We start from the raw sequence: 115343 nt of genomic DNA on the forward strand, positions 1-115343 counted from the left end.
GCTCACTGATGCGACACCGGTTATTTTACTGGCGGATAATGCCGGGCAGGCAGCACTAAGTGAAGACATTCTGGCGACGCTGACGGTGTTCGATCCGAATACCTTGCCGGAGCAGCCAGACAATAACCCGCAAGTCTCTGGATTGACCCCACAGCATCTGGCTTATGTGATTTACACTTCTGGTTCAACCGGCAGACCAAAAGGCGTGATGATTGAACATCGTAGCGTGGTTAATTTGACACTGACACAAATTAACCAGTTTGATTTTCGTGCCACCAGCCGAATGTTGCAGTTTGCCTCATTTGGGTTCGATGCCAGTGTCTGGGAAATCATGATGGCACTGTGTGGGGGAGCTACCCTAGACATTCCGGTTGATAGCGTTCGTCAAGACCCGCTGCGCCTGTGGCGTTATCTGGAAGAACGGCGGGTAACACACGCCTGTTTGACCCCGGCTCTGTTACGGGATGGGGCTGATTTACCGGCGATAACGATAAAGCCCACCTTGATACTGGGCGGAGAGGCACCTAGTGCGGCGTTGTTGCAAGCATTACGTGGTCGGGCAACGCTGTTTAATGCTTATGGCCCGACAGAAATCACCGTCTGTGCAACCTGCTGGCGTTGCCCGCCAGACTATACTGATATGCTGATCCCTATTGGGCGTCCGACAGCGAATACAACTATTTATCTCTTGGATAATCACGGCCAGCCAGTGCCATTTGGGGCAGTGGGGGAATTGTACATTGGTGGTGCCGGTGTCGCGCGTGGCTATCTCAACCGCTCTGATTTGACGACTGAACGTTTCCTGACGGATCCGTTCAGCGATCAACCGGATGCTCGTATGTACCGAACCGGGGATTTAGCCCGCTATCTGCCAGATGGCAATCTGGTCTTCGTTGGTCGTAATGATCAACAGATTAAAATCCGGGGTTTCCGCATTGAACCGGGTGAAATCGAAGCGCGGTTGATGGAGTATCCTGATGTGCGTGAGGCGATTGTATTGACGTTGGGTGACGGGCAGGATAAACGACTGGTGGCTTATGTGGTGGCACCAGCGGATGACGGACTGGCGGCCAGATTGCGTGAGTACCTAAGTGATATTTTGCCTGACTATATGATACCGGCGGCTTTTGTGCGTTTGGATGCCTTTCCGCTGACCCCTAACGGTAAGCTGGATCGCCGGTCGCTGCCAGCACCGGGGGAGGATGCCTTTGCTCGCCAAGCTTACCAAGCGCCACAAGGGGAAATTGAGATAGCATTAGCCACTATCTGGCGCGAATTACTGAATGTTGAACAGGTTGGCCGACATGACAGTTTCTTTGCCTTGGGCGGTCACTCGCTGTTGGCAGTCAAGATGATCGAACGTTTACGGCGTATAGGGTTGGGCCTGTCGGTGCAAACGTTATTCCAGCATCCGACATTAAGTGTATTGGCCCAATCTTTAGCGCCGCATCGTGAAATTAGCGTGCCTGATAACGGTATTACAGCGGGTACGACTGTGCTGACGCCAGCAATGTTGCCGCTGATTGATCTGACTCAAGCTGAAATTGATCGTATTGTTGAACAAGTACCGGGTGGGATTGCCAATATTCAGGATATCTATGCGCTGTCACCGTTACAGGATGGCATTTTATTCCACCATCTATTGGCAAATGAGGGTGATCCCTATCTACTGATTACTCAACAGGCTTTTGCTGATCGCCCCTTACTTGACCGCTATTTGGCTGCGGTTCAACAGGTGATTGACCGCCATGATATCTTGCGGACCGCCTTTATCTGGGAAGGGTTGTCTGTGCCGGCTCAGGTAATTTGCCGTCAGGTGCCTTTGTTCGTAACGGAATTGACGCTCGACCCGGCTGATGGGCCGATCAGTAACCAACTGGCTCAACGTTTTGACCCGCGCCGGCATCGTATTGACCTGAATCAGGCACCGTTATTACGTTTCGTTGTGGCACAAGAGCGTGATGGTCGTTGGATTGTGCTGCAATTATTGCATCACCTCATTGGCGACCATACCACGTTAGAGGTAATGAACAGCGAAGTTCAGGTCTTTCTCTCCGGGCGAATAGACACCGGGCGAATAGACACCGGGCGAATAGACACCGGGCAAATAGACAGCCTGCCTGCGCCGGTCCCGTTCCGTCATTTAGTGGCACAGGCTCGTTTGGGTATCAGCCAGACAGAGCATACTCGTTTCTTTACCGACATGCTGGCTGAGGTGGATGAGCCGACACTGCCATTTGGGTTGGCGGAAGCACATCATGACGGTTCACAGGTGACGGAATCTCATCGGATGCTGACAGCGGGACTGAACGAGCGCTTACGTGGTCAGGCGCGGCGGTTGGGCGTCAGTGTGGCGGCGCTATGCCATCTGGCTTGGGCACAGGTGCTATCGCGTACCAGTGGGCAAACGCAAGTGGTGTTCGGTACGGTGCTGTTTGGACGCATGCAGGCGGGTGAAGGATCTGATAGTGGCATGGGACTATTTATTAACACCTTGCCGTTGCGATTGGATATCGATGATACCCCGGTGCGGGACAGTGTACGCGCAGCACATAGCCGACTGGCGGGATTGTTGGAACATGAGCACGCTTCACTGGCGCTGGCGCAACGTTGCAGTGGCGTAGACAGGGGAACGCCACTTTTTAATGCGTTGTTGAACTACCGACATAATACCCAGCCGGTCACACCAGATGAAATCGTGAGTGGCATCGAATTCCTTGGCGCACAGGAGCGGACCAACTATCCATTTGTGTTGTCGGTAGAGGATAGTGGCTCTGATCTAGGGCTGACGGCTCAAGTGGTGCAACCATTCGATCCAGAACGGATATGTGGCTATATGCAACAGGCGTTGGCAAGTCTGGTGGAGGCGCTTGAGCAGGCGCCCGATATGCCGGTACAGCAGTTAGAAATTCTGTCGACAACTGAACGCACATTATTGTTAAAAACCTGGAACGCCACTGAAACAGCATATCCTGAGCGGTTGTGCATTCATCAACTGTTTGAACAGCAGGTGGAAAAGACCCCGGATGCCACGGCACTGATACATGAAAACCAATCCCTTAGTTATGTGGAATTGAATGCTGATGCTAACCGATTGGCTCACCAACTTATTGCGCTGGGTGTAGTGCCGGATCAGCGGGTGGCGATTTGCGTAGCAAGTTCACCGGCGCGGATAGTGGCGCTGTTGGCGGTGTTAAAAGCGGGAGGCGCTTACGTGCCGTTAGACCCGGCCTATCCGGGCGAACGTCTGGCCCATATTTTGACTGATGCTGAACCGATTATTTTATTGGCGGATAGTGTTGGACGTTCAGCCTTAGGTGAGCAAATGCTTGTGGGGCAGACAGTGATTGATCCGCATTTATTGCCTGATCAATCGGATAACAACCCACAACTATCTACATTGACCTCCCGTCATCTGGCTTATGTGATTTACACCTCTGGTTCGACCGGCACGCCAAAAGGGGTGATGGTGGAGCATCGTGGGTTAGTCAACCTTATTCAGGATAAAATCGCTCGATTTGACATTTTCCCCACTAGCCGGATGCTGCAGTTTGCTTCATTTGGTTTTGATGCGGGTGTCTGGGAAATGATGATGGCGCTATGCGGTGGTGCCGCTCTGGTTATTCCTGATGAGTCTGTTCGCCAGGACCCATACCGCCTTTGGCATTATCTGCAAGAGCAGTCAGTAACGCACGCCTGTTTGACTCCGGCTTTGCTGCGGGATGGGGCTGATTTGCCGGTGATAACGGTAAAACCTACCTTGATATTGGGCGGTGAAGCGCCCAGTGTGGCGTTGCTTAAAGCGTTGCGCAATAAGGCCACGGTATTCAATGCTTATGGTCCAACGGAAATCACTGTTTGTGCAACCAGTTGGCGTTGCCCACTAAACTATACCGATGTGTTAGTTCCCATCGGGCACCCAACAGCCAACACCCGTCTCTATCTGCTAGATGCCCTCGGTCAGCCCGTGCCGCTAGGGGCAGTGGGTGAACTCTATATTGGTGGCGTCGGTGTGGCTCGTGGCTATCTCAATCGTCCTGAACTGACCGACGAACATTTCCTTGCAGACCCATTTAGTCATATTGCTGATGCCCGGATGTATCGAACCGGGGACTTAGTTCGCTATCTGCCGGATGGCAATCTGGTGTTTGTTGGTCGTAACGACCAGCAGATTAAAATCCGCGGTTTCCGCATTGAACCGGGAGAAATCGAAGCCCGGCTGACAGAATACTCCGGGGTGCGTGAAGCGCTGGTACTGGCCTTAGGCGACGAACAGGATAAACGGCTGGTGGCTTATGTAGCGGCGGAAGCGGATGACGGGTTGGTTAACCGTTTGCGTGAACATCTGAGTGGATTGTTACCTGATTACATGGTACCGGCGGCCTTTGTGCGGCTGGATGCTTTTCCGTTGACGCCTAACGGCAAGCTGGATCGCCGGGCGTTACCCGCACCGGGGGAGGATGCTTTTGCCCGCCAGATCTACGCTGCACCGCAAGGAGAAACCGAAACCGCATTGGCTGCTATCTGGCGTGAATTACTGGGCGTTGAACAGATCAGTCGGTACGACAGCTTCTTTGCCTTGGGGGGCCATTCGTTGCTTGCGGTACGGATGGTTGAACGTTTGCGTAATTTGGGTTTAACGCTGGCAGTACGTGATCTGTTCCAATCCCCGATACTGTCTGAACTGGCGCAAACATTGAGGCTGAATCAGACCGAAAAAGTGCCGGCCAACATGATTACACCGGCCACCACGGTGTTAACGCCAGAAATGTTACCGCTGATCGATCTCACTCAATCTGAAATTGATCACATCGTCGAACAGGTACCGGGTGGGATAGCCAATATTCAGGATATCTATGCGTTGTCGCCGTTACAGGATGGGATCTTGTTCCACCATTTGCTGGCAAACGAAGGCGATCCCTATCTGTTGGCAGGTCAAATGGCTTTTGCTGACCGGCCTCTGCTGGATCGTTATCTGGCGGCGGTTCAACAGGTGATTAACCGTCATGACATCCTACGGACCGCCTTTATCTGGCAAGGATTATCCGTTCCGGCGCAGGTCGTTTGCCGTCAGGTGTCGTTGTCGGTGATGGAATTGCCATTAGATCCGGCTGACGGGCCGATCAGCGAACAATTAGCGCAACGGTTTAACCCACGTCAATATCGTCTCGATTTGGGGCAGGCACCGCTGTTGCGCTTTGTGGTGGCACAGGACAGTGATAGTCGTTGGATTGTTTTGCAACTGATGCATCATTTGATTGGCGACCATACCGCGCTGGATGTGATGAGCCACGAAGTTCAGGCGTACCTTGACGGGCAGGACGGCAACCTGCCAGCCCCGGCACCATTCCGTAATCTGGTGGCGCAGTCCCGACTAGGGATAAGTCAGGAAGAACATACCCGTTTCTTTACCGAGATGTTAGCTGAGGTTGATGAACCGACGTTACCGTTTGGGCTGGCGGAAGTTCGCCATGATGGCTCGCAGATGACCGAATCGCACCGGATGCTGACCCCTGAGTTAAATAACAGTTTACGTGGTCAGGCGCGGCGATTGGGAGTGAGCTTGGCTGCCCTATGTCATCTGGCTTGGGCACAGGTGTTATCACGTACCAGCGGACAGCAGCAGGTGGTATTTGGCACTGTCTTATTTGGGCGGATGGCGGCGGGTGAAGGGGCTGAAAATGGCATGGGGCTGTTTATCAATACCTTGCCGCTACGGTTGGATATGGATGATACCCCGGTACGAGACAGCGTACAGGTAGCACATCACCGGCTGGCGGGATTATTGGAACACGAATATGCCTCGTTGGCACTGGCTCAACGTTGTAGCGGGGTGCAGGGAGGAACGCCTCTGTTTAGTACCTTGCTGAACTACCGACACAATATAGCTTCGGTGGAATCGAATGAGATCATGAGCGGTGTTGAATTTCTCGGTGCACAGGAGCGGACTAACTATCCGTTTACGCTGTCAGTAGAAGATTTTGGTGATGCGCTGGGGCTGACAGCGCAAATCGTCCAGCCGTTTGATGCAGAGCGGGTGTGTGGTTATATGCAACAGGCGCTGGAAAGTCTGGTGGGTGCACTGGAGCACGCCTCGGAAACCCCGGTTCAGCGGTTGGAAATTTTACCGGCAGTAGAAAGGAAACGGCTACTGAAAGTCGGCAATGGCCCGCAAACGACATATTCCGACCCGTTGTGTATTCATCATCTGTTTGAACAGCAAGTGGCGAAAAATCCTGAGGCTACGGCACTGGTCTATGAAGAGCAGACTCTCAGCTATGCAGAATTGAATGCATATGCTAACCGACTGGCTCATCAGTTAATTGAACTCGGAGTGGAGCCCGATCAACGGGTAGCGATTTGTGTCACGCGTTCACCGTCAAGAGTGGTGGCGCTACTGGCGGTACTCAAAGCGGGTGGGGCTTATGTTCCCTTAGATCCAGCCTACCCGGGTGACCGGCTAGCTTATATGCTCACGGATGCGGCACCGTCAGTGGTACTGGCAGATAATGTGGGCCGTACTGCGCTAGGTGAACAGGCGCTTACGGCGTTAACGGTACTTGATCCGACTGTTCTGCCTGATCAGCCGGATAATAATCCGTACGTCCCGGCGCTAACCTCACGACATCTGGCGTATGTGATTTACACTTCTGGTTCCACCGGTACACCAAAAGGGGTTATGGTCGAACATCATGGCTTGGTCAATTTAATTTGGGAGAAAATCACCCAATTTGACATTTGCTCGGATAGCCGGATGTTACAATTTGCTTCATTTGGTTTCGATGCCAGTGTCTGGGAAATCATGGTGGCACTGTGTGGGGGAGCTACCCTAGACATTCCGGTTGATAGCGTTCGTCAAGACCCGCTGCGCCTGTGGCGTTATCTGGAAGAACGGCGGGTAACACACGCCTGTTTGACCCCGGCTCTGTTACGGGATGGGGCTGATTTACCGGCGATAACGATAAAGCCCACCTTGATACTGGGCGGAGAAGCACCCAGTGCGGCGTTGTTGCAAGCATTACGTGGTCGGGCAACGCTGTTTAATGCTTATGGCCCGACAGAAATCACCGTCTGTGCAACCTGCTGGCGTTGCCCGCCAGACTATACTGATATGCTGATCCCTATTGGGCGTCCGACAGCGAATACAGCTATTTATCTCTTGGATAATCACGGCCAGCCAGTGCCATTTGGGGCAGTGGGGGAATTGTACATTGGTGGTGCCGGTGTCGCGCGTGGCTATCTCAACCGCTCTGATTTGACGACTGAACGTTTCCTGACGGATCCGTTCAGCGATCAACCGGATGCTCGTATGTACCGAACCGGGGATTTAGCCCGCTATCTGCCAGATGGTAATCTGGTCTTCGTTGGTCGTAATGATCAACAGATTAAAATCCGGGGTTTCCGCATTGAGCCAGGTGAAATCGAAGCGCGGTTGATGGAGTATCCTGATGTGCGTGAGGCGATTGTATTGGCACTGGGAGATGGTCAGGATAAACGTCTGGTGGCTTATGTCGCATCTGAGGCGGATGACGGGTTGGCTAGCCAATTACATCGTCATTTAAGAGCTTTATTGCCTGACTATATGGTGCCGTCAGCCTTTGTGCGTCTGGATGCTTTTCCGTTGACTCCGAACGGCAAGTTGGATCACCGGGCATTGCCGGTGCCTGATCAGAACGCGTTTGCCCGTCAGATCTATGAAGCGCCACAAGGCGAAACAGAGATCGCCTTGGCGGCTGTCTGGCGTGAATTACTGGGGGTTGAGCGAATTGGCCGGCATGACAACTTCTTTACCTTGGGTGGACACTCGCTGCTCGCTATGCGGATGATCAATCTGGCCGCGGAACGAGGGTTGATTTGCTCATTGAATAATCTGTTCCAATTCCCGGTGCTAGCGGAACTGGTGGCAGAGATCACCTCAGATCCGCTGTCTCAATTGCAAAACAGCGCCATACCGGTGCGACCGGATGGAACCGAACCGCCGCTCTTCTTCGTGCCGAGTGGCATGGATGACTATTCCTATGTTTTTGGGCTGGCTCAGCATATTCAGGCGGATTACCCGATTTACGCGCTACCTTGGCCGTCTATCAATGAGGAACAGGCGTCGACCATTGAAGCTCTGGCGACCAGAATGATCACCTTTATGAAAGCAGTGCGACCAGAAGGCCCGTATCGGATATACGGCTACTCTTCTGGCGGTATACTGGCTTATGCCATTGCTCAGCAACTTTTGCATGCCGGAGAGACAGTTAATTTCTTGGGGCTAATTGATACACCTGCTCCGCACTGTTTCAAGACACGAGTCGATCAACCTAAACTTCAGTTCCTTGCTGAATTGGCAAGGCAGTCAGTGGATGAGCATCCTCAAGAGATTGCCGCGTTGCATCAGAAAATGGACGAACTGAATTTAGTGCAATTTATTGCAGCAGCGCAGAAGCTGGAATTATACCCATCAAATCTGCGCCCTGACTTAATTGCCAAACGTTGGGTACAGATGGGAAATTATGTCCAGATGGTTAAGGATTATGAGCCGAAAGCTCTGGCGATAACGCTACATCAATTCTATGCAATGGAATCTTATCCACAGATTCCATTTGTTACCGATGTTGCGCTACAGTCCGTAACGATGGAACCGTCGTTAGGTTGGGAACAGATAATTCCTGACTCTTCGCTACAGTTAACCTCGGTTCCGGGGGATCATTTTAGTCTGATGGAAGATAGTGAAAATAAAACTATTTTGGCTAAGACCTTAAGCAGGGCGTTGGCAATGAATTGTGAGGCGGAGGCGCTGTAATGCCAGTGATATTGTGGGATGAAAGGCTATACTTAAATAAAAATAGTTAAAAATCAATTTGTCCGGTTAACGGTTTTTATAATAGCCGGACAATCTTGCTGAATATAGGCGCCGAATGTTAATCACTTCGGTGCCTTATTTTTTTATCAAGTCCTACACCTGACGCTAGCGGAGAAATCCTATTTCTCAGCATTGTCTACGCTTGTAAACAATTCTTACACCCTTAAGTATGATAACCACTCATGGAGGTAAATGAGGAAATAGCGTAATCGTTAACTGTTTTTGTTAACAGAATAGCTGTCAGGATAAATATCACTACAGATATTCCGATTAAAACATTTGGCTATATGGGTGAGAGCCATGATTATGCTTTTCTCAGTGAAGAGGAAATGTTGCTATGGGGTTATCTTAATGTCAATAAATGTTATGTTATTGTCATGAAGTTTAAATATTTTGTTCAACATGCTGTTATATCGGTGGTGACAATGGGGGGTATTAAAAAATTGTATTTTTTTGAAAAAAAGAGTTGATCTTTATAAGCACCCGTTAAGAAGATAGAAAAATTCAGAAATCGCTCATCCTGTTTATGCATGATGTTATGCAGCGGCTTTTGCAGTAGATGCTCCTTTGAAAGTAGCTAGTTCCAGTTTACCGAAGGATTTACGTACTGATATAGGGAGAATAATGGAAGTAAGTTTGCAACGTGAATTCATTATCGCCGCTGAACTAGTCAATCACTACGCCAACGGCATGCTGCTCAGTACGCCGTTTTTTCATGAAGCTCTCAACCGTGATGCGAAAAAAGGTAGGCACTTATATTCTGTGGCAGTGATATTTCCCTGCCCATTATTATCCCGTTTTAACCTAAAAAGGAAAAGAGAAGGAAAAGAGAATGAAAACTGAAATATTAGCCAATATGCAGACTCGTTGTATCGGACGTTATCTGATTGATATTCCCTTGGCATTTGAAAACATCATCAACAATGAGATATTTATTGATGATGCAAAAATAGAAACCAAGCGTATGCATCTATCCGCATTTGAACAGCGCATAGAGATAAGAGAGCAAAAATTAAGGACGACTAAAACTGCCGATCCGAAAGATCTGCCCTTTTTAAAGAAAGTTTATCATCTCCAGGGAAAATTATATGGCGTGATTTTTGATAGAAATAATAGTGTCAGTGAACCCGGTTTTTCCCGAATATTAGAAGCCCATTTATATGATAATGAGGTTGCTTTTATTATAGAAATGAAATTTACAGAGATATCAGATGATAAATATAGTTATTCAAGAAACCTTTATATAAAATCTGGAGTGAATGAAAGCCAATATAAAATGCTTTCTCAAACTCTGGACAAAATGCAAAGGCTAATTGCCAGAATCAGTGGCAGAAAGGATAGCGATATTCCGATAGAGGCAGGAATCTGTATCCCTGATGGTTTTATTGCCGACTATAATAATGAAAAAGAAAATATAAAGTTTGTCTATCAAGGAAATCAGGATGATAATTTCACATTCAGTCTTGAAATCATTAATGACTTTAAAGGGGAAGGCACTTTACTTGAACGTATTAGTGCGATTGAAAGGGATTGGTTTATTAACTATGGCAAGATAATAAGAAAGGGGGAAAGAAAAATAAATGGGATTCATGGGGAAGAGTTATTAGCAGTAGGTATGCAATCTCTTAATAATAATCCGCGTTATCAATTTGATTTTGTTGCAAATGATATGGTGTTGAATAATAAAAAAATCTGTGTTGTCATTATGTTAATGAATTACCAGTTACCTGCAACGCCATATACCGAAGATGAATTGATCGCGTTTTGGGATGCAATAACGAAAACCTTTCGTAGAGGAGCGGATGCTTTCGAATAGCGATGAAGTGAGAGGGATAGTGTTTTAAATAATTCACTAATGGGAGGCTCAATGTGTTCTGATTTATATCGCTAATGGCTTTATTAGCTTATATGTTGTTTTTAAGTCCGGTAATATTGGTTGTTGATATACTTATCATTTGTCGGATAGGTTACCCGCAAATGCACATGCTCACCATCCCTCTCAAGCCTTTCACATTCTCCCTTTTTTGTAAATTTCTGGTGCTATTATCTCTATGTCGAAGTAAATAAATTTTTAAATAAGAGAAAGAGAGAAAAATTATTTTAATTCGTTTTGCCATAATAGCGTTAATAATGCTGTTTCAGCGGTAGCCTTGTTAATATACCCGTTATCTTTCAAGTTGCCTCTTTGTTGGCTGCACTCACTCACCCCGGTCACATAGTTACCTATGCTCCCGGGGATTCGCTCCCTTGCCGTCGCGATGCATCTTGAAATCCATAGGGTATAGATCAAGGCTACCGTTATTTATTCTGGTACGTCCAGATTGAATATTATTGTCAGGAACAAAATGGTTTAATAATAAAATTGCTATGACAATAAGAATTTTTCTGGTACATAATGATGAAAATTATTCGCTAAACAGTATTCTTCCAGTTGTTGGCTGGAATGAATCCCTATCTTGTTATATATCCTGGCCATATAGGTTTCAATGGTACGATAAGCAATATTTAATATCTGTCTAATTTGTTGTCTGGTGTATTTTTGTAAAAAGAAAAAGATGATATCCCATTCACGCGGCGTAAAAATATCGCTTGGTGGTTGAAGCATAATGGATGCCGGTAGTTTTTTATAATATTGATATAGGCTGGCTAATGAGTAGCTTTTAGCTTCCCAACAATGATACATGACGCCGATACAATTTCCATCTTCATGATAAAAAGGCAATTTTTCACAAAAGTAAGATGATAACATTTGATCTTGTCCGAATATATGTGTTTCAACTGAACATATTCTCTGTTCTTTTGCCATGACCATACTATCTTGAATAATAAATTCCTTAGCAAATTCAGCGCCGTCCCAAGGGAGTTCATGATCATAAAGTCCATCATAATTAAATGATGCTTTAAAATTATGAATATATTTCTTTGTTGCTGAGTTACCATAAATGAAATTTGAAGAACTATCTTTTATTCCCCACGGCTCATTGCTGATTTCCATCGTGTTGATAATTTGAGGTGATATCGTATAGTTCTTCATAAAGACTCCTTGAAAATTTTCAGTTTAAATGAACATTCTACTTTGAGATTCCCTGGTGCTTTCTGAGGTATAGCAATAAAATTGACTTTTTTCATAAGAGTTTTCTAGTGTTATATGTTATGGCAGAATGAATGGTTGCCTGTTTATTTTATTTAAAACAATGAGTTATGTAGTAAGGCTCCTTGCAATCAAATAATTTCTTAATATTATGAATGAATTATTTTGTTGCTGGATTGCCGTAACGTAAATAAAGCATGAAGAACTATCTTTTACTTCCCTACAGTCCATTACCTAATCTGAGGTGATATTGCATAGTTCTTCTTCATAATAAAAATTTTATTGTGATTTAGAGCCTAAGGAAATATTCTGCTTTCCCGGTTCACAAATCTCTCTGGCACGTAGAGGTCATAGTCATTCGTGCGGCAATATTCTTCTAATTGACGGCTAGAATGAACACCAATTCGTTTATATATTCGTGAGAAATGGGTTTCAACCGTACGATAGGAAATATTTAACATCCTACCGATTTGCTTACTAGTATACTTATGTAACATGAGGAAAATAACATCCCATTCCCGTTGTGTAAATATATCGGTTGGTGGAGAGAACAGAATAGATGCCGGGAGTTTTCCATAAAATAGACGGGTAAATGAGAAATCCTGAGCTTTCCATCCGTGGAAAATGACTCCGACACATTCGTTATCATCATTATAGAGTGGATATTTTTCTTGGAAATAAGATGAAAGAAAATTATCTTTCCCGAATATGTGTGTTTCAAGTGAACATACTCTTGCTTCTTTCTCCATTACTATTTGATCGTGAATAACGAATTCTTTTGCATACTCAACGCCTTCCCAAGGAATTTCATCATCATATTGCCCTTCATAATCAAATGAATCTGAAATATTGTGAAGATGTTTGAGTGCTAGATTGCCGTAAATAAAACATGAATTTTTATCTTTGATTCCCCAAGGTTCATTACTTTGCTGCATGGTATTAATGACTTGAGATGAAATATTGAAATTATTAGATTTTATCATAATGATATCCTGCCGTGTAATTAATATTTTATAAATTTACAATTCCTTACTACCAATAGTGATAAAACGTTCAGGAATATAAAGATGATAGTTATTCTTCTTACAGAAATCTGCTAATTCTATCTGTGGTGGTAAATTAAATTTCTGGTAAATTGACTGAATATGATTAACAACATCTTCTGTGCTCATCGTTAATTCTTCACCGATGCTCTCTTCATCCTGTGATCGCAGGGTTAGAAAAAGCACCTCCCACTCGGTTTGCGTCAATAGATTGTTTGGTGGCGTAAATTCCAGGTTTGATGGCGATGTTCTGTCATAATAGTAAGAAACAGAAAAGTTTTGAGGTTGATACATATGAAAGAAGATCCCAATGCAATCATTATTCTCATCATAAAGGGGAAATTTATCACAAATATAGCTTTGTTTGACGTTATTTTCTCCAAACCGATGTGTTTCCAGTGAAGTGATGCGTTGCATAGTTTGGATGGCTTTTTGATCCTGACGGTGGACTTCTTCTGCATATTCTGCGATAGGCGAGGGCAATTCACCCATGGTAAGCCCGATAATATCGAAATCTTCAGGAAGGTTGAGTAGTTGATAGAAAGCAGGGTTAGCATAAATAAATCTTGACTGATGATCTCTGGCACCCCAAGGTTCATTGCTTTTGTCCCACATCAGGGTTAATTGTGGTGTAATAAGAGTGGATTTGTTTCGTATGTTTGACATAGTAACTCCTAAATTCCTATTTAAATCATTATCTGAATGGTTGCTTTTTCGATTATGTCTTAAGTGGACAGCCATATAATAGAATATAATGCTTTTCTCGTCAAAAAGCGTATGTTTATTAATTGAATTTTTACTATTTAATAATGAAACTTTAAATAGAGAGGAATATAACTATATATACTATTTTAGATGAAGATTATTTAAATGATTTATTGAAAGATCAAGTAGAGGTTGTTGCTGTGCTCGCTGCTGTGCCTGATATCAGCTATTTTTAGCTGAAAAATAGGTATTATTAATGATCAATAATTGCAGATTATAGTTGAAATTATCAGCATCCTCATTGTTGTCAGTTGTTCAATAATTATTTGTCCTAATGCTTAAGAGCTGTTCTGTTAAACGATTTGATTTACTCGTCTTTGTAATAAAGAACAAATCTGAACAGCGGCATGAAAAAAATAGTGGTTTTTGGTCATATTTTTGACGTGGCATTAAGATTGAACTAAATAGATTACGCCTGTTGTGTTAAGTATATGCTCTTGGTTTTTTACCTTGTTTGTGCTCATTACCCTTTTAAAAGGGTAGTTGACAATAGTGACTCCCTTGGGATTAAGTAGTCAATACTTAATGAACGACGCTAACATAAATTTGGTTTTTTTATTGGAATTTAATTTTTTCTTGATGCTATCCGTTACTTCACATGTATATACCCTATGGATTTCAAGTTGCATCGCGACGGCAAGGGAACGAATCCCCGGGGAGCATAGATAACGATGTGACCGGGGTGAGTGAGTGCAGCCAACAAAGAGGCAGCTTGAAAGATGGCGGGTATAACACGCAAGTTTAATGGGAAGTAAAAAGATCGGCAAAGATGAGCTTGATATGACAAAAGGCACGGAGGTACGTTCTTATGATGCCTTTTAGGTCGTGGAAGATATCAACAGTGGATGGAACAGTAGAAACGCAACCATTGTTGTTGAACTTAGGGTTCAATATGGCTACCATCGATCGAAGGTACAGTTATCAATTTGATAGCTTGTCCTTTTTAGATGATTAGAGGGGAATAGGAGGAGGTTATATGCCAGCAAGATTGGTAAATCCTGAAAAGGTTAATGAGGTTTTCGCTCATCTGAATGAAAGCCCAGATAATCATACCCTCTATACTGCGTTGATGAATGGGGTTGATATTACTGATCAGATAAAAGGGTTGTTGCTTTCGCCAGGTTATCGCATGGTTCGTGTTGATGGTCGATTTGGTAATCGTATCAGTCAATCCCACTTCGAGCTGGCGTTGGTTAACGATGTGTCTCAAGAAGTCGTCTACTATAACAGAGTTATTATACAGCCTGATGTAGTATTAAATTGCCGCCCTGTAACACAAATTCTTGTTTGGCGTATTCTGAAACGTGAACATCGAACGGTTTTGCATGAACTGGCTGGTCAGGTGTTCTTCGGTTACTTGCTCGAATCTTATAATGTGATTGTGTCAGATATGAACCAGACTCATGACGGTATTTCTTTTTGGCAGGCCCGTATGTATGACGCGCTGGCGTATAATATGCATGTTTATGCTTATGATATGATTACCTGTGAGTTGCGTAAGATTTTGACCCAGAATGATGTTAGTCGCCAAGAATCTTGGTTATGGGGAGATCCTGAATATCATCAGAATAGATTGGCAATTATTTCGAAAAGTGAATTACCCATCCAATAGACCCACTTTGTGGGTTTTTTCATAATCGATCTGAATGATTCCATTATAATTAACTTGCGATATATCAATCCTCACCCAACGCGCTATCCCTCATTGTAAAGTCTATATACCCGTCATCTTTCAAGTTGCTTCTTTGTTGGCTGCACTCACTCACCCCGGTCACATAGTTCTCTATGCTCCCGGGGATTCGCTCCCTTGCCGCCGCGATGCATCTTGAAATCCATAGGGTATAAATTTCCAGAACAGTGTTTGAAGTCTAATTTTGCTATTAATTTAACTCATTATAGTTAGTAATATTGTATTTATTGGTCGTATTTATTTAGATCAGAGTAATGGGAGTGAACTGTTGTTTTTTACTATAGATATTTTCTTGAAAAGAAATAAGTTAAATTTTCCTGCATTTCTGATTCAACAATGTTAATAATTTAACCTTAGTAATTTTATTTATGAAAATTTTTTAATTATTCTAATAAAAACAATAAGTTAATCTGTGGGTTAATCTTATTTTTCACTATTTCATTTGCATTGTTAATATCAATGTAGGGATATAGGGCAATATATGGGGGGTAAACAGACTTTCTTATGCATTAATATTGATTTTGAGTTTTTGCTCTATATTATTTTATTCTGATTATTCATTTAACCGTATTTTTAGATATATAAGTCCATTATGTCTCTGAGCTTAGGGTTTTTGCTTCACTATATATTTTATAATCTTTTTGAGTAAATTTCTTGTTGAGGAAGAAATATGTCTAAAAAATTCGAACAAATCACTTCTGATATCAGTTATAACAAAGGCGTTTTTTCTCATTATTTCTTTGATTAGAAAGAAAACAATCAATGGAGTAATAACTCAATAGAGTTAGAGTAATCTACCTAATTAGACAGAATTATATAAATAATGCCTGGGTGATGGCTGTCATTATATTTTTTACCGTGGGAAGAACGGTGGGTTTGCTCTGTCCACGGAAAACTAGATTCTCAAAATCGCTGCTGTATCTGCCAGATGCAGTGGTTTTCTATTTAACCTCAGTTTAAATTAAGGGATTGTTTATGGGAAAATCATCAAACCGTAGTACAGAATATTTCTTTACTGGAAAATATTACGATGATGATGATGGCAATAATATTGTTGCTATTGGTGTCGGAGGGGTTATTTATGCCAAAGGAGGAGATGATCGTATTATCCTCGGGTCAATTGGAGCAACAGTTTATGCCGATTCTGGCAACAAGGTAGTCGATGGTAGCGCCGGATATTTAAAAGTAGTGGATAAGGAAGGTAATCTGGCCGTACATGGCGCCGCGGGTTATTCGGGTATTGATAAAAGTGGTAATGGTAATATTTCATTTACTGGTGCGGCAGGGGGTGTTTTTATGGATCATCAGGGTGACCACGGTGATCTCAATTTCTCAGGAGCAGCGGCTTATAATGGCCTGAATCGCAAAGGACAATCCGGTAATGTGACTTTTAACGGTGTTGGTGGTTATAACGAATTATGGCATGAAACGAATCAAGGTAATTTAAATTTTGCCGGCGCTGGTGCCGGTAATAAAATTGACCGTACCTGGTATGATCACTATGAGACAAGCCACGGTGATGTGAAATTTGACGGTGGGGGAGCAGCGAATAGTATCAGTTCGTGGGTTGAAAGTGGCAATATTAATTTCACAGGTGCCGGGGCTGATAACCACATTATACGTAAAGGTAGAGAAGGCAATATTATTTTGCATGGCGCCGGGGCATCAAACCGTATTGAGCGTTTGCGCCAAAGTCAAGATCAATATGGACAGACGCACGGTAATATCGAATTTGAAGGGGCAGGGGGTTATAACCGGATCTATTCTGATGTCGCACATGGTGATATTACTTTTGATGGTGCCGGTGCTTACAATGAAATATCAAGAATCGACGCGGATAGCGGTTCTCGTGATGGCACTCTGGAATATGCTAAAGCTGAAGAGATTGTATTAATAACGGCGACGATAGGAGGAAGTTGCATTCAGCAATCCCAACAAGTAACAGGTATTAAATCAACTATCGAGCCTAACACTTACCTCTTTGCATTTGCCGATGAAATGTACACTAAGATTAGCAAAGTCCAACTCCGAAATGATCCTGAAACCGGTAAGCTCAATTATTACGCCACTTCTTGGTATAAACAGGGAAATCACCTTAAGAATCTTGCTACGGAGAATATCGCTTCAAGCAATGGATTTACTGATATAGGCATCAATGGTGGTTACCGTCTCTCTAATTTAATCTTCGAACATCATCACCCTGTTATTATTCAACATACTGTTGAAGAAGATTTGCAGGAGAACCAGTGGGTGACTTATGCCGGTGGAACCAATGCCCGAGCAGGAGATATCACGTTAATTGACGCCAAGATGCATGGGTATGCAATCCATTCTGGTGGTTTGATATTAGATGTTTCAGCGGTGAAATCGAACTGTCAACCGAACACTTATATTTATGCCAAGTATGTTGAGTCATATACCAAAGTGGTGATGGTTGAATTGGCGAATAATCCTGAAACCGGTGCGCTGCAATATTATGCCAGTGCGTGGTACAAAGCAGGTGATCATACCGGTAATCTGGCTGCTGAAGATTTTTCATTCAAAAATGGTTATCGCTCAATGGGTATGGGCGGATATTCGCTAACTAATCTGCAATACAAAGTGAATTCAGTATGCCGTGTTTCTGAGCACTTAGCACATACCGAAGAGTACAGTCATCAGGAGTTGGTGAAATTATCCGCCGATATGGGTGACAGCGCCGGTGACATTAATTTCAAGGGCATGGGGGGCGGTAATGTCATTACCTCCAGTGTCATACGCGGCAATGTCAATTTTGAAGGCGCGGGTGCTGCTAATGTCATCGTGAAAAAGGGGGAACAGGGCGATCTGACGTTCCGTGGCGCAGGTCTGGCAAACGTATTGGTTCATCAAAGCCAGCGTGGAGAAATGGATGTTTACGCTGGCGGTGCAGCAAACGTATTGGTTCGGATCGGTGATGGGCGATATCTGGCTCATCTTTTGGCGATAGGTAATATCTCGATCCACCAAGGCAATGGCGATAGCCGAGTTATCATGTTTGGGGGTTACAACACTCATGACCAAATAGGTAATGGCAACGCTAATTGGTTAGGTGCCGGCGGTTTTAATGTGATGACCCAAACAGGTAAGGGGAAGGTCTCCTCGGTACTGGTGGGTGGCGCCAATGTGCTGACTAAGCTTGGTGCCGGTGATTTGGTTGCCGGTATGCTTGGTGGCGCGAACATTATCACGCATCTCGGCGATGATAAAATATCAGGCACCACGGCGGTTGCATTAGGTGGTGCCAATATTCTGACGAAAAAGGGCAGAGGTAAAGCTATTGCGCTGATGGGCGGTGGTGCCAATGTGTTTACTCACATTGGCAATGGAAGTACGACGGGGGTGATGTTAGGTGGCGCTAATATCTTGACTAAAATCGAAAATGGTGACACCACGGGTATCATGCTCGGCATAGGTAATGTGCTGACTCATGTCGGTGGCAATCAGACTCTGGGAGTTATGGGAGCCGCGGGCAATGTCTTTACCAAAGTGGGTAATGGAACGGCGATTGCTGCCATGATTGGTGAGGGTAATATCTTTACCTATGTTGGCAGCGGTGATGCATGGGGGTTGATGGGAGGCTTGGGGAATGTTTTTACCAGAGTGGGGGATGGTAAAGCGTTGGCATTGATGATAGCCGCCGGCAATGTGTTTACTCACATTGGTGATGAAATGAGTGTTGCCTTGATGTTGGCTAAAGGCAATATCGCCACCAAAGTGGGTAACGGCATGACGCTGGCAGCAATGATCGGTGAGGCCAATGTGATGACCCATATTGGTAATGGCTCAACCTTTGCCGCGATGATCGGGCAGGGCAATATCCTGACGAAAGCGGGCAATGATTTGGCGCTCGGTTTGATGATTGGTGAGGCCAATATCTATTCGCATGTAGGTAATGGCACCAGTATTGGCTTGTTTGCCGGCGAGCTGAATGTAATGACCAGGGTTGGTGATGGTACAACATTGGCGGCAATGTTTGGTCAAGCCAATATCATGACGCATTCCGGCAATGGCTTAACCGGCGTTTTAGCGCTAGGAGAGGCGAATATTGTCACCAAAGTGGGCGATGATTTTATGGGGGTGGTTGCGGCGGCGGAGGCGAATGTCATCACTCATAAGGGATCATCAACTACTGTTGCCGTGCTATTCGGTAAGGGCAATATTCTAACGAAGGTAGGGGACGGGACAACAGTCGGTTTACTTATTTCCGATGTGGGTAACATCATGACCCATGTTGGTCATGGCGTGACGGTGGGGTTCGCCAAAGGGAAAGCCAATATCATTACCAAAGTGGGGAGTGGTATCGGCGTTAATGCTGTTTGGGGGGATGCTAATATTCTAACGCAGGTTGGTGATGGTGACCGTTATAACTTCGCGAAAGGTAAAGCAAACATTATTACCAAAGTGGGTAATAATCAGCAAGTCACGGTTGTTCAGGGTGATGCCAATATCATCACCCATGTGGGGCAAGGTGATGATTATACCGGCGCTTGGGGCAAAGCTAATGTGATTACCAAGGTCGGTGATGGGCGCAATGTCGTGCTTGCCAAAGCGGATGCCAACATTATGACTCAGGTCGGTAATGGTGACAGCTTTAATACCTTGTGGAGTGAAGGAAATATTGTCACCAAAGTGGGTGACGGTATGCAGGTTACTGCGGCAAAAGGCAAAGCCAATATCACGACCACGGTGGGGAATGGTTTAAGTGTCACCGTGACGCATGGCGATTTTAATGTCAATACCAACGTGGGTGATGGTGTTTCCGTTAACGCAGTGTGGGGTGAATATAACGTTAATACTAAAGTCGGGCAGGGTCTCAATGTTGCGATCATGAAAGGTAAAAGCAATGCCAATATTCATGTTGGTGATGGCCTGGGGATTAACGCCTCTTATGCACGTAATAATGTGGCGATTAAGGTGGGTAATGGTGATTTCCACACGCTTTCTATTGCAGAAAGCAACACGCAAAGTAATAACCTCCCCTTACTGTTTAAAAGTATTAAACAAACTGTGTTAAATGTGGAAGGTAGCCACGCGATTAACTATCTGATTCACGGTAATGAGGCGAATACTTCTGGAACCCATAAAGGCCGAGGGGCGATTAATTTAACCGAAGTTTCTGCCATTGATGGTTTCCAGATGAATGCCATTGATGAAGTTGATTCGGATCTGCGTGATAAATTAAGTGGCACGGTAACTCAGGTGGAGACTCCTGATACTGAGGCTATCCAGAATGCCTTGCATATTGGAGACAAGGTTGATTCGACTCAGAGTGAATCATCATCGCAAGCTGATGCTGTTGTTAGACATGCAGAACAGGGCAGCGCTGCGCAAAATGCGTTAAGTGATAAAGAGAAAGCGGAGGAGAATCGCCGTATTCTGGAACAAGAAAGGGATGACCAACTTAAAACAATTTCAAAATCACAATTCCAATTGGAATCAACGGATCAAAATGCGCTGAAGACCAATGGACAAGTACAGCGTGATGCGATAAGTGGAGAAGAGCGAGCAGTAATGAAGGAACTGTTCTCCATGACTCAACGTCTGGATGCGCTTAATGGCTATGGGAATTACGCTGGTCAATCGGGTGATGAGTGGCGTGACCGGTTTGCTGCGGGATATTTGGACCGTATTCAGGAGAAATTAGATGACACCAAATTTATTTCACAGAAAAAATTAGCGGGTTTACAGCCGCGCCTTATTGATAACCAACAACAAGTAAAAAATGCAATTGGCAAATCAGAAGCAGGTTTAGAGCAAGGTTATCAGAATATAAAGAACGCGGACGATAATATTGAGGATGCGCGTACAAAAGCGAAATCAAGACAGAAAGAAGCAGATTTACAACGTCTGCGGGCAGCAAAAGCGGAAAGTGATGCCTATGCCGTGTATGAAGAAGCGAAACAACGCGGTGAACATGATAGTTCGGTGGCGAAAAATAAAGCCGCTCAGGTACAGGCTGATGCGAAAGGTGCGAAACAGGCTGGTGATGCAAAACCCGATCGTAGCGGAGCGACCGGCAGTGGCTTGTCTGGAAAAGCGTATACACCAATCGACGTAGCGAAACCGAAAAGTCATATCAATCCTGAATCCAAAACGGAAGCTAATGGCTGGAACAGTGAAGATCTAACGCTAACAGCCACAGATTTGGCGGCATTGAGTAGTGCGCAACAGGCGATTAATCGGCTACAGATCAACAGGAGTATTCGCGCAGAAAATGTTGGTGCTTCGATCATTTCCCTGTTTACCGGAACGTCATCCGATAGGGTTGTGGAACCTATCTCGAATCAACCTGGAAAGTTAACCAAAAAAGCACCTGTAATTTCGGGTATCAATTTGCAAGGATTGGGGCAAACGGCGGGTGGAGATAGCCTTAAATCTCATTCTTCCATCCTGAGAGAGTTTGAGCCTTTCTTGCTGAGTCAGGGTGACAAACGGTTTATTGATTCGACGAAAAGATATCTTGGTCAGATAAATACCGATCGGCCCAGTAAGGCGCTGGTGGCCGTACGTCAGGCTTTCAACAATGCGGTTGAACGACCTGATGAGCAGCATGTGTTGCAGCTTGAACAAGCGCTTGCTCATTGGCAACAGCATAATCTTAATGAATTTGCCAAGCGCGGTCGGTTAGTCAAAAGTTTGCGTTTTGAGATGGGGGAACGGGTTGCCTACCTTCAAGCAAAAAGAGCTGAATCAGCCGGGATTTTAGGGGTTAGCCTATCGCCTGACCATGTTGCACAGTTTGACCAACAGGTATCCTTTGACGGGTTCGGGCGTGTGGTGGGCTTGAAAGGCAACATCGCGCAAAGTGAAATTAATCGTCTTACTAATTTGCAAATCAAGCCATTGACCCAGACTAACTCTGCGGCGGAACGGGAAGCGCCTAAAACTGAAAGTGAAAGTCTCATTGTTTTCGTTAGCCGATTGCAACAAGAAGCGATTCCCGAAGGTATGCCGTTAGTTGAACGAGCCAAAAACCTTTGGCTTAGCGGACAGGTAACACGATGGGAAACCATTAAGCTATTTGAGGATGCGGTTACCCAATTGCAGACACATCCTGAATTACACATGTTAGCTCAACAGCTACTGGCTGATGCCCGTAAAGAAAAGAGGACTGGACAATATATTGATAACCTGTTTGGCCGCCATTTTGATTCTGAATTGGCCCATGAATTGGTGAAAACAGCGCCACAGGATGCTATGACCACTTCCAGGCAGACAGGACAATTTTTGGTAGAGAAATTTGAACAGTGGATAGGGGGTTTTTATCCTGATGTCGCTGAGCGTGAAAAGATTATTGCTAAAAAGATGGCTGGTTTTGCCGGGGTCATTAACAAGGACTTTCGTCCCTGGTTTAGTCGGGTGCCTGAATTGACAGCGTTCCTGGACAAACCGACTTTTGCCAACTTCAAAATCATGATGACTCAGGTTAATGATGGTTTTGCTGTGATTAAGGTACCATTTCTGGCAGTAAAAATGGCCATTACCCCAGGAATGGGGATGGAGCGTGCGGAGTGGAAGGTTAAAGGGGATCGTTTCTATGAGGAGGTTATCACCAAAGCCCGTTCGACCAGTAGTCAACTGACTAGCGGGGCTGATGTCACGTATGAAGTTGAAGTAACCGAAAAGCAGACCAACGATTATGGTACGGCGTTGCCCTACCAGCCGGCCAATAACAAGCATGATGACTTTTTATATGGCAGAAAGGTTGCTGCGGGTCGAATTTTGGTCCCCGGATGGGAAACGAGATTTGAGCATAATGCGTTAGCGCAAGGCCACTCTGTGGTAACGGGGGCTTCTGGCTCGACCAATATCATGGTTCACCTCAATAATTATATTGCTAGTGAACAGATTGCCAATGAACAGCCTACTTTCTCGGCCAGACAGAGCTATCTCAACACGCTGGCGTTTCTGGTATTTGATGGTGGTCATTCTGTCAACGAAAGTCTGGCGGTTTATCGGGCACTACAGGTAACCGGTGATGAACAACGTAAGCAGTTACTAAATAGCTACACTGCCAATTATAGGGAGCTGGTGGATATTGCCAGTGAAGAAGGCAAAGTGTGGGTAAGCCAGGCGCTGGATAACGCTTTCCAGGAAACTGGGGAATTCTATCAGAAACATGCTTGGGTGAAGCCACAAAGTCGCCCTGCGGTGGAGGAGTTAGATGGGTTATCAGGTAAAAATAGGGTGGTAGTGCCTACTGTTATCGATGATGCTCATCAGGATAAAAAAATTAATAGACCATTCAATGACTGGCGAATGGAGAAGGTGACGCCACAGACTGATGGCCGTGAAACTCGCTTTGATGGTCAGATCATTATCCAAATGGAGGATGATCCGATCGTCGCTAAAGCCGCGGCCAATTTGGCGGGTAAACACCCGGATTTCAGCGTAGTGGTTCAACTTGACTCTAGTGGCGAATATCGTGTGGTTTATGGCGACCTTACCAGATTATCCGGTAAGTTACGTTGGCAGATTGTCGGTCATGGCCGTGAGACGTCGGAACAAAATAACATTCGTCTGAGTGGTTACACCGCTGATCAATTGGCGACCAGATTAACGCGGTTTTATCAGGACGTTAATCAGGGTAAAAGCATAACTCACAAACCTGATCACATCAGTATTGTGGGCTGTTCTTTGATGAGTGATGACAAACGGGATGGCTTTGCTCGTCGTTTTATTACTGTGTTAGATAAGCAAGGCATTCGCAGTGATGTTTCCGCTCGCAGTAGTGAAGTGGCTGTTGATGCCAGTGGACGCAAATTTACCCGTGATCAAAATAACCAATGGGTTAACAATTTGCCTGATAATAAAATCGTATTGAGTTGGAATAACCAAAATGAGTTGATCACGCATACCGAGCTAGTTCGCCGTGGTATTGCCGAAAGTGATATTAACTTCTCCAGGGTAGGACATACCGAAGCTGATACCGTTATTAAAGGAGCGATCGCGGGTAACGTTGAACAATTTGTTAAACCAAACAAACGTAAAAATACGATTCAAATTGATTCCAATGAGAAAGCGAATAATCAGCTCAGTTACTCCGGTAATATCCAGGTGAATGTGGGAGATGGGGAGTTTACCGCACTCAATTGGGGAACCTCGAACGTTGGTATCAAAGTGGGTACCGGTGGTTTTAAATCACTGGCCTTCGGTGATAACAATGTGATGGTGCACATCGGTAATGGCGACAGTAAACAGAGCTTCGATATTGCAGGTTATCAAGCGCTTGAAGGGGCGCAAATGTTTATCGGTAATCGTAATGTCAGCTTCAACCAAGGCCGCGGTAATGACCTGATTGTGATGATGGATAAATCCATCCCAACGCCGCCGTTGGTTAATCCGTTTGATGGTGTGGCGCGTATTACCGATGTACTGCAAGGTGTCGCGGGTTCCAGTGAGGATCAGGATTGGTTAGCGGCACAAGATCAGCAATGGACAATCGCCGGTGCGAAGAAGTTCGTACGGGATCTCTCTGGCTTAGACCAAACCAGCAATGTGGACTACAACACATTGACTGATCTGGATTCGCAACATGAACGTAGCAGCCGTGGTTTGAAATATGATGCCGAATTAACGCTGAACAAGAAGTTTAATCAGTGGCTAGGGGAACATGGTGAGGGGGCTGATATGGGCAAAATAAGTCGCATGAATAAGTTTCGTCAGGCCAATTGGAAACTGGCCTTCAACTTTGCTGTAGGCGGGCGTGGCGCTGATATTCAGGTGACAACCGGTAACTGGAACCTGATGTTCGGTGACCATATTCAGTCGATTTTGGATACCAATCTGGGTTCATTGTTTGGTCTGATGACGCAACAATATTCAGCTACGGGCATGGCGAAGACCACCTTTACCTATAATCCACGGGACTTGCCGCGTCAGCTCAAGAATAAACTGATTGGCCGATTAGCGAGTATAAATGCAGATACCACCTTAGCGGATATTTTTGGCGTGAACTACACCGCAGAGGGGAAAATTATTTCCTGTACAGGCGAATCGGTTGATGGTGAGGCAATTCTGCAAGAGATGTTGGAAGTGATTGGGGAATTTAGTGGTGATCAACTGCAAGCGTTCACCAATCCAGAAACGTTACTTGATAGCCTGGAGGCGGGTATTGATATGGGCGAGGATGGCGTCAGGTCATTTGCGGAGAGTCATGGTTTGAAAGAGAAAGCGCCCGATGAGCGTCAGGAGTCAGGATTTTCGGTGAATATCAATGGAGAAAATGCTCAGACCAATAATAAATCAAAGCCTGCATTTGGTTTTAATGCGCTGAACTTACCTAATCTGTTTGCGACGATGTTTAGCGAAAAGAAGCAACGAGAGATGAAATCGTTAGTGGCTAACCTGAAAGAAAACCTGACGACCGATCTGCTTAATATGGAAGAAAAAACGTTTGATTTCCTGCGTAGCAGCGGTCATCTGCAAGGGGATGGCGATATCCACGTATCGTTGGGGAACTATAACTTCAACTGGGGCGGTGACGGTAAAGATCTTGGTGCCTATCTGGGCGATAACAATAACTTCTGGGGTGGTCGTGGTAGTGATGTCTATTACTCGTTAGGTACCTCCAATATTTTTTCAGGTGGTGAAGGTAATGACTTAGGCGTCCTGATGGGGCGTGAAAACTGGATGTTTGGCGGTAAGGGGGATGATACCGCAGTGGTGGCCGGGCGTATTAACCATGTCTTTATGGGGGAAGGCAATGACCAGACATTTGTCTTTGGTGAAGGCGGTTTTATTGATGCGGGTAACGGGCAGGATTACGTTGTCACCTCCGGCAACTATAACCGGGTGGATACTGGGGAAGGTCAGGATTATACGGTGATCATCGGCAATAATAATCAGGCCGAACTGGGAGGAGGCGACGACTTTGCCAGAGTATTTGGTAATGACAACCGTATTGATGGTTATTCCGGCAATGATGCGATTAAGCTGATGGGCTACCATGCGGTAATCAACGGTGGAGAAGGTGATGATCATCTGATAGCCGCGGCGATTTCGAAGTTCAGCCAGTTTGATGGCGGTGAAGGTCAGGATCTGCTGGTGTTAGGCGGGTATCAGAACCATTTCCGGGGCGGTGCGGGTGTGGATAGCTTTGTGGTCAGCGAAGAAGTGATTGGTAACCGAGTGAGCGATATTAACGCAGAAGATATGATCTTGTTTAACGGTGTTGACTGGCAAAATTTGTGGTTCCAGCGTAGCGGGTATGATCTGGTGCTGTCAGTGAATCGCCATACTCAGGACAACACGGCTCAAGGGAGATTTGAATCGGTGGGTTCTATCATCTTTAATGATTACTTTAATGGCAATCGCGCTAAATTGGTGACTCGGATGAGTGATAAGAACGCGTCAGGGGATCGCGAATTTACGGCACTGTCAGATAATGCCGTGGATTCCTTGATCCAGGCGATGAGCAGTTTTGCTCCGGCAGTGGGTGATAAGGGTTTTATTGAGAGTCTGGACAGTCAGGCGAAAACGGCTATCGCAACGGCGTGGACCGATGTCACGATTGGTAAGGGGAAATTTGCTTAATTAACGGCAGATTTGCTTAAGGGCGGCAATTTCAGAATCATGTAAATTCAGGCTCGGCTTTTTCGGTAAATTGTTGGCAAAAATCATCGATGTTGCAGTAAAGTTCTTCTAGATTATACATGCCTGAGGATTTCTACGATTCTGTTTTCTTGAGCAGAAACTTTGATCAAGCCTCAGGCACTTACTGCCTATCCTAATAGGACTATTTTATTTGCCCTTCTTTGCCATAAAGAGCGAACTTGGGCAGTGCTCAGACAAAAGCATTAGCTTTTGACCGCACTTTACAATTACGCCTATTGGGATAGGCTCTTAGTTCCCTTCTTAAACAAACCTCAGGTCAACTTAATTAACTGTTTTAAAATTAATTTGGCTATAGAACCATTCCATAATCTCGGCGATGAGGTTTTTAACTTCATTCGAAGTTGATGAAGTTATAGTGATTTCAGCTATAACTTGGCGCTCGTCAGAAAAATAATCTCCATCCCTAGCAAAAGTTTTATAGCTTGTAACTTGAGGGAAAGGGCAAGATTCAGGAATATTATAAATATAAGAGTTGGTTAATTTATTTGGTATAATTATCCATCCGCAAATTGAGCTTGGCCTAATATTGATAGAGTCAAGCTGTTCATTTGACACATTACCAATGTAAGCATTAAATGCAATCTCTTGTGGGTTGATGCCAAATATATTTTCTATCGCAGTCATTACTGGCCCACCGCCTGCACGAGCAGCGATTTCGCATAATTTAAAACTTCCGTCAGAACATAGGAAAACTTCTGCATGAAAAGCAAAATTCACAGGTGAAGGAAGTGCCCCAATACATTTTCTTACATATTTTATTATTCTATCAAACAGTTTATCCTCAGGTAATAACAAACAACTTGAAATATAGTTTCCATCCTGAAAGTCCATGCAATTTGACACATATAATGAAGGCCAAATAAATCTTATCTGATTATTTAAGACAACTCCATCAACATGATACATTGGGCTATCAACAAATTCCTCGACCATCATATTAATTATCTCTTCGGAATTTTTCTTTAATCCAATATATAAAGAATTATGGAGATCATTGTCATTTTTCAGTATTGAAATGCCTCGTGCACGTTTAGAAGTTCGTGGTTTGAGTATGACGGGATAATCATGCTCCTCAATGAATTTGATAACATCTAGAGCATTTTTTATCAATGAAAACTTAGGGATGGAAACATTATTTCTTTCCAAAATCTTTTTCATCACACCTTTGTCTCTATATGCTTCTATTGCCTCGACACTTGCACCTGGCAGACCCCATTTATCTCTTATGTAAGCAGCGGGTAATAAGTCAAACTCTCTGACCCCTATAACGTAATCAAAGACCGTTTCTTTTCTCAACTTTTCTGCATGATAAAAAATAAGGTCATCATTATCTGGATGTAAACTTTCAATACCAACAACTTTCTTAAACGATGAAATCACTTCATTGCTCATTAGCCTTAATGATTCGATAGAGGTAATTAAATAGCAATTGTGATCTTTATACCATTCACTTACAGGGTTAGAATTAGAGGATTCAAAATCAATAATAAGCAAATTCATCTTATACACACCTTAGCAGTCAGCGGATTTAGGAAACTTAGCAGGAACCCAACTTTCTTTTAACCAAATAATCAGCATGAATATTGATTCAATTAAACGATACACGAGAAACGAAAACCATAGTATTTCAATGCCATGATTTTTGAAAAGACAAAGATAAATAGCTAACGGTATGAAAAAAAACCACTGCAATGGCACAGTAACCATTGTCAACTGCCGGTTGAAACCTGCTCCAAACATAGAGAATTTTAATATTTGAGCAAAAACCTCAGAAAAAACAAACAATACCGTTATTTTAAACAATCCTATATAATTATTTACTATAAAATTATCTTTTATGAATAAACCCATAATGTAATGTGGATTTATCAAAATGAAGAGTTGAATAGTGAATATTCCAAAGCCTAACTTTACCGCAATATTACCCCACGATTTAGCATCCTTATATTTATTTGCTCCAAGAGATCGACTCACATAAACCGCAGAAGCCATTCCCATTCCGATTAACGGTGTGATGCTTAGCAGCATAAGATTATTGAGAACTGTTATCACTGCCAAAGCGGAAGAATTCATTTGGCTAGCAATAATGAACATGACTGCAAACCCACCCGAAAAGAAGAGTTGCTGTATACCTGCATAGAAAGAAAGTTTTGATATCTCACCGATCTGTTCAAAAATTTTAGTAACTTTAAAAAAACGATATTTAGAATCTATAAAATATCCACTGAAATAAAACAAGCAGGCACCTATATAAAAAGCACAACATGTTCCCAATCCAGCACCTCTGATTCCATACCCTAAGGAAACGAGTGTAAAACCTATTAAGAAATTAAAAAAATAAGTAGAGAAGATTATTAATACACTCATTTTATTCTCACCGATCCCGCCATAGTAACCTCGAAAAGCCCTGACAATCCCTATAGCTGGAGCACCTAACACTAGAGCTTGAAGGTAAGTTATACAGTTAGAAGCTAAAACTTCATCATGAATAAACAGTGTTATGAATTTTGGGATAAAAAAACCTAAACCTATGATTGATATACCTAAAACTATAGCAACAAATATTGCACTATGAAGCGCATTAATACCTTGATTTATTTTTCCAGCACCAATGCTCTTACCAACTACAGTTTGAACGCTTATGGTTATACCAGTTACACAACTGGTCATTATCGAGAAAATAAATCCGCAAAGACCAACAGCGGCGATGGCATTCATGCCGATCTTACCTACAATGAACATATCAATAATGCTATTTAAGCTTTGTGAAAGCATAAGCAAAATAAAAGGGAAGGCAGTAATTAAAACTTGCTGATATGATTTGAAGTTAATTCTGCTATTCATTCACATCACCAGATTGGTTTTCTTCACAAGAAGTAATATCTAATAAAAATAAAAGGCAATCGACATCTTTTTTATTGCTTACTGACGCTCGTATCCAACCTGGGAGTCCAAAAAGACCACAATCACGAACCATAACTCCAAATTTTTCTGCCTTTATAAGAAAATCAGTATTTCCCATAGGGGGTTTAAAACATACAAAGTTAGTAGAGGATGGTATATATGTCACCTCAGACTTACTAAATGATAATTCAATAGTGGATATTAACTTTTTCACTGTTCTTACATTGATGGATAAAATATCACTGGCAAGAACTTCAGAAGCCATCCTTTGAGCGAAACGGTTTATTCTAAATGGCAAGGCGAGAGCAGTTAAGGAGACAGCATGAATTAAATCTTTAGGGCCTACCGCAAAACCCACCCGTAATCCAGCAAGGCCATATGCTTTGGAAAAAGTCCGCAACACAATAGCCCTTCCACCATTCGCTATATATTTTAGAATAGAGTTCTTATTTTCATCAGAAAATTGAATATAAGCCTCATCAATGATGGGGATAACTCTTTTATCATTCATTATCTCAATGAAATTGATAACTTCATCTACGCTTACTATACTTCCAGTCGGATTGTGAGGGTTGCATAAATAAGCAAGAATAACATCGCTAGCAATATTTTTCTGATAATTAGCAATACTACACCTCATATCATTTAAAGGAACGTATATAACATTTCCCCCGACAATTTTTGCTGATGTCTCATAACCGGGAAATGTGGCCTCACTGGTCAATATAGTCTTTTTGTTTTTTAAAAAAGTTAAACTTAAGAGAAGAATTATTTCATCTATACCATTTCCTAAAACCACCATATCAGGTGAAACTCTACAGTGATAGGATATTTTGTTTTTTAGATCTGTATTTCCTGGATCTGGATAGATACTAATCTTTTTAAATTCATTTAAAAAAACATGATTAAGATTAAGTAAGTTATTGCTATCACTTTCGTTCAAATGTAGTCGATGAGATATATGGGTATCACTGGTGTTGAAATCCATATTTTTATTCATTTCAAACCTCCTTGGAACCATATAATATGCCAAAGCAGTAACATCCCTTACTAGCCTTTCTTGTAATGAATTGATGCTCTATTCCAGCTGGTACATGAATAACACTAGGAGAGGAGTATGTCTTTGTTTCTCCATTTATTGTTACATCAATGACAGCTTCGTTTGGCTCAGGAGAAATTAGGAAATATATTTCATCAACTTCATGTTTGTGTAATGCGGCGACAGGTTTATTCACTAACTCTGATATATCGCCGCCTGCAAGCTCGAAAGGTACACCCCCGAACATTTCTTTAGTTATAAAGAAGGGAACCTTGTTCTCATGACCTACGACAGATTTCATTACCGGTAGATTTTGTGCGCAATTATAAAAATCCATATAAGCCTCACTTCAGAGTGAAAAGGTAAGTGTTAGGAACATTCAAATATTGAATTTTTTCAATTTCAAAACCAGCTTTGGAGAAGAAATCTATGTACTCTTCTTTCTTGTAAATCCTTATATTCATAAAGTGATGCACGAATTCAAAACCATAAGTAAATATGGGAGTTTCTTTGGTGATTGTATTTTCATCTGACATAAAGGTATCTGCCAGGAGAAATCTTTTTGCTTTTGGGAAAGTCTTTTGTAATGTTCGAAGAACGTCCACAGGATCTTTGATGCTAAACAAATCATGCAGCATCATGAAGGAAATTACTGTATCAACAGTTTCGAATGTGGCTATTAATGAAGCATCATCGGTAGCTTCCATTACGTTCTGATTAACCACACAAATTCTGTCATCCATAGAATTATTTCTTATATTAATTTCAGCAGCTTCAATAGCTTTATGGCTTATATCAATACCTAAGCCCGTTACTTTGTTAAAAATCTTACAAATGTCGATTAAAGCTCCAGCTGCACCACAACCTAAATCTACTATTTTACTTATATTTAGTCTTTTTAATTCCTTAATTATTGTATTCCACATGTATTCACGATTTGCTTGCCGAGATCCTAACGCTACGTTAGCTCCATCAATCAGACTATATAATGAATTATTTTTCTCATCTTTGAGGTCTGTAAAGTTTCGCATGAAATTCCCATAGCCACCTATAGACCAAGTGAAAAATCCAACATTTTTCCTCATATCCATGCCTAATGGAGTCAGGCTAATTTTCCCTTCATCAGAATCAACAAAAAAACCAAATTTTGTTGAGAATGAAATAAGGGATTCAATTATTTTTATTTTTCGGTTGTCAAAATTTTTTTCTTTCAGAATAGACTTATCGAATGAAGAGTTGCTTCCGAATAATTCAAATATACCTTCTTTCTCAAGGTGGTAACATAGGTTGGAGCCAATATAACCATTAAATAAATTTGATGCCAACATGGTGATTTTCCTTATTCATTGCATATAATGTCAATTGAAAAAGCTAAAGCATTACACAACAACATGGTATGCCAATAACTAATCATATTGTTCTACAGATCTATATTGCAACAATTTGGAATGGGATAAATAAGAAAGAAATAAAAGCAGCGGATATTGCCTTTTATTTATTAAAAGATCATGATTCCTCTCACTATTTGCCCAATTCCATCTTGAATATTCATACATTATACGTATAGAAATGTAAAGTTTTTTATTGGTTAAATCATGTTGTGACATATAATTTATTGATAATATTAAGTATTTTTGTGGTTATTATCATTGAGGTTGGCGGTTTTTCTTAACGAATTGGCAAACAGGGTTGATGATTTGTCCTTGATTTAGGGTTTTGTTATTAAATAGAGTTAATTATAAAGGGCGGATTCGACTAATAACTGCCAAATTTCTCTCAGGATTTCCACTTTTTTCAGCCCCAAAAAATCAGTTTTGCCAACGTGATCGTAGAAATAGCCATGTGGTCTGTATTCTTATTGAATTTAGGCGGAATGGATTGAGGGCGCTTTTTTATCGCGAAAATCACGATATTAGTATCGAGCAGATACTTAATCATCGAAAGATTCTCTTTCACTTGTTACTTGATCAGGACGTTCAGGTAAAAATCGTCAGTTACAGATTGATCAGACAGGAAAAAACTATCCTATGTATTTTGTATGGGCGCAATAATTCGTTCCTTGCCTCTTGACCTAACAGTAACTTCTTTTACATTATCAGGGATAACGGAGATCTGCGGGTAACCTCACATTCTGAGTTCGGTTGCTCATAAAAACTTTACTTTGATATATCATGGCACATCTCTTTAATTATTGCTATATATCACGAATATATAGCATAAAATCAAATATAGACAAGGTCTATGGTGACTGATTGCTGATGGTTAACATGTTGTAAAGGCCAAACAGATCGTTTGGGATCTTTTTATAACTCCTCATATCGCTTAAACCGGATTGAGCTCCTTCAAAGTGTTCGACTATTTTGCAAAGTTATTCAGGACAAATTAACCCTAATATTAATAGCGGTACTCTTTACTACAAAGTTATTAATTTTCTTATTTAATGTTACAGATCGCATTTTTGTGAACAAAAGAGACGCTATTATGCATTAGTGAAATCGCTTAACGACGGGTAAAGATAACGTTCTATTTGTCTGTATAACGATGAAACTTGTCATTCAATTTTAATAACTACTATTCATTCAGAGGTCTTTATGGGCAGTACCGGAAGTGTCAGTGCGTGGGATGAAGCGTTATTAATTGCCGCTATTCAATATCCTGTTCCTATTATTAAGGGGCCTGAAGATATTCAGGTTCAAGTGCAGCAGATTTGTAAAACAATCGATTCAACTAAAGCCGGTTATCCTGACTTGGATTTTATTGTATTTCCTGAATATTCCGTTCAGGGATTAAATACCAAGATCTGGACTTATGATGAAATGTTATTATCGCAGGACGGTCCAGAAGTTGACTGTTTTCGTCGAGCTTGTATTCGCAACGATATCTGGGGTGTGTTTTCCGTAATGGAACATAATGAAGATCCGTCGCAGCCACCTTATAACACTGCGATAATTATTAACAGCAACGGTGAGATTGTATTGCATTACCGCAAGTTGCAGCCTTGGGTGCCGATTGAACCCTGGATGCCGGGTAATTTGGGCATGCCGGTTTGTGAGGGGCCTAAAGGTTCAAAGCTGGCGGTGTGTATTTGTCACGATGGTATGTTTCCAGAATTGGCGCGCGAAGCCGCCTATAAAGGCTGTAACGTTTTTATCCGCATTTCCGGTTATTCTACCCAAGTCAACGACCAATGGATCTGGACTAACCGCACTAATGCTTGGCAGAACTTAATGTATACCGTATCGGTTAATCTGGCAGGCTACGATGAGGTTTTTTATTATTTCGGTGAAGGTACGATTTGTAATTATGACGGTAACATTATCCAGCAAGGGCAGCGTAATCCGTGGGAAATTGTCACTGCTGAACTGTTCCCGCGTTTGGCGGATAAGGCTCGTGAGAACTGGGCGTTAGAGAACAGTATTTTTAATCTTGGTTGTCGAGGTTATGTTGGTAAACCTGGAGGAGAGAGAGCTAATTATTTGACTTGGGTGCGTGATTTAGCAAACGGTGAATATAAACTACCTTGGGATGAAAATATCCGTATTCGTGATGGCTGGAAATATTATCCAGAAGGTGTGAAATTGGGGCCATTACCGAAAATTGATAAGTAAGCTGAGAGGCTGATTGTGGAAATATAGGATGTAATGATTATCGGATTGGCCGATGATATTTTACCTCCCATTATGTCCTATATTTATTGATTTGAATATTTTATTGGATAACTATTATAGCAAGGTGATTTTTTATTATATTTTTATTAATCCCATTGTGTTTATTAATTGGTTGTATTACTAGTTTAATATTAATTTATTGAATGGATTAATCATATAATATGATGATTGAGAATGGTTTTAATTTTTGTGTAAATTGGACATATAAAATCTAAATTTAATTTAATTGAGATATAAATAACTATTTATTTCTTTGCCGGGAATTATTTCGCTGATGATAATAACATTGATGCCATTGAATTTGGTGGCTACATTTATGCCTGCGGTTGTTCCGGCCATGATGTGATAAAACTGATGGGCTACCATGCAGTCATCAACGGTGGAGAGGGCAATGATCACTTGATAGCCGCAGCGATTTCGAAGTTCAGTGAGTTTGATACTTTTATCGCTAATTAACCGGTTTCCTACATTAATTCCGTATTGGTATTAAGAAAACGATGAATTGCCTTTAACACTGCGTCTGGTTTTTCTGCGTGAACCCAGTGATCGCAACCTGCGATAACCCAAGCTTCGGCTTGTGGAAATTGTCTGGTGATATCATTCCGGTACTCTTCCTGGATATAAGAGGAAAGGCCACCACGAATAAACAGGGCCGGGCGAGGCCATGTAGGGATTTCTTGCCAGCCGATGATCTTTTCATACTGGTTAATTAATGCCGGTAAATTGAATTTCCATTCCCCCTGATGGAATGATTTCAGTAAAAACTGAATGACACCTTCTTCCTGAATATTTTCTCGCATAATCTTAGCAGCGTCTTGACGGGATTTCACTCCGGCTTCTGTCACTTTGTTCAGTGCGGTAAAAATTTGGTCATGACGGCGAACCTGATAGGCAACGGGGGCTATATCAATAAGAACAATTTTTTCTATCCGCTCTGGTGCTAATGCGGTCATTGCCATCGCGATCTTACCGCCCATTGAATGACCAATAATAAGGGTGGACTGAATTTGCAGATGATCCAGCAGGGAAATAACATCTTGTGCCATATCGTGGTAATCCATGTTGTTTGCCCGTGGAGATAGACCATGATTGCGTACATCGACTTGAATGACAGGATAGTATTGCTGCAAATCACGAGCCAAAACCCCAAGATTATTGAGATCACCGAATAACCCATGGATTAATACCACTGGGGTAGAAGAGAGCGGATTTTCCGGTATCTGAATATGGTAATTTAACAGGTTGTCTAATTTCATGATGAGAATTGTTTTCTTTCAGGTATTGATATCATGCCGTGTATATTGTTGCTTAAATTATAAAAAAGCAACCAGGCTGTACAATTATAGTTAATAATTTCTTATGATTACATCGTTTTCAAAATGTTCATGTATCAAAAATTTGTTAATTTTTTTATGGTAATACTTAATGGATTGAAAAATAAACATTCTTCGAGTAAATAATATTTTTAAATGGAAAGTTTTAAATAACTTGTGAGATGATTATTGGTTCAATCATCTTAGTGAGGTTATTGATTGTGTGTTTATGTGATCTGTATCTTAAAAAATTGTGTGTTAATTTTAATTTTTTGTGAAAAAATGATGAAAATTTACTTTATGTTTTATTAAATAAAGGTATAAAGTACATTTAACAAAAACTACATCGTTCTAATAAGAATAAATAGAATCTGATTTATACTATGGATTAGGGAATTAAGAAGTGAAGAAAAATTTACTAAAGAGTCTTTATTTTCAAGTTTTGCTCGCAATAACTATCGGTATACTTCTGGGGCATTTCTATCCAGAGCTTGGTACAGAAATGAAGCCATTGGGTGATGGATTTGTTAAATTAATCAAAATGGTTATTGCTCCTGTTATTTTCTGTACTGTTGTAACCGGCATTGCAGGTATGGAAAGTATGAAAGCTGTTGGTAAAACGGGTGCTATTGCACTGGTGTATTTTGAAATAGTTAGCACAATTGCTTTGATTATTGGGCTAATTGTTGTCAATGTTATGCAGCCTGGTGCTGGGATGAATATTGATCCCTCTACGTTAGATGTTAAAGCGGTATCCCTATATGCGGAGAAGGCTGCTGAACAAGGGATAATAGCATTTTTACTTGATGTTATTCCGGCCAGTGTCATTGGGGCGTTTGCCAGTGGTAATATTTTGCAGGTCTTATTATTTGCTGTGTTATTTGGTTTTGCACTTCATCGTTTAGGAGAGAAAGGGAAATCAATCTTCAATATTATTGATGGTTTTTCGCATGTTATTTTCGGTATTATCAATATGATAATGCGATTGGCTCCTTTAGGCGCTTTTGGTGCAATGGCATTTACCATCGGTAAATATGGTATTGGTACGTTGGTACAATTAGGACAATTAATAGTTTGCTTTTATATCACCTGTATTCTTTTTGTCATATTTGTTTTAGGGACAATCGCAAAAGCGACAGGATTTAGTATATTCCGGTTTATTAATTACATTAAAGAAGAGTTATTAATTGTATTGGGAACATCATCTTCTGAATCTGCATTGCCGCGTATGTTAGATAAAATGGAGAAAGCGGGATGCCAGAAATCTGTTGTTGGGTTGGTGATACCGACGGGATATTCCTTTAATCTGGATGGTACCTCCATTTACCTGACAATGGCTGCGGTATTTATTGCTCAAGCAACAAATACTCATATGGATATTGTGCATCAAATAACGCTATTGGTTGTATTACTTTTATCTTCTAAAGGTGCTGCTGGCGTAACAGGTAGTGGGTTTATTGTATTAGCTGCGACAATTTCTGCTGTTGGGCATTTACCACTAGCAGGGCTGGCATTAATACTGGGAATAGATCGTTTCATGTCAGAAGCCAGAGCTTTAACGAATCTAATTGGTAATGGTGTTGCAACGATTGTGGTCGCGAAGCGTTGTCGTCAGCTTGATGAAGGCAAATTAAACGAAGTGCTAAATGCCAAGTAAGTAAATTTTTAAGTTTTTATCTATTCGATGACCAATTAATAAAATAATGCCGGCCTTGTGTCGGCATGAATTCTAATCAATGAAGACCAGCAGCAATTCATACTATTCTCCCGCTGATATGCATACGTAACTTACTTTCAATTTATTGGGATCTAAAGTGTGAACCAAGCCTTTTCGGCGTTTTTTGTTTTTTGATTGCGATTTTTCTTGTTGCAAGTACTGTATGTATGGACTCACTAAGCGGTTTTAACACCACAACGACAGCAATAACCCGCTCTATTGGTGAGTTTCAGTTTGACTGTGTGACTATTACCCCCGCGTTAGAGTTTATTCCAATTTAGTTCGATTTAGGTGGATTTAGTATGATTGCTTGCTGTTATTGGGTTTTTGGTGGATTTGTTTAGGTGGGTGTAGTTAAGGGTGGCGTCCCCTGCTGGAATCGAACCAGCAATTAGCCCTTAGGAGGGGCTTGTTATATCCATTTAACTAAGGGGACGTAGCTTTATTATAACGGCTTTTCATTCATAATATAAGGTGTTATAAACTGTTTGCCTATTTAGTGATCGCTTGAATTGAGTACCATTCAAGTTGGATTGTCAGTAATATTTACATTATTGATGATCATCGGCGAGTCGAGCAACAAACTGATTTGCCGAATCTAGAAGGTTATTATTTGGAGAGATGTATGAAGTATCGTTTGGGCGGAATCGCTCTTACCGCCGCATTACTAGTGGGATGCGCTAATTCATCTGATACTGTTGAACAGGGGCGTTCAGACCCATTGGAAGGTTTTAACCGTACAATGTTCAACTTTAATTATGATGTTCTTGACCCTTATGTTTTACGTCCAGTCGCGGTAGCGTGGCACGATTATGTGCCGATGCCTGCTCGAAATGGTTTGGGTAATTTTCTGAGTAATCTCGAAGAGCCGGCTAGTATGGTAAACAGTTTCTTGCGTGGTAACCCATATCAGGGGATGAAACATTTTAATCGTTTTTTCCTGAATACCATTTTGGGTATGGGGGGGCTGATTGATGTTGCAACGATGGCAAACCCTAAATTGGCAAAAGAAGAGTCAAAACGCTTTGGGAGTACCCTAGGCTATTATAAGGTGGGATATGGTCCTTATGTTGTATTACCGGGCTATGGCAGTTTCACCCTACGTGATGAAGGGGGAAATTGGGCGGATATGACTTATCCAATGCTGAGTTATCTGACTATTTGGATGTCAGCCGGCAAGTGGGCATTTGAAGGTATTGAAACCCGTGCTCGTTTACTGGATTCTGATGGCTTGTTGAAGAACTCATCAGATCCTTATTTGATGATGCGTGAGGCTTATTTCCAGAGCCATGATTTTATGGCAAGAGGTGGTAAGCTGGAAGCCACGAAAAATCCGAATGCGGAAGCATTACAGGATGATTTGGATAGTATTGATTGAAAGTCGTTATTTGATTGTTAACTTTGTAGATAAAAAAGGATAGCAGTGGAGCTATCCTTTTTTAGGGCTGCATATTATTAGAATGCGTAGTTGAAGTTCACACCGTAAAGCCAAGCAGAACCTTTAGCTTCGAATTCATATGGTACGTTAGTTGGATCAGATTTGTTTTCAGATAATCTCTCTTTGACAGTGACTTTCTGACCATGCATATAAGAAACACCTACATCAACAGAAGCATCTTTGTTAAATGCATAAGTTGCACCAGCGCTCAGCCAGAAACGATCTTGATCTGGAATAGAGATAGAACGGTTTTCAGCAGGGATCGGGCTGTCATCAAAGGCGATACCCGTGCGGAATGTCCAATTGTCATCGTGATAATAAGTTGTACCTAAAGCAATACGGTAGGCATCTTTGAAGCCTTCATGTTTACTAAACAGGACGGAGCCGTCTTTTTTGCTAGTCCCTTTTAGTTCATCAAACTCACTCCACCCTGCATACGCTAGGCTATAGTGGATAGCCCATTTAGGTGCTACACGGTTATAACCAGAAACTTCCCAGATATCTGGCAACTTGAGATCCAATTTACCGCCAACGGTTTGACCGCCGGTAGCAGGTAAATGCACCCCCGCTCTTTCCAGCATTTTACCTACCTGAACAGGTACGTCATTCTTATAATCACCGTCTTTAAACTTAATTTTAACTTTAGAACGGTAAGTCAAGCTGTAACGGTTATTTTCATCCACTTCATACATGATGCCCGCGTTCCAGCCATAACCCCAATCTTTGCCTTCTAGGTTAGCAACTTCATCTGTTGGGTTTATGGCGCCTCGCAGTTTCTGCGACAGAATACCTGCATGACGGACAATTTTTGCATCCGCATAAACCGCGTTCAGCCCTAAACCAAAGCTAAAGTGATCATTCAGACGATAAGCACCGCTCAGATTGAAGTTCAACGTTGTCAGGTCAGTTTTACCGCCGATGGGCCCTGCTTCATAGTTATTGCTAAAATTGGTTGCCAGGCCGAAGTTGGTGGTGACCGAGGTCCCAACAAACCATTGATCATCGATTGGCATAATGAAATGTATGTTAGGTATCCAAGCGGTAGGAGCAATATTTTTAGCGTTAGTACTTTTGCCCGTTATTGGGGATTTACCGGTAATGTCAACATCAGGGTTGATATAGACAGCACCAATGGAAAATGATGGGCGATCAAACAGCGTCATTGCTGCTGGGTTACGACTTCCTACCGTTGCGTTATCAGCAACAACGCCTTCCCCGGAAAAAGCACGGCCCAAAGCCGAAGTAGAAAATTCATTTAACTGGAAACCAGCAGCGCCAGCATTTGATGAAATTATTGCCACTGCAACCGCTAATGCTGAACGGGTGAACAGGTTTTTCTGGTTCATAACCAAAACCCTCTTGTTTATTATTTAACTATGCCACTTATCTTATCAAGGAGCGCAGGATTGTAGGGTCGGTTTGCCTCGCTGACAAATCAGACCAGTCGTGAAGTATAGGTCTGATAACAGTTGGTGTTGCAAGGATGTTTTCAAAATATTACCAAGTTGATATCAAAAACGCGACTCAGTTAACAAAAAAATGATTTTTGATATTAATAAAAATGTTTAAAAATGATTTTTTAAGATCAAATTTCGGCAGATAAATATACTTTAAGGGGTAGAACGAGTTTTCCGGTAGTTTAAGAGAGATAAGATATTAAAATTCATTATGAATATTTGAGTAATGAAATTATGACTGATGTAATAAGCCAGTGTCGCACAAAAGCAAAAGCTTGCGAACATGTTCGAATAAGCATTGAAACCATTTAGCCATTAAATAAATTAAAGTTGCGCTTCCTCTCATTTTTGGTTTATTCAGGTTTGCTATTTATAAACATTACGCTAACAATGATCTGTCAGGTCAGACCTGTCCAGGTTGGTTGAAGAGTTTTTTCAGTAATTTGATTCAGTTAACGATAATCTTTCAGGAGCCGTTATGAGTCGTCCTTTAACAAAAGTGACACATCAAGGTGATCGTATCGCCATTGTCAGTGGGCTACGCATTCCATTTGCTAAACAGGCAACATCGTATCACGACATACCGGCTGTGGATTTGGGTAAATCAGTCGTCAGCGAACTTGTGACAAGGAGTGGTTTACTCCCTGAAAAGATTGACCAACTGGTGTTTGGGCAAGTAGTGCAAATGCCTGAAGCGCCGAATATTGCCCGTGAAATCGTTCTTGGTACTGGGTTAAGTGTGAGTACTGATGCTTACAGTGTATCCCGTGCATGTGCCACTAGTTTCCAGGCGATTGCTAATGTGGCTGAAAGCATTATGGCTGGCACGGTGAATATCGGGATTGCTGGTGGAGCAGATTCTTCGTCTGTATTGCCGATTGGTGTGACTAAATCCTTGGCTCGTACTCTGGTGGAGATGAATAAGGCTAAAACGCTATCGCAACGCCTAAAGTTACTTAGCCGCCTTAAATTTCGTGATTTATTGCCTGTATCTCCGGCGGTAGCGGAATATTCGACGGGTCTGCGTATGGGAGATACCGCGGAACAGATGGCGAAGACTTACCGTATCAGTCGAGAAGATCAGGATGCATTAGCACATCGCTCCCATATTCTGGCAGCAAAAGCTTGGGAACAGGGATTGTTGGTTGATGAAGTCATGACAGCTCACTTCCCTCCATACCGTGAAGCATTATTTGAAGATAATAATATTCGTAAAAATTCTGTACTGACCTCTTATGCGAAGCTGCGTCCGGCATTTGACCGTAAGTACGGCACGGTCACTGCTGCAAACAGTACACCGCTGACGGATGGTGCAGCGGCGGTCATATTGATGCGTGAATCAGTGGCTAAGGCGTTGGGAATAAAACCGCTTGGTTATCTGCGTAGCTATGCATTCTCGGCCATTGATGTCTGGCAAGATATGTTATTAGGGCCGTCATACGCCACGCCAATAGCGCTCGATCGTGCAGGTATTACACTGAAAGATCTAACTTTAATCGATATGCATGAAGCTTTTGCGGCTCAGACACTGGCAAACCTGAAAATGTTTGCCAGTGATGAATTTGCTCGTAATAAATTAGGGCGTGCTCAGGCAATTGGTGAAGTCGATATGGACAAATTTAATGTCTTAGGGGGTTCAATCGCTTATGGGCACCCATTTGCAGCAACAGGAGCTCGTATGGTGACGCAGGTATTGAATGAGTTGCGTCGTCGTGGCGGTGGCCTTGGGCTGACAACAGCTTGTGCTGCTGGCGGGTTGGGCACAGCTATGGTATTGGAGGTGGAATAATGACTCAGGCTCAGCATGATGCTGCACCCATCACTACGGGTACAAACCAAACTGCTTCTGTTTTCAGTTTTGATGTCAGGCCAGATAAGATCGGCATTATCACCATTAATGTACCGGGAGAAAAGGTAAATACGCTAAAAGCAGAATTTGTTGATCAATTTCTGAATGTTTTCAAGCAAGCTCAGCAATCTTCTGGTCTTAAAGGATTAATATTGATTTCCGGTAAGTCGGATACGTTTATTGCTGGTGCTGATATTTCTATGATTGCCGGATGTAAGACCAAAGAAGATGCGCGAGATTTGGCTGAAAAGGGTCAGAAACTATTTTCTCAGATAGCCAATTACCCCTTGCCTGTCGTAGCAGCAATTCATGGCGCTTGTTTGGGGGGCGGTTTGGAATTGGCGCTTGCATGTCATTGGCGTGTATGTTCACAGGATGATAAAACTCGTCTTGGATTACCGGAAGTTCAACTTGGGTTATTACCCGGCTCTGGTGGTACTCAGCGGTTGCCAAGGCTTATTGGTGTTAGTTCAGCGTTGGATATCATTCTGACAGGTAAACAGCTACGGGCGAAACAGGCATTACGGCTCGGATTGGTGGATGATGTTGTGCCGTTGGATATTCTGCTAGACATTGCTATCGAAAAAGTCAAAAAGGGTATTCCTGTGCGTAAGCCTTTGCCGTGGCAACAGCGGCTATTAGTTGGCCCCGTGGGAAGATACTTTTTGTTTAATATTGTTCGTAAAAAGACACTGGCGAAAACTCGTGGTCATTATCCTGCACCTGAACGAATTATTGAAGTTGTCAAAGAAGGTCTTGAAAAAGGCATGAGCCAGGGTTTACGGGCTGAGGCGGTAGCATTTGGTGAACTGGCAATGACACGGGAATCTGCTGCTTTACGTAATCTGTTTTTTGCTGCAACTTCGTTGAAGAATGAAACGGGGTCATCAGAGAAGCCGGCGGAGATCAAGCGCGTTGGTATATTAGGTGGTGGTTTGATGGGCGGAGGCATTGCGAATGTAACAGCCACTCGTGGCAAACTACCGGTGCGGATTAAAGATATTAATGAAAAGGGCATTAGCCAGGTATTGAAATATACTTGGGATTTGTTGTCCAAGCGGGTGAAGCAAAAACGACTACGCCCGGCAGAGTGTGCTCAACAAATGATGCTAATTTCAGGAACAGTAGATTATCGTGGTTTCGCACAAACCGATATTGTTGTTGAAGCAGTGTTTGAGGATTTGCCACTAAAACAGCAAATGGTGGCAGAAATTGAAACGAATGCTAAACCAGAAACCATATTTGCATCTAATACATCTTCACTACCTATCCATCAGATTGCTGAAAAAGCCCAACGACCAGAGCAGGTTATTGGTCTGCATTATTTTAGTCCAGTGGATAAGATGCCGCTGGTGGAAGTTATTCCACATCAAGGGACCAGTGAGAAAACGATTGCTACAGCCGTTTCTTTGGCGAAGAAACAGGGTAAAACCGCTATCGTGGTAGGTGATAAAGCCGGGTTTTATGTAAACCGGATTCTTGTCCCTTATATTAGTGAGGCCGCGCATTGCCTGGTAGCAGGAGAACCTATTGACCATATCGATGGAGCACTGGTTAATTTTGGTTTTCCAGTAGGGCCGATTAATTTATTGGATGAAGTAGGTATTGATGTTGGCACCAAAATCATGCCGATTCTGGTAGAACAACTAGGTCCGCGTTTTGCTGCGCCTGAGTCTCTCGATGCTGTACTGAAAGATGGTCGTAAGGGTAGGAAAAATGGCCGTGGTTTCTATTTATATGCCTCAGGGTCCAGAAAATTCTGGCAGTTTGGTAAGAAAGGCAAAAAAGTTGATAGCTCAGTTTATACCTTGCTAAATATAACACCTGAGTCGCACATGCTCTCGTCAGAAATTGCTCAACGTTGTGTGATGCTAATGCTTAATGAAGCTGTTCGTTGCTTGGATGAAGGCATTATCAGAAGTCCGCGTGATGGTGATATTGGGGCGGTATTTGGCATTGGTTTTCCGCCATTCTTTGGTGGTCCATTCCGTTATATTGATAGTCTTGGTTGTGCCAGAGTGGTGGAGATTCTGCGTAGGCTGGAAAGCCAGTATGGAGACAGATTTGTACCTTGTGAATGTTTAATGAAAATGGCTGAACAGAATAAAAGTTTTTATCCATAGTGGTGGCTTGTACTGTATTGATGAAAAGATGGATTCCGGTGCCGTGGGGCTCCGGAATTATATTAAGTGTTTTTGAATAAAAAAGATCTCTTTATAGGTTCAAACAACATCTATTGGGTTGTCGTTCAATCATTTTATTTGTTTTTGTTTTGAGTAGAATGCTTGTTCACCCTGTCTGAAATGTTTTTTGTAGAAACAATTTTTATTGTATAACTCAGAAGTGGGATAACTGCACTTACTCATTCATACGGTGGACTATGCAAATTTTTATTATGCGTCATGGTGACGCGGCTTTAGATGCAATTAGCGATGCTGCCCGGCAACTCACTCCTCGCGGTTTTGATGAATCGCAAAAAATGGCTTGTTGGTTAGCACAGCAAAAGCATCAGATTGATCTCGTATTGGTGAGTCCTTATATTCGCGCTGAACAAACGTTACAGATTGTTCGTAAATCCTTATCTTTGCCGGATGGTGAAGAGGTGTTGTTGGGATTAACGCCGTCAGGTGATGCTGCTACAGTGAGTAGTTATCTCCAGTTTCTTGCTGAGCAAGGTCATAACGCTGTTTTAGTTGTCTCTCACTTACCATTAGTCAGCTACTTAGTTGCTGAGCTATGTCCGGCAGAAACACCACCGATGTTTGCAACTTCTGCAATGATATGCGTGGATTTAAACAGCCAGACTGGCAAAGGGACTCTTGCCTGGCAGGTCAGTCCGTCTCAATTGGTAGCAAAAGCCTAATAATTCAGCGGCGTATTGGCTCAAGGCTCATCAAGTTCGATAAGCATCAATAGTGCGGCGTTACCTCCCCATTCCTTTGGCGCTTGATGAAAGGCTATGATATCTGGGTGTTGGGCTAACCACAGAGGTGTTTGCTGTTTGAGAATGTGTTTTCCGTGGCCGTGCATGATACAGGCACAATAGACATGTTCACGACGGCAAGCAGCGATCAATGCTCCAATTTCCTGTTTGGCCTGCATTTGAGTTAATCCGTGTAAATCAAGAAACAGTTCTGGCGAATAGTCACCTCGACGTAATTTCTTCAATTCATAATGGTTTGTATCTTCCCTTACGTAACGGGTAGGGCCCTCGGTATCAAGGTTGGGCTGAAATTCATCAGAAAAATAGTAGCTGGCATCAATTTGCTCTTGCTGAATTCGTTCAGGGGCAATATAGCTGGTTTTTTTTCTTCTGGGAGAATGTAAGACGGTATCCTGGTTGATGCGTTTAGTGCCTGTTACCGATTGTTGAAATAAGTGAATCTCTTCCTCATTCAGGGAGTATTTATTTTTCATCATTGCTCAGTTGATTAAACCATTTTGTGACAAGTGTACTGCATCTTTTTAACTATTAAACCTGATTATGTTTAATAAAACCTGATTTTACCGAGTTTGTGGTTTAAAAATGCTGATAAGAAGGTATATCCAGATAGTTAATAAAATAATTTGACAATGACAGTGGGTTGGAAAATAAATGTATATACAATTAAAAAACTGATTTATCAGATACAGACCAATACAGGATGCTGATCATGGTAATAGAACTGTGTGATACTGATATCATCTGGCGTAATGCAAGACTGGCAACAATGGATCCTGCTGTTAATGCAGCTTACGGATTATTAAAAGAATATGATCTTGTGGTGCGTGATGACAAAATTTTAGCTATTTTGCCCACTGCAACATTACAGACGAGTCGTTGCCAGGTAATTGATGTCCAACAACGCTTAATTACCCCTGGTTTAATCGATTGTCACACCCATTTAGTGTTTGGTGGTAACCGGGCTTATGAGTGGGAACAGCGTTTAAATGGTATGTCCTATGCTGAACTCAGCGCTCAGGGAGGGGGGATTAATGCGACAGTTTCTGCGACTCGGGCCAGTTCTCATGAGCAACTTGAGCGTTCCGCGCAACAACGACTTGCTGCATTTATGGCCGAAGGTGTGACCACTATTGAGATTAAATCGGGTTATGGATTAAATCTGGAAAATGAAGAAAAGTTGCTACAGGTTGCGCAGCACTTGGCGCGACATAACCCGATCGAGATCAGCCCCACATTGCTTGCTGCTCATACTTGTCCACCTGAATATAAGCATAATCCCGATGCTTATATGGATCTGATTTGCGAAGATATCCTTCCACAACTTTGGCAAAAAGGGCTGTTTGAGGCAGTAGATGTTTTTTGTGAGAGTGTAGGATTTAATCTGGCACAAACTGAGCGACTCTTTCAGGAAGCACAGCGTTGGAACATTCCAGTAAAAGGTCATGTGGAACAGTTATCTCATTTAGGCGGGAGTGAACTGGTCGCTCGCTATCATGGTCTTTCTGTGGATCATATTGAATATTTAGATCAGGAGGGAGTTGAGTCGCTCAGTCACAGTGGTACGGTAGCTGTTTTGCTTCCTGGTGCGTTCTACTTTTTGCAGGAAACACAGCGCCCTCCTATTGATTTATTGCGGCAATTTAATGTGCCGATAGCTGTATCTACCGATTTTAATCCTGGAACCAGCCCATTTGCTTCTTTGCGAATGACCATGAATATGGCATGTGTCCAATTTGGATTGACTCCTGAAGAGGTATGGTTAGGTGTAACCCGACATGCGGCTCGTGCATTGGGCAGAGAACAGCGTCACGGACAGTTGCGTGCAGGAGCTTACGCCGATTTTGTTGTCTGGGATGCAGAAAATCCCGTTGATATTTTCTATGAGTTGGGGCATAACCCTTTGAATACCAGAGTATTTCGTGGTGTTATGACTCATTCCAGCATATATAACAGATAAGGAGCGGTAAATGAATTTATGGCATGCTACTTCGCCGACTATTTGGCAAGGACGAAATGATTTGGCAGAAGCGGATAATGCACTCCGGCTTTTTCAAACAGTTAAAGTATCTCCGTATTTTACGCCGGAAGAATTTTCTCACTATATTGCTCTCTTAGGGTTTGAATGTGATGAAGGTGTAAAGCGCAATCAGGGGAGGCCTGGTGCCAATCAAGGCCCTGATTATTTGCGGCAGTCGTTGGCAAATATGGCTAGTCATAAAGGGCATGATAGATTGGTGGATTTGGGAAGCGTTCGTGCTAATCCCAATCAATTGAGTGAAGCACAACAATCCTTGTCTGATGCCGTTACCCAATGTCAATGTCAGAACGTACGTACCTTGGTATTGGGTGGTGGACATGAAACGGCTTTTGCTCATGGTGTTGGCATGTATGATGCTTTTCCACATCAACGTGTTGGTATTATTAACTTTGATGCTCATCTCGATTTACGGCGTTCGCCGCAGCCCACTTCTGGTACACCATTTCGTCAACTTGCTGAATATTGTCAGCAACATCAACGTCTATTTCACTATACTTGCATTGGCGCAAGTTTGGCGTCTAATACGCAGGCATTGGTGGATGAAGCAAATCGCTTGAACGCTACGATTATCTGGGATAATCAATGTCGTGAAACTATGCTGGACAAGGTACAACAGCAGATACAAGATATACTCCAGCAAGTTGATTTGATTTACATGACGATCGATTTGGATGTATTACCTGCTTATCAGATGCCAGCAGTCTCTGCGCCAGCCGCATTGGGGCTGCCATTGGAGCGCCTTCTGCAATTAATTCAGCCAATTTGTCAGAGCGGTAAACTACAGGCGGCTGATTTGGTTGAGCTCAATCCAATATTTGATATACAAGGTATAGGTGGAAGAGCAGCAGCACGTCTTGCCTGGCAATTAGCACATTGGTGGTATTGATTATCTAAAATAACAGTACTATTGTGTTTTCTATTTTGGCAAAGATAGCTTGATAAAGTGAGTGTAATTAATCACTTAACATTTTTACAGCATAAGGAATTTATTGTGACGACGCATTTATCAGGATCATTTGCCAAACCTGCGCCTCTGTATGCCAAAGTGAAACAATCTATCATTGAAAAAATCTACACCGGTGAATGGAAATCAAATGATCGTGTTCCTTCTGAAGCTGAATTGGTTAAACAGTTTAACTGTAGCCGTATGACTGCTAACCGTGCACTGCGTGAGTTGACCGCTGAAGGGCTATTAGTACGGCTGCAAGGCGTGGGATCGTTTGTCGCAGAACCGAAGGGGCAATCCGCTCTGTTCGAAATTCACAGCATTGCTGATGAGATTTCAGCTCGTTCTCATCAGCATCGCTGTAAAATATTAAAATTATCCGAGCTGGATGCGGATGTGAAACAGGCCGCTGAATTGGACATTATTGTTGGTACGCCGATTTATCATTCGGTTATTGTCCATTATGAAAACGATGTTCCTGTTCAAATAGAAGATCGTTATGTTAATGCCCAAGCGGTGCCTGATTATTTGCAACAGGATTTTACGAAACTTACGCCACACGATTATTTGTCAATGATTGCACCTCTAACGGAAGGTGAACATATTGTGGAAGCTATTGCTGGCGATCCTCGATCCTGCAAGTTGTTGCAAATTGAGTCAGGGGCTCCCTGTTTGTTAATTAGTCGCCGAACTTGGTCGACTCATTATACTGTTTCCAGTGCCAGGCTGTTATTTCCGGGTAATCGGTATAAATTGAAAGGACGTTTCAACTCATAGCTATATCCTCATAACTGATTTTTTTCCGTATGAGTTGATAGGGTTGCCATAGATCATTACCTTCATAATGGATTAATGCGATTTCACGTATTTTATCCGTTCCATTTATGGCAACCGTATTGGTAAGCGCATTAAATAAGGGGATGTCAGAGCCAGAATCACCATAGGCAACACATTTTTCCAAATTTAGCCCATGTTCCTGTACATATTTTTTCACTATCTGTAATTTACTTTCGGGCGTTAATATCTGTTCTGGATCAATCGATTCACGAAAAGGTAAAGCAGGAAAATTTGATGCAACAACGATATCAACCCCAAATTTTTTTAAATGTTGGGCAAAGAAGTCTGGTGATAGGGTAATGACCATAGATATTTCACCTTTGGTTCTGATATCGTCAAAAACCTCTTTTATTCCTCCAATCCACGGTGAGGCATGAAAAACTTTAGCAACGTCAGCGTACTGCAAGTTTGACCATAGACGTTGTAATTCAGCGGCAAATTTCTTGGTATCTATATCTCCTTGAGAAAATTGTTTTTCCAGCAGATGAAGCTCTGTCAGGCAATTCATTGTACGGGCAATTTCCAGACTTGCTGTGGTTCCTCTGAGAAGAGTGCCGTCCATATCAAAAACATGTAATACTTTCATAATAAACCTAAGTAATTTTTTCGTTATAGGGGTAGGGTAGGTTTGTTCGTGATGGTAAACATATAGGGATTACCTATCTTAGTAATCCCCCGCTTATTCAGTTAGCTCACGAATTAGGCGGCTTCTACTGCCAAGGTCTTAAGAACCGCTGAGGCGGCATAGTGACCACTAATCATTGCAGCAACAATACCTCTGAAAATTCCACAAGCGTCACCTGCAACCCATACAGGATAAGGGGAAGTTTCCAGGCTTAAATCGCCGTCAAGACTGGGGTACCAACCGACACCTTCCAATGTAGGCCCGACGATATGCGTATTTTCGTGATCGATTTCGGGAAATTTTTTAATGATATTACGCAATCCTTGTAACATCTTATCGAATAGCTCTTCGCCATAAATAGATGCAAGCTGTGTAATTATGTGAGCATTTCCTGCTAATATATCTTGTACTTTGATTCTAAAGTAAGAATCCTTTTGCTTCATGGCAGAAACAACATTGTTGAGTGTTCGGTCCGCGATATTTTCATCAAGAATACGTGTATTAAACCCAACATTAGATCGTCCTGTAGAAGGGCCGTCAGAATGACCGGAAACGGTCCATAAATCTTGGGTTTTTGTTAATACTGTTTCGCCATCCCGGCAAGCACAGAAAGTACGCCATTCAATAACGCCATCATCTGACCGAAACTTTAACTTCGGGTCGAGTTGTTTCATATTTTTAAAAAATGCCAAATCTTCTTGCTGTTCAATGCGGAACCCAACTTCCAACCGATTGAAAGATTGTTTTTTAACCAGGCTGGCAATCTCTAATGGACCAAATCTTCCACTAGCTAAAATGATTCGTCGGCATTCAATTTGATAAGTATTGGCATTTTTGTCTCTTAAATTCATAATCAGAGCATCTTTTCTTTTGACGTATGTATAAGACAGGAATTTAGTTTGTGTGATGATATCTGCATCTGCCGTTTGCACCATATCTTCAACAAGATTAATTCTATCTTCAAGAGACATATAATTAGAGGGATAATCTTTTAATACCCATTCCCCGGAACCTACTGTAAAGTCTTTGGGATTTGTTGGGAATGGTGGTGTGTCCAGACCATATGTGTTTAGCGTGGTGCATGTCCATTCATAAGCTTGCCGTAATTCCAGTTCATTTGGTAACTCCCAAAGTGCACTGGCAGAAGGAAAAAATGAGAATTTTCCGTCAGAAAACAGCCCTGCACCACCGTGTCCTTCGGTTATCTCAACGAGATTATCTTTATCGCGTTCATGAATAGCTTTGCCATTATCGATTAGTACAACTCGTAAACCTTTTCCTTTCAATTTCTGTACCGCAGCTAAACCTGCTGGGCCAGCGCCAATAACAGCGACATCATATACAGACATTTCTCTCCTCCATTCTTTAGTCAGAATTAATGTTCCTGGGAACATTTTCTATGAGTTGAGCATTGAATTATTTGTTCGGTTTTACGGAGTACATCCCGTTTTTTGCTAGAAATAGCATTCTATTCCGATTACCCTTATCAAATACGAAACTACTGGTATCGAAAATAGAACGTCTAAACTTGCTTTTCTGGTATTATTTGTCAATACCAATTTTGGGGTATCTTAATTTGTCAATGAATGGAGCGATTTATGAGTGAGAATGAGCGGCTATCCCCATTAAGACGTGGGCGTCCACGCGATAATGACACAACAAAAGCTGTGTTGAATGCTGCACTTGTTCTCGTTGAAAGTGGACGGATTGCAGATATTACTATTAACCATATTGCCTTGTATTCAGGCGTTGCGAAATCGACTATTTATCGTAGATGGCCGAATGTATCAGCAGTTTTAATGGATGCTTTCTTTGATGATATTGAACCTCTAATTATTTATGACAAACAGATGCCGGTGATAGAATCCATGCGGATTACCATTAAAAAGCTTATTGAAGTGTTGCAAAGTAAGCACGGGTTACTGTTTAGGTATCTGTTGGGATCAGCACAGTACGATACTGAGGTGAGAGAGGTTTTTATTCAGCGCTGGCTTGAACCACGACGACAGTTAGGAAAGCAGATTATTTTACATGCTATCGAGCGGGGAGAAATTTCTTCTCATACTGATCGTGACTTATTGTTAGACTGCATTTTCGGTGCTATTTACTACAAATATATGGTTTCTTTTTCTCTCGTTATACCTGAATTTGTCGATAAGGTTATTGATTGTGCGTTTGGTGGTTTGGCTAGGGATTAAATGCTCATTTCGATAAGAAATCTGACGGGGCCAGCAATGCCAGCCCCGTTAACCATAATCAGGTTATATTGATATATCCGTTATCTTTCAAGTTGCCTCTTTGTTGGCTGCACTCACTCACCCCGGTCACATAGTTATCTATGCTCCCGGGGATTTGCTCCCTTGCCGTCGCGATGCATCTTGCAATCCATAGGGTATATTCTCCTTAATTGACAGCGTGTTGATTATTTTTTCGCAGATAATGGAAACAGCTTCAATAATATTTTCATGATGATAATCATTAAGCAATGTAATCACTAATGGATTGACTGTCCATTGGGAGATATTATTATCTGGTATTTTTGTTATCAATTTACCCATAGCTAATTGAATTTCATCTGTATAATATGGCGTCATTTGACCAGCTTTAAATAGGGTAATATTGGTATGGACTAATTTCCCACTTAAATTACAGTTAGTCATTCTACATTCAAATGGTATTGCTTCTAAAACTTTATTAATATATACCTGTCATCCTTCAAGTTGCCTCTTTGTTGGCTGCACTCACTCACCCCGGTCACATAGTTATCTATGCTCCCGGGGATTCACTCCCTTGCCGTCGCGATGCATCTTGAAATCCATAGGATATATAATCTATCATAGCGTCATTACAGATAATCTTGCAATCTTTCAACACTCTTCCTCATGGAAAAATAATTAACATAATATTTATTGGCTAATGATTCACTTTCTATTAATTCTCTATATACTCAGGCGCATATATTTGTCACCAACCTTATTCTTATAAATTTACTTTTTGAAATTATTATTATCTTTATTTATCTTACTATAATCATAGTCTTTTGCAGCGTAATAATGATTGTCATTTAAATTGATGTCTATATTGTATAACAAGCTTTTTAATTAGAGCAAGATCGCTAATGTTTTTTTAATCACGAATAAAGAATAAATCAATTAATTCGGAGAAATAGTGCTAAAAAATTTTCTCAGTGGTCAAGTTGAGTAAAATACAGACAATGTAATTGCCGGCAAGGTAATGCCGTCATGATTACTCGTTCTGCTTTGAAAAAAGAGAGGACAGCGATCGAATACCATCATCGAAAAATGGATGAACTGGGTACGCAATACGGGTTATGACTGTAGTACTAGGAAAATCTTTCCTTCCTTAAATCATATTTTTGTAAAATTAATGTAAATAATTTGTGATTATAAACACAAAAATAAGAAAAATATGATTCCTTGATAATTGGAGAGAAATAATATTAACAAATTGATTCATAAGAAAATAAAAATAATAAACTCATCAATTTGTCATTTTAGCTAATGGTTTGGTCTATTGAATATACATGTATGTACAACTATACATTTAGCAAATATCTAAAGACCAAAAGGAGCCAGACCGTGACCGCCCAAAATAGTAAATTCCGTAATGTTGGTATCCGGGCACCCAGAGGAACACAATTAACAGCCAAAAGTTGGCTAACCGAAGCTCCTCTGCGCATGTTAATGAATAATCTTGATCCAGAAGTTGCTGAAAACTCTTATGAACTGGTGGTGTATGGTGGTATTGGTCGGGCTGCTAGAAATTGGGAGTGCTATGACAAGATTATTGAAACACTGAAAGAGTTGGAAGACGATGAAACGTTGTTAATCCAATCGGGTAAGCCGGTTGGGGTATTTAAAACCCATAGCAATGCCCCACGGGTACTTATTGCAAATTCGAATTTGGTGCCGCACTGGGCGACTTGGGAACACTTCAACGAGCTGGATGCTAAAGGGCTGGCTATGTACGGCCAAATGACGGCGGGTAGCTGGATTTATATTGGCAGCCAGGGAATTGTTCAAGGCACCTATGAAACGTTTGTGGAAGCTGGTCGCCAGCATTATAACGGTAATTTACAGGGCCGTTGGGTGTTAACTGCTGGTTTGGGAGGGATGGGGGGAGCACAACCGCTGGCTGCAACACTGGCTGGAGCGTGTTCGCTAAATATTGAGTGTCAGCAAAGCAGGATTGATTTCCGTCTACGTACTGGTTATGTCGATGAACAAGCGAAAGATCTGGATGACGCCCTGGCTCGGATCGAAAAATACACTCAGGAAGGTAAAGCCATCTCTATCGCACTGTGCGGTAATGCCGCTGAAATTTTGCCAGAATTAGTCCGCCGGGGCGTACGCCCGGATTTGGTCACTGACCAGACAAGTGCACACGATCCTCTCAATGGCTATCTACCGAAAAACTGGAGTTGGGAAGAATACCGCCAACGTGCTATTTCAGCACCGGAAGAGGTCATCAAAGCAGCAAAATCTTCAATGGTGGAACATGTTAAGGCGATGTTGATTTTCCAGCAACAGGGCATTCCTGTTTTTGATTACGGCAACAACATTCGCCAAATGGCATATGAAGTCGGCGTAGAAAATGCTTTCGATTTTCCTGGTTTTGTTCCTACTTATATTCGCCCGTTATTTTGCCGTGGTATCGGGCCCTTCCGCTGGGTAGCGCTTTCTGGTGATCCGCGGGATATCTATAAAACTGACGCTAAAGTTAAAGAATTACTCCCCGATGATCAACATTTGCATCATTGGCTAGATATGGCGAGGGAACGCATCAGCTTTCAGGGTCTACCTGCCCGTATCTGTTGGGTTGGTTTAGGGCAGCGAGCCAAGCTAGGGTTAGCTTTTAACGAAATGGTACGCAGTGGCGAACTTTCTGCACCGATTGTTATTGGTCGTGACCATCTGGATTCCGGCTCTGTAGCCAGTCCGAACCGCGAAACCGAATCTATGTGTGATGGCTCTGATGCCGTTTCGGACTGGCCGTTGTTAAACGCCTTACTTAACACCGCCAGCGGTGCTACCTGGGTTTCTCTGCATCATGGCGGTGGTGTCGGCATGGGTTTCTCACAACATGCCGGTATGGTGATTGTTTGTGATGGAACTGATGAAGCCGCAGAACGTATAGCACGGGTGCTACATAACGATCCGGCCACTGGGGTTATGCGTCATGCTGATGCAGGTTATGAAATCGCTATCCATTGTGCCAAAGAGCAAGGATTAGACTTGCCGATGCTTAATACAAAATAAGGAACATTATGAAGCAGCTAACTATTTATCCAGGCAAATTGACCCTTGATGAACTACGTCAGGTTTATCTACAACCGATAAAAATCATGCTGGATAGCCAAATTTTTCCTGCTATTGAACACAGCGTGGAGTGTGTTAATGCGATTCTTGCTGAAAATCGCATTGCCTATGGGATTAATACCGGGTTCGGGCTATTAGCCAGTACACGAATTGAAGAAGATAATTTAGAAAAACTACAGCGTTCGCTTGTCGTCTCTCATGCTGCCGGGGTCGGTGAAGCGTTGGACGATAATATGACCCGGTTGATCATGGTATTGAAAATTAACAGCCTCTCCCGTGGTTACTCAGGTATTCGTCTCGCCGTTATTCAAGCATTAATCGCGTTAGTCAATGCGGAAATTTATCCTCATATTCCCTGTAAAGGATCGGTGGGGGCTTCGGGTGATTTAGCGCCGTTGGCACATATGAGCTTGTTATTACTTGGGGAAGGGCAAGCGCATTATCAGGGCGAATGGCTGCCAGCCAAAGAAGCGCTGGCAAAGGCCAATTTACAACCCATTACATTAGCGGCTAAAGAAGGTTTGGCGTTACTCAATGGAACCCAAGTATCCACGGCTTTTGCGTTACGTGGGTTATTTGAGGCAGAAGATCTGTTGGCGGCAGCGATAGTTTGTGGTTCTTTATCCGTAGAGGCGGCATTGGGTTCCCGCAAACCATTTGATGCCCGTGTACATGCGGTACGGGGGCAACAGGGGCAGATCGATGTTGCCGCATTGTATCGTCATGTATTAGAGGAGAGCAGCGAACTATCAGATTCTCACATCAATTGCCCCAAGGTACAGGACCCTTATTCATTACGTTGTCAGCCACAAGTCATGGGCGCTTGCCTGACTCAGTTGCGCCATGCTGCTGATGTTATTCTGACTGAAGCTAATGCTGTATCTGATAACCCACTGGTGTTTGCTGAGCAGGGAGAAGTGATTTCCGGTGGTAACTTCCATGCTGAACCTGTTGCAATGGCGTCTGATAATTTGGCTCTGGTATTGGCAGAGATAGGCGCATTGTCAGAACGACGTATTGCGTTGTTGATGGATTCACATATGTCACAGCTTCCGCCTTTTCTGGTTGAGAATGGTGGTGTGAATTCAGGTTTTATGATTGCACAAGTGACGGCAGCGGCGCTTGCCAGTGAAAATAAAGCATTGGCACACCCGGCGAGTGTTGACAGTTTACCAACTTCGGCCAATCAAGAAGATCATGTATCAATGGCGCCGGCTGCGGGACGTCGTTTATGGGAGATGGCAGAAAATACCCGAGGTATTCTGGCAATTGAATGGTTATCTGCCTGCCAGGGGATCGATTTCCGTAATGGCCTGAAAAGCAGCCCGATTTTGGAAGAAGCGCGTGTTATCTTGAGAGCGAAAGTAGATTATTATGATCAGGATCGTTTTTTTGCACCTGATATTAATGCTGCTGTGAAATTATTAGCTGAGCAACATCTCTCCTCATTACTTCCTTCTGGACAGATATTACAGAGTAAAAATAACCGTTAAATAAGCCAATGGCCGGTGCCCGACCGGCCTGATTGTCACATTTATCTTTCTCATAAAACCCAATAATAAAAGATAAGAGGGTAAATCATGCAAGCTTCATTACAACTAGAGCGAGGACTCAACGCACGCCATATCCGGTTTATGGCGTTGGGTTCTGCGATTGGTACAGGTCTTTTTTATGGTTCTGCTGAAGCAATAAACATGGCCGGTCCGGCGGTATTGTTAGCTTATTTAGTGGGCGGTGCTGCTGTCTTTATGGTTATGCGTGCTTTAGGAGAAATGGCGGTCTACAGACCGGATGCCGGCTCTTTCGCCAGTTACGCTCATCAATATTTAGGCCCGTTACCCGGATTTATTACCGGCTGGACTTATACTTTCGAAATGATCATCGTTTGTCTGGCGGATGTGACTGCTTTTGGCATTTATATGGGGCTATGGTACCCGGAAGTGCCGCGTTGGATATGGGTACTTAGCATTATTTTCATTATTGGCGCGCTCAATCTTTGTAAAGTCAAAGTATTTGGCGAAATGGAATTCTGGTTATCGATTCTGAAAGTTGCTGCAATCAGCGCCATGATTATTGCCGGAACCGGTATTATTCTGTTTGGTTTTAGCGGCCATTTTCAGGCAACGGGGGTTCAAAATCTGTGGCAACACGGAGGGTTTATGCCTAATGGGTTGGGGGGCATTATTGAGTCTTTGGCTGTTGTGATGTTTGCTTTTGGTGGTATTGAAATCATTGGTATTACATCCAGTGAAGCTAAAAATCCGGCGAAAGTGATCCCGCAAGCGATTAACTCTATCCCGTTTCGCATTCTTCTGTTTTATGTACTCACTATTTTTGTATTAATGGCGATTTACCCTTGGAACAGCATCGGCCAAGAAGGTAGTCCATTTGTCGCAATATTTCAGGGATTAGGCATTGGTTCGGCGGCGAATATTCTGAATATTATCGTCATTACGGCGGCAATTTCGGCCATTAACAGCGATATTTTTGGTGCCGGTCGTATGATGTATGGTATGGCGGAGAAAGGATTAGCCCATAAAAAATTTATGCATTTAAGCCGTAACGGCGTGCCTTGGGTGACGATCATGGTTATGACACTGGCGTTATTGTGTGCTGTGGTTCTCAATTATTTGCTCCCTAAACAGGTATTTGTCATTGTTGCTTCGATTGCGACTTTTGCCACTGTGTGGGTCTGGTTAATGATTTTGCTATCTCAATTTGCTATGCGCAGAAAAATGTCACCGGGAGAAGCACAAAAATTACAATTCCCAGTACCGATGTGGCCTGTTGCGCCGATTTTGACCATCGTGTTTATGATATTTATTATTGCTGTTCTCAGTTACTTCCCTGCGACACGAATTGCGTTCTATGTGGGAGGTGTATGGATCGCGCTGTTAATATCCGCCTATTATTTATGGATACGAAAAAATGTCATTATTGTGAGCGCTCAATCAGCCAAAGAAACGCGGTGTTAAATAGGTAGAAACCAAACTAAACTGGATCAGTGGTTCGCCAGTTCGAAAACCTGCCATTGCTGCGGTTACAAAGAGCCGGAAATGCCGCTGCATAAGCGGATCTGGCAATGCCCGGTTTGTCATGTCGAACATGACCGCGATATCAATGCGGCGATCAACATCCAGCGCAAGGGCATACTGGAATTACAGGCGGCGGGACTCGTCGTTTCTGCCCACGGAGGCCAGCGTAAATCCGTCATATCGACGGTGGCGGCCTGAGAAGTGGGAAGCCTCGCCGTTTTTTACGGCGGGGAGCAGTCACTACTTAAAATTCTATATCATTAACCTGATATAAAGCTGATTTGTCTCAATGATCGTGGCAAACTAGCAGGCTAATGAATTTGCAGGGTTGGAGGCGCTTTTGGACAAGATTTTTATCGATGAGGCAGTAGCTGAGTTATATACCATTCAGGATATGTTGCGCTGGTCTGTTAGCCGGTTTAATGCGGCGAATATTTATTACGGGCACGGTACAGACAATCCCTGGAATGAGGCACTGCAACTGGTTCTTCCATCACTGTTTTTGCCGTTGGATATCCCACAAGAGATGCTAACCACGCGACTGACATCAACTGAACGTCATCGTATTGTTGAACGGGTACTGCGCCGTATTAATGAGCGTATTCCAGTTGCTTATTTGACTAACAGAGCCTGGTTTTGTGGTCATGAATTTTATGTTGATGAACGGGTTTTGGTTCCGCGTTCACCGATTGGTGAATTAATTAATAATGAATTTGCAGGATTGATCCCTGAGCAGCCCACCAATATCCTCGATCTCTGCACGGGTAGTGGTTGTATTGCCATTGCTTGTGCATATGCTTTCCCGGAAGCAGAAGTAGATGCGGTGGATATTTCCGCAGATGTGCTGGCCGTGACTGAACAGAATATTCAGAATCACAGCCTTGACCACCGGGTCATTCCGATTCGTTCTGATCTGTTCCGCGATATGCCACCGGTTAAGTACGATCTTATTGTCACGAACCCGCCTTATGTCGATGCCGAGGATATGAGCGACTTGCCGGAAGAGTTTCGCCGTGAGCCTGAGCTGGGTTTGGCGGCGGGTTCGGATGGTTTGAAACTGGCACGCCGTATTCTGGCAACTGCGCCAAATTTTCTCACCGAACGAGGTGTATTGATTTGTGAGGTTGGTAACAGTATGGTGCATTTGATTGGACAATATCCTGATGTGCCATTTACTTGGTTGGAATTTGAATATGGTGGTGATGGCGTATTTATGTTGACACGTCAACAGTTGGTTGAACATCACGAACATTTTCGCTTATTCAAAGATTGAATAATTGAATAGGCTGTAGCTGCGGTAATAATGCAAAACGGGCAGAGTTAAATAAAAGAACGGTTAACAGGAAGGAATTGGGATGGCGGGAAATAGTATCGGGCAATTTTTCCGGGTCACCACTTTTGGCGAATCTCACGGTTTGGCGTTGGGATGTATTGTCGATGGTGTGCCACCGGGCATTGCAATCACAGAAGCTGATCTGCAAGTTGATTTAGATAGGCGTCGTCCGGGAACTTCCCGTTATACAACGCAGCGCCGTGAGCCGGATCAGGTTCGCATTCTTTCTGGTGTATTTGAAGGGGTAACCACTGGCACCAGTATCGGTTTACTCATTGAAAATACTGACCAGCGTTCTCAGGATTACAGCGCTATTAAAGATATATTTCGTCCAGGCCATGCCGATTACACTTATGAACAGAAATACGGTATCCGCGACTATCGTGGTGGTGGCCGCTCTTCTGCTCGTGAAACGGCAATGCGTGTTGCGGCAGGTGCAATAGCGAAAAAATATTTGCTGGATAAATATGGCATTCGTGTCCGTGCTTGCTTGACCCAAATGGGTAATATCCATTGCCAATTGAAAGATTGGGAACAGGTGGAACAAAACCCATTTTTCAGTCCTGATGAAACCAAGCTTGAACAACTTGATGCCCTGATGCGTGAACTGAAAAAGGCGGGCGATTCTATTGGCGCGAAAGTGACAGTGGTCGCGGAAAATGTTCCTGCTGGTTTGGGAGAACCGGTTTTCGATCGCCTTGATGCTGATATTGCTCATGCGCTGATGAGTATTAATGCAGTAAAAGGTGTTGAAATTGGTGATGGTTTTGGTGTTATCAATTTACGTGGCAGCGAAAACAGAGATGAAATAACTGCTCGGGGATTCACCAGTAATCATGCGGGAGGAATTCTGGGGGGTATTAGCAGTAGCCAGCCAATTGTTGCTCATATTGCGTTGAAGCCAACTTCTAGCATCATGGTGCCTGGCAAAACGATTAACCGTCAGGGTGAAGAAGTGGAAATGGTCACTCGTGGTCGCCATGATCCTTGTGTTGGTATCCGTGCTGTACCGATTGCAGAAGCTATGATGGCGATTGTGCTGATGGATCACCTATTACGCCAGCGGGCGCAGTGTGCTGATGTCGAATCCAGCCTTCCTCGCTGGTGAATTTGAGAATGAAGCTAGCCTTGAAAATCCCAGAGACTGAAATGGGTAGCTTAATGTTGATAAGCGGTTTCTTTTGATGGGATGAAATATGGACTGGTTATTGTCATTAAGTGCGGAAGTTTACGTTCTGCTCTTTCTGGTTGCAGTGATGGCTGGATTTATTGACTCGATTTCTGGTGGTGGCGGTCTATTGACCATCCCGGCGCTGTTATCCGTTGGTGTCTCTCCGGTGCAGGCGTTGGCGACCAACAAGTTGCAGGCAGTGGGAGGCTCCTTCTCTGCCAGCCTCTATTTTGTTCGTTACGGTGAGGTTGATCTCAAATCTCAACGCTTTGCCATACTGATGACATTACTTGGCTCAATGGCTGGTGCGATTATTGTCCAGTTTATAAAGCCAGATTTTCTCTGTCAGCTATTACCGGTTCTGGTCATTATCATTGGTCTTTATTTCCTTTTGACGCCAGCCATTGGTATGGAAGATAGCCATCGTCGCTTGACGCCTGTGGCCTTTGCCTTGTTTATCGGGAGTGGGCTTGGTTTATATGACGGCATATTTGGTCCCGGTGTTGGCTCATTTTATGCATTAGCTTATGTTGTGTTGTGCGGCTATAACCTGGCAAAATCCACCGCGCATGCTAAGGTACTGAACTTTGCTTCTAATATAGGTTCACTGGCGCTTTTTATCCTTGGCGGTCAAGTTTTGTGGATATTGGGCCTTGTGATGTTGGCAGGGCAGGTGATTGGCGCACGGTTAGGCGCAAGTTTGGTTTTGACTCATGGGCAAAAATTGATTCGCCCTATGATTGTCATTATCTCTTTTTTGATAAGTATTAAGTTACTGAATGATAATCACGGCGATACGATCCGTAGCTGGCTAGCATTTTATTTTTGATTCAGGATCTTGTTTTTAATTCATGATAACGCATAGCTATCAACAACTTATTGATATTTTTAATCGCTGTTTTGGTGATGAATACAACACTCGTTTGGTTAAAGGCGATAACGAACCTATTTATCTGCCGGCAGATGAAGAGGTTCCCTATAACCGGATTGTGTTTGCTCATGGTTTCTATGCCAGTGCATTACATGAAATTGCTCATTGGTGCATTGCGGGTAAAGAGCGTCGTAAGCTAGTGGATTTTGGTTATTGGTATTGCCCGGATGGGCGTGATGCACAGACGCAAAGTGAATTTGAAAAAGTAGAAATTAAACCACAGGCACTTGATTGGTTGTTTTGTACTGCGGCAGGTTTTCCGTTTAATGTCAGTTGTGACAACCTTGAAGGGGATTTTGAACCTGACAGATTAGTTTTTCAGCGTAAAGTTCATGCTCAGATCATGGACTATTTAGCGCAAGGGATACCTGCAAGAGCGGAGTGCTTTATTCAGGGGTTGCACTCGTTCTACAATACGCCCCCATTGAAAGCGGAACATTTTCCCTATCCGGAAGATATATTCGCAGATTGAGAATACTGAATTTGAGGAAAAATAATGCTCGCTGAGTTTGAAACGCGCATTTTGGCGCAAATTGATGACATGGTAGATCATGCCAGTGATGATGAATTGTTTGCTGGTGGTTATCTCCGCGGGCATCTCACTTTAGCGGTGGCAGAATTGGAGCAGGAAGGTGCGCATACGGCTGAACAGCTTCATGACCGTGTTGAAGAAAGTATCCAAAATGCGATCAAAGCTGGGGAACTGGCACCACCGGATCAGGTTCTTGTTCTTAATACCTGGCAGCGCCTATTGGATAATGCTAAAACTCAATAATTTTATTAAGAGGCAGAAAACGAACTGTGCTACCAAAATTCATATGAATATCTGATGGTTGGCGGTGCAGTTCGTCAGAATCAGAGACTCAATAGCGATTTTTATTCTTTCTATGTTTTGCTTTTATCTCGTTTGATGGTGGCCATTGTCGTGAGGTATGTAGTACCCGTAGGATAACCACCGTGTGGGTTGTTTCGGCATACACCACTACATAGTTGGAGCGGACAACCATCTCCCGCGTGCCGGGAATGCGGCCTGGTCGCTAAAGTTGCGGGCGCTCCGGTAGTGTTGCCACCTTATTTCTCTATTTCGTTTTTTAACTGTTGAGCTGCATGGGGATTATCGTCAGATATGTAATCAATAATTGTCAACAAATCAACTCTGGCTGTTTCCCTCCATTCAAGAGTTAGCACGAAGTTTCCTTTCAATTAATTCTTGAGCTTCATCCATTACTTGCTGATGTGGGACTGGTTGGCGGGTATCGTCGAGCGCTTCTTGCACTTTAGCGGAAAACCAAGCGTCGTAAGTTTCCGTATCAGCGGTGAAACCAGCGGGTAATGCACCATCTCTGGCGACACGGGTTAGCAGGATGCGTACAGCATCAGATATGGTTAGGCCTAAATTAGCGAGCGTTTTTGTTGCATCGGTCTTGAGTTTGTCGTCTACACGAACGTGCAGCATTGATGTTTGAGTAGACATTTTTTTATCCTCCGCTTATCAGATTCCATTATGTATCTCATTTGAGAGCTGTGTGCAAGAGTTAGGACATATTAAATGACATTACCAAAATTCATATGAATATCTAACAATTTGCGGTGCGGTTCCTTAATAGCTTTTCAATTTACGGCCTCTCAGTAGTTTTCTGATCCAGAAACGGTTTGGGTGAAGGGCCGCCAGTGTTTCATTATCCAGTGGTAATGGCTCATCAAAGATCTGCCCTGCAAGAATTTCTGCACTGAGTGGCGCAGAGCATAATCCACGGGAACCTAATGCCCCGATAACAAACAGATTGGAATAACAAGGTGCATCTATGATAGGACTCCTTGTGCGGATTTTTTCTGGCAAATCTTGATAATCTGTCATTATCTTATTGAGATCTGGCACATTTCCCACCATTGGCATGTGGTCCCGAACAACGCAGCGAATACCTTGGCGGGATTGTTTAGCAGAAACATCAACTTGGTTTACCCATTCGGCATTAGGTAAACATTTCAGCAATCGATCACGGTTTTCTTGTTGTTCTGTTTCAGAATATTCACTATCAAGCCGATGACGCTGATAACTGGCACCGATACAGTGGTGTTGATTGGCTGGATTAGCTGGTGTCATATAACCATCATAGCAAAGCACATTTTGCAATTGGCTCAGATCAGCTGTGGTTGGGATGTGGCTGACTTGACCACGTACAGCAGTTACCGGCAGTTTCTCGGTTTGTTCAAACTGGGGTAGATGATGACCGTTAGCAATCACCACCGTTTTGTGCTGTGTGTTTAACGATTGCCCTTGATGCATCAGATGCAGTTGCCAGCCATGTTGGTTGTGATTAAGCGCGGTAACTTGATGATTGAAGCGACAGAGCATGCCTTGCTGTTGTGCCAATGCTGTTGCTGCTTTAGTGAGTTCAGCCGGGCATAGCCATCCGCCCTGTGGATAGTGAATGCCGTGGTGATGAATATCCAACCCACATTTTTCACTCAACTGGTGACAATTCATGCCGATGGCGAGTTCATTCGGCCATTCTGTTGCCAGAATTTTCTCAATTTTCCTGCTACTTTTTTCATCATAAGCAAGTTGGCTGACACCACACCATTGGTGGTCGAAATCAATTCCTTGCGCTGATAGCTGCTCATACTGGTGGCGGGCAAAGGTAAATGCCGCGATAAAGAATTTTTCGAGTTCGTTATTATTACCGTTAAGTAATGGGTAAAGTGCTCCTTGGCGATTACCGGATGCACTTTGTGCCGGGGTTGTATCCTGACAGTAAAGAGTCACCTGCGCTCCACGACGCAGTAGCGCGAGTGCGGTGAAAATACTGGCAATCCCGCCGCCGATAATGGCGATATCATTGGTGTGGCTTGCTGACGGCCGGGCAAACCAAGGTGCAGGTAACGGCTGATATTTCTGAGTTGCCAGAACCCCAGTCAGCATTTCTCTTTTGCGGCCAAATCCTTTGACTTTGCTGACATTAAAACCGGCTTGTTGTAAACCACGACGGACGATACCCGCAGAAGTAAAGGTTGCAAAAGTGCCTTCTGGATGAGCAAATTGCGCCATTGCAGCAAACAACTGTTCACTCCACATTTGCGGGTTTTTGGCAGGCGCAAAGCCATCTAAAAACCAGGCATCTACTTTGCCGTGAAGACTGGAACCCATTGTTGGTAACAGATCATTGACGTCACCAAACCATAAATCCAATGTGACAGCGCCATTTGCCATAATCAATCGGTGGCAGCCTGCCAGTGGTTGAGGCCATTGTTGGCAAAGTTGCTGCGAAAAAATCTCAAGCTCAGGCCAGCGTTGATGTGCGGCTTTTAAGTCGTTGGTTTTCAGTGGATACTTCTCAAAACTGATGAAATGTAGACGTTTCAATGGCGTATCAGGATCTTGCTGTCGAAATGCATCAAATGCTTGCCAGAGCGTCAGAAAATTTAATCCCGTCCCGAAGCCGGTTTCCGCGATTACACAACTAGAACGGGAATGCGTGCAGAATCGTTGGGGGAAGCGGTTACCGTTGAGAAATACATAACGGGTTTCTTCCAGCCCATCCTGATTTGAGAAGTAAACGTCATCAAACTGTGTTGAAATCGGAGTACCTTGATCATTCCAACTTAGGGTTGCGGTACAAATAGCAGAATTTTTCACGGTAATGCCTGTAATATTACTGATAATAATGCGATTTTAGCGAGGTTGGGGTTGATGTACCACCAGGCAGAAGAAAAGAGTGGAAAAGTGTTGAGCCTTGCTTGCGGTGTGTACGGTTAGTCACCTCCATCTATTTTATTTTTATAAATCAATCTATAAATGGTCTCATGATGCAAGGATATTATTTTATACTGCTTTAGATAATCAACCACTTGTTTGGTCTTTATTATGAATAAGCTCTCATCATAATAACAACGGAATGTTCAATTAAGTAAGTCCCCGCCAGTGTGTGAAGCGGGGATTGTATTTATAAATGAATGTGAAATTCACATAATTTTTTAAATTCTTTTGATTGCCTCTCTTTTAAATGTGATGAAATCGTATCAATCATTGATATCACTTTACGCTTGGCCGCTTCTTATTAGCTCGTTTTAAGTAATCTGAGTTTTGCATCGGTGTAGGTATGAATACCTCCTCTGAATTGAACCCAGTAATCTCCTTAGTATAACTTCTGTATATAGACTCTAATAACCGCTGATTTTTACTGGATATAATCATAATTAGTCCGTAAAGCGTGATGAATGCGCCAATTAGGATATGATTTTGTTGTGAAGCAATTGGTTCTATTTTGTTAAATTTGTTGCTGTGTTGTGATAAAACATTTATGTCCATATTAAAAGCCACTAAGATCCATATGATACCAACGCTCAGTAGAAGATAACCAAGTCCTCTCATTATTAACCCCCATTAGGATTATTAGGTAAAGTTACCTAGGTCTTACAATGAACCGACCATTTGCATATGACATAGCATAATTACCATCATTTTTTGTGTGAATAATGGCTTTATCGGTTGATAAAGTCAGAAAATTTTCTGTTCTAAAACATTTGTTGCTGTAAGTTTGAGTATTTCCCGTAATTCAGTCAGTAATATAACATAGGGATTGATTCATTTCATAAAAATTTTATTCATCCTTATTATTCGCAGTTATTAAATTTGTTTCTAATTAGCAAGGAATTTAATAAAAATAGCAAGTATAGCAACTTCTATATAAATATAAGCCTACTAATCATTATTCTGATGCTTGACAAATTCATGTGTATTGTATTGATATTATTATCTTTAGCCTAAATTTTTGATGGAAATTACGAATGTTTTTTTGATCTTATTGTTTACCAAAATAATTCCTATCTGAAATTTATTTTTATCTATTAAAATCTGAATCTTTTGTACTGTATCCTATGAAAGTTAACAGTTGTTTTGACGTGAAAACATATTTGGGGTTTTTAGAGAGATGAATTTTTCTTCGTAATTTTATCCTGATCGGACTTGTTCAGCGTACAAGTGTACGCTAAAGTGCTACATAGCATAGATGGAAATCCAGCAGATAAACATATTTAATGAGGTATTTAATGAAGCGTGTAGTGATCACTGGCTTGGGTATTGTTTCCAGCATTGGTAATAATCAGAAAGAAGTACTGACATCTCTGAAAGAAGGCCGCTCCGGGATAACTTTTTCTGAAAAATTCAAAGAGATAGGAATGAGAAGCCATGTCTGGGGTAATGTAAAACTGGATACCTCCGGATTAATAGACCGAAAAATTCAGCGCTTCATGAGTGATGCCTCTGTTTATGCTTATCTGGCGATGGAAGAGGCAATTAAAGATTCTGGCCTAGCTGATGATCAGGTTTCCAATATTCGTAGCGGATTGGTAGTGGGTTCTGGTGGTGGTTCCCCGTATAACCAGGTTGCGGGTGCTGATGGGATGCGTACTCGTGGTTTGCGTGGTGTGGGACCTTATATGGTAACCCGCTCAATGGCTTCCGGTGTGTCAGCTTGCCTTGCAACTCCGTTTAAAATCAAAGGGGTAAACTACTCTATCAGTTCTGCATGCTCTACTTCTGCCCATTGCATAGGCCATGCAGCTGAACTTATTCAGTTAGGAAAACAGGATATTGTTTTTGCCGGTGGTGGTGAAGAACTCTGCTGGGAAATGAGTTGTGAGTTTGATGCAATGGGTGCACTTTCAACGAAATACAACGAAATGCCAGAAAAAGCGTCCCGTACTTACGATAAGAGCCGTGATGGTTTTGTTATTGCTGGCGGTGGCGGTATTGTTGTTGTGGAAGAATTAGAGCATGCATTGGCACGCGGCGCACACATATACGCTGAAATTGTTGGTTATGGAGCAACATCTGATGGCGCAGATATGGTTGTTCCATCTGGCGAAGGTGCGGTTCGTTGTATGAATATGGCACTGCAAGGTGTGAAAGGTTCCATTGATTATGTGAACACGCATGGTACATCTACTCCTGCGGGTGATGTGAAAGAGTTGGAGGCGATCAGGGAAGTTTTTGGTGATACAACACCGGCAATTTCTGCAACAAAAGCGATGACTGGCCATTCACTGGGGGCTGCTGGTGTACACGAAGCGATTTATAGCCTACTGATGTTAGAGCATGGTTTTATTGCACCAAGCATTAACATTGAAGATCTTGATGATAAAGCGGTAGGCATGAATATCATCACTAAACCTACTGAGCAAAAGTTGAATACGGTGATGTCCAATAGTTTTGGTTTCGGTGGTACTAATGCTTCTTTGGTGATGAGCAAGTATTCAGCTTAATTTCCCTCATCAGAGACTATTTCGATCGTGTCCAAACAACAATGGTCGTTATTTGATGCATCTTAGGTGACCGCGTGTAGCGAGTCACCTTTGTGTGTATGTTCCTGTTTTTGTGTGCTGTTCGTATCTTGTCTGTTTCAACAGAAAAGGCCATTGTTAACAATGTTGAATACTCAATACTATTTAATAACTATTTAATAGTTATTGGGAGCTTTGAATCACCTATTTGATAAAGATAGTATTTTGCCAAAGTGATTTTTGCTATGAATGTTGCAACAAACTTGGCATGTTGTGTTATCCGTTTATAAGCATAAATTTAAACCTGTTTTGCTGAATTCTGATTGTGTGTGAAATATAATGTGAATATGGAAGTATATACCCTATGGATTTCAAGATGCATCGCGATGGCAAGGGAGCGAATCCCCGGGAGGATAGGTAACTATGTGACCGGGGTGAGTGAGTGCAGCCAACAAAGAGGCAACTTGAAAGATGACGGGTATATTCCTGTTACGGTAGGAAAGCCTATAATAATTATGATCTTGTAATATTATAGGCTTTTATTTATTACGTTTTGTTTTCAGTAGCCATTTGCTGAATACGGCGCTTACGGATAATTCTTAATATTGGTGGAGTAATCAGAACCAGAGTGGCAAGTATCAATAAACTCTGAGTAATTGTGCTGCTCCACAGAATGCCAAATTCTCCATTACTAATAGAAAGTGCGCGACGTAAATTTTGTTCCAGCATTTCTCCTAATACGAAACCGAGGATTAATGGCGACATCGGGAAATTCATCTTCCTCAGAATGTAGCCAAAAATACCCAACCCTACCATCAACAGAAGATCAAATGTCGTACTGTGTATGGCATATACACCAACCGCTGAAACAGCAGCAATAGCTGGAACAAGGAACCAGAGTGGGATAGTGAGCATCCGTGTAAATAGACCTATCATTGGGATATTCATAATCAGTAGGATAATATTGGCAATCAATAAAGCCGCAATTAACCCCCAGACGATATCTGGCTGTTCAGTGAACATTCCCGGCCCAGGCGTAATATTATAGAGCGTTAATGCCCCCATCATAACGGCAGTGGTGCCTGAACCTGGTACTCCTAATGTTAGCATTGGAATAAAGGAGCCACAGGCCGAAGCATTATTAGCCGCTTCTGGTGCTGCTACGCCGCGAATATCACCTTTACCAAATGAATCGCTATTCCCACTGAGCTTCTTCTCAGTCATGTAGGTAATTGCGCTAGCAATAGTCGCTCCCGCACCAGGCAAAATACCGACAAAGAAACCGATAAAGGATGATCTAAGAGTTGGTATGGCGCATTCAGCCGCTTCCTTGCGATTGAACAGCAGACGGCCTGTTTTGCGGATAATGGTTTTGCCGGCGGAGGTACTCTCTAACATCAGCAAAATTTCGCTGACAGAAAACAGACCTATTACCACAACAATAAATTGAATGCCATCTGACAGATGAACATTGTCGAATGTAAAACGATAAACCCCGGTGTTGGCGTCTACTCCGACAGTTGCCAGACCCAATCCTATTAATGCTGCTAATAGTGATTTCAGCGGATTCTGACTCATCATGCTACCCAGACAAGCAATAGCAAAAACCATAAGTGCAAAATATTCAGCAGGGCCGAAAGCCAGTGACCACTGCGCCAGTAATGGTGCAAACAAAATAATGCCGAAAATTGCCAGCAAAGAACCACAGAAAGAACTCACCGCGGAAATAGACAGTGCCACACCTGCACGGCCCTGTTTGGCCATCGGATAACCGTCTAATGCGGTCATAATGGCAGCGGCATCACCGGGAACATTCAGCAGAATCGATGATATACGCCCACCATACTCACAACCGATATAAACGGTTGCCAATAAGATCAGGGCAGATTCAGCAGGCAGTTTTAAAGCGAAAGCCAGTGGCAGCAGAATCGCGACACCATTAATCGGCCCAAGCCCCGGTAGCAGCCCAACAATCGTACCGACAAAACAGCCAATTAAAGCAATAATCAGGTTTTGCGGCACCATTGCAACTTCAAAACCTTGACTGAGATACATCCAGGTTTCCATAAGTTCTCCGTCAGTTGAGCCAGCTACCGAGAGGCAGGGTTACGTCAAGTAAGTGGTCAAAGGCGAAATATAACGTGACGCCAAGGAACACCCCGGAAATGATTGCGGCAGGCAGTGTTGCGTTAAACAACAGCGCGACACTGAATGTCAGCAGCGCTGTAGCCAGAGGAAAACCAAGCCACTCGAATGACCAACCATAAATAACCAAAGAGAGAATCAATAGCATTAGGCGACGGATAACGGGGGCACTAGGCCAATTGTTTTGCTCTGGTTTTTTGAAAAGTAGTAGTAAAGCACAGAGTGCCATCAGAGACAGAATGATCATTGGGAAAGGTCTGGGCCCTAGGGGTTCATAAGTGTATTCGCTCTGAATTCCCCAACCAATAACTATCCCAATGGTACAGAGTACTAACCAGATAGTAGCAAAGATACGATCGCTCATGATGATGACTCTGTTATTTGGCTAAGCCAAAAGCTCTGGCTTGTTCACGATATTGTTCAACCTGTTTTTTCACATAGCGGTCCAATTCTTTGCCGGTCATGTTGAATTCGAACAACCCACGGATATCGCGTTGTTTTTTAAAAGCATCTGTTTGTTGTAGTTTATTAAAAGTATCAACCCACCATTGATACTCTTCGTCAGAAACTTTTGGCCCCATGTAAAATCCGCGGATAATCGGCCATACCAGGTCATAACCTTGCTCTTTGGCAGTAGGAATATTGGCTAAATCACCATCCAGTCGTTTATCTGCATAAACAGCCAGGACCCGGATTTTGTCTCCATTCAGGTAAGGTACCATCTCGCTTAGATCACCGGAAACCGCCTGGATATGATTACCCAGCAGGGCGGTGATAGGTTCACCACCTCCCTCAAATGCGACATAACGCATCTTGTGAGGATCAATTCCAACCTCTTTTGCCAGCAGTGCGGTTTTCATCCAGTCCTGACTACCGATAGAAGCGCCAGCACCAAATACAATGCTGTTGGGATTATCCTTAAAAGCATTCATCAAATCGTTCAGGGTACGGTAAGGTGAATCGGCACGGACAGCGATCATCCCATAATCAGTACCAACACTTGCCAGCCAGCGAACATCGTTAACGTTATAGCGACCAAATTTTCCCTGAGACAAATTGAGTAGAGAGCCGCCAGAGAAGGCGACAATGGTTCCCGCTTCAGTAGGTCGTTGTGCGACGATAGCATTGTAAGCGACGGCGCCAACACCACCGGGCATAAAAGTGACACGCATAGGCTTGCTGATCTCTTTCGTATCCAGTAGTGAAACTTGGACCAGCTTGCAGGTCAGGTCGAACCCACCCCCCGGTTTTGCAGGCGCAATACATTCGGTCCGGTTAGGTGCACTGGCAGCAAAAACACTGCTTGCGCTAAATAATAAAGCGGTTGCCGCTAACATCTTGATCGTTATAATTTTCATTTATTGGCTCTCATCAATACCCGTGTAAGATATAATCACTACAAACAGACCTGGTTGACTCAATTAGTAATAACAAAACCTTTCATTTACCTTTCATTAACAAGAAAAGTTGTTGATATGTGATTTCAATCGCTTAAATTTGCGTAGCGTTTCTCATTAATGAGTTTACAAATGGTTACAGACTTCCTTTTTTGTTTTGGTTTGTTGTAAGTTTCTCGTAGTTTTGATGTTGCTCTGTTTTACTCACGGTAACTTTACATTCGACTAAGGAGGTATCATGCAAATGGTAATTATTTATTTATGCAATGTGTCAAATTAAATGGAAAATTTATTGAATATAATCAGACTTTATATTGGGGAAATCTGAATTGAGGAAATGATGAGAAAATTGATTCTTTGTAGTGCTATGGGCAGTGCTATGGCTTTTGCTTTGGTGGGATGTAAAACAGAACTCAGTACTTCGGTATCTGTTAACCAACTGTTATCTGAACAAGCTAAAACGGTGACATCTGATTTGTTAGTTGAAGTCAGTGCTTGTGGTGATTATAAAGATTCCAGACAACCATCAAAATCTTTGTTAGACACTCAGGAAAAAGTACCGGCTATTTTTTCCAATGCGGAATACGTGGAATGTTTCAGAAAAAGTATGGATTCGTTTGCTCACTTTAAAGTTCCTGTAAGCGTAGGGAATTCAAGTATCACTGGTTCTACTAAGGGTATTCATCTTTACGGTAATGGTGCAGATATCTTGGTGATAAGCGTACCAAAAGAGATGAAGAAGAAAATTAGCCAGATAGATAGTTCAATGGCATCAAAGACCAAAATCTCAATTAATATTAAGAATGATACCGATGAAGTTTTAAAAATGACGGGTTTATCTGCATTTCTTAATGATAAAGATCCGATGGTGATATCGAATTTTAGTTTAAAAGTAGGCAGTGAAATAAAACTCACTTTGTCTAATGTCTCTGTGGCGTCTGCATTGGATGAACGTTTTGATTTTACTCCTGTACTCATGGCAATATCTGAGTAAATGGAAGCGGTAATAGAGATCTATTACTTAATTCGGTATGACAGAATACCCTGTTATTCATAGCGAGGTATTTTGGCATGAAAATGGAATTGAGTTAGTGTCTGACTATTTTTCAGAAAAATAGGTGTGGCGATATAAACTGGAAATATAGTTATGTCTGTAATTATATACCTTATGGATTTCAAGATGCATCGCGGCGGCAAGGGAGCGAATCCCCGGGAGCATAGATAACTATGTGACCGGGGTGAGTGAGTGCAGCCAACAAAGAGGCAACTTGAAGGATGACAGGTATATTTATATTAATCGATTAGATATTGAAGATATGCGCTTACTTTTAGTGGAAGACCACCCTGAATTATTGCATTGGTTGCAAAAAGCACTGAGCAGTTCAGGATTTGCCGTAGATGTTGCTAGTGATGGCATAGTTGCTGATCAATTATTACAGACAGAAAACTATGCATTATTGATTCTGGATGTTTCTTTGCCTAGGTTGGATGGACTTTCTCTGTTAGTTCGTTTGCGTAAGCGTGGGCAAAATTTGCCGGTATTATTATTAACGGCGAAAGCCGATGTTTCTGAACGAGTGAAAGGGCTTAATTCTGGTGCCGATGATTATCTGACGAAACCTTTTGATTTACAGGAATTGGAAGCACGTATCCGGGCATTACTTCGTCGTAGTGCAAGTTTTCTACAGGAGACGCTGACATTCGGTTCCCTTATTTATCAGGATGATGGTTACTTTGTTCTGAACGATGAGCCATTGGCTTTGACACCAAGGGAATTTTCGGTTTTGACAACATTGTTCCATCGTCGGGGGAGGCCTGTTTCTAAACAACAGCTCTTTGAGCAGGTATTTGCACTATCAGATGAAGCAAACCTACAAAGTATTGAACTTTATGTACACCGGATTCGGAAAAAATTGTCTGGCAGTAATGTGGGGATCAGTACATTACGGGGATTAGGTTATCGTCTGGAGCACCAGAAAGATGACATGGTTTAAAGTACCGAACTCATTGTTTCATCAGTTACTCTTATTTTTTGGTGTTCCACTGTTTGTGTTGGGTTGTTTATCGGTTTGCACCCATTATTTTAGTGCAGAGAATGCGGCGACATTGGCTTATGACCGTACTTTATTGGCGTCTGCTCGAACTGTGGCAGAACGGCTGACTGTTAAGAATAATCAATTAATTGTCGATGTACCTTATGTGGTTTTGGATAGTTTTGAGCGAAATATGAATGATAGGCTGTTTTATCAGGTGTTATCACCTGAAGGGGAAATAATTTCCGGTTATGATGATTTGCCTTTGATCCCTAAAGATACGCTTCGCTCCAATTTATACACGGCTTTGGTTTATTTCTATGATGCTGAATATCACGGCCGGCCCATTCGGGTTGCTGCCCTTTATCAGCCGATCAATGAAGGGGGAATGATGGGAATGGCGTTGATACTAGTTGCTGAAACAGTAGCTTCCCGTCATTATCTTGCGCAACAATTATTAATATCTTCTTTGATGAGTCAAGGAACCGTGGTTGGGTTGACTCTGATTCTGGCTTATTTTCTTTTGAAACAGTTACTTAAACCACTACATAAACTTTCTGGCGTCATGGTCCGTCGTCCCGCTAATGATCTTACTCCGTTACCGGATATGTTGCCTTGGTCGGAACTTTCCCCATTGTTATATGCATTTAATCGTTATATAGAGCGACTGAAATTGATGGTGAGTCGTCAGGAGAGGTTCAGTGCGGATGCTTCTCACCAACTTAGAACACCATTAACAGTATTAAAAACCCAAGTAGCGGTAGCGCTTGCCAGCAAAGATCCAGCGCAATGGAAAGAAAGCTTACAGGCCATTGATAGTACATTGGATAACACTATCTCTCTGACGGATCGTCTATTACAACTCTCTCGTTTGAAAGCGCATGAAAAGGAGGCCGTTCGGGATTATAGGCCGGTTAATCTAGTCGAATTGTTGCAACAGGCATGTTTTTCTCGTTTGCAACAGGCTGAAAGTAAGAATATTGATTTGGGTTATGAAGGCGAAAATGCTCAATGGATCAAGGGGGAAGCTATATTACTGACGGAAATGTGTGCTAACTTATTGGACAATGCGATTAAATATACACCGGAAGGCGGCATTGTTACGGCTAGAGTGATTCTCAACTCTTGTAAGACATACTGTTATTTGGAAGTGGATGACAGTGGGCCGGGGATTGCTAAAGAAGAAGTCAATTTGTCTTTGATGGCTTTTAATCGTCTTGATAATGCTGCGGGGCATGAAGGGGCAGGATTAGGATTAGCTCTGGTAAAAGATATCGGTATTTATCATGGTACTCATCCCCAATTATTGCCCAGCGAAACACTGGGCGGTTTATTAGTAAGAATTCCTTTCAGGCTTTCTGATGATTAAGTTCCTGAGGTTTTTTTTGTTTTACGATTAAAAAGAGGAATGCGTAATTGTTGTGCCAGTATGACCCCTAGCAGTGTTATGCTACCACCGATCAGATGGTAACTATGCATTTTTTCATGTAGAACCAGAATAGCGATAATAGCTGTAAATATCGGTGTCAAATTCATAAATATGGCAGCAGTATTAGCGCCAAGTTTTATGACACCTTGTATCCATAAATAGGGAGCAATGATCGAGGCTGGAATACCGGCGAATAAGACTAACGAGATATTGCTGGCATTCAATTGAACATCTTTGGTCAACAGGAAATTTGGCAGTAATAGCAGGACTCCAAAAGCAATCTGCACATACAGGGATTGCCAGTTGGGTAATGGAATAGACCAGTGTTTGGTTAACACGCTATAAAGTGCGTAGGAGATGGAAGCAATCAACATCATCAATTCACCGCGGCCTAAACCGTGTTGCAATAATGATATGGGATCACCGGCGCTGACCAACCAGACTAAACCAGACAGAGATAGAATGGTACCAAGAGCAATACCGACAGTGGGGATAACACGTAAAATAAATATACTGATGATAACAGTCAAAAGAGGAATCAATGAGCTAAAAATTCCCATAAATGTTGCACTGATACTGTGGGCAGCGTAATAGGCCAAGCTTTGATAAAATACCATGCCAAGTGCGCCAAGAATTAATAATTTCCACCAATATTGACAGATTGTTTTCCATCGACGAATGACAGAGAGTACAACAAAGGGTGTTAATGTGAGAAAGGCTAGGAACCAGCGATAAAAAGAAATTGCAGCCGGATCAATAACTGTAACGGAGGCTTTACTCACCACAGCATTAATTGACCAAATCAGGACCGCCAGAAGAGGGAAAATCATATTCATATAGATAAGTCGCATTGAGATAAAAATGAGTGTTTAGTCTAATGGTGTCTGATTTATTATATATAACGATAATCAGCCAATGGATAAGGCAATTGAGACAATATGACAGAAAAATTTCATATTCCTGTAGAAGTCATGGGTATTCCGGCCAGTATCTCTTTCCGTAATGAGTTATTCAGTGCGAATACTGAGTGTTTACGTCATACCCATCCATTTGGGCAACTTATTTATGTCGTTTGTGGTGTAATGGCAATGAATGCTGGAGGACAGCATTTTTTAGCTCCACCGCAATTCTGTGTCTGGATACCGGAAGGAATAGAGCATTCGGGATATAGTAGAAAAGCAATGAGATTTAGGGCAATAGATATTTCTCCTAAATGGGGGAAATTATTGCCGAATATTCCTTGTATTATCCGGCTTAACTCCATATTCAATGCGATTATGACTGACTGTTTTGAACGTAAATTGAAAATACCAGAAACAGAACAGGATTTACGGTTAGCTCAAGTGCTGATTGATCAGTTAATTCAATCCCCTGTTCAGCATACCTATCTGCCTTCATCTAAAGATAAACTTTTGGCACCGATATTACAGGAACTTGAGAGTAATCCTGCTGACAATACGCCATTAGCGCAATGGGCAAAACAGCGTTATACCTCGGAACGTACTTTATCACGGCGTTGCCAGCAAGAATTGGGAATGTCATTTAGCGAGTGGCGGCAGAGGTTACGGTTTTTACATGCAATCTCTTTGTTGGAACAGGGGAAAACTGTTAATGAAGTTGCTTTTGATGTGGGTTATAGCTCATCTTCTACTTTTATCGCTATGTTTCAGCAATTGGCAGGCACGACACCGGAGCGTTTCAGGAAAAGTTAGTAACAAAAGAAACCGTTATTATGGGTTTTGTTATGATTAAATGGCAAAATAGTTCGCTACGTCCGTTTTAATGCCACAGGGTGGAATTAAGTGAAGATTCTGGTTGATGAAAATATGCCTTATGCTGATCAACTATTTCAGCAATTGGGGGATGTACACGCTATTCCGGGGCGTCCGGTGCCGGAAGGTGTACTGGATAATGCTGATGCCTTTATGGTCCGTTCAGTAACTAAAGTTAATGAAGAGCTGTTGGAAGGTAGCACGATAAAATTTATCGGTACGGCAACGGCGGGAACTGACCATGTGGATCAGTCGTGGTTATCGCAGGCAGGAATTGGATTCTCTGCTGCGCCCGGATGTAATGCCATTGCTGTGGTTGAGTATGTTTTCTCAGCGTTAATGTTGCTGGCGGAACGTGATAATTTTGAGCTTAAGAATAAAGTTGTCGGAATCATCGGTGTCGGTAATGTCGGAAGGAGACTGGCAGAACGGTTAGCCGTTCTTGGTATCCGGACACTTTTATGTGATCCGCCAAGAGCTGACAGAGGGGACGCTGGTGAATTTTGGTCACTGGAAAAATTGGTTAAAGAGGCGGATATTCTGACATTCCATACGCCATTGAATCTATCGGGCCCATATAAAACACACCATTTGGTAGATGCTGAATTATTGTCGGCTTTGCCGGATAACCGCATATTGATTAATGCCAGTCGTGGTGAAGTTATTGATAATCAAGCGCTGCTTGCTGTGTTGAAACGTGGTAAGAAACTTAGTGTTGTTTTGGATGTTTGGGAGCCGGAACCTGACTTATCCCTATCCTTACTGGAATTAGTTGATATTGGTACACCGCATATCGCGGGTTATACCCTCGAAGGTAAAGCGCGTGGTACCACACAGGTATTTGAAGCTTACTGTGAATTCCTTGGTCAACCCCGTAAAGTGGCTTTATCTGATCTATTGCCAGAGCCAGATTTCAGCCGGGTTACCCTGCATGGAAATGTAACTCAAAGCACACTGAAGCGGTTGATGCATTTAGTGTATGATGTACGCCGCGATGATACCCCGTTACGGCAAGTTGCCGGTCAAAAAGGGCAATTTGATTATCTGCGTAAAAACTATTTAGAACGCCGGGAATGGTCATCCCTAACTGTATGTTGTGATAATAGAGAGAGTGCTGAGTTGCTAGCTGCTCTTGGTTTCAGTACAGAACTGATTTAATCCGTGCAGAAATATATCTGCATGTCAGAAAGATAGATGGAGAAAACCAACATGTCGGAAGGTTGGAATATTGCCCTATTGGGTGCCACAGGGGCAGTAGGTGAAGCGATATTGGCGTTATTACAAGAGCGTCAGTTTCCCGTTGGTGAATTGTATCCTCTCGCCAGTGAGCGCTGTGCCGGTGAAAGCCTGCGTTTTAATGGTAAAAATTTTGTTGTTGGTGATGCTGCTGATTTTGACTGGTCACAGGTACAGCTCGCTTTTTTTGTGGCGGGATTGGAGGCCACGACACAATATGTTGAAAAAGCGACAGAAGAAGGTTGTTTGGTTATCGATAACAGTGGGTTGTTTGCTATGGAACCTGATGTACCTTTAGTTGTTCCGGGGGTGAATCCTCATGTTTTAGCGGATTATCGTAACCGAAATATTATTGCCTTGGCAGATAGTATGACCAGTCAGGTACTGACCGCCATTAAACCGCTGGTGGATGCGGCTGGAATTGCACGTTTGCATTTGACTAATCTGTTCTCTGTTTCTGTTCACGGCAAAGCGGCAGTTGATGAATTAGCCGGACAGAGTGCTCGTTTGCTTAATGGCATCCCACCGGAGCCAGGTCGTTTCAGTAAACAACTGGCATTTAATCTTTTGCCGTTGCCAACAGATGCCGAAGGTTCTGTGCGTGAAGAGCGTTGCCTTGTGGATCAGATACGCAAGATTTTACAGGATGAAGGATTACCCATTTCAGTGAGTTGCGTTCAGTCTTCCGTTTTTTATGGCAATGCTCAAGTAGTCCATTTGGAAACATTGCGTCCGGTTGGGGTGGAAGAAGCACGAGAAGAATTAGAGCGGATGATTGATATTAACGTTTCAGATGACGATGATTATCCAACGCCGGTGACAGAAGCATCGGGTAATGATGCATTGAGCATTGGTTGTCTGCGCCACGATTATGGTATGCCGGAAGTATTACAATTTTGGTCTGTGGCCGATAATATCCGGTTTGGTGGTGCATTAATGGCTGTTGAGACAGCGGAAAAACTGATTCAGGAGCAATTTTACTGATGTTCGGTACAGAACAAACAGAATCTGTGCCGGGTTCAAAGATGAAAATTGCATTGGGAATTGAGTACGATGGCAGTCGATATTATGGCTGGCAGCGTCAGCAGGAAGTAAAAAGTGTTCAGGGATGCCTTGAGGAAGCACTATCAAAAGTCGCCGATGAACCCATATCAGTATTTTGTGCTGGTCGGACCGATGCTGGAGTACATGCAACAGGGCAGGTTGTGCATTTTGAAACGTCTGTTCAGCGCAAGGATGCGGCGTGGACAATGGGCGTGAACGTACATTTACCACCAGATATTGCTGTTCGTTGGGTGAAAACCGTGGATGAGGGTTTCCATGCCCGTTTTAGTGCAACTGCCCGGCGATATCGTTACATTATTTTTAATCATCGTTATCGTCCGGCAGTGCTGGCCAATGGCGTGACCCATTTTCACTATCCACTGGATGAAAAGCGGATGCACCAGGCTGCGCAATGTTTATTAGGGGAAAATGATTTTACCTCTTTCCGTGCAGTTCAATGCCAATCTAAAACGCCTTGGCGTAATGTGATGCATATTAATGTCAATCGTTACGGACATTACGTCGTCATAGATATTAAAGCCAATGCTTTTGTGCATCATATGGTGCGTAATATTGCGGGTAGTCTGATGGAAATTGGCTGTGGGAATCAGGATATTAACTGGATGGCCCAGTTGCTTGCTTTAAAAGATCGGACGAAAGCCGCTGCGACGGCAAAAGCAGCAGGGTTGTATCTGGTTGCTGTTGATTATCCGGCGCAATTTGATTTGCCGAGAGCGGTTATGGGGCCTCTGTTTTTGGCAGATGATCTGATTTAACATTTCTAGTTTCCGACACGGATGTTTTGGCATAGCGGGGAATATTATGGAATTTCTGACTCATTTTTTTGATTTTGCTAAATTTATTATTGATTTCATTCTCCATATTGACATTCATTTAGCCGAACTGGTCGCACAATATGGTGATTGGGTATATGGCATTCTGTTTCTGATTTTATTTTGTGAAACAGGGTTAGTGATTACTCCGTTTCTGCCGGGGGATTCGCTGTTATTTGTTGCCGGCGCTTTAGCGGCTCTGGGCTCAAATGATCTGAATGTGCATATCATGGTGGTATTGATGATTATTGCGGCTATTATTGGTGATGCGGTGAACTATGCTATTGGTCGCATCTTTGGCGAAAGGTTATTTACTAATCCAAATTCAAAAATTTTCCGCCGCAGTTATTTAGATAAAACACATGAGTTTTATGAAAAACATGGTGGTAAGGCAATTATTTTGGCGCGATTTGTACCAATTATCAGAACATTTGCACCATTCGTTGCAGGTATGGGGAAAATGTCTTATCGTCGTTTTGCTGCTTATAACGTGATTGGCGCACTAGTTTGGGTACTGTTATTCACCTATTCTGGTTATATATTCGGTGATATGCCAATGGTACAACAGAATTTGAAACTGTTGATTGTCGCTATCATCTTTATTTCAATCCTGCCCGGAGTGATTGAAATCTGGCGTCATCGTCGTACGGTGATGAAGCAGAAGAGTGATAACCGGTAACAGGTTTGAGCAGTTTTTTATCCACACTGTAATAGCATTGTGGTTTAATGGCACACAATAACAAAACTGGCATAAGCCAGATTCAGACGGAAAGATCATTCAATGAGCTGGATTGAAAAAATTCTTAATAAAAGCAACATTACCCAAACGCGTAAAGCGAATATCCCAGAAGGGGTTTGGACTAAATGTGATAGTTGCAGTCAGGTGCTCTACCGTGCTGAGCTAGAGCGCAATCTTGAGGTTTGCCCTAAATGTGATCATCACATGCGTATTTCGGCGCGTACCCGATTGGCTACATTCCTTGATGAAGGAGCAACGACGGAATTAGGGGGGGAATTAGAGCCAAAAGATATTCTTAAATTCCGCGATTCCAAAAAGTATAAAGATCGTATATCAGCGGCGCAGAAGCAAACCCAAGAAAAAGATGCGTTAGTCGTAATGAAAGGTACCCTGAGTGGTATGCCAGTTGTTGCTGCTGCTTTTGAATTTGCATTTATGGGCGGTTCTATGGCTTCGGTTGTTGGTGCCCGTTTTGTCCGTGCCGTGGAACAGGCATTGGCAGACAATTGTCCTCTGATTTGTTTTTCTGCCAGTGGTGGCGCTCGTATGCAAGAGGCATTGATGTCACTGATGCAGATGGCGAAAACCAGTGCTGCCTTAGCAAAAATGCAAGAACGTGGTTTGCCTTATATCTCTATCATGACCGATCCGACAATGGGCGGTGTTTCAGCAAGTCTGGCGATGTTGGGTGATATCAATATTGCTGAACCAAAAGCATTGATTGGTTTTGCCGGACCACGAGTTATTGAGCAGACCGTTCGTGAAAAATTACCGTCCGGTTTCCAGCGTAGTGAGTTTTTGCTGGAAAAGGGAGCGATTGACATGATTGTTCGTCGCCCTGAAATGCGTGACACACTTGCCAGTTTACTTTCTAAACTAACCCATCAGTCGCAGCCAGGTATTAAGCCAATTGTTGCTGAATTTGTGGCAGAACCCGCTGATGTTGAGGCGGATATTCAAATAAGTACCAATAAAGAAGATGTCTGACACTTTACAAATTCCTCAAGCCACGTCGCCATTGATGACGTGGCTTTCCTACCTTGGGAACCTGCATACTACGGTCATTGACATGGGGCTTGAGCGTGTGGGGAAACTTGCCCGAACTTTGGCGTTGGTTAATCCTGCACCTAAGGTGATAACCGTATCCGGTACTAATGGTAAAGGTACTACCTGTTGCACGATAGAATCTATTCTGTTGGCGGCTGGGCTGAGAGTGGGTGTTTACAGCTCTCCGCATCTTGTACGTTATACTGAAAGAGTTCGTATTCAGGGTAAAGAATTACCTGAACAGGAATTCTGTCGTGTATTTGCGGATATTGAATCTCGTCGCGGTGATATTTCGCTGACTTATTTTGAATATGGCACATTAGCAGCTTTGCAACTGTTTAAACAAGCTTGTCTGGATGTGGTCATCTTAGAAGTAGGCTTAGGTGGGCGACTGGATGCGACAAATGTTGTGGACGCCGATATTGCCGCTATTACTAGTATTGCAATTGATCATATTGATTGGTTGGGTGCTGATCGCGAACATATTGGTCGTGAGAAAGCAGGGGTTTTCCGTAAAGATCGCTTTGCCGTGGTTGGTGAGCCGGATATGCCATCTTCTATTGCGGAAGTTGCGGGTGAATTAGGTGCCGAGTTGTTCCGTTGTGGCATTGATTGGCGTTTCTCTCAACAGGATAAAAACTGGCACTGGCAATCTGATGATAGGCTGTTTAGCAACCTACCTTTGCCAAATGTTCCTCTGATGAATGCCGCAACGGCGATGGGTGTTATTTGTTGCCTGTTACGACAAGATGATAAAGTCAGTCGAGCTATTAATGAGAGTGCAATCCATCAAGGGTTACAGAATGCGCGGTTACCTGGGCGTTTCCAGATAGTTCGTGAAAATCCATTGTTGATCTTGGATGTGGCTCATAATCCCCATGCAGCGGCTTATCTGGTACAGAAATTGGCCCAGTTGCCCCGTCAGCCGGGCAGTAGAATCCTTGGTGTAGTGGGTATGCTAGGTGATAAAGATATTGCCGGTACACTGACTTGCCTGTCACAGCAAATAAATGAGTGGTATTGCGCTCCATTGACTGAACAGCGTGGTGCGGATGCACAGACACTGGCTCAGCATCTTGGACAGCCACGGGTATTTACTGATGTGGAAAGTGCTTGGCATCAGGCGATGGCTGATGCTGATGAGCAAGATATTGTTGTCGTTTGTGGCTCATTCCACACGGTAGCGCATGTCATGGAGGCTCTGGACAGGGAGAAAGGAAGTGGCAAGTAAATTTCAGAATCGTTTGGTTGGTACAATTGTATTGGTAGCATTGGGTGTCATTGTGCTGCCTGCGTTGTTAGACGGCAACAAGAAATATAACGAAGATAAATTTGCATCAATTCCCTTGGTTCCAAAGCCAGGGGATGAGCAAGAAATTGACTCTATACCTCCTCTTAATCCACCAATATTATCAGTGCCTCTGGAAGATGAGACAGAGGCATTGCAGCCAGAAACACTGGAGCAGCCGGAAATACCATTGGTTACCACTCCTCAACCTGCGCTGATAGTCCCTCCTGCTGTTCAGCCAGAAGTGAAGCCTCAACCACAGATTAAGCTTGAACCAAAACCAGATACTAAGCCGCCGGCACCGGCGCTTAAACCTAAACCAGACATTAAGTCAGAGCCGAAACCTGAAGTTAAACCGGTTGAAACAGCCCCGCAAGGGCAGGCTTATATCGTACAACTGGGTGCTTTGAAAAATGCCGGAAAGGTAGATGAAATCGTTGCCAGACTACGTTTGTCTGGTTATCAGGTTTATACGGTTCCTTTATCTCCGGTTCAGGGGCAATTAACGAGAATATATGTCGGTCCGAACGCTTCTAAGCAACAACTTGACTCGGCATTATCAGAATTGAAAAGTTTGACTGGATTACAAGGGCAGGTAAGGAGTTACAGGCCGTAATAAAAGTGGGTGATGCCTATGTGACAAATAGGACAACTATCATGAAGAAGTAAATATTAAGTGACTGCGGCGATGATGATTATTCAAATTCGTCGCCTTAATTATTTTCAGTAGGATAGGAAATCTGCTACGCAAACGTTTTCGTTTTCTGTTAGAATGCACCTGAAACGGATGCCGAGGTGTCTATTTTGGAATTAAAACATGGTTTGGATTGATTACGTTATTATCGCCATTATTGGCTTCTCGGCATTAGTTAGCCTGATTCGTGGGTTTATTCGTGAGGCATTATCACTGGTCACCTGGGGATGTGCTTTCTTTGTGGCAAGCCATTTTTATACTTACTTAGCGGTCTATTTCACCCGTTTTGAAGATGAATTGGTACGTAACGGGATTGCTATCGCGTTGCTGTTTATTGCTACTTTGATTGTCGGTTCCGTGGTGAACTATGTGATAGGTTCTCTTGTGCAACGGACTGGATTGTCAGGTACTGATCGAGTACTGGGGGTCTGCTTTGGGGCATTGCGTGGTGTGCTGATTGTCGCTGCTATTCTGTTTTTTCTGGATACATTTACACCATTGGCTCGAAGTGAGGATTGGAAACAGTCACAATTGATCCCGCAGTTCAGTCATATCATAAGGTGGTTCTTTGACTACCTGCAAAATGCGTCAAGTTTCTTGCCGGAGAAATATACCTCTCCGTTTGGCTGATGAGGAAGAACTACATGTGCGGTATTGTTGGTATCGTCGGTTTTACACCGGTTAACCAGTCGATTTATGATGCGTTGACGGTGCTTCAGCACCGTGGGCAAGATGCTGCAGGCATTGCCACTATTGATGGTAACAATGGGTTTCGTTTACGCAAAGCCAATGGCTTAGTGAGAGACGTATTTGAAGCCCGGCATATGCTGCGTTTACAGGGAACGATTGGGATTGGTCATGTTCGCTACCCGACAGCGGGCAGTTCCAGTGCATCGGAAGCTCAACCGTTTTATGTGAACTCTCCATTTGGTATTACATTGACACACAATGGTAATTTGACGAATGCTCATGAGTTGAAGAAAAAGTTATTTGAGAATGCCCGTCGCCATGTGAATACCACGTCAGATTCTGAGATTTTGCTTAATGTTTTTGCTAGTGAACTGGATTGTTTCCAGCATTATCCATTGGAGCCTGACAATATTTTTGCGGCGGTAGCGGCAATGCATAAACAGGTGAGTGGTGCTTATGCCTGCATTGCGATGATTATTGGTCATGGGTTAGTTGCTTTCCGTGATCCGCATGGTATTCGTCCGTTGGTTTTAGGTAAGCGTACTTTGGATGATGGCCGTAATGAGTATATGGTCGCTTCTGAAAGCGTTGCATTGGATACGCTAGGCTTTGAATTCCTGCGGGATGTTGCATCAGGTGAAGCGATTTATATTACTGAACAAGGTCAGTTATTTACTCGTCAATGTGCTGAAAATCCTTCTCTGACCCCCTGTTTATTTGAATTTGTCTATTTGGCTCGCCCAGATTCCTTTATTGATAAAATTTCGGTTTATAACGCCCGCATACGGATGGGGCATAAGCTAGGGGCGAAAATTGCCCGCGAATGGGAAGACTTACATATTGATGTGGTTATTCCAATCCCCGAAACATCTTGCGATGTTGCGCTAGAAATTGCGCGCATACTCGGTAAACCCTATCGTCAGGGATTTGTGAAAAACCGTTATGTTGGTCGGACATTTATCATGCCTGGGCAACAGGAACGCCGGAAATCAGTTCGCCGTAAACTGAATGCTAATCGAGCAGAATTCCGTGATAAAAATGTGCTATTGGTAGATGACTCTATTGTGCGTGGTACAACGTCAGAACAGATTGTTGATATGGCTCGTGAAGCCGGCGCGAAGAGAGTTTATCTTGCTTCGGCAGCACCGGAAGTACGTTTCCCGAATGTTTATGGCATTGATATGCCCAATGCAAATGAACTGATTGCTCATGGGCGTGAAGTGGATGAAATTCGCCAACTTATTGGTGTAGATGCATTGATATTTCAGGATTTAACCGATCTGATCGACGCTGTTCGTGAAGAAAACCCGGATGTTGATGGGTTTGAGAGTTCAGTATTCAATGGCGTTTATGTTACCAAAGACGTTGACCAGACTTATCTCTATTATCTGGAGAATCTGCGTAAAGACGATGAAGTAAAACTGAATAATCAGAATGAAATTGAAAATCTGGATATCTATAATGAAGGTTGATGACTTTCGGGTTTAAATAGTTGTTCAGTGTTTGTATGAGGAAAGAATGAAAAGATTGATAGTAGGGCTTACAGGAGCAAGTGGGGCCATTTATGGTATAAGGCTACTGCAAGTTTTACAACCAGTTGAAGGGGTAGAAACACATCTGGTTATCAGTCATTCCGCTCGCCAGACACTGGCACTTGAAACAGATTATAGTTTACGGGATGTGCAGGCGCTGGCTGATGTTGTATATGACAACAGAGATATCGCTGCTGCCATCTCTTCAGGTTCATTCAAAACTTCGGGCATGGTAATTCTACCATGCTCAATGAAAACCCTTTCAGGTATTGTCCACAGTTATACTGATGGATTAGTAACCAGAGCGGCAGATGTTGTATTGAAAGAAAGTCGTAAGTTAGTGCTTGGGGTGAGGGAAACGCCATTGCATTTGGGGCATCTCAGGCTGATGACTCAAGCGGCAGAAATTGGCGCGGTGATTATGCCGCCTGTGCCTGCATTTTATCATCAGCCTCAACAGATTCAGGATATTATTGACCAGACGGTTAACCGAGTGCTTGATCAGTTTGATATCGAGCTACCTTATGATCTATTTACCCGCTGGCAAGGGGCTAAAAGCGTTGAGATTTAGCAAAAACCGCCGTAAACCCTTGCCCAGTGCGGGTATATAAGGCGAAAAGCCCAAAGGGTTTTAGGGCTGGCTACTGCGACGTATCCTGACTGAATGGATATCTGCCTGTAAAACAGGCTAAAATGAATGCTCTTTATCAATGAGCGCTGAATATGTTAAGAGCGACCAAAGTCCGCATCTACCCCACCCCCAAAGAGCCGGAAATGCCGCTGCATAAGCGGATCTGGCAATGCCCGGTTTTTCATGTCGAACATGACCGCGATATCAATGCGGCGATCAACATCCAGCGCAAGGGCATACTGGAATTACAGGCGGCGGGACTCGTCGTTTCTGCCCACGGAGGCCAGCGTAAATCCGTCATAAAGACGGTTGCGGCCTGAGAAGTGGGAAGCCTCGCCGTTTTTTACGGCGGGGAGCAGTCACTGTCTAGTAAGTCTTGAAATGCCTCTTTTAGCTGAAAATAGCGGAAGCCAAAACCTGCTTGTTCCAAGTTATGCGGTATTGCCTGTTGTCCGCCCAGTACCAGTGCCGCAGCTTCTCCCATCAGTAATTTCAGCACAAAAGCAGGTGTTCGGATAATAGTAGGACGGTGTAATACTTCTCCCAGTGTTGCGGCAAATTGATCATTATGTACTGGATAAGGGGCGGTCATATTAAAAGGACCACTCAAACCAGGTGTCATTAACAGGTAATAGATACCATTCACCATATCGTCAATATGAATCCAGGGCAGATACTGTTTTCCGCTCCCCATAGGGCCACCAAGCCCAAGACGGAACAAGGGAAGCATTTTTTTCAATGCTCCGCCGTTTTTTGCCAGTACAACACCAGTACGTAAAAGACAAACACGGGTTTTATCACTGGCTGCCTGTAATGCAAGTTGTTCCCACTGTTTACAGAGCTGATGAGTAAATTCATCATGAGGTGGCTCATGCTCTGTGACAATTGTTTGATTCTGATCCCCGTAATAGCCTACCGCAGAGCCGGAAATAAAGACTTCTGGTGGTGTCTGGCTGGCATTAATGAGCTTGCTGAGTTGCTCTGTTAATGTCCAGCGGCTCTGGCACAGCTTCTCTTTTTGCGTTGAAGTCCATAGTTTGTTTGCTATGGGCTCGCCAGCAAGATTGATTACGGCATCAAAATCGTTGAGATCGGTTTTATCTTTCAGGCTGGTCCAGCATTCAGCTTGATTGCTGAATAGAGAATAAACTTTTTGAGGTGAGCGGCTTAGAATAGTAATGGAATGGGATAGGGAAAGAAGTTGGCAAACCAGACGGCTACCAATCAAACCTGTTCCTCCAGTGATTAAAATACGCATAACCACTCCTATAACCTAAATTGTTGATAATAAGAACTATAGCATATAGCAGAGATATCAGGGTTGGTGGTTAAAGATATAGCTATCTGTCAGCCTGATCAAGTTTTGCGGGGAAATAGTTACCCCGCAGACAGATATTAAGCTTTGCTATAGGCAATTTGAGTGGCGGGGCGCTGACTGATAGTGTCAAACCATTTTTTCACTGCCGGATAATCATTCAGATCAATATTCTGACGTTCATAAGCACGAACCCACGGATAAGTTGAGATATCAGCAATACTGTATTCCTGACCGCCCAGATAGGGTGTTTTTTCCAATTGGGTATTCAGGACTTGATACAAGCGCTTTGTCTCTTCCTGATAACGATTAATCGCGTAAGGGACTTTTTCCGGCGCGAAATGACTAAAATGGTGATTTTGTCCTAGCATCGGGCCAAAGCCACTGATCTGCCAAAACAGCCATTGCAGGCTTTGAACACGCTCACGCATATCTCTGCTGAGTAACTTGCCCGTTTTTTCTGCCAGATAAGTAAGAATGGCTCCAGATTCAAAAATAGCGATAGGTTTACCGCCATCGATTGGTTGCTGATCAACAATAGCGGGAATCTTATTATTGGGTGAAATGGCAAGAAATTCAGGTTTGAATTGATCTCCTGCGCTAATATCAATTCGATGAATATTATAGGGAAGGCCAGCTTCTTCCAGGAAGAGTGTGATTTTATGGCCGTTTGGCGTTGGAGCATAATACAGATCGATCATGGGACCTCCAGTGGAACGTGTAATTGTATGACACATTACCATTAATTTGTGCAGTGTGTAAGGTATGCTGATATGAGACCAATGATCATTACAGCGGTCCTAGTTTCTTTGATGTGTTTTTTCATCCTCAGGCATATTAACCGCCTCGTATGTTATGGCGGTGTTGATTCGTTAACGCAACAGAGCCTGAATAATGATCTTCCTGAACAGCACGACAGGAAGATCTATTAACTATTAATAAAAAGGTGATTAGCTTTTCTGCTTGGAGAAAAGCGTACTTATTTGGAGCTTGTTTTTATGCTGCCATCCGCGTTAACTGTTGCCCGATTTCCTCCGTACAGATCTTTCCTGAAAATAGAGTAATCTGTGTGGACATCATCACGGCCTTCTAATTCTGCCAATATTTCCTGGCTGGATACGCTAAACCCTTTGGCATGGATAGGAGAAGAAAAGGGTTCGGTATAGAGATTCAATCCCCACTGAGGCGCTAAACCGTGGTTAGCCGCACCTAAATTAACTTCAATCATAGAGTGATGATTATCATCAACCAAATAACCCGTTGCCAGCCATCGAGTCAGTTCTTTCATTTCCCGCTCCCCACGTTGAATTGATTGCTCTGGTGATTCCCCGTTAGTAGGCGCACCTAAAGCAAGATCATTTTTCAGGCCCGCACTCAACAACCTGGCCGCAGTAATAAAACGGTCCGTAGTACCGGAAGGTGCAGCGACAGTTGGCAAATTGTGTAAAGCTGCATCCTTGGAAAATCCTGTATTTTCTTTCACATTCCAGACAGAAAAGCCATTGCCACGTTGTACGATAATGTTTTCCTTAGCTAATTCTTGATGTGCTTTGATAGGTTCTGACTGACCAAATTGATAGTCAGTTCTATCCAGCCGGTTGCGAGGATTTAAACTGGCAAATGCCAACTCTCGGTTGGTCAAACGATTATCGGCCTCAAGTGAAGCGGCGGTTGACCAGACGCTATCCTTATCAGGAGCCGGTGCTCTGAAATCATTTTGGACTTTTGTAAGACTATTGCCAGCCAGAGCCGGGTTACTGATAACTTCTTGCCCATTTGCCTGTTTAGTCACCTGATATAATTCGGGATTTTCAGAGGCATTAAATTTATTTTCATTTTTAAAAGTGTAAAGCGCTAATTGGTCCGGTAAGGGCTTTTCCTTAGTGGAACCACGGGCAGGTGCAAAGTTTTTACTTTCCAAGTAACCAATATCAATTATATCCTTGAATTCTGATTTCAATTCAGGTGATGAATAAACTTTCTCCAGAGTATCGCGGAAATAAGCTGAGTTGGTAATATCATAGTAAGCAGTGGCCTTCTCCCTCAATGTTAGCGGTTCAGTATTCGCTCTATCAGGTCTCACACCATTTTGCCGTGCTTCGCTAATGATTCGAGTAAATCCACCTGCGCCAAGCTGACCGACAATACTAAAACCGGGTTTATCACCGGTATAAGCATTAAGCATTTTAGTGATTGCGGTTAATTCATTACCCTCCGCTCGAACGAAAAGTTTCACCAGGTTGGATAAGAGAGAATCAACCGTTTTGTGGGCAGCGGTGCTTTCGCTGGCTAAACGAGAAATATTAGCTTCAATTTGTTTATTGGCCACGACGGATTTTTCATTCCATCCTGTAATAACCGAGGTTGGTGCTGTAAGTGGATTATCAATGGTATTATTTAATAATGGCTCGCAGCAATGGCAAGTTTTATCTGTTGCAGTTGGTTGATGTAATTCAGTTTGATGAATATCAATTCTGGTATTAGCTCTCTGTATTGAAAAATCTGGCATACTTTTTCTCCATTATTTTATTGTGTTTTCTTCTATGAGACTTTTTAATTCACGATCTTAAAAATATCTCAAACTAAAATATCGTGGGCTGAAGCGGAGGTGGCAAGCTTAGTTTCAGGAAAAGGGAGTTCAGCTCTTATTCTTTGAAGATTTCCTAGAATATTAGCCAAATCAGTCGCATCGATTCGCTCTATATCTTGAAGTAAACAGAGACGAATAGTTTGAGTTGGCTGATGCAATGCGAGCCATGCTCCTCCAAGTATATTTATATTACTATTTAATGAGAGCCAAAATTCTGCATCATGATTAACAAACGAAGCTACTGTATGATGAAAAGTCAGCATTGATCCCGTTGAATCTACTTCTAACCACCAAGGGCCATAATCGCCAATGTTCAATTGCACTGCGCCGGTAGAGAGATTCAACATAATATTGGTTTGGGCAGCAAAATCTGCGCATAATTTTTCTAACCTGGACATAAATAAATATCATCAAAAAAATTAATAGTAAAATATTGCCCAAATTATGTGGCCGAAGCACAGGATCGTCTATCAAAAACAGGCAATGATATTGTAAAAATTAATCAGACAATGGATTCTGTTGTGTTAATGAAGTGCAAGTGCTCCCTTGCTGTCGTAATGCATCTTGAAATCCATAGGGTATAGTTTTTATGAAGAACTAAGCTAAATCTAACGAGATAAGGCGGCATGATAAATCTCAATACCCGATTTGGCTATGATTTCCTCTGGTTCTCGTAGACTGAGAAGATAGTCAGGTGCTAGCGAGCAGTGGGTATAAACATAAAGTTTTTATTATTTGATTCATTAAGAACAAAATTTAATGATTAATCATGATAGTTTGTATGGATAATATTTTTTTCATATAAATCAGACTGTTTTTTTTAATTTTGTGGCAATGATAATTCCGTGTCAGTCGGGATAAATTTATGGTTTTTATTTTTTGTGGATCTAGTTTTTGTGAAATTAAATAAATCAATGATCTGCATTGTTATTTTGCTGCCATTTTTTACCTTATGTTTTTCATAATTATATTCGTTTTGCATTTGTTGAATTTTATTACAATTACAGACTTGAGTGAATGAATTTTCTCTCCCACTATTATTAGTGTATCGACCTGATAATAAGTGTCTAATTAATATTCCAGAATAAAAAAAGGGAGATAATAATTATGAGCGAATTATGCCCACGTGACATTATTGATAGCCAAAAAATGACAGAAAATTGGGTGGAGTTTCAATTAGTTGATGAACAAGGTAATCCATTAGTGAATATGCCTTATCGTCTGATAAGTAGCGGGAGGTTGCGAGATGAACGCAAAGGTGTGACTAATAATCAAGGATTGCTTAGGGAAGAAAGCTTATCATCTGATGCGGTAACGTTATATATCAGTGCTCAACCATTAGCTGATGAAATGGAACAGCGTCCATTACGGGAAAAACGCAGTATTAGGGCATCAGTTGTCCAACCAAAAGCAGAAACGGAAGGTCATCAATACCGTTATGTGACGATTGGACAGATAAGTGATGATTTGCCTGTAATTGATAAATGGATAGAAGAGAAACCGCCACGTTATCATTTCCCAGATTCGGTACCGAAAGGTTTTCGGGTTCTCTCAACAAACTGCCGGTATGTTTTGGAAGTATGTCCGTTTCGTGCATGGGTACTATTGTTACATCATCAGAAAGATTATTCCCTGGTGAATGCTTATAATTTGGCATTAATGGGATTGCTGTCATATTTTGATGATAATGTTGATATAGCAGGTTCTATTACTCATTTTTTTAACCGACAAATGCTGGATATATCTCAATTACCGAGTAAGGTGGAAAAAATATCGCGTACTCCCATTGTTTATGATGTGCCATTTAGTGAACGTTATACTGATGTTGTATTTATTGATTCAAAAGCGGGTGAAAGTGGGATAGGAGATACGGAGTTATTTTATGTCGCTAATCAACAGGAAATTATTGTTAGCTGGCGGGGAACGGCGAGTGTTGATGACGCCATTACTGATATTATGTATCAACCATTGAAATTGGGTTGTGAACCAGATGGTGTATGCAGTGGTTTTATTAATAATGGTAAAGTTCATAGGGGATTTTGGGAGGCATTTAATCTTATTGGTCAGTTAAAAGCTCCCGGTTCTGATGAAAATGTGTTTGATAAAATTATTGATTTAGCTAAAAACCGAAACGTATTTGTTTGTGGACATAGTTTGGGGGGCGCTTTAGGGTTATTGCATAGTGCCCAACTGAAAAAATATCATCCTTGTTTATATAGTTATGGGATGCCGCGAACATTAACCCGTAGTGCGGTACAAGAATTGGAAGATATTACACATTACCGTCATGTGAATGAAAATGATTTGGTTCCCTCTATGCCGCCGGAAAAAGATTTGGATAACTGGCTTTATAATTATTGGGGACCATTAGGTTATCTATTTAGTACCATTGAATTATTGGGTCTGACAAAAGGTCAGGAAGTTTTCTTACATCATGGGGAAATAGTTCATTTTTATAAAGCTGATCTTATTATTGAAACTTTAAAAAAGAGTGATTCAAACGATCTTATACGGCTCACGGAAATATTACCTGTCATGGCAAAATTGTATTTGATTCCGTCATTGAATCATGAAACGAAAGATAATATTAAGGTAGCATTGGAGATTCAGAAAGAATTTTTTAAACAGATAAGCGACGCTGATAAGAATAAGTGGTTTCCACGTAATGCAAACCCAACTTTGAAATATGCCTTGGGGGTGCCTGATCATCGTATGCTTAAATATATTCATTACATTGGAGATCGAATTGCAGAGTTGTTTGTGCCAGACAAATATTATTTTTATCAAGATCAGAAGAAATTATTTGAAAATACAATGAATGAAAGGAGTGATATTGTTCCTGATATTCGGCAACGTAATACACTATTTTTGAATATGGATAACCAGTTAGAGCAAGCACTTATCGATACTCTACAAGATAAACAGGGTATTTTGGCCTTAACGCGTTATACCAATATTGCCACACGGATTGAGAAAGAGTTATGATGAAATAAAGGTGAATAAATTAAATATTAAGATTAGTGAATTGGCATTTATAACCAAATAATAGAACGCTAGAAAATAATGTCGCCATAATGAGGATGATGGTTGAGATTCTCTTTTCTAATTTACAGGGTTGATAAGATGAAGCCATTAACCCTGTTATCATTACCAGTAAAAATCTTATCGGACTACAGTTTCGTTGCAGTTCTATTTCAAGTTTAGCGAAAAGGTTGCATGAGTTGTCCGAAACGAATAACTTCGTAGAGTCCCTATCGATTTGGTTGTTTTGAGTAAAATAAACATCTTGTAGATTTGCAATTTTCTGCTAATAAAAAAGGTTTTTGAAGATGGAACAAGAGAATCAAGAGAACGTAGTGAGTGTTGAGTGGATTGATATCATTAATGAAAATAATGAAGTCATTGCTCAGGCTACGCGTCGGCAAATGCGCGCCCAACGTTTACGACACCGTGCGACTTATATTGTCGTTCACAACGGGATGGGAAAGATTTTGGTTCAACATCGTACAGTAACTAAAGATTTTTATCCGGGAAAGCTGGACGCGACCGCAGGTGGTGTTGTGATGGCGGGTGAAAATATGCTGGATTCTGCCCGGCGCGAAGCAGAAGAAGAGTTAGGTATTGCCGGTGTGCCTTTTGCAGAACATGGTAGTTTTTATTATGAGGCAGAGGATTGCCGTATCTGTGGCGCATTATTTAGTTGCATCAGTCATGGTCCGTTTGCTTTACAGGAAGCGGAAATTGATGATGTGTGCTGGTTGACGCCGGAGGAGATAACCGCTCGCTGTGATGAATTCACTCCTGATTCGCTGAAAGCACTTTCTCTGTGGCTGACACGTAATAACGATTTTGATGCAATTATTGTCAATAGAAAAAAATGAGAATAGTCCAAAAAGAATTATCCAATTAATCTGAGTAAAAATTAATGAGGTTGTACATTCTTATTGATGAAATGCTGGAGGATGGCTGGCGGCCATCCTCCAATACGGCCACACCGTTCTTTCGAGGTTTTGGGCAAACTGTTAATAACGTGCCGTTTATCCAAGCCGGTTGTTTACGGAACTGGCTTGGTGTTAGACCAAATGATTGCTTGAAGGCCCGGCTGAATGATTCCGGGTTTTGAAAACCTGCGTCCAACGCAATATCGATGATTTTTTCTAGCGGATTGAATGCCAGACGATAGGAAGCACGCTTTAATCGCATTAATTGGATATAGCGTCCTACCGGTATACCGCAGTAATTGGCAAACTGTCTGTGAAAGTGATAACGCGAAAAATTCGCTACCTCACTCAGTTGTTCCAATGTGAGCGGCTCATCCAAATTTTAAATGAAGCTCTAATCGTGTAAGGGAGAAAATAATAGCACATAGCAGGGCAATGAATTGAAAGCGCATTAGGTAGTAAAAAGAGTATGAAGATTTTAAGCCTCTTGATCTTATTAATGAAAATAACCGGATTCTTTAGGGATGAGAAACTCTATGGGGATATAATTGTTATTGTTGAATAATAGATAGCGTTTAAAAAAATCAGGCTTGAATAATGGTTGGTGTTTAAGAAATAGAATATTTGGGAAAGAAAAGACTATTTGTTGTTCTATTGTTGTGATTTAATGGATTTGGTAGAAGTAGTGAAAGATATTGTATGGCCCAGATAATCTGGGTATTCGCTATGATATACCCTATGGATTTCAAGTTGCATCGCGACGGCAAGGGAACGAATCCCCGGGAGCATAGATAACTATGTGACCGGGGTGAGTGAGTGCAGCCAACAAAGAGGCAGCTTGAAAGATAGCGGGTATAAAAGCATTTCTCGATATTAGAGTGCCTTAATAGGTATTGTCAGGAATTAGGATCATGTGGGACCAAATCATAGCTATCTGATTCAGCCGTGGATGAGGACCTTTTTATATAACGGTTATCCATTGGAGTTTAGAATCAGCATTCTAAGGTTAAGGGCTTACAATGTTCTTTTGGACAGGATCATGGAATGGTTATCACATTGTTTGGGGATCGGTATGAGTCAAAATTAACGAGTTATAGAGGTTTAACATGGCGTTTTCATCAAGACAGAGTTTGCATTATTTAGAACTCAAAATTAAAGAATTACATGAGATATCATCCAAGCTTAATTTTAGATATCTTTCTGATGCTAGAAGCGGAAGTCGTTTCCTTTTTGAAATAAATGAACTCATCAGAACGGTTAATCATGAGATAGGTACAAATTGCTTGTCTGTTGATGGTGGTATTGCAATCTTGCAAGATGAAATAGATAACCTGAAGAGACAGGAATTTGACCTGTTAATGAATGATAGCCAGATATATATGATTGTTCAAAAAGAAAAAAAAGAAGAAGAGGATGAAGAAACCAATTTAACTTTGAAACAGATTGGTTTTGTTAGTGGCGGTTCTCAGATTTTTGCCGGTCTTGGAGTATGTGTGGCCTCTCTTGGCGCCGCTTGTGCCGGTTTTGGTGTACCTCTACTGATACAGGGAGGAAATAATGTTTATGAGAATGGGTATTACCTGTTATTAAGAAAAGAGGTTTCAGGTCCGGTAAGAGATGTTTATCGTGATGCAGCTAAAACCCTTGGTTATAGTGGAGCTGATGGTGATAGAGTTTACGGCTATGTAGATCTGGCGTTGTCTGGGTACGGAATGGCAAGATCTGTTGTGAGGCCCGGAACTTTTCGTTTATTTCGGTATATAAAAACTGATTACATCAGAGGGTGGCAGGTGATGGGGAGGATACCTTTGCTTGCTGAGATTACTGGTGATCTTGTGACTAGTTTCGGTATTTATTCGATTTCTAAAGGTGAGAAAAATGAATGATGATGTGACATTATCCTATTACAATGTCTTTTTTGTAATTATTTATTACACAATGTCTATTTTCGTGCTTATTGTACTGTTTAAGTTGAGGGGGTACGTAAAAATTTATATTCAAGCGGTTGTTTTTACTGTTATTCTTTTGGTTTTTACTGTTATTCAATATAATATTTTATTAAATGGCGGCGTTCTGATATATATATATCCACATTATTTTAGTATTTATGATTATAGCTCAATTCGGTTTGGTGCTTTGTTTTTCTTTATTGTATATTGCTGTCTGATGCCTGTGAGCAAATTTGATCGTGAGGAAAGAGAAAAGCAAAGTGGAAATGATGGTGAAAAAAATGAATGATGATGTGACATTATCCTATTACAATGTCTTTTTTGTAATTATTTATTACGTAATGTCTATTTTGGTGCTTATTGTACTGTTTAAGCTGAGTGAATATGTCAGGGGCTATATTAGAGAGGTGATTTTTACTGTTATTATTGTGGTTGTTGGTGCTATTCAATATGGTATTTTTGTAAATGGTGGTGTGCTGGTATATATATTCCCACATTATTTTAGCATTGACGATTATGATTCAATTAGATATGGTGCGAATTTTCTTATATTTTTATATCCTTGTCTTATTCTTATAGATAGACCCTATAGTAAAGAAAAGGAAAGCAGAGATAATGGTGAAAAAGATGAGTGATGGTATAACGTTATCCAATTATAATATCTTTTTTGTAATTATTTATTACGCAATGTCTATTTTGGTGCTTATTGTACTGTTTAAGTTGAGGGAATATGTAAGGGGTTATATTCGAACGGTGCTTTTTACTGTTATCTTTGTGATTGTTAATACTGTACAGCATAACATTGCTGTAAATGGCGGTGTACTGGTATATATATTTCCACATTATTTTAGTATTTATGATTATAGATCAATCCGGTTTGGTGCTTTGTTTTTTGCAATTGCATATTCTTGTCTTCTTACTATGAATAAACCTGATAGTGAAGAAAAAGAAAAAGAAAAAGAAAAAGAAAAAGAAAAAGAAAAAGAAAAAGAAAAAGAAAAAGAAAAAGAAAAAGAAAAAGAAAAAGAAAAGAATTGATATTTATTCAATGGATTACAGAGTGAAGTTTATTTTGAAGTTTATCTAAATACCTCCCGTTTGGGAGGTGGTATTTTATTGAGAGTTAATATACCGTATCTTCCCATATACTATAACCGCCGGTTCCTGCGATAATATGGTTCCACGTTATACTTTTATATATTAACGATAGCGTTTCTTGAGGTTGCTGGTCATTATTTTCTAAAGAGTTGGGATGGAGTACACTGTATTCCAATATTTGAGCTCCGATTAGCTTTAAATTAAAATATAATTCTAATCCTCCATTTAAACTTGTCCTATAATGGTTAATAAAACAATCCATTACTTCATTATTGGAAATTGCAACACCTAACAGAGGCGTTGATTTATCAACGGGTTTTCTAATTATCACCGGTTGATGTTTAACGTTTTTCTTACGTAACATTGAGTGGCTCAAACCGTAAACCAGAATTTCATCTTGATGGTTAACTTGGTATTTATTACCAATCGAGTCAATTGATGAACAACCTGCGGAGATGAGTCCCTGATTTTTCCCTTTTATCGTCAGATAGATTAAGTCAGCCAAAATATATTTACTCCTATGTCATTGGTATGAATGATGTAGATAAGAAAGTAGTTTGGTTTTCAGACTCATCTCTCTTTCTTCTAACTTTCGTCATGCTGCCAAGAAGGTAAAACATAAGTATGCTTGCCTGTTTGGAAAGCATATTTAAAAATATTCCAAGTTAGTATCAAAGAGGAGAATGCTAATCAAGGCTCTTTCCATTCCTCAAAAATAGCGCAATTCGATCAAAAGTCAACCTTTTTGGTTGGTTTTAAAGCAATTGTTTATTGGCGATATCGGTATTATTAACACGATATTCAGTAATGCAGATTATGACTTTGAGAGATTCTGTTGGGAATTATTACTTGTTGATTTTAGTGATAAGCAAGGAAAACGTAGCGTTATTTCTGGAGGATAAATATGAATAGAGGTTTATAAAGAAAGAACGTGGAAGAGAATGAGGAATATTTATGCTACGTTAGCCCTTCTGGTTGCAAATATATACTGCTTCACAGTATAGTCCTGAGAAGTAAAAACATGATCAGAGTGTACTGGTTTATTATGAGAACCCTGTAAATTAATAATTTATTAATCTACGAGATGTTAGTGGTCTCCAAATATAGAGCTATACTTGGATCTAAATTTAGAACTATATGTGACCATGTTAAGTGGAGGTATTCTATACCCTATGGATTTCAAGATGCATCGCGACGGCAAGGGAACGAATCCCCGGGAGCATAGGTAACTATGTGACCGGGGTGAGTGAGTGCAGCCAACAAAGAGGCAACTTGAAAGATAACGGGTATATATGTTACAGAAGGTTATGTGTGGTTACACCATACCCATAAGCAAGTTCAAAGCCAATCCTAGCGCGGCTTTGGCGGAAGCCCAAGGAGATGCTATTGCTGTCTCATCAAACAATCAGATTCAGTTTTATGCCGTGTCTGCACATATGTATGAAGAGATTATTAATTTTGTTGAGTTTGCTCAACGAGGGACAACTGAGTTAAAAAATATTCCAGCCAATTTTACTGGTGAAGGTTTGGATATGGATCAGGTTGCTACTGAGATGGCAACGAAACTCAAACATGGTTCCCTGTACTTAAGGCCGATAAAAAAGTGAATCAGAAAGCAGAACCTAGGATTCAACCCAAAAAGAAAGAGTTCAATAAGATAAAGGCAGATAATTCTGTCAGGAAACTATCATCTGCACAGAAGCAAGATCGTGACGCTCGTTTCTCAGCACGTCGAAAAGCTTTAAAGGAGTCAATCCTATCAGATTCAATCTGGTTGACCTCAGAGGCTGTTTCAAATGGATATGGGTTTAAATCCAGCAATAAGAGTGTAGGGCCAAACAGATGGAAAAACAGTAATAAGATTTTTGCGATTACGATTGATGGTAAAGATTATTTTCCTCAATATGCTTTAGATGAAGATTTTAAACCGCTTGATATTATTAAGAAAATCATCACATTATTTGGTGATAAGAAAACCTCTTGGGGATTGGCTATTTGGTTTGGTTCGAATAATAGTTGGTTAGGTAATAAGAAACCCAAAGAAGTTCTGAGAACAATGCCAGAGCAAGTACTTATTGCCGTTAGGGAAGAATTGGAAGGGGGTGGGCATGGTTAAGAGAAAAGACCAAAAATTACAAGGAGCGTCAAAATCCCCGGGTAGGATATTTTATCCCGGGTAATTTAGTGATTTAAACGATGTTATATTTTATCGTTATATTGAAGTGTTTTATACCCTATGGATTTCAAGATGCATCGCGACGGCAAGGGAGTGAATCCCCGGGAGCATAGGTAACTATGTGACCGGGGTGGGTGGGTGCAGCCAAAAAGAGGCAGTTTGAAAGATGACGGGTATATTTATTTTATTTCTGGCATCACACCAATAAACGATCTCTTCTTCCTGGGTCCAGACATTAGGGATTCAAGTTGTTCAACACATTTCAGATAATGAGGGGTTTGCTTGTGTGTGTTAGCCGCTTTTTCATCAACATAGGCTTCATAAATATAAAAGCGGGTAGGGATATTTTCGTCCCGTAATACATCAAAACGTAAATTGCCTGCTTCTTTAATTGATCCCAGATGATTAAGGCGAAAAATTTCAATAAATTCGTCTAATTTATCCTGCTTAACATTAATTTCAACCAAAGTTACGTGCATCTCAATTTCTCCTTATTGTTTTTCACTTAAAAATAACTCGTAAGCTTTGCTGGCACCCTCATTCTGATGTACAACGGCTTGAACCGCTTTTAACATGGCAACCGGTGCTTCGGATTGGAATATATTACGGCCCATATCAACACCGGCAGCCCCTTGATCAATGGCCTGGTAACACATCTCTAGAGCCTCTTTTTCTGGTAGCTTTTTACCACCTGCAATCACAATAGGAACTGGACATCCACTGGCAATACGTTCAAAGCCAGTATCGACATAGTAAGTTTTAATAATTTGCGCGCCCATTTCGGCCGCAATTCGCGTTGCCAGAGAAAAATAGCGCTGATCCCGAACCATATCTTTACCAACGCCGGTAACTGCCATCGTTGGCATACCGTAACGCATTCCCTGATCGACTAATTTGATAATGTTCTTAATTGATTGATGCTCATATTCAGAGCCGATATAGACCTGAGCAGCTACTGCACAAACATTCAGGCGTAAAGCATCTTCCATCGCAACCGCGACCGCCTCATTGGACAGCTCCGTCAGAATCGAGTTGGCGCCGGAAGCACGCAAGACCACCGGTTTGTTGGTCGCGGGTGGAACTTGGCTACGCAAAATACCACGGGTACACATCAAGACATCGGTATGGGAAAACAGCGGAGCAATATTGATATCGATGCGTTCAAGCCCGGTTGTTGGCCCCTGAAAATAACCGTGGTCGAAAGCCAACATCACCGTTCGATTGGTTTTGGGATTAAAAATGCGTGAAAGTCGTGATTGCATTCCCCAGTCCAGTGCGCCGCAACCTTTCAGTTCAAACAGGCTGTTCTTCTGCGGGATATCAATACCAAAATCTTTACCATCTTTAATATCATCTAAATCTGCCATTTTTCTTCTCCTAACTCACTTACATTGGGCCAGCAACCCTGCATGGCAGAGATTGCTGGACAGTAGTATTAGAAATCGTATTGATTGATATTGTCTTTGGTGAAAATGACCCGTTCAGGCAGAACAACAATACCGTTTCCTTTGGCTTCATAGCGGTAACCCTGAACGCGGTTTGGTACAACTTCAACAATGCCAATATCGGGAATATCTAGTTTATCGCCGACATTTAAATCACCCTTCTTGAGTAATTCATTAGCGACATGGATTGAAATTTTGCCTTGATTAACCACATCCCATAGCCCGAATTGCTTGACGGTTCCGCGTTCAACATAAGGACGCATGACATTGGGGGTGCTGAAACCTACAATCGCAACATCTTGTCGTTTCAGATTTTCTGCTGCCTGTGCCGCGGCTGGCAGGGCATTGGCATCCGGGGCAATAATGGCGTCCAGGTCACTCCAGGCTTTTAAAATCCCTTCTGCTGTTTGTAAGGATTTGGTTGCATCGTTATAACCAAACTGGGTGGTAACAATTTCCCAACCTGGATGTTCCGCGGCAATTTTATCTTTAGCTTCTTTTACCCATTGGTTCTGGTCAGTGACCGTTGGGCTGGAGTAGAAAAACGCGACCTTGGCTTGCTTTTTTTGCACCTGATTGGCAGCCATATCCACCAGCATTCCGCCCAGTTGGTTTGGCGTTCCTTGGTTAATATAAATTGAACGGCATTCCGGTGAAGTGTCTGAATCCCAAGTCAGGATTTTCACTCCCCGTTGCATGGCGCGTTTCAACGCGGGGCACAGGCCATCCGGTGAAACCGCAGAGACCACAATAGCGTTATAGCCTTGGTTCACAAAGTTGTTGATAAGCTGAACTTGCCCGGCAACACTGGGTTCTGTTGGCCCATCATAGGTCACATTGACACCCAAGGCTTTCCCGGCGGCTACCGCACCTTGGCCGCCACTGGTAAAAAAGCCGACACCGACCAGTTTAGGGATGAAAGCGATTCTTTCGGCGGCGTGTACCCAAGAGGCGCAAGCCAGACTTAACAGGCTAATTAGAGCCAGTTTTTTCAGGATTAGGGTTTTCATTACTCTCTCCATATTGTTGGGTTTCAGAGGGACTGTAATGTCATAAAATTCAATCTGTAGGTTTATGAAGACAATCTCTGATTTCGCCATCGTTGTATCCAGTCACGGATTTGGTGGTGGTGCAAGCTGATGGAACGTCCTACTACGGCAATAATCAACAGGGCACCGGCAAGGGCACTGGATACCTGACTGGGGACGCCAGCCATTTGTAACCCCTGTTGTAAATAACCAATTAATAATATAGCCAGCGCGGTGCCGATAATTGAACCTGAACCACCGTAAATATTGGCTCCGCCCAATACTACCGCGGTGATGGCTGGCATCAGAAATGACGCACCGAGGTCAGAGCGCGCTGATCCAAAATAAGAAACTAATACAATGGCGGCGATAGCAGAAGCTATGCCGGTCAGGGTATAGAGAAGATATAGGGTTCGGGCAACAGGAATTGCCGCGTAACGGGCAACTTTACTGCTTTGTCCAATCAGAAAAATATTGCGTCCACTGTGGGTACGATGCATGAACAGCCAGAAAATAAGGAGACAGAGTAGAAATAGCATCAATGGCATGGGTAGGCCAAACACAGTCAAATTGGCAAAATCAGTCAATGCTTGTGGAAAGCCACCAATACCTTCGTAACCAGTCGCACCGGAGATGCCGGAAAGCAGCAGGGCACTGCCACCGAACAGATATAGAGTACCGAGTGTGATAACCAGTGGGTTAATGCCGGTATATAAAATGAGTGCCGCATTGATTATTCCACATATTGCACCGACTAATAGCGTCAGTGGAATAGCGGCGGCCATTGGAATACCGGCCTGATTCATCACGCCGAGCGATATCGCGCACAGACCAATGGTTGAGCCAAATGAAATATCAATACCCCCACTGACAATAACCATAGTCAGTGGCAAGGCCACAATCCCGATACAGATAAAATCACTGGTACTCAGCAACAATATATTAATATCCAGCATGCGTGGGTTTGCTATGCCAAATAGCAGAATTTCAATAATCAGTAATGCGGCTAAGGCCAATTCCCAGCCATAACGTTGACCGATATTCATTATGTCACCTGATTACTTTTGTCATTTTTGAGGAAACGGGCATATTTTTGTTGGCGGATATTTTTTTCGATGGCACAACGAAGGCGTCCATCAAAAATCAACACCGCCAGCAGAACAAATCCGGCAATAAAATCGTTCCACCAGGCAGGGAGTTTTAGCAGTATTAATCCGCTGTTTATCTGCGTCAGGAAAAATGCGCCTAAAATAGCGCCGATCACTGTACCGGTGCCGCCAAGCAGACTGATACCGCCTAGCACACAAGCGGCGATAGCTCTCATTTCCAGCCCACTGCCGGTCTGATTTGGGATAAAACCAATTTGGGAAGCAAAAACAATTCCGGCCAGCGCTGCCATGACACCATTCACGGAGAAGGCGATAATTTGAATGCTATCTGTACGAACGCCCAGTTGACGAGCGCCTTGCAGGTTGTCTCCTGTGGCGTAAAAGCTTCGGCCAAATGGGGTTTTTGCTAGTATCCACGCCATTGCTAATATCAGGATCATTAACAGCCAACCGATAGGTGAGATATTGAGCCATAAAGGTGCGGAAAGGCGCTTTAATTCGCTTGGTAAGCCTTCAATCCATTTACCGTCAGTAAGCAATAACATTAGCCCACGGTAAAGCCCCAACGTGCCGAGGGTGGTAACGATCGCGGGAATTTTCAGCCAGGTGACCAATGCACCATTGAAGAATCCGGCACACATGCCGAGCAGAAGAGTCAACAGGCAGGAAACGGGCAGGCTAAAGCCGGCATTCAGTGACATTCCCATAATGACCGCGCATAAGCCGACAATGGAGCCGACAGAGACATCAATATTGCGAGTCAGCATGACCAGTGTTGCCCCCATTGCAAGCAAGATAAGGATCTGCGCACTGCTAAAAACGAGGGTGACAGTTTGTAAGCTAAAGTACTGGTGGTCGATAACACTGAGTAAGCCAAACAGGCAGAGAATGGCAATCAATGCGGTAATTTCTCGGTTATTCTGGATAAGTTTCAACATGATGCCGCCTGTTGTGGTTTATGTTCGCCGAAGGCGATATGCATAATGGTGTCAACATCCATCTGTTGCTTAGTTAACTCGCCATTGATTTCTCCCTGATGCATGACTAATACCCGATCAGCTATTCGAACCACTTCATCCAGATCCGATGAAATAAAAATAATCGCCACTTGCTGTTGGGCGATATGACGAATCAGCTGGTAAATATCATTGCGTGCCGCGACATCCACTCCACGTGTAGGTTCATCAATAATAAGGACTGCGGGGTGAGCTTCCAGACATTTAGCAATCAGAATTTTTTGTTGATTACCGCCGGACAGCGTTTTGATCGGTTGGTTAATATGGCTGAATTTGATATTTAGGATTTGGCAATAGCGTTCAAGTACCGCTGTGTCATAGGCAGGACGTATCCAGAATGTATTGCGGTTGTGGGTTAGTGAGCAGATATTCCAGCCGAGTGATGAATCCAGAAATAATCCTGATGACTGTCGATCTTCCGGCAAATAAACCAAACCCTGAGCCAGACGTTGAGCAGTTTTTAGCCCATTAATAGGATGTTGTTTTAACTTGATTTCACCGGATATCGCAGGGCGCAGACCATAAAGTGTTTCAGCCAGTTCTGTACGGCCTGCACCAACAACTCCGGCCAAGCCAAGAATTTCACCAGGTTTCACTGAGAAGGTGATATTGCAGAAACCCTCGCCGCTCAGTTTGGTGACTGTCAGTATTGGTCGATCAGGTACTGTCTGGTGCTGGTTATTGCTAAGATCCAGGCCCAATTTTGGGGTGCCATTTAATGGCTGATTTTTTGTGATTGGTGTAATGGCCTGAATAATATCATCGGTTGTGTAATCGTGGATTTTGCCACTTAAAGCAATACTGCCGTCGCGCATGACACTGACTTGATCCGCTAATTGGTAAATTTCAGGGATTTTGTGGGAAATAAAAATGATGCCGACACCTTGCTGTTGTAACCCGCGGAGTTGGGCAAATAGGCGTTCGGTTTCTACTGGTGTCAGGGAGGCGGTAGGTTCATCAAGGATTAAGATTTTCGAATTACGCATCAGGCCACGCATAATTTCGACTAGTTGTTGATCGGCAACATTAAGGCTGCTAGCACTGACATGTAGATCTAATTGACAGCCAAGTAATGCCAATAGCTGTTTCATTTTAGACTTATCTACCTGATGCTTTGGCAGACGAAACAGGATGTTTTCCTGTACAGACAAATTCGGAAATAGCAATGGTTCTTGTGGTATCAGATAAATACCGAGTTGATGGGCTTTAGTGGGATTAAGATGGCTAACATGATTACCACTAATCTTGAGCGTGCCTTTATCCGGCTGTTCGATACCGGCAATAATCTTCATCAGTGTTGATTTGCCTGCACCATTACCTCCTAACAGAGCATGTATCTGCCCTGGAAACAGCGTAAAATCAATATGTTTCAGTACCATTACGCCGGAAAATTGCTTACTGGTGCCACTGACTTCTAATAGCGGTGGTACTGCGGTGTTGTTATGTAACATCGCGGCATCCTCTTACATGCGGGTGCGGAGGCAAACAAAATGAACATTTATATATTTAAAAAACAATTGTTCAACATGGTAGCTGTTAAATTGTGAACTTGGCAATATTTAAATCACACTTTGTGAAAAATTTATATATTCATTGAATTGTGTTCAAATTTTTGCGGTAAAACTCTGGCGTGTTATACGTTTTAATGGTTATCTGTTGAGTGCGGATAAAAGAAAGTGGTTATGTCGATAAAATCAGTGAAAGAAAAATCAGCTAAAGAGAAAAATGTATTGTCTGAGGACACCTATCCGGGTAATAGCATGAGTGAAGAAGAGCTGCTTGCGCGTATTGCATGGTTTTACTATCACGATGGCCTGACACAAGGTGACATCGGCGATTTGCTTGGTTTAAGCCGGTTAAAAGTTTCCAGATTACTGGAAAAAGGGCGGCAATCAGGCGTCATTCGGGTACAAATTAACTCTCGTTACGAGGGGTGTTTGGCGCTGGAAGATACCCTGCAAAAACATTTCTCTTTGAAACAGGTACGCGTTTTGCCTGCGTTGGCGAATATGAATCTTAGTGCCAGATTGGGGGTTGGCGCGGCACATTTGTTGATGGCATTGATTGAACCGCAGCAATTATTGGCCGTGGGATTTGGCGAGACCACCATGTGCACATTGCAACATTTAAGTGGTTTTATCTCATCACAACAAATTAGGCTTGTCACATTATCCGGTGGCGTCGGTCCTTATATGACCGGTATTGGTCAACTGGATGCAGCCTGTTCAATCAATATTATCCCCGCCCCATTACGAGCTTCCACTGCTCAGGTTGCTGAAACATTTCGTCAGGAGAGCAGTGTCCGAGATGTTTTGCTAGCGGCTGGTGCGGCTGATATTGCTATCGTTGGTATTGGCGCAGTTAATCAGAAACAGCAGGCGACAATTATGCGTTCTGGTTATATCAGTGGTGGTGAACAGCTAATGTTTGGTCGGAAAGGCGCTGTGGGCGATATCCTTGGCTATTTTATGCGCGCTGATGGTGAGCTGGTGGAGGATATGCAGATTCATCAGGAGCTGATAGGTATTTCCATGCTGGAACTGAAAACTATCCCGACAGTGATTGGCGTTGCGGGAGGGGAAGAGAAAGCGGAAGCCATTATTGCTGCGCTGAATGGTCAATATATCAATGGATTGGTGACGGAAGAACAGACTGCCAAAGCGATGCTGAATTTGCTGCGCTGAACCCTATATTTACTCTATCCGTGAAAGTAAGCAGAAAAAATTTGAGGTAAAGCTATACCCTATGGATTTCAAGATGGATCGCGGCGGCAAGGGAGCGAATCCCCGGGAGCATAGGTAACTATGTGACCGGGGTGAGTGAGTGCAGCCAACAAAGAGGCAACTTGAAAAATGACGGGTATATAAATTCAAAAAGTAATTGAACTGAGGATAGCATCATGAATCAACGCCGTAGTGCTAATCCATCGGGAAAATATCTGATGGCGCTTGATGCAGGAACAGGGAGTGTTCGTGCAGTGATATTTGATCTTGAAGGGAATCAGATTGCTGCGGGGCAGGCTGAATGGATACATCAGCCTGTACCTGATGTACCGGGTTCAATGGAGTTTGATTTAGCGACGAACTGGCAGCTTGCTTGCCAATGTATTCGCCAGGCGCTAAAAACCGCGCAATTGCCCGCCAGTGCTATTCAGGGGGTGGCTTCTTGTTCTATGCGGGAAGGTATCGTGCTTTATAACCGCAATGGTGAGCCGATCTGGGCTTGTGCTAATGTGGATGCGCGTTCCAGCCAAGAAGTGAGTGAATTGAAGGCGTTGTATGACAGCACTTTTGAATATGATGTGTATCAGTGTTCAGGGCAAACATTAGCGTTGGGTGCAATGCCTCGTCTGTTATGGCTTGCTCATCATCGCCCGGCTATCTATCGTCAGGCAGCCGCTTTAACCATGATCAGCGACTGGCTGGCAAATATGCTCAGTGGTGAATTGGCTGTTGATCCCTCCAATGCGGGTACGACAGGTATGCTGGATCTGGTGAGCCGTGATTGGCGTCCCGATCTACTTGAGATGGCAGGATTGCGTTCCGATATTCTTTCGCCGGTAAAAGAGACTGGAACCTTGTTAGGTTACGTCACGGAGAAAGCCGCTGCTCAATGTGGACTGAATATTGGCACACCGGTCATTATGGGCGGTGGTGATGTACAACTTGGTTGTCTTGGTTTAGGTGTTGTAAAACCTGCCCAGACCGCCGTTATCGGTGGTACTTTCTGGCAGCAGGTTGTTAATTTGCCGGCGCCGGTTACTGACCCAAATATGAATACACGGATAAACCCTCATGTTATTCCCGGTATGGTGCAGGCGGAGTCCATTAGTTTCTTTACTGGCTTAACCATGCGTTGGTTTAGGGATGCGTTTTGCGCGGAAGAAAAGCTGTTGGCGGAGCGTCTTGGCGTTGATACTTATAGCTTACTGGAAGACATGGCGGCCAGAGTCCCGGCGGGTGCTTATGGTGTCATACCCATTTTCTCTGATGTGATGCGGTTTAAAGCTTGGTATCACGCTGCGCCTTCCTTTATTAACCTTTCCATTGATCCTGAGAAATGCAATAAAGCGACCCTATTTCGTGCGTTGGAAGAGAACGCAGCGATTGTTTCGGCCTGTAATCTGGATCTGATTTCTGCCTTTTCGGCAGTGAAACCGGATTCACTGGTATTCGCTGGTGGTGGTTCAAAAGGAAAATTATGGAGCCAGATTTTATCTGATGTGACAGGGTTGCCGGTTCGGGTGCCGATGGTTAAAGAATCGACCGCTTTAGGCTGTGCCATTGCTGCCGGAGTGGGGGTTGGGCTTTATGATGCAATGGGGACGACAGGGGAAAAACTGGTGCGTTGGCAACATGAATATCAGCCAAATCCTGAACATTATGAAGTGTATCGAAAGGCTAAACAGGATTGGCAGGCGATATATGCTGATCAATTAACGTTGGTCGATCATGGTTTGACAACTTCATTATGGAAAGCGCCGGGATTATAGCTTGCAATGAGTTGATCTGCCGTATTGCTGGGTGCGCTTGTGCAGATAGGCGACTTGTGCACCAAGTATTCCCTTAATGCCTGAAAATGTGTAATGTCGTGGTAATGGTTTGTGATAACCGTTAATTTACTGGTATTCATGGTCTGGCTGCTTCAATAATACTGTAATGTTGGTCGAGGATTAAATATATATGGACGCAAGAACTGACTATTTTATTCAGTCCGCATTAGAAGTTTTTGGAGAGAATCTCCTTGGTATTGTGGAAACTGATTCATATCTCCGCCAACCCGATTATTCTTCTCGGTGTGTGAGGCATTTCTACGTGATTGTAACTGACAATTTCGTCACATATTGCATTACATCACTAAAGCAAAAATTGCTTATTGGAAGTCGAGCTGAATTATAAAACTTATTCTATTCATTACTTGATGCATGTGAAATACGGTAATAGCGCGATATAAGCGCCCTAAAGGTTATATTTTTTTAACTTTACCCAGAAACGCGAGTGGAAAAATTATAAAAGAGCAATTAAGACAATTGATTAGGAATTCCTGATATTCCAAAAGTGGGACAGGTTTTTAGAATCACAAGTTTTTCGTTATTATTAATGCGGGTTTTCTATCTGTGAATTCAGAGAACAGAGATTTTAAATTAAAGAGATGACTATCAGTCAATAGAAATCTATCAGGAAAATGTTATAAATTGAAAATAATAACGTCAAATATGTTTTTCATAATGATAATATGGATATTAATAAAATTAACGTAGGAAACATTGAAAATAAATTTTCTTTACATCTATTATTAAACTGATAATTTATCTTTATAGTTAAGAGGAGTGAATTTTATGACATTGGTGATTTAAGATGAATAGCACTGAAACAGTCAGTATCCAACATATTATTAATAATCAAAAATTCTCGAAAGTTCAATGGCAAGTATTAATTTTATGTTTCTTAATTGTTGTTATTGATGGTTTTGACACGGTATTAATGGGGTATATTGCACCCGCAGTGATCAATGATTTTAAAGTAGAAGGTGCGATTCTTGGGCCGGCTATGAGCGCCGCTCTTTTTGGGTTATCGTTGGGTTCGATTTTTGCTGGTCCACTTGCAGATCGGTTTGGTCGAAAGTCAGTGCTGACAATATCCGTCACTGCTTTTGGCCTGCTTAGTCTTGCTACCGCTGTTGCAGATTCAATACAGACATTAACTATTTTGCGTTTTTTGACTGGGTTAGGTCTTGGTGCGGCAATGTCAAATGCAATAACCTTAATATCTGAATATGCCCCAGAGAATCGGCGATCTTTGTTAATAAATATCGTTTTTTGTGGTTTTCCTCTTGGTGCAGCGGTGGGTGGGATAATTTCCGCATGGATTATTCCACATTTTGGTTGGCAAGGGGTTTTGATTTTAGGGGGTATTTTGCCGTTATTTCTATCGCTATTTCTCTTTTCTCTATTACCTGAATCACTTAGGTATTTGGTTTCGAAAGGCGGAACAGAAGGTAATATAAGGCGAATTTTGTCTAAAATGACCGGCAATACTTTAAATGATATAAATAAGTTTACTTTTGATGGAGAAGAAATTATACATAAGTCGTCAATTAAAACGGTTTTATCCAATCGATTCTTAGTTGGGACGACAATGTTATGGATAACCTATTGCATGGGAGCATTGGTTTTTTATGTTCTGACAAGTTGGATGCCGTTTTTAATGAACGATGTTGGTTTCAGTATTAGCATGGCAGCAACATTGACAGCATTATTTCCTTTAGGAGGTGTAATAAGCACGGTTTTTTCCGGTTGGTTAATGGATCGAATTAATCCTCATAAAGTAGTTGCAACTAATTATGCCCTAGCTGGTATTCTGGTCTTTTTTATTGGTCAGGAAGAAAATGTATTATTATTGAGTATTCTTATATTTCTTGCCGGGGTAACGATGAATGGCGCTCAGGCGTCTATGGGATCAATCTCTGCACAATTTTATCCGACTCATTGTAGGGCAACGGGGGTTGCCTGGATGTTAGGATTTGGAAGATTTGGTGGGATTTTCGGTACTTTATTTGGCGCAGAATTGATCAGGCTTGAATTAAGTTATAGCACTATTTTTGCCATTTTATCCATTCCAGCTATTTTAGCGGCTTTATCCTTAACATTTAAGGATGTGAGTTATAGAAGGCATAAATAGATTATTTTATAAAAATAACGGGTGGTTAATATATTCTAAATGGCTAACCTTGAACAATTTAAATATAAAAATCCGAGGAGGATACTTTGCTGTTAATTACTTGGTGGAGAATGTCTTATATTATGTTTGATCATAAGTGTTAATATCCATGTTATTTTTAAAATAATATCAATCATAAAGTTTAAATTAATGTTGTTATTGGTTTGTTGTGATTTTAATAAATAATTTAATGTAGGTATTTAGTTATAAATATATATAGTGAAAAAGTTATTTTTTATATTTAAAATTTGAATTAGATATAGGGTATCTTAAAATTAAATTATTTAAATGGGAGGGTGTCTAATTTATGCGATAGTAAATATTATTGAATAGGATATAGATTGCACTGTGTATTATTATGAAACAATGAAAAATTAAGTTATTTTAATTTTTCATTGTTTCTTGGTGATTATGGATATAATAACATTTATATTTTTTTCATGTTATAATTATTACAAAACAATATGTAATTAAGTTAAATGTAATTTGTATTTATCTATTTGTGGTATATTCGTTAGCGGTATTGTCTTATTGTTGAAAAATAATTTTTTATGAATTATTTTTAGCTTGGCGTTATATTTTGATATAATTGAATGCACAGGGTAATTTTATGCCTCTTGAATAAGTGTATTTGGAATTAGTATATACCTTATGGATTTCAAGATGCATCGCGGCGGCAAGGGAGCGAATCCCCGGGAGCATAGATAACTATGTGACCGGGGTGAGTGAGTGCAGCCAACAAAGAGGCAACTTGAAGGATGACAGGTATATACTTTTATTATTGGGGCGGAGGGTTATTTCACAGATGATTATAATATTTTGATAATTAAATATAAATTGGTCTGTTTTGTCTTTAAAATACTTAATTTGTTTTTGAAATTATTTTAATCAGGTATTAATTGCAGTCAGATAAAGTTAAAGGTTATTTGGTAATTATGAATAATAAATGTAGGTAATGGTTAAGTTTTTAATTATGGAATTTAGGAACAGTCAACAAAAATTGCAGTGAATTAATTGAGCTTATCTGAAAAATAGGAACAAAAATGGAATATCTCATTCTGTTGTCAGGATAATTGGTATTGAAGATTGGCTAAGTGGCCGTTATTAATCAGGCTGTGGCATCCGATATCTGAGTCTCTTGGATGGATAGCAGATGTGTCCATTTTTATTTTTGGGCAAGAAGTAGGAGAGAAACATTAGTGATGACTGTCGGGAATGACGGTTCTCAAATTTCTAACAGATTCGTTGAGGTAGTAGTAGATGAAAAATAATATTGCTAAAGTGGGAAGTACGTTTAAAACTCAGACGTCAAAAAATATAACCGATGCAAATGACGTTTCACAACAAACTCGAAATACAAAGAATATCCTTCAGAGACTCACATCCAGTGAATTATTCTGGTATGAGCGTCTTGCTGCTTTGCAACCCCTCCAGTTACCTTTCGAAACCGCCGGAGAACAAACAGAACCCATATGGGCAATGAGCGCTTGGCAGTCCCCTCTGCCAAAAAATGGTGAAGAGGAGCCATTGCGAATGTTGTTGCAGACTTTTGTCATTTACCTTGCGCGTTTGACTCAGCAGACCGTATTCCAAATCGGTTGGAGCGTGGATAAGGTAAAAGATGAATCGGTAAATCTGGCGCCGGTGGTGCCTATGGCTGTTGAGGTAGCGTTTGATAAGCCTTGGCGTGAGGTAGCTGGCTGGGTTGATGATGAGTTGTCTCGGTTGGCGCAGCACGGCGCATTTAGTTGTGATCTCTTCTCTTGCTCTCCTTCATTGCATGCTATCCCGGCGTTGGCAACAAGTCGGCCGTGGCGAATCGCTGTCTCGTTGATAAAGGGTGATAGGCCACGTGATCAAAAAGTATCCGGCGAATTGTTGACCCTCCAGATAAATGCACAAGGGGGTTTTCGTTGGATCTACGATGAAAACCGCCTGAGCACGGAAGTCGTTTTGCGGATGAGCGAGCACTTACAGGTGCTGGCAGCATCGAAAAGAATGGGGGATGAAGTGCCTATAGGGCAGCTTAATTTGTTGCCAGAGGCTGAACGTACATTGCTACTGGAAACTTGGAACGCGACTGAAACCCCCTATCCTGATCCGTTATGTATTCATCAGTTATTTGAGCAACAGGTAGAGCAAGCTCCAGAGGTCACGGCGTTAGAGTATCAAGGGCAGCGCCTCAGTTATGCCGAATTAAATGCTGGCGCTAACCGGCTGGCGCACCAATTGATTGCATTGGGTGTCGTACCGGACCAGCGGGTAGCGATTTGTGTGGCACGCTCCCCGGCGATGGTGGTGGCGCTGCTGGCGGTGCTGAAAGCGGGTGGGGCCTATGTGCCGCTGGATTCAACCTACCCGGCGGAACGTCTGGCGTATATCCTAAATGATACTGCCCCACCAGTGGTATTGGCTGATGCGACCGGGCGGGCAGCGTTGGGTGATGTCGTGCTAGCCGGGTTGACCGTGCTTGACCCGAATATCCTACCTGACCAACCGGACAGCAATCCCTTAGTGACTGCATTGACACCACAGCATCTGGCCTATGTGATTTACACCTCCGGTTCAACCGGGCAGCCGAAAGGGGTGATGATAGAACATCAGGCGATTTATCAGCGTTATCTGGGCTTTAATGACACTTATACCGTCACTGAGCAAGATCGGGTGTTGCAATTTGCCGCTTTTGCGTTTGATGTTTCAGTAGAGGAATTTTTCTCGGTATTGTGTAACGGGGCCACACTGGTTATCCGGGATGATAGCTGGTTAGCTTCGGTACGGGAATTTATTGCTTTAACCCGGCAACATCGTATTACGATCGTTTCTCTGCCGACTTTATTCTGGTCCGAACTGGCGGCCAGAGATCCCGGGTTACCGCTGCCGGATTGCCTCCGGCTCGTCATGATTGGTGGTGAGGCGGTAAAAAAGAACGCCGTTCAGGACTGGTTTATGCAGGAAGGCTACCAGCCCCGGTTGTTGAATGGTTATGGCCCGACGGAAAATACCGTGACGGTGACCTATAAGGAGATATTATCCCCGGAAGATGCCCGTTCTATCGGTCGGCCGGTTAAAAATTCCCGCATCTATCTGTTGGACAGAGAGGGGCAACCGGTTCCATTGGGTGGCATTGGCGAAATGTACATTGGTGGTGTGGGTGTGGCACGGGGTTATCTGAACCGACCTGCATTGAGCGCGGAACGTTTTCTGTCGGATCCCTTTAGTCCGGAATCCGATGCGCGGATGTATCGCTCCGGGGATTTGGCCCGCTTTCTGCCGGACGGTGAGCTGGAATTCCTGGGCCGTAACGATGAGCAGGTTAAAATCCGCGGCTTCCGGGTTGAGTTGGGGGAAATTGAAACCCGTTTGGTGGAACACCCGGCGGTACAAGAGGCGGCGGTGCTGGCACTGGATGATGGGCAGCACAAACGGCTGGTCGCCTATGTGGCGGCACAAGTGCATGAGAAATTAGCTGCTGATTTACGTGAATACTTGAGTGCGATTTTACCTGACTATATGGTTCCGGTCGCTTTTGTGTGTCTGGATACCTTCCCGCAGACCCCGAGCGGCAAATTGGATCGCAGGGCATTACCGGCACCAGGAGAGGAAGATTTTGCCCGTCAGATTTATGAAGCGCCAAAAGGGGAGGTTGAGATCGCCTTGGCGGCTATCTGGCGTGAATTATTGGGCATTGAGCAGATAAGCCGACATGACAGTTTCTTTGCATTGGGCGGCCATTCATTGCTTGCTGTACGCATGATTGAACGCCTGCGTCACCAGGGGTTGACATTAACTGCGCGTGATCTGTTTCAGTCGCCGGTGCTGTCAGCGTTGGCCCAAGCGTTGGGACAACATCAGGCCGTGATAATACCGCCTAACGTCATCACTCCCACCACCACGGCGCTGACGCCGGAGATGTTGCCACTGATTGATCTGACTCAGACTGATATTGATCGCATTGTTGAGCTGGTACCGGGCGGGATGACCAATATTCAGGATATCTATGCGTTGTCGCCGTTGCAGGACGGTATCCTGTTCCACCACCTGTTGGAACAGGAAGGCGACCCGTATCTGTTACTCTATCCGGTGGTCTTTGCTAACCGATCTCTGTTGGACCGTTATCTGGCGGCGGTACAACAGGCGATTGATCGTCATGACATCTTGCGGACGGCTTTTTTTTGGCAAGGATTGTCAGCCCCGGCACAAGTGGTTTGGCGTCGGACACAGTTGCCCGTGACGGAACTGACGCTAGACCCGGCTGACGGCCCAGTCATTGACCAGTTAACCCGGCGTTTTGATCCGAGTCAGTATCGTCTGGATCTGGGGCAGGCCCCGTTATTGCATTTTGTTATCGCTCAGGAAACTGATGGCCGTTGGTTCTTACTGGAATTGCAACATCACCTGATTGGCGACCATGAAACGATGGAAGTGATGCACCGTGAAGTGCGGGCCTATTTTGCCGGGCAGGAAGAGCACCTACCTACGCCGGCCCCTTTCCGCAATCTGGTGG

The 115343-nt window shown here is 42.6% G+C and carries 89 protein-coding genes, 1 tRNA gene and 4 pseudogenes (1 of these 94 running past the window's edge); 56 read left to right on the forward strand and 38 right to left on the reverse strand.

Annotated elements, in window-relative coordinates; all coding sequences use genetic code 11:
* From CKY02_RS06635 to CKY02_RS06650, 3 genes are all read left to right on the forward strand, one after another.
* Nucleotides 1-8791: non-ribosomal peptide synthetase (locus tag CKY02_RS06635; RefSeq protein WP_146747403.1), on the forward strand; the 8791-nt coding region annotated here is incomplete at its 5' end.
* Nucleotides 8792-9475: 684 nt separating this feature from the next.
* On the forward strand, nucleotides 9476-9694 hold the full coding sequence (locus CKY02_RS06645; RefSeq protein ID WP_112894679.1) for a hypothetical protein: 219 nt from the start codon (nucleotides 9476-9478) through the stop codon (nucleotides 9692-9694).
* Nucleotides 9684-10667, forward strand: coding sequence for a T6SS immunity protein Tli4 family protein (locus CKY02_RS06650; protein ID WP_112894680.1), 984 nt, complete (start codon nucleotides 9684-9686; stop codon nucleotides 10665-10667). The genes CKY02_RS06645 and CKY02_RS06650 overlap by 11 nt, the downstream gene beginning before the upstream one ends.
* 279 nt (nucleotides 10668-10946) lie before the next feature.
* On the opposite strand, the gene CKY02_RS23600 is transcribed toward CKY02_RS06650, so the two are convergent.
* The 4 genes from CKY02_RS23600 to CKY02_RS06665 form a co-directional block, all read right to left on the reverse strand.
* The gene (locus tag CKY02_RS23600) at nucleotides 10947-11141 is read right to left on the reverse strand and encodes a hypothetical protein (RefSeq protein WP_146747396.1); all 195 of its coding nucleotides are present in this window, start codon (nucleotides 11139-11141) and stop codon (nucleotides 10947-10949) included.
* Nucleotides 11142-11216: 75 nt separating this feature from the next.
* The gene (locus CKY02_RS06655; protein ID WP_112894681.1) at nucleotides 11217-11885 is read right to left on the reverse strand and encodes a LuxR C-terminal-related transcriptional regulator; all 669 of its coding nucleotides are present in this window, start codon (nucleotides 11883-11885) and stop codon (nucleotides 11217-11219) included.
* A 353-nt stretch (nucleotides 11886-12238) separates the two neighbouring features.
* Nucleotides 12239-12925, reverse strand: a complete 687-nt coding sequence (locus CKY02_RS06660) for a helix-turn-helix transcriptional regulator (protein ID WP_112894682.1) — start codon at nucleotides 12923-12925, stop codon at nucleotides 12239-12241.
* A 36-nt stretch (nucleotides 12926-12961) separates the two neighbouring features.
* A complete protein-coding gene (locus CKY02_RS06665; protein ID WP_112876320.1) occupies nucleotides 12962-13651 on the reverse strand; it encodes a PAS domain-containing protein in 690 nt (229 codons plus the stop codon).
* A 697-nt stretch (nucleotides 13652-14348) separates the two neighbouring features.
* Between CKY02_RS06665 and CKY02_RS25170 the strand changes: the two genes are divergently transcribed.
* The 3 genes from CKY02_RS25170 (at nucleotide 14349) to rtxA (ending at nucleotide 26996) form a co-directional block, all read left to right on the forward strand.
* Nucleotides 14349-14495, forward strand: coding sequence for a hypothetical protein (locus CKY02_RS25170; RefSeq protein WP_193493079.1), 147 nt, complete (start codon nucleotides 14349-14351; stop codon nucleotides 14493-14495).
* A 231-nt stretch (nucleotides 14496-14726) separates the two neighbouring features.
* Complete coding sequence (locus tag CKY02_RS06670; protein ID WP_112894683.1) at nucleotides 14727-15362, forward strand: hypothetical protein; 636 nt, start codon at nucleotides 14727-14729, stop codon at nucleotides 15360-15362.
* Nucleotides 15363-16415: 1053 nt separating this feature from the next.
* Nucleotides 16416-26996 (forward strand): MARTX multifunctional-autoprocessing repeats-in-toxin holotoxin RtxA, encoded by a 10581-nt coding sequence (gene rtxA, locus CKY02_RS06675; RefSeq protein WP_112894684.1) that lies wholly within the window; start codon nucleotides 16416-16418, stop codon nucleotides 26994-26996.
* Between the two features lie 342 nt (nucleotides 26997-27338).
* On the opposite strand, the gene CKY02_RS06680 is transcribed toward rtxA, so the two are convergent.
* The 6 genes and pseudogenes from CKY02_RS06680 to vapB form a co-directional block, all read right to left on the reverse strand.
* On the reverse strand, nucleotides 27339-28577 hold the full coding sequence (locus tag CKY02_RS06680) for an ATP-grasp domain-containing protein (protein WP_112894685.1): 1239 nt from the start codon (nucleotides 28575-28577) through the stop codon (nucleotides 27339-27341).
* Between the two features lie 12 nt (nucleotides 28578-28589).
* Nucleotides 28590-29921 (reverse strand): MATE family efflux transporter, encoded by a 1332-nt coding sequence (locus CKY02_RS06685; protein WP_112894686.1) that lies wholly within the window; start codon nucleotides 29919-29921, stop codon nucleotides 28590-28592.
* The gene (locus tag CKY02_RS06690) at nucleotides 29914-30981 is read right to left on the reverse strand and encodes a pyridoxal phosphate-dependent aminotransferase (RefSeq protein WP_167405275.1); all 1068 of its coding nucleotides are present in this window, start codon (nucleotides 30979-30981) and stop codon (nucleotides 29914-29916) included. Before CKY02_RS06690 ends, CKY02_RS06685 begins: the two co-directional genes overlap by 8 nt.
* 1 nt (nucleotide 30982) lies before the next feature.
* Nucleotides 30983-31357, reverse strand: a complete 375-nt coding sequence (locus tag CKY02_RS06695) for a cupin domain-containing protein (RefSeq protein WP_112894688.1) — start codon at nucleotides 31355-31357, stop codon at nucleotides 30983-30985.
* Nucleotides 31358-31364: 7 nt separating this feature from the next.
* Nucleotides 31365-32348, reverse strand: coding sequence for a class I SAM-dependent methyltransferase (locus CKY02_RS06700; RefSeq protein WP_112894689.1), 984 nt, complete (start codon nucleotides 32346-32348; stop codon nucleotides 31365-31367).
* A 602-nt stretch (nucleotides 32349-32950) separates the two neighbouring features.
* Nucleotides 32951-33193, reverse strand: a pseudogene (gene vapB, locus CKY02_RS25605) (type II toxin-antitoxin system VapB family antitoxin).
* A 418-nt stretch (nucleotides 33194-33611) separates the two neighbouring features.
* Here vapB and CKY02_RS06710 point away from each other — a divergent pair.
* Nucleotides 33612-34628, forward strand: a complete 1017-nt coding sequence (locus tag CKY02_RS06710) for a formamidase (RefSeq protein ID WP_112894690.1) — start codon at nucleotides 33612-33614, stop codon at nucleotides 34626-34628.
* Between the two features lie 524 nt (nucleotides 34629-35152).
* Here CKY02_RS06710 and ybfF read toward each other — a convergent pair.
* Entirely contained in the window at nucleotides 35153-35944 is a 792-nt protein-coding gene (gene ybfF, locus CKY02_RS06715) for an esterase (RefSeq protein WP_112894691.1), read from the reverse strand.
* Nucleotides 35945-36404: 460 nt separating this feature from the next.
* Here ybfF and CKY02_RS06720 point away from each other — a divergent pair, with 460 nt between their 5' ends.
* A complete protein-coding gene (locus tag CKY02_RS06720; protein WP_112876308.1) occupies nucleotides 36405-37658 on the forward strand; it encodes a dicarboxylate/amino acid:cation symporter in 1254 nt (417 codons plus the stop codon).
* 421 nt (nucleotides 37659-38079) lie between these two features.
* On the opposite strand, the gene CKY02_RS06725 is transcribed toward CKY02_RS06720, so the two are convergent.
* Nucleotides 38080-38154, reverse strand: a tRNA-Arg gene (locus tag CKY02_RS06725).
* Between the two features lie 189 nt (nucleotides 38155-38343).
* On the opposite strand from CKY02_RS06725, the gene mlaA reads away from it, so the two are divergent.
* Nucleotides 38344-39096, forward strand: coding sequence for a phospholipid-binding lipoprotein MlaA (gene mlaA / locus CKY02_RS06730; protein WP_112894692.1), 753 nt, complete (start codon nucleotides 38344-38346; stop codon nucleotides 39094-39096).
* 77 nt (nucleotides 39097-39173) lie between these two features.
* Here mlaA and fadL read toward each other — a convergent pair whose 3' ends face one another.
* A complete protein-coding gene (fadL, locus tag CKY02_RS06735) occupies nucleotides 39174-40502 on the reverse strand; it encodes a long-chain fatty acid transporter FadL (protein ID WP_112894693.1) in 1329 nt (442 codons plus the stop codon).
* Between the two features lie 589 nt (nucleotides 40503-41091).
* Between fadL and fadI the strand changes: the two genes are divergently transcribed.
* From fadI to sixA, 3 genes are all read left to right on the forward strand, one after another.
* On the forward strand, nucleotides 41092-42402 hold the full coding sequence (gene fadI, locus CKY02_RS06740) for an acetyl-CoA C-acyltransferase FadI (RefSeq protein WP_112894694.1): 1311 nt from the start codon (nucleotides 41092-41094) through the stop codon (nucleotides 42400-42402).
* Nucleotides 42402-44585 (forward strand): fatty acid oxidation complex subunit alpha FadJ, encoded by a 2184-nt coding sequence (gene fadJ / locus CKY02_RS06745; protein ID WP_112894695.1) that lies wholly within the window; start codon nucleotides 42402-42404, stop codon nucleotides 44583-44585. The genes fadI and fadJ overlap by 1 nt, the downstream gene beginning before the upstream one ends.
* A 257-nt stretch (nucleotides 44586-44842) precedes the next feature.
* Complete coding sequence (gene sixA, locus CKY02_RS06750; RefSeq protein WP_112894696.1) at nucleotides 44843-45325, forward strand: phosphohistidine phosphatase SixA; 483 nt, start codon at nucleotides 44843-44845, stop codon at nucleotides 45323-45325.
* 20 nt (nucleotides 45326-45345) lie between these two features.
* Here sixA and smrB read toward each other — a convergent pair whose 3' ends face one another.
* The gene (gene smrB / locus CKY02_RS06755; RefSeq protein ID WP_112876302.1) at nucleotides 45346-45879 is read right to left on the reverse strand and encodes an endonuclease SmrB; all 534 of its coding nucleotides are present in this window, start codon (nucleotides 45877-45879) and stop codon (nucleotides 45346-45348) included.
* 236 nt (nucleotides 45880-46115) lie between these two features.
* On the opposite strand from smrB, the gene hutI reads away from it, so the two are divergent.
* The 3 genes from hutI (at nucleotide 46116) to hutC (ending at nucleotide 49167) form a co-directional block, all read left to right on the forward strand.
* Complete coding sequence (hutI, locus tag CKY02_RS06760; protein ID WP_112894697.1) at nucleotides 46116-47363, forward strand: imidazolonepropionase; 1248 nt, start codon at nucleotides 46116-46118, stop codon at nucleotides 47361-47363.
* A 10-nt stretch (nucleotides 47364-47373) separates the two neighbouring features.
* Nucleotides 47374-48330 carry a formimidoylglutamase gene (hutG, locus tag CKY02_RS06765; RefSeq protein ID WP_112894698.1) on the forward strand — a complete coding sequence of 319 codons (957 nt, stop codon included), beginning with the start codon at nucleotides 47374-47376 and terminating at the stop codon, nucleotides 48328-48330.
* 105 nt (nucleotides 48331-48435) lie between these two features.
* Nucleotides 48436-49167 (forward strand): histidine utilization repressor, encoded by a 732-nt coding sequence (hutC, locus tag CKY02_RS06770; protein WP_193493081.1) that lies wholly within the window; start codon nucleotides 48436-48438, stop codon nucleotides 49165-49167.
* Here hutC and CKY02_RS06775 read toward each other — a convergent pair.
* Complete coding sequence (locus CKY02_RS06775) at nucleotides 49157-49813, reverse strand: HAD family hydrolase (protein WP_112894699.1); 657 nt, start codon at nucleotides 49811-49813, stop codon at nucleotides 49157-49159. The two genes, hutC and CKY02_RS06775, sit on opposite strands and share 11 nt — an antisense overlap.
* A gap of 113 nt (nucleotides 49814-49926) precedes the next feature.
* A complete protein-coding gene (locus CKY02_RS06780) occupies nucleotides 49927-51201 on the reverse strand; it encodes an FAD-dependent oxidoreductase (RefSeq protein WP_162120018.1) in 1275 nt (424 codons plus the stop codon).
* A gap of 249 nt (nucleotides 51202-51450) precedes the next feature.
* Here CKY02_RS06780 and CKY02_RS06785 point away from each other — a divergent pair, with 249 nt between their 5' ends.
* The gene (locus tag CKY02_RS06785; RefSeq protein WP_167405276.1) at nucleotides 51451-52050 is read left to right on the forward strand and encodes a TetR/AcrR family transcriptional regulator; all 600 of its coding nucleotides are present in this window, start codon (nucleotides 51451-51453) and stop codon (nucleotides 52048-52050) included.
* Nucleotides 52051-52188: 138 nt separating this feature from the next.
* Here CKY02_RS06785 and CKY02_RS25175 read toward each other — a convergent pair whose 3' ends face one another.
* Entirely contained in the window at nucleotides 52189-52512 is a 324-nt protein-coding gene (locus CKY02_RS25175; RefSeq protein ID WP_193493083.1) for a hypothetical protein, read from the reverse strand.
* A 939-nt stretch (nucleotides 52513-53451) separates the two neighbouring features.
* Here CKY02_RS25175 and hutU point away from each other — a divergent pair.
* The 9 genes and pseudogenes from hutU to CKY02_RS06830 all read left to right on the forward strand — a co-directional run bounded on the left by hutU (nucleotide 53452) and on the right by CKY02_RS06830 (nucleotide 62436).
* Nucleotides 53452-55131 (forward strand): urocanate hydratase, encoded by a 1680-nt coding sequence (hutU, locus tag CKY02_RS06790; protein ID WP_112894702.1) that lies wholly within the window; start codon nucleotides 53452-53454, stop codon nucleotides 55129-55131.
* Between the two features lie 8 nt (nucleotides 55132-55139).
* Nucleotides 55140-56684: a histidine ammonia-lyase gene (gene hutH / locus CKY02_RS06795; protein WP_112894703.1), complete on the forward strand. Its 1545-nt coding sequence runs from the start codon at nucleotides 55140-55142 to the stop codon at nucleotides 56682-56684.
* Between the two features lie 87 nt (nucleotides 56685-56771).
* A complete protein-coding gene (locus CKY02_RS06800; RefSeq protein ID WP_112876293.1) occupies nucleotides 56772-58166 on the forward strand; it encodes an amino acid permease in 1395 nt (464 codons plus the stop codon).
* A gap of 3 nt (nucleotides 58167-58169) precedes the next feature.
* Nucleotides 58170-58424: pseudogene (locus CKY02_RS06805) on the forward strand (zinc ribbon domain-containing protein); the annotation flags it as partial.
* Nucleotides 58425-58566: 142 nt separating this feature from the next.
* Nucleotides 58567-59499: a 50S ribosomal protein L3 N(5)-glutamine methyltransferase gene (gene prmB, locus CKY02_RS06810; RefSeq protein WP_112894704.1), complete on the forward strand. Its 933-nt coding sequence runs from the start codon at nucleotides 58567-58569 to the stop codon at nucleotides 59497-59499.
* 82 nt (nucleotides 59500-59581) lie between these two features.
* The gene (aroC, locus tag CKY02_RS06815) at nucleotides 59582-60667 is read left to right on the forward strand and encodes a chorismate synthase (RefSeq protein ID WP_112894705.1); all 1086 of its coding nucleotides are present in this window, start codon (nucleotides 59582-59584) and stop codon (nucleotides 60665-60667) included.
* Between the two features lie 88 nt (nucleotides 60668-60755).
* On the forward strand, nucleotides 60756-61559 hold the full coding sequence (locus CKY02_RS06820) for a sulfite exporter TauE/SafE family protein (RefSeq protein WP_112876290.1): 804 nt from the start codon (nucleotides 60756-60758) through the stop codon (nucleotides 61557-61559).
* Nucleotides 61560-61581: 22 nt separating this feature from the next.
* A complete protein-coding gene (locus CKY02_RS06825; protein WP_112894706.1) occupies nucleotides 61582-62133 on the forward strand; it encodes an elongation factor P hydroxylase in 552 nt (183 codons plus the stop codon).
* A gap of 24 nt (nucleotides 62134-62157) precedes the next feature.
* Nucleotides 62158-62436 carry a YfcL family protein gene (locus tag CKY02_RS06830; RefSeq protein ID WP_112894707.1) on the forward strand — a complete coding sequence of 93 codons (279 nt, stop codon included), beginning with the start codon at nucleotides 62158-62160 and terminating at the stop codon, nucleotides 62434-62436.
* Between the two features lie 88 nt (nucleotides 62437-62524).
* On the opposite strand, the gene CKY02_RS26655 is transcribed toward CKY02_RS06830, so the two are convergent.
* From CKY02_RS26655 to mnmC, 4 genes are all read right to left on the reverse strand, one after another.
* Nucleotides 62525-62686 carry a type II toxin-antitoxin system RelE/ParE family toxin gene (locus tag CKY02_RS26655; protein ID WP_478354245.1) on the reverse strand — a complete coding sequence of 54 codons (162 nt, stop codon included), beginning with the start codon at nucleotides 62684-62686 and terminating at the stop codon, nucleotides 62525-62527.
* A 46-nt stretch (nucleotides 62687-62732) separates the two neighbouring features.
* Complete coding sequence (locus tag CKY02_RS26525) at nucleotides 62733-62849, reverse strand: type II toxin-antitoxin system RelE/ParE family toxin (RefSeq protein ID WP_338015676.1); 117 nt, start codon at nucleotides 62847-62849, stop codon at nucleotides 62733-62735.
* Nucleotides 62836-63135: a type II toxin-antitoxin system RelB/DinJ family antitoxin gene (locus tag CKY02_RS06840; protein WP_112894708.1), complete on the reverse strand. Its 300-nt coding sequence runs from the start codon at nucleotides 63133-63135 to the stop codon at nucleotides 62836-62838. Before CKY02_RS06840 ends, CKY02_RS26525 begins: the two co-directional genes overlap by 14 nt.
* 126 nt (nucleotides 63136-63261) lie before the next feature.
* Nucleotides 63262-65298, reverse strand: a complete 2037-nt coding sequence (gene mnmC / locus CKY02_RS06845; RefSeq protein ID WP_112894709.1) for a bifunctional tRNA (5-methylaminomethyl-2-thiouridine)(34)-methyltransferase MnmC2/FAD-dependent 5-carboxymethylaminomethyl-2-thiouridine(34) oxidoreductase MnmC1 — start codon at nucleotides 65296-65298, stop codon at nucleotides 63262-63264.
* Between the two features lie 1412 nt (nucleotides 65299-66710).
* On the opposite strand from mnmC, the gene fabB reads away from it, so the two are divergent.
* Nucleotides 66711-67925 carry a beta-ketoacyl-ACP synthase I gene (gene fabB, locus CKY02_RS06860; RefSeq protein ID WP_112894711.1) on the forward strand — a complete coding sequence of 405 codons (1215 nt, stop codon included), beginning with the start codon at nucleotides 66711-66713 and terminating at the stop codon, nucleotides 67923-67925.
* 347 nt (nucleotides 67926-68272) lie between these two features.
* Complete coding sequence (locus CKY02_RS23620; RefSeq protein ID WP_146747398.1) at nucleotides 68273-68470, forward strand: hypothetical protein; 198 nt, start codon at nucleotides 68273-68275, stop codon at nucleotides 68468-68470.
* Between the two features lie 19 nt (nucleotides 68471-68489).
* Here CKY02_RS23620 and CKY02_RS06865 read toward each other — a convergent pair whose 3' ends face one another.
* Genes CKY02_RS06865 through CKY02_RS06875 form a run of 3 tightly spaced genes read right to left on the reverse strand, consistent with a single transcriptional unit; the run spans nucleotide 68490 to nucleotide 71446 of the window.
* On the reverse strand, nucleotides 68490-70010 hold the full coding sequence (locus tag CKY02_RS06865) for a tripartite tricarboxylate transporter permease (protein ID WP_112894712.1): 1521 nt from the start codon (nucleotides 70008-70010) through the stop codon (nucleotides 68490-68492).
* A 10-nt stretch (nucleotides 70011-70020) separates the two neighbouring features.
* The gene (locus tag CKY02_RS06870; protein WP_112894713.1) at nucleotides 70021-70452 is read right to left on the reverse strand and encodes a tripartite tricarboxylate transporter TctB family protein; all 432 of its coding nucleotides are present in this window, start codon (nucleotides 70450-70452) and stop codon (nucleotides 70021-70023) included.
* 13 nt (nucleotides 70453-70465) lie between these two features.
* The gene (locus CKY02_RS06875; RefSeq protein ID WP_112894714.1) at nucleotides 70466-71446 is read right to left on the reverse strand and encodes a Bug family tripartite tricarboxylate transporter substrate binding protein; all 981 of its coding nucleotides are present in this window, start codon (nucleotides 71444-71446) and stop codon (nucleotides 70466-70468) included.
* Between the two features lie 379 nt (nucleotides 71447-71825).
* On the opposite strand from CKY02_RS06875, the gene CKY02_RS06880 reads away from it, so the two are divergent.
* The 3 genes from CKY02_RS06880 to CKY02_RS06890 all read left to right on the forward strand — a co-directional run bounded on the left by CKY02_RS06880 (nucleotide 71826) and on the right by CKY02_RS06890 (nucleotide 74887).
* On the forward strand, nucleotides 71826-72479 hold the full coding sequence (locus CKY02_RS06880; protein ID WP_238399181.1) for a DUF7424 family protein: 654 nt from the start codon (nucleotides 71826-71828) through the stop codon (nucleotides 72477-72479).
* 322 nt (nucleotides 72480-72801) lie between these two features.
* The gene (gene tctD, locus CKY02_RS06885; RefSeq protein WP_112894749.1) at nucleotides 72802-73479 is read left to right on the forward strand and encodes a transcriptional regulator TctD; all 678 of its coding nucleotides are present in this window, start codon (nucleotides 72802-72804) and stop codon (nucleotides 73477-73479) included.
* Entirely contained in the window at nucleotides 73466-74887 is a 1422-nt protein-coding gene (locus CKY02_RS06890; protein WP_112894716.1) for a sensor histidine kinase, read from the forward strand. The genes tctD and CKY02_RS06890 overlap by 14 nt, the downstream gene beginning before the upstream one ends.
* Here the strand turns inward: CKY02_RS06890 and CKY02_RS06895 are convergent.
* Nucleotides 74884-75783 (reverse strand): DMT family transporter, encoded by a 900-nt coding sequence (locus tag CKY02_RS06895; RefSeq protein WP_112894717.1) that lies wholly within the window; start codon nucleotides 75781-75783, stop codon nucleotides 74884-74886. The genes CKY02_RS06890 and CKY02_RS06895 overlap by 4 nt on opposite strands.
* Before the next feature lie 102 nt (nucleotides 75784-75885).
* Between CKY02_RS06895 and CKY02_RS06900 the strand changes: the two genes are divergently transcribed.
* The 12 genes and pseudogenes from CKY02_RS06900 to CKY02_RS06955 form a co-directional block, all read left to right on the forward strand.
* The gene (locus tag CKY02_RS06900) at nucleotides 75886-76659 is read left to right on the forward strand and encodes an AraC family transcriptional regulator (protein WP_112894718.1); all 774 of its coding nucleotides are present in this window, start codon (nucleotides 75886-75888) and stop codon (nucleotides 76657-76659) included.
* Nucleotides 76660-76749: 90 nt separating this feature from the next.
* A complete protein-coding gene (gene pdxB, locus CKY02_RS06905) occupies nucleotides 76750-77877 on the forward strand; it encodes a 4-phosphoerythronate dehydrogenase PdxB (protein ID WP_112894719.1) in 1128 nt (375 codons plus the stop codon).
* Between the two features lie 51 nt (nucleotides 77878-77928).
* Nucleotides 77929-78939 carry an aspartate-semialdehyde dehydrogenase gene (locus tag CKY02_RS06910; RefSeq protein ID WP_112894720.1) on the forward strand — a complete coding sequence of 337 codons (1011 nt, stop codon included), beginning with the start codon at nucleotides 77929-77931 and terminating at the stop codon, nucleotides 78937-78939.
* A 41-nt stretch (nucleotides 78940-78980) separates the two neighbouring features.
* Complete coding sequence (truA, locus tag CKY02_RS06915; protein WP_191214804.1) at nucleotides 78981-79775, forward strand: tRNA pseudouridine(38-40) synthase TruA; 795 nt, start codon at nucleotides 78981-78983, stop codon at nucleotides 79773-79775.
* A 46-nt stretch (nucleotides 79776-79821) separates the two neighbouring features.
* Complete coding sequence (locus CKY02_RS06920; protein ID WP_112876271.1) at nucleotides 79822-80511, forward strand: DedA family protein; 690 nt, start codon at nucleotides 79822-79824, stop codon at nucleotides 80509-80511.
* Between the two features lie 102 nt (nucleotides 80512-80613).
* Complete coding sequence (accD, locus tag CKY02_RS06925; protein ID WP_112894722.1) at nucleotides 80614-81558, forward strand: acetyl-CoA carboxylase, carboxyltransferase subunit beta; 945 nt, start codon at nucleotides 80614-80616, stop codon at nucleotides 81556-81558.
* On the forward strand, nucleotides 81551-82849 hold the full coding sequence (gene folC, locus CKY02_RS06930) for a bifunctional tetrahydrofolate synthase/dihydrofolate synthase (RefSeq protein ID WP_112894723.1): 1299 nt from the start codon (nucleotides 81551-81553) through the stop codon (nucleotides 82847-82849). Before accD ends, folC begins: the two co-directional genes overlap by 8 nt.
* A complete protein-coding gene (dedD, locus tag CKY02_RS06935) occupies nucleotides 82839-83522 on the forward strand; it encodes a cell division protein DedD (RefSeq protein ID WP_112894724.1) in 684 nt (227 codons plus the stop codon). The genes folC and dedD overlap by 11 nt, the downstream gene beginning before the upstream one ends.
* A 201-nt stretch (nucleotides 83523-83723) precedes the next feature.
* Nucleotides 83724-84230 carry a colicin V production protein gene (gene cvpA / locus CKY02_RS06940; RefSeq protein ID WP_036778783.1) on the forward strand — a complete coding sequence of 169 codons (507 nt, stop codon included), beginning with the start codon at nucleotides 83724-83726 and terminating at the stop codon, nucleotides 84228-84230.
* Nucleotides 84231-84244: 14 nt separating this feature from the next.
* Nucleotides 84245-85762 carry an amidophosphoribosyltransferase gene (gene purF, locus CKY02_RS06945; protein ID WP_112894725.1) on the forward strand — a complete coding sequence of 506 codons (1518 nt, stop codon included), beginning with the start codon at nucleotides 84245-84247 and terminating at the stop codon, nucleotides 85760-85762.
* A 46-nt stretch (nucleotides 85763-85808) separates the two neighbouring features.
* Nucleotides 85809-86393, forward strand: coding sequence for a UbiX family flavin prenyltransferase (locus CKY02_RS06950; RefSeq protein ID WP_112894726.1), 585 nt, complete (start codon nucleotides 85809-85811; stop codon nucleotides 86391-86393).
* A 191-nt stretch (nucleotides 86394-86584) separates the two neighbouring features.
* Nucleotides 86585-86773, forward strand: a pseudogene (locus CKY02_RS06955) (zinc ribbon domain-containing protein); the annotation flags it as partial.
* A 23-nt stretch (nucleotides 86774-86796) separates the two neighbouring features.
* Here the strand turns inward: CKY02_RS06955 and CKY02_RS06960 are convergent.
* From CKY02_RS06960 to CKY02_RS26220, 5 genes are all read right to left on the reverse strand, one after another.
* Nucleotides 86797-87711, reverse strand: a complete 915-nt coding sequence (locus tag CKY02_RS06960; RefSeq protein WP_112894727.1) for a TIGR01777 family oxidoreductase — start codon at nucleotides 87709-87711, stop codon at nucleotides 86797-86799.
* Between the two features lie 137 nt (nucleotides 87712-87848).
* On the reverse strand, nucleotides 87849-88469 hold the full coding sequence (yfcG, locus tag CKY02_RS06965) for a GSH-dependent disulfide bond oxidoreductase (protein ID WP_112894728.1): 621 nt from the start codon (nucleotides 88467-88469) through the stop codon (nucleotides 87849-87851).
* 278 nt (nucleotides 88470-88747) lie between these two features.
* Complete coding sequence (locus CKY02_RS06970) at nucleotides 88748-90277, reverse strand: type III effector (protein ID WP_112894729.1); 1530 nt, start codon at nucleotides 90275-90277, stop codon at nucleotides 88748-88750.
* A 68-nt stretch (nucleotides 90278-90345) separates the two neighbouring features.
* Nucleotides 90346-90756: a type III secretion system chaperone gene (locus tag CKY02_RS06975; RefSeq protein ID WP_112894730.1), complete on the reverse strand. Its 411-nt coding sequence runs from the start codon at nucleotides 90754-90756 to the stop codon at nucleotides 90346-90348.
* Nucleotides 90757-90860: 104 nt separating this feature from the next.
* Nucleotides 90861-90986: a hypothetical protein gene (locus CKY02_RS26220; protein ID WP_274382161.1), complete on the reverse strand. Its 126-nt coding sequence runs from the start codon at nucleotides 90984-90986 to the stop codon at nucleotides 90861-90863.
* 479 nt (nucleotides 90987-91465) lie between these two features.
* Between CKY02_RS26220 and CKY02_RS06980 the strand changes: the two genes are divergently transcribed.
* Nucleotides 91466-93343 (forward strand): lipase family protein, encoded by a 1878-nt coding sequence (locus tag CKY02_RS06980; protein WP_112894731.1) that lies wholly within the window; start codon nucleotides 91466-91468, stop codon nucleotides 93341-93343.
* Between the two features lie 344 nt (nucleotides 93344-93687).
* Nucleotides 93688-94239 carry an NUDIX hydrolase YfcD gene (yfcD, locus tag CKY02_RS06985; protein ID WP_112894732.1) on the forward strand — a complete coding sequence of 184 codons (552 nt, stop codon included), beginning with the start codon at nucleotides 93688-93690 and terminating at the stop codon, nucleotides 94237-94239.
* 154 nt (nucleotides 94240-94393) lie between these two features.
* On the opposite strand, the pseudogene CKY02_RS06990 reads toward yfcD, so the two are convergent.
* Nucleotides 94394-94678, reverse strand: a pseudogene (locus CKY02_RS06990) (helix-turn-helix transcriptional regulator); the annotation flags it as partial.
* 727 nt (nucleotides 94679-95405) lie between these two features.
* Here CKY02_RS06990 and CKY02_RS06995 point away from each other — a divergent pair.
* Genes CKY02_RS06995 through CKY02_RS07010 form a run of 4 tightly spaced genes read left to right on the forward strand, consistent with a single transcriptional unit; the run spans nucleotide 95406 to nucleotide 97286 of the window.
* Nucleotides 95406-96185 (forward strand): DUF4225 domain-containing protein, encoded by a 780-nt coding sequence (locus CKY02_RS06995; protein WP_112894733.1) that lies wholly within the window; start codon nucleotides 95406-95408, stop codon nucleotides 96183-96185.
* On the forward strand, nucleotides 96178-96537 hold the full coding sequence (locus CKY02_RS07000; RefSeq protein ID WP_065390350.1) for a hypothetical protein: 360 nt from the start codon (nucleotides 96178-96180) through the stop codon (nucleotides 96535-96537). The genes CKY02_RS06995 and CKY02_RS07000 overlap by 8 nt, the downstream gene beginning before the upstream one ends.
* Entirely contained in the window at nucleotides 96530-96883 is a 354-nt protein-coding gene (locus tag CKY02_RS07005; protein WP_112894734.1) for a hypothetical protein, read from the forward strand. Before CKY02_RS07000 ends, CKY02_RS07005 begins: the two co-directional genes overlap by 8 nt.
* A complete protein-coding gene (locus CKY02_RS07010; protein ID WP_146747399.1) occupies nucleotides 96876-97286 on the forward strand; it encodes a hypothetical protein in 411 nt (136 codons plus the stop codon). The genes CKY02_RS07005 and CKY02_RS07010 overlap by 8 nt, the downstream gene beginning before the upstream one ends.
* 85 nt (nucleotides 97287-97371) lie before the next feature.
* Here CKY02_RS07010 and CKY02_RS07015 read toward each other — a convergent pair whose 3' ends face one another.
* Nucleotides 97372-97851 carry an Hcp family type VI secretion system effector gene (locus CKY02_RS07015; RefSeq protein ID WP_036813932.1) on the reverse strand — a complete coding sequence of 160 codons (480 nt, stop codon included), beginning with the start codon at nucleotides 97849-97851 and terminating at the stop codon, nucleotides 97372-97374.
* A 647-nt stretch (nucleotides 97852-98498) separates the two neighbouring features.
* Here CKY02_RS07015 and CKY02_RS24415 point away from each other — a divergent pair.
* Genes CKY02_RS24415 through CKY02_RS07030 form a run of 3 tightly spaced genes read left to right on the forward strand, consistent with a single transcriptional unit; the run spans nucleotide 98499 to nucleotide 99462 of the window.
* Complete coding sequence (locus tag CKY02_RS24415; protein ID WP_162120151.1) at nucleotides 98499-98678, forward strand: hypothetical protein; 180 nt, start codon at nucleotides 98499-98501, stop codon at nucleotides 98676-98678.
* Nucleotides 98639-98953 (forward strand): antitoxin of toxin-antitoxin stability system, encoded by a 315-nt coding sequence (locus CKY02_RS07025; RefSeq protein WP_112894736.1) that lies wholly within the window; start codon nucleotides 98639-98641, stop codon nucleotides 98951-98953. The genes CKY02_RS24415 and CKY02_RS07025 overlap by 40 nt, the downstream gene beginning before the upstream one ends.
* Nucleotides 98950-99462, forward strand: a complete 513-nt coding sequence (locus CKY02_RS07030) for an MbcA/ParS/Xre antitoxin family protein (protein ID WP_112894737.1) — start codon at nucleotides 98950-98952, stop codon at nucleotides 99460-99462. The genes CKY02_RS07025 and CKY02_RS07030 overlap by 4 nt, the downstream gene beginning before the upstream one ends.
* 239 nt (nucleotides 99463-99701) lie before the next feature.
* Here the strand turns inward: CKY02_RS07030 and lsrG are convergent, their stop codons facing one another.
* The 6 genes from lsrG to lsrA all read right to left on the reverse strand — a co-directional run bounded on the left by lsrG (nucleotide 99702) and on the right by lsrA (nucleotide 105571).
* The gene (gene lsrG / locus CKY02_RS07035) at nucleotides 99702-100001 is read right to left on the reverse strand and encodes a (4S)-4-hydroxy-5-phosphonooxypentane-2,3-dione isomerase (protein ID WP_112894738.1); all 300 of its coding nucleotides are present in this window, start codon (nucleotides 99999-100001) and stop codon (nucleotides 99702-99704) included.
* Between the two features lie 12 nt (nucleotides 100002-100013).
* A complete protein-coding gene (gene lsrF / locus CKY02_RS07040) occupies nucleotides 100014-100889 on the reverse strand; it encodes a 3-hydroxy-5-phosphonooxypentane-2,4-dione thiolase (protein WP_112894739.1) in 876 nt (291 codons plus the stop codon).
* Between the two features lie 68 nt (nucleotides 100890-100957).
* Nucleotides 100958-101977 carry an autoinducer 2 ABC transporter substrate-binding protein LsrB gene (gene lsrB, locus CKY02_RS07045; protein ID WP_112894750.1) on the reverse strand — a complete coding sequence of 340 codons (1020 nt, stop codon included), beginning with the start codon at nucleotides 101975-101977 and terminating at the stop codon, nucleotides 100958-100960.
* Between the two features lie 62 nt (nucleotides 101978-102039).
* Complete coding sequence (gene lsrD / locus CKY02_RS07050; RefSeq protein ID WP_112894740.1) at nucleotides 102040-103041, reverse strand: autoinducer 2 ABC transporter permease LsrD; 1002 nt, start codon at nucleotides 103039-103041, stop codon at nucleotides 102040-102042.
* A complete protein-coding gene (lsrC, locus tag CKY02_RS07055; protein ID WP_112894741.1) occupies nucleotides 103041-104042 on the reverse strand; it encodes an autoinducer 2 ABC transporter permease LsrC in 1002 nt (333 codons plus the stop codon). Before lsrC ends, lsrD begins: the two co-directional genes overlap by 1 nt.
* Nucleotides 104036-105571, reverse strand: a complete 1536-nt coding sequence (lsrA, locus tag CKY02_RS07060) for an autoinducer 2 ABC transporter ATP-binding protein LsrA (RefSeq protein WP_112894742.1) — start codon at nucleotides 105569-105571, stop codon at nucleotides 104036-104038. The genes lsrC and lsrA overlap by 7 nt, the downstream gene beginning before the upstream one ends.
* 231 nt (nucleotides 105572-105802) lie before the next feature.
* Here lsrA and lsrR point away from each other — a divergent pair, with 231 nt between their 5' ends.
* From lsrR to CKY02_RS07080, 5 genes are all read left to right on the forward strand, one after another.
* The gene (lsrR, locus tag CKY02_RS07065; RefSeq protein ID WP_112894743.1) at nucleotides 105803-106804 is read left to right on the forward strand and encodes a transcriptional regulator LsrR; all 1002 of its coding nucleotides are present in this window, start codon (nucleotides 105803-105805) and stop codon (nucleotides 106802-106804) included.
* A 215-nt stretch (nucleotides 106805-107019) separates the two neighbouring features.
* Nucleotides 107020-108612 carry an autoinducer-2 kinase gene (gene lsrK, locus CKY02_RS07070; RefSeq protein WP_112894744.1) on the forward strand — a complete coding sequence of 531 codons (1593 nt, stop codon included), beginning with the start codon at nucleotides 107020-107022 and terminating at the stop codon, nucleotides 108610-108612.
* A gap of 865 nt (nucleotides 108613-109477) precedes the next feature.
* The gene (locus CKY02_RS07075) at nucleotides 109478-110800 is read left to right on the forward strand and encodes an MFS transporter (protein ID WP_112894745.1); all 1323 of its coding nucleotides are present in this window, start codon (nucleotides 109478-109480) and stop codon (nucleotides 110798-110800) included.
* A gap of 670 nt (nucleotides 110801-111470) precedes the next feature.
* Complete coding sequence (locus tag CKY02_RS24420) at nucleotides 111471-111662, forward strand: hypothetical protein (RefSeq protein WP_162120154.1); 192 nt, start codon at nucleotides 111471-111473, stop codon at nucleotides 111660-111662.
* Nucleotides 111663-112099: 437 nt separating this feature from the next.
* On the forward strand, nucleotides 112100-115343 hold the 5' end (the start) of the coding sequence (locus CKY02_RS07080; RefSeq protein ID WP_112894746.1) for a non-ribosomal peptide synthetase. 6692 nt of this gene lie beyond the right edge of the window; 3244 of the gene's 9936 nt are visible here — the first part of the coding sequence; the start codon lies at nucleotides 112100-112102; the stop codon falls past the right edge of the window.

The sequence above is a fragment of the Photorhabdus bodei genome (genome assembly GCF_003287735.1).
In the GTDB taxonomy this organism is placed as follows: domain Bacteria; phylum Pseudomonadota; class Gammaproteobacteria; order Enterobacterales; family Enterobacteriaceae; genus Photorhabdus; species Photorhabdus kayaii.

What these genes read in the sequence shown, in the direction of transcription:
- CKY02_RS06645 (WP_112894679.1), top strand. Translation starts at nt 9,476, where the DNA reads ATGGAAGTAAGTTTGCAACGTGAATTCATTATCGCCGCTGAACTAGTC.
- CKY02_RS06650 (WP_112894680.1), top strand. Translation starts at nt 9,684, where the DNA reads ATGAAAACTGAAATATTAGCCAATATGCAGACTCGTTGTATCGGACGT.
- CKY02_RS06655 (WP_112894681.1), bottom strand. Translation starts at nt 11,885, where the DNA reads ATGAAGAACTATACGATATCACCTCAAATTATCAACACGATGGAAATC.
- CKY02_RS06660 (WP_112894682.1), bottom strand. Translation starts at nt 12,925, where the DNA reads ATGATAAAATCTAATAATTTCAATATTTCATCTCAAGTCATTAATACC.
- CKY02_RS06665 (WP_112876320.1), bottom strand. Translation starts at nt 13,651, where the DNA reads ATGTCAAACATACGAAACAAATCCACTCTTATTACACCACAATTAACC.
- CKY02_RS25170 (WP_193493079.1), top strand. Translation starts at nt 14,349, where the DNA reads ATGTATATACCCTATGGATTTCAAGTTGCATCGCGACGGCAAGGGAAC.
- CKY02_RS06670 (WP_112894683.1), top strand. Translation starts at nt 14,727, where the DNA reads ATGCCAGCAAGATTGGTAAATCCTGAAAAGGTTAATGAGGTTTTCGCT.
- rtxA (WP_112894684.1), top strand. Translation starts at nt 16,416, where the DNA reads ATGGGAAAATCATCAAACCGTAGTACAGAATATTTCTTTACTGGAAAA.
- CKY02_RS06680 (WP_112894685.1), bottom strand. Translation starts at nt 28,577, where the DNA reads ATGAATTTGCTTATTATTGATTTTGAATCCTCTAATTCTAACCCTGTA.
- CKY02_RS06685 (WP_112894686.1), bottom strand. Translation starts at nt 29,921, where the DNA reads ATGAATAGCAGAATTAACTTCAAATCATATCAGCAAGTTTTAATTACT.
- CKY02_RS06690 (WP_167405275.1), bottom strand. Translation starts at nt 30,981, where the DNA reads ATGAATAAAAATATGGATTTCAACACCAGTGATACCCATATATCTCAT.
- CKY02_RS06695 (WP_112894688.1), bottom strand. Translation starts at nt 31,357, where the DNA reads ATGGATTTTTATAATTGCGCACAAAATCTACCGGTAATGAAATCTGTC.
- CKY02_RS06700 (WP_112894689.1), bottom strand. Translation starts at nt 32,348, where the DNA reads ATGTTGGCATCAAATTTATTTAATGGTTATATTGGCTCCAACCTATGT.
- CKY02_RS06710 (WP_112894690.1), top strand. Translation starts at nt 33,612, where the DNA reads ATGGGCAGTACCGGAAGTGTCAGTGCGTGGGATGAAGCGTTATTAATT.
- ybfF (WP_112894691.1), bottom strand. Translation starts at nt 35,944, where the DNA reads ATGAAATTAGACAACCTGTTAAATTACCATATTCAGATACCGGAAAAT.
- mlaA (WP_112894692.1), top strand. Translation starts at nt 38,344, where the DNA reads ATGAAGTATCGTTTGGGCGGAATCGCTCTTACCGCCGCATTACTAGTG.
- fadL (WP_112894693.1), bottom strand. Translation starts at nt 40,502, where the DNA reads ATGAACCAGAAAAACCTGTTCACCCGTTCAGCATTAGCGGTTGCAGTG.
- fadI (WP_112894694.1), top strand. Translation starts at nt 41,092, where the DNA reads ATGAGTCGTCCTTTAACAAAAGTGACACATCAAGGTGATCGTATCGCC.
- fadJ (WP_112894695.1), top strand. Translation starts at nt 42,402, where the DNA reads ATGACTCAGGCTCAGCATGATGCTGCACCCATCACTACGGGTACAAAC.
- sixA (WP_112894696.1), top strand. Translation starts at nt 44,843, where the DNA reads ATGCAAATTTTTATTATGCGTCATGGTGACGCGGCTTTAGATGCAATT.
- smrB (WP_112876302.1), bottom strand. Translation starts at nt 45,879, where the DNA reads ATGAAAAATAAATACTCCCTGAATGAGGAAGAGATTCACTTATTTCAA.
- hutI (WP_112894697.1), top strand. Translation starts at nt 46,116, where the DNA reads ATGGTAATAGAACTGTGTGATACTGATATCATCTGGCGTAATGCAAGA.
- hutG (WP_112894698.1), top strand. Translation starts at nt 47,374, where the DNA reads ATGAATTTATGGCATGCTACTTCGCCGACTATTTGGCAAGGACGAAAT.
- CKY02_RS06775 (WP_112894699.1), bottom strand. Translation starts at nt 49,813, where the DNA reads ATGAAAGTATTACATGTTTTTGATATGGACGGCACTCTTCTCAGAGGA.
- CKY02_RS06780 (WP_162120018.1), bottom strand. Translation starts at nt 51,201, where the DNA reads ATGTCTGTATATGATGTCGCTGTTATTGGCGCTGGCCCAGCAGGTTTA.
- CKY02_RS06785 (WP_167405276.1), top strand. Translation starts at nt 51,451, where the DNA reads ATGAGTGAGAATGAGCGGCTATCCCCATTAAGACGTGGGCGTCCACGC.
- CKY02_RS25175 (WP_193493083.1), bottom strand. Translation starts at nt 52,512, where the DNA reads ATGACTAACTGTAATTTAAGTGGGAAATTAGTCCATACCAATATTACC.
- hutH (WP_112894703.1), top strand. Translation starts at nt 55,140, where the DNA reads ATGAAGCAGCTAACTATTTATCCAGGCAAATTGACCCTTGATGAACTA.
- CKY02_RS06800 (WP_112876293.1), top strand. Translation starts at nt 56,772, where the DNA reads ATGCAAGCTTCATTACAACTAGAGCGAGGACTCAACGCACGCCATATC.
- aroC (WP_112894705.1), top strand. Translation starts at nt 59,582, where the DNA reads ATGGCGGGAAATAGTATCGGGCAATTTTTCCGGGTCACCACTTTTGGC.
- CKY02_RS06820 (WP_112876290.1), top strand. Translation starts at nt 60,756, where the DNA reads ATGGACTGGTTATTGTCATTAAGTGCGGAAGTTTACGTTCTGCTCTTT.
- CKY02_RS06825 (WP_112894706.1), top strand. Translation starts at nt 61,582, where the DNA reads ATGATAACGCATAGCTATCAACAACTTATTGATATTTTTAATCGCTGT.
- CKY02_RS06830 (WP_112894707.1), top strand. Translation starts at nt 62,158, where the DNA reads ATGCTCGCTGAGTTTGAAACGCGCATTTTGGCGCAAATTGATGACATG.
- CKY02_RS06840 (WP_112894708.1), bottom strand. Translation starts at nt 63,135, where the DNA reads ATGTCTACTCAAACATCAATGCTGCACGTTCGTGTAGACGACAAACTC.
- fabB (WP_112894711.1), top strand. Translation starts at nt 66,711, where the DNA reads ATGAAGCGTGTAGTGATCACTGGCTTGGGTATTGTTTCCAGCATTGGT.
- CKY02_RS06865 (WP_112894712.1), bottom strand. Translation starts at nt 70,010, where the DNA reads ATGGAAACCTGGATGTATCTCAGTCAAGGTTTTGAAGTTGCAATGGTG.
- CKY02_RS06870 (WP_112894713.1), bottom strand. Translation starts at nt 70,452, where the DNA reads ATGAGCGATCGTATCTTTGCTACTATCTGGTTAGTACTCTGTACCATT.
- CKY02_RS06875 (WP_112894714.1), bottom strand. Translation starts at nt 71,446, where the DNA reads ATGAAAATTATAACGATCAAGATGTTAGCGGCAACCGCTTTATTATTT.
- CKY02_RS06880 (WP_238399181.1), top strand. Translation starts at nt 71,826, where the DNA reads ATGAGAAAATTGATTCTTTGTAGTGCTATGGGCAGTGCTATGGCTTTT.
- tctD (WP_112894749.1), top strand. Translation starts at nt 72,802, where the DNA reads ATGCGCTTACTTTTAGTGGAAGACCACCCTGAATTATTGCATTGGTTG.
- CKY02_RS06890 (WP_112894716.1), top strand. Translation starts at nt 73,466, where the DNA reads ATGACATGGTTTAAAGTACCGAACTCATTGTTTCATCAGTTACTCTTA.
- CKY02_RS06895 (WP_112894717.1), bottom strand. Translation starts at nt 75,783, where the DNA reads ATGAATATGATTTTCCCTCTTCTGGCGGTCCTGATTTGGTCAATTAAT.
- CKY02_RS06900 (WP_112894718.1), top strand. Translation starts at nt 75,886, where the DNA reads ATGACAGAAAAATTTCATATTCCTGTAGAAGTCATGGGTATTCCGGCC.
- CKY02_RS06910 (WP_112894720.1), top strand. Translation starts at nt 77,929, where the DNA reads ATGTCGGAAGGTTGGAATATTGCCCTATTGGGTGCCACAGGGGCAGTA.
- truA (WP_191214804.1), top strand. Translation starts at nt 78,981, where the DNA reads ATGAAAATTGCATTGGGAATTGAGTACGATGGCAGTCGATATTATGGC.
- CKY02_RS06920 (WP_112876271.1), top strand. Translation starts at nt 79,822, where the DNA reads ATGGAATTTCTGACTCATTTTTTTGATTTTGCTAAATTTATTATTGAT.
- accD (WP_112894722.1), top strand. Translation starts at nt 80,614, where the DNA reads ATGAGCTGGATTGAAAAAATTCTTAATAAAAGCAACATTACCCAAACG.
- folC (WP_112894723.1), top strand. Translation starts at nt 81,551, where the DNA reads ATGTCTGACACTTTACAAATTCCTCAAGCCACGTCGCCATTGATGACG.
- cvpA (WP_036778783.1), top strand. Translation starts at nt 83,724, where the DNA reads ATGGTTTGGATTGATTACGTTATTATCGCCATTATTGGCTTCTCGGCA.
- purF (WP_112894725.1), top strand. Translation starts at nt 84,245, where the DNA reads ATGTGCGGTATTGTTGGTATCGTCGGTTTTACACCGGTTAACCAGTCG.
- CKY02_RS06950 (WP_112894726.1), top strand. Translation starts at nt 85,809, where the DNA reads ATGAAAAGATTGATAGTAGGGCTTACAGGAGCAAGTGGGGCCATTTAT.
- CKY02_RS06960 (WP_112894727.1), bottom strand. Translation starts at nt 87,711, where the DNA reads ATGCGTATTTTAATCACTGGAGGAACAGGTTTGATTGGTAGCCGTCTG.
- yfcG (WP_112894728.1), bottom strand. Translation starts at nt 88,469, where the DNA reads ATGATCGATCTGTATTATGCTCCAACGCCAAACGGCCATAAAATCACA.
- CKY02_RS06970 (WP_112894729.1), bottom strand. Translation starts at nt 90,277, where the DNA reads ATGCCAGATTTTTCAATACAGAGAGCTAATACCAGAATTGATATTCAT.
- CKY02_RS06975 (WP_112894730.1), bottom strand. Translation starts at nt 90,756, where the DNA reads ATGTCCAGGTTAGAAAAATTATGCGCAGATTTTGCTGCCCAAACCAAT.
- CKY02_RS26220 (WP_274382161.1), bottom strand. Translation starts at nt 90,986, where the DNA reads ATGCCGCCTTATCTCGTTAGATTTAGCTTAGTTCTTCATAAAAACTAT.
- CKY02_RS06980 (WP_112894731.1), top strand. Translation starts at nt 91,466, where the DNA reads ATGAGCGAATTATGCCCACGTGACATTATTGATAGCCAAAAAATGACA.
- yfcD (WP_112894732.1), top strand. Translation starts at nt 93,688, where the DNA reads ATGGAACAAGAGAATCAAGAGAACGTAGTGAGTGTTGAGTGGATTGAT.
- CKY02_RS06995 (WP_112894733.1), top strand. Translation starts at nt 95,406, where the DNA reads ATGGCGTTTTCATCAAGACAGAGTTTGCATTATTTAGAACTCAAAATT.
- CKY02_RS07000 (WP_065390350.1), top strand. Translation starts at nt 96,178, where the DNA reads ATGAATGATGATGTGACATTATCCTATTACAATGTCTTTTTTGTAATT.
- CKY02_RS07005 (WP_112894734.1), top strand. Translation starts at nt 96,530, where the DNA reads ATGAATGATGATGTGACATTATCCTATTACAATGTCTTTTTTGTAATT.
- CKY02_RS07010 (WP_146747399.1), top strand. Translation starts at nt 96,876, where the DNA reads ATGAGTGATGGTATAACGTTATCCAATTATAATATCTTTTTTGTAATT.
- CKY02_RS07025 (WP_112894736.1), top strand. Translation starts at nt 98,639, where the DNA reads ATGTTACAGAAGGTTATGTGTGGTTACACCATACCCATAAGCAAGTTC.
- lsrG (WP_112894738.1), bottom strand. Translation starts at nt 100,001, where the DNA reads ATGCACGTAACTTTGGTTGAAATTAATGTTAAGCAGGATAAATTAGAC.
- lsrF (WP_112894739.1), bottom strand. Translation starts at nt 100,889, where the DNA reads ATGGCAGATTTAGATGATATTAAAGATGGTAAAGATTTTGGTATTGAT.
- lsrB (WP_112894750.1), bottom strand. Translation starts at nt 101,977, where the DNA reads ATGAAAACCCTAATCCTGAAAAAACTGGCTCTAATTAGCCTGTTAAGT.
- lsrD (WP_112894740.1), bottom strand. Translation starts at nt 103,041, where the DNA reads ATGAATATCGGTCAACGTTATGGCTGGGAATTGGCCTTAGCCGCATTA.
- lsrC (WP_112894741.1), bottom strand. Translation starts at nt 104,042, where the DNA reads ATGTTGAAACTTATCCAGAATAACCGAGAAATTACCGCATTGATTGCC.
- lsrA (WP_112894742.1), bottom strand. Translation starts at nt 105,571, where the DNA reads ATGTTACATAACAACACCGCAGTACCACCGCTATTAGAAGTCAGTGGC.
- lsrR (WP_112894743.1), top strand. Translation starts at nt 105,803, where the DNA reads ATGTCGATAAAATCAGTGAAAGAAAAATCAGCTAAAGAGAAAAATGTA.
- lsrK (WP_112894744.1), top strand. Translation starts at nt 107,020, where the DNA reads ATGAATCAACGCCGTAGTGCTAATCCATCGGGAAAATATCTGATGGCG.
- CKY02_RS07075 (WP_112894745.1), top strand. Translation starts at nt 109,478, where the DNA reads ATGAATAGCACTGAAACAGTCAGTATCCAACATATTATTAATAATCAA.